This window comes from Niallia nealsonii, from assembly GCF_002835805.1.
Taxonomy (GTDB): Bacteria; Bacillota; Bacilli; order Bacillales; family Cytobacillaceae; genus Niallia; species Niallia nealsonii.
On record NZ_PISE01000047.1, the window covers coordinates 1 to 84,829 of the forward strand.

The following is an 84,829-nucleotide window of genomic DNA, read 5'->3' on the forward strand; positions in this document are numbered from 1 at the left end:
CCAATCAACCTGTTTTAACCATAGATTTACTCATGCAAACTATTCGAAAAACCACAATCTTTTAGAAAACAGCCTTAGAAAAAAATAAAGCGCAACTAACAATCAGGCTTTACAGGAGAAAAGGAAACATCAATCAGTGGGGGATTTTCTTCATCCCCCACTGATTGTTAGTTGAACTAATCAGGCGTTTACGGGCAGTTATCCCCCACCTCCATTTCTTGTTTTCTCTTATGATCTTGAGGTGGGGGCTTTACTGCCCGTTAATGCGTGATAAATTAAATCGGCAATGGCTTTATTGGCCATTTGTATAAATATCTAATGAAGCCTGCACTCCCGCACCTGTTTGCACTTTCACTCCATGTCTAATCAAGCTAGCTTCTAAAGCTGATAAAGCAAATAGGACGTTTTCTTTGCGGCAGCTATATCCCATTGTTCCTATTCTCCAGATTTTCCCGTGTAATGGCCCAAAACTGCTGGCAATTTCTACACCAAATTGATTTAGCATCATTGCACGGACTGATTCTGCATCGACACCTTCTGGAACTTTTACGCAAGTAACTGTCGGCAATTTCCAGCGGCTGTCACCAAACAGCTCTAAGCCCATTCCTTCTATGCCTGCAATTAATGCTTTCTCATGGAATTTATGGCGAGCAAAACGATTTTCTAACCCTTCTTCAAGCAAAATCCTTAAGCCTTCATGCAATGCATACAGCATAGAAGTTGCCTCTGTATGATGATTTAATCTTCTTGGACTCCAATAATCCTGCAATTGGCTTAAATCTAAATAATTGCTTTTAATTGGATGATGATAAGATTTTTCCGCTAGCTCTTTATCTGTTGCAATCCCTCTTTCTACTTTTTTACGATCAAGAAGGATTTTTTCAATTCGCTCATTATACGTAATTGGCGAATTTCCAGAAGGAACAGAAATACATTTTTGGTTTCCGCCGATAGCCGCATCAATATACCAATTATCTGTTTGCACATCTGCACCGCCAATAGTTGCAACAGCGTCTACAATGAAAAGCACATCTTGCTCCCTGCACGCTTTTCCAATTTCCTCTAAAGGCTGCATACATCCTGTTGATGTTTCTCCATGCACTATTGCGACTACTTTTGGATTTACTTTTTTCATTTCATTGATAACCACTTCAGGGTCAAATACTTCTCCCCATTCACAATGCAATAAATGAAGCTCTGCTCCGTGTCTTTCTGCGATCTCTGTCAGTAGATGTCCAAATCTCCCATAAATAGGAATAAGCACTTTATCTCCTGGCTCAATCACACTGCCAAGTACTGCTTCTAATCCTGATCTAGATGTACCATCAATTGGAAATGCCCATTGATTTTTTGTTTGAAATACTTCACGAATCATGCTCATTACTGTATTCATAATAGAAGTAAAAGCAGGGTCAAACTGTCCAAGAATTGGTGTGCTCATTGCTCTTAATACTCTTGGATCCACTTCCACTGGTCCTGGTGTCATAATGGTTCTTAATGGTGCATTAATTTCTCGATAGCTCATTTATTTTCATCCCTTCTATTTAATAGGCTAATTTATGCAGCAATTTAATTAAAACAATAACTCCATTTTTTAAATCTTCTATTTTTGTAAATTCTAGCGGTGAATGACTAATTCCCTTTTGACTTGGAACAAATAACAATGCAGTTGGGCAAAATGTTCCGAACATTTGACTGTCATGTCCTGCTCCACTAATCATTTTTTTATAAGGCAAAGACAAGCCTTGTAAAACATAATCCGCAGTATCGATAAGATTTTCATCCATTTTTACTGGCTTTACATTTACCCATTGAGAAATATCCAATCCTGCGCCTTTTTCTAGGCAGATACTTTCAAAATAAGAAAAAATCTTTGCACAATACTGATCTAATATATCCTCTTGATGATGGCGGACATCTAATGTAAACACTACTTCATTTGGTATAACATTAGGGACATTTGGTGAAACTGTCAATTTTCCAACTGTTGCTACTAAACTCTCCTCTATTTCTTTCACCTTATTCATTGCATATGCTATGAATTCCGATGCTATATGCATACTGTCTTTGCGGTAACTCATTGGCGTGGTGCCTGCATGATTGCTTTCGCCAATAATTTTTATATTAAATCTGCGCTGTCCAACAATATGTGTCACAATTCCTACTGATTGTTTTTCTTTTTCTAAAACCGCTCCTTGCTCAATATGAACCTCAATAAAACTATCAATATCATCACGAGCTGCTGATTGATTAGAAGGAGGAAATCCCGCAAGCTCCATGGCCGTATGAAAAGGAATGGAACTAGCATCTTTTAGCTCTTTGCTATCTTCTAGCTTATATTTTCCTGTAATAGATCCAGAACCCCAAAAAGCCAATGGAAAACGACTGCCTTCCTCTTCACATAAAGAAACTACTTCAATTGTTTTTTTCGGGAAACCATAGTGTTCATATAGATATTTGACTGCAAGCAGACTAGCAATAACGCCATATGCCCCGTCATATTTTCCTCCATCAACAACTGTATCAATATGGGAACCAGTAAGAATCGTTTTTTCTTTTATCTCTGTTCCTTCTAATCTTCCAAATAAATTCCCAATACTATCAAAGCTCGCTTGTAATCCAACATCAACCATTTTTTCCTTTAGAGCCAATTGCGCTGTTTTCCAGGAATCATCGTATAATAATCTTGTTACTCCATCATTTTTTGTTGCCCCAAAGCAACTTAACCAGTTCAGCCATTTTTCCACCTTAACGGTTTCCATATTAATCGTTGTTTGCATGCTAACCTTCCTCTCGCTAGATATCTAAACCAAACCGCCTTTATTTTTAAAATCCCCAGTTTTAAATTCGTTTTTTGTTATGTTTTATAACATTTATTTTTCATTTTAATAAGGATACAGATCCAATACATTGGAAAAAATGTTAGAATTGTCACATTTTTTTGTGCACATTAACTAACTAATAGATTATAATGACAAATATCAACTATTTTATATGTAACTTTTTTTAACACAAATTGGAGGACTAAATGAAATTAATCGATATTTTAAAAAAACCTTTATTCCAAAACTTTCATGTACTAGCAGGAAAATCCGGCTTAAACAAACAGATAAAAAATATTACGATGATGGATGCGCCGGATATTTTGCATTATCTTCATGAAAATGATTTTCTTGTAACTACCGCTTATCATTTAAAGGACGATCCTGCAAGCATTACCGAACTTGTACAAACTATGCATAAACAAAAATGCACAGCTTTAGGCATTAAAACTAAACGATTTTTAAATGACATACCAAAAGAAGCGATTGAGTATGCCAATGAGTATGGTTTTCCTATATTAGAAATACCATTAGAGATTTCTTTAGGGGAAATAGTAAATGCATCCTTGCAATATATTTTGGATCAACGCACAACAGAGCTGACAACAGCTTTTGAAATCCACCGAAAATTCACACAGGATGTTTTAAAAGGGAAAGGGATAAAAAAACTGATTGATGATCTATCAGCCATGATTGGTCAAAAAGTATTGTTATTTGATCAGCATTTTCATATTCATTTGTCCTCTCAATCAAAATACCCTATTGAAAATCAAATTTCACTACTGCATTCTCAAGGTTTTCAGCTACTATTAGGAAAGAAAAGCCATACATGTTTCACCATTCGCCATACAGAAGAGACCGTTTGCATTTTTCCTATTCCTACCCATATAGGAAAACCCGCTTATTTAGTCATACTTGGACATATTCCAATCCATGATCAAAGTCTACTGTTAATTATTGAACAAGCAACAAATGTTCTTTCTTTTGAATTAATGCGAGAATATACGGTTAAACAATATGCCAAACGTGCCCGAAATGAGTTTTTTATTAATCTTGTTGATAGCACATTTACATCAAAAGAAGAAATTGAAAATAGGGCAAAGGAATTCCACTTAAAAAGTGAACAACCATTTATTACAGTGCTAGGAAAAATCGACCAAGAAGGTAAACAAAAAAGCTTTACACAATATCAGCTAGAGACAGAGTATATTTATGAATTTCTAGAAACGGAGATTAATAAGGCACCATTCCTCGTCCATCTATTTATAAAAGGAGATATGTGCATTCTTCTAGTAGAAGTGGAGGAAACAAGTCATGAGATAGATTCCGCTATTATTCCATATTTAAAGGATATACAAACATACGTTTCTAATATTTTCAAAAAGACAATTTCATTTGGCATCAGCAACATCAGTCATCATTTAATAAATATTCCAAAAACTTATATTGAAGCAGTAAGCGCCATTCATACCGGACAGCTTTCTGGCAATCAACAGTTTATCCAAGTGCATCGACCAAAAGATGTTTCAGAAATTTTGCGTATCGTTCCAACAAAAGATCTTCAGGAATTTTATGATCATATCTTCCAAGGATTCACTGTCAATCATCAGTTAGAGGAAGAACAAATTTTGTTAAATACGCTATCGGTATACTTAGAAACACATTGCCAAATCTCTGAAACAGCAAAACGATTATTCGTTCACCGCAATACGGTCATCTATCGTTTAGAAAAATGTGAAGAAATACTAGGAAGAAGTTTAAAAGATGCTGATACAACGTTTCATTTACGATTAGCATTTCGAATTAAAACCATTTTACAAACACAATAATCATTAAATATTTCGGCAATATAGCAAATGTATACGATATTGTCGAAATATTTTGTTTACATTAACCAATGACTTCTCCCTAACCTCTATTTATTATGTTAATTAAGATAACTTTATTTGTTATAAAAATTAACACCGTTTAAATAAAAGGAGAGATTATGGTGAGCAATAATAAAAATGGGCGTTTAAAAATATTTTCTTTAGGACTGCAGCATGTTCTAGCTATGTATGCAGGAGCTATTTTAGTTCCGTTATTAGTTGGGAGGGCTTTAAACCTAACAACAGAGCAGCTAGCCTATCTCGTGGCAATTGATTTATTAACATGCGGATTAGCAACATTGCTGCAAGCCTGGAAAAACAAATATTTAGGAATCGGACTTCCTGTCGTGCTTGGCAGTTCTTTTGTTGCTGTAACTCCAATGATTTCTATCGGTACTACATACGGTGTTACAGCGATATATGGCGCCATTATTGTCACTGGTTTATTTATCGTTATTTGCGCTCCATTTTTCAGTAAAATCACAAAGCTTTTTCCACCTGTTGTAATGGGAACGGTGGTTACCATTATTGGCTTATCTTTAATTCCAACAGGAATAAAAAACATGGGCGGCGGTGCTGCAAGCGAAGATTTTGGTTCAGTAGAAAATCTAGCGCTTTCTTTTGGGGTTCTTTTGTTCATTTTAATCCTTAATCGTTTTTCAAAAGGAATGCTACAATCTTTATCTGTTTTAATCGGTATCATTGCAGGTACCTTTGTAGCAGCAATGACTGGCAAAGTAAATTTCTCGTCTGTAGCAGATGCAAGCTGGTTTCATTTGCCTCAAATCTTTTATTTTGGAGTCCCTACATTTGAAATTGGACCTATTCTTACGATGTTGATTGTTGGGCTTGTCATTATCATTGAATCTACTGGTGTATTTTTTGCACTAGGCAAAATATGTGATCAGCCATTAAGCGAACAAGATTTAACAAGAGGATACCGCGCTGAAGGTTTGGCGATTACACTTGGGGGAATATTTAATGCTTTTCCATATAATACATTTGCACAAAATGTTGGACTTGTACAGCTTTCGAAGGTAAAAACAACAAATGTAGTTATTGCTGCTGGTGGAATCCTGGTTTTCTTAGGGCTTATTCCAAAAGTCGCTGCTTTTGCAACAATCGTCCCTACACCAGTACTCGGAGGAGCAACAGTGGTTATGTTTGGTATGGTTGTTTCTTCTGGCATTAGAATGCTCAGTACCGTTGACTTTACAAAACAATCTAACTTGCTTATTATGGCATGTTCAATTTCCATTGGCTTAGGTGCAACTGCTGTGCCTGATTTATTTGCCCAATTGCCATCTGCTCTTCGCATTATCGTAAGTGACGGCATTATTACTGGAAGCTTATGTGCCATCCTTCTTAACTTGTTGTTTAATATGAAGACAAAAAATGAAAAGACTGCAAAAGCTGACACATTAGCAGAAGCACATTAAAAACAGGGAGATGCCTGAAACCAAGGCACCTCCCTTTTATTCCATAATGGGCGAATATCGGCTTAAATCTAAAAAAGAGCCTCCAATAGCCGAAAAATCAACTTCTTGGATAGCTCCTTATAATAAGTTAAGGAAAATGCATTCTATCTGGCTCCCACCTTTGTTTCTTTACTATTTCTGCTCCACTTTGATTCGCGCAACATTTGTTTGAACAGCTGCTTTTGCCACTGCTTTTGCTACTGCAGGAGCAACACGCAAATCAAATGGACTTGGAATAACATAATCCTCATGCAATTCTGCATCGATTATTAAATTAGCAATAGCTTCTACCGCTGCTTTTTTCATTTCTTCATTAATATTTTTAGCACGCACATCTAATGCACCACGGAAAATTCCAGGGAATGCCAAAACATTATTTACTTGGTTAGGATAATCAGAACGGCCTGTTCCTACTATTCTCGCTCCTGCCGCTTTTGCATCTTTCGGATCTATTTCAGGCACAGGATTTGCCATTGCAAATATAATAGCATCTTTATTCATAGAAGCAACCATCTTGCCAGTTAATGCCCCTGCAACTGAAACTCCGATAAATACATCCGCATTTTTAATAACCTCACTTAAAGAACCTTTTTCTTTCTGAATATTTGTGTATGCAGCTACGCCTGCTTTCACTTTATTCATTCCTTCAGGTCTTCCGTCATAAATAGCTCCCTTTGTATCACACATAATCATATTTGTTACACCATATGAGTATAATAGCTTTGTAATCGCAATTCCTGCTGCTCCAGCGCCATTTAAAACAATTTTTAAGTCCTTCATTTCTTTTTTGACTATTTTTAAAGCATTTGCTAGCCCAGCTAATGTAACAATTGCCGTTCCATGCTGATCATCGTGAAAAACAGGTATATCCAACTCCGCTTTTAATCTTTCTTCAATTTCAAAACAATGTGGTGCCGCAATATCTTCTAAGTTAATGCCTCCAAATGTTGGAGATAATAATTTAACTGTTTCAATAACTTTCTCTACATCTGTTGTATCAAGCGCAATGGGAAATGCATCTACTCCCGCAAAGCTTTTAAATAGGATGGCTTTTCCTTCCATCACAGGCAATGATGCAGCAGCTCCAATATTGCCTAAACCAAGAACAGCTGTACCGTTTGTAACAACTCCAACCATATTTCCTTTCATTGTATATTCATAAACAGTTTCTGGATTTTCATAAATTGCTTTACAAGGTTCTGCCACTCCTGGTGAATACGCCAAACTTAAATCATAGGCATTTTTCACCTCTACTTTTGCCTGTATTTCTAATTTCCCTTGTTTCTCTTGATGCATATGAAGTGCTTCTTTTTTTAACGTCATTTATTTCTCTCCTTTTTCCGCACATTATCCTTCTTCCATCATCATGCTTCATAATGATTATAAAATGAAACGTTAATCAGCAAGTTTTTTCTTCCTCTCCACTGACCACTAAAGCTTTTATCGGCCATCTAGCCTTTTTCATTTTTCTCTCTATGATGCTATTAACTAAGTGTAAGAAAATGAAACGTTAAAAAAGAAGGCTGTTTTCTAAAAAATTGTTGTTTTTCGGATAGTTTCTAGGAGTAAATCCATGGTTAAAACAGGTGGATTGGAGTGAAAGGTACGAGACTCCTGGAACGGAATCAACCTACTTCTTTAAAAGCAATAAAGTTTACGAAAACAGCCAAAAAGAAAAATGCATTATGAAAAAAAAGAAAGCGTTTATTCATAAATCCATTTAAAGGAATCATGTCAACTTCTTTCTAAGATCTGCGTTTGCACTAATTAATTTATTTTTATCTATTATTAAATGACTCTGTTGATAGAAGGGATTTCATAATAAACCAATTTTTGAATCCATCCGCCGTTTTATGCAGTTATTGCTTCCAATTCTCTGTAAGCTTTTTAACTTATTCTATAAAACAATAACTTTATCCTTCTTATCAACTGTAATAACATGATGAACCATATTAATAAACAAACCATTTTCCACTACCCCAGGAATACCATTAAGCGCCATCGCTAATTCTTTAGGCTTTTCCATTCGAGAAAAATAACAATCAATAATATAATTCCCGTTATCTGTCACAAAAGCTTTTCCTTCTTTTTCCCGAAATACTGTTTTGCAGCCGAATTTTTGAATAGCTTTTTCCGTTAGTTTGGCACCAAAAGGAACGACCTCAACAGGCAGAGGAAAACCTCCCAATTGCTGGACAATCTTATGAGAATCCACAACAACAATAAATTTTTCTGCATGTTTTGCGATAAGCTTTTCGCGCAAAAGAGCTCCTCCACCACCTTTAATAGCACAGAACTGAGGATCAATTTCATCTGCACCGTCAATTGCTATATCTATCTTTTGCACCGTATTAAGATCTAGCAGTGGAATGCCTAAGCTTTTCGCTAAATTTTCTGTTTGAACAGAAGTTGCCACACCAGAAATAGTTAGGCCATTTTTTATCATGTCTGCAATCTTAACAATTGTGTAATAAACCGTTGAACCTGTACCTAAGCCTACAACCATTCCATCCTTAATATATTCCTCTGCAGCTCGTTCTCCTACTGCTGCTTTCTCATTCAAGAAACTCCCTCCTCGCCTGAGATATTTTTCTTCTACTTTATTGAGCTGCTATCGTTCTTACCGTTATAGTAATACATTTACGAGAAAAATTCTATTGAGAACACTTACATTTTCCAAATGATTATTTTGGCTTAATTGTAAGAAAAAATAAATTTGGCACATATCGAAATATGCACCAAATTTTATAAATTAAAGTTAGTTTTCCAAATATATTTTTACTAGGTTTTGTACTTCTAGCATTTTTGTCGCATTCTTATTATACATTGCTTTCGCCTCTTTATTATCTGTTTGCAAAGCATATATTTCTAAATCTGCCTGTATTTTTTTGATAGTGGCTAACATCAATGGACGCTCCTGTGGAGAAGCAATTTTCAGTTTATCATCAAAAATATCAACAGTCAGTTCACCATATGAATTTACTTGGCCTAAAAAAACATTATCTAATATCACACCAATTTTCGTCAGTTCTTCATTAAGCCATGCTGCCGTTTTTCCAGCTTTTTTTAAAGAGTCATATAGTATATTTCCATCCATAATAACAGTTTGCGGCACTTTTTCATTTGGCATTTTCATCTTCATATCTTTTGGCGTTATCGGCCGATTTTCCTTTTTTAGCATAACACTCAACATGCCCTTTGGCTCAAGAACTGCATATTCTACTTCTGATAAACTAAAAACATCCTTTTGCCTTAATAAACTTGAAAAATCATCTATCGTGTATTTTTCTTTTTTTAGATTTTCTTCTAACAGCTTTCCGTTTTCTACAAGTACAGTGCCTGTTCCTTCAATAATATTTCGTAAGGTTTTGCTTTTTAGTGAAATCACATCTGCGAAATAGGAAACAATGCCAAATACAAATATCCCAAGTATGCCATGTGATATTTTAGCTTCTCCACTCAAGATTACTTCACCAGCAATATCTCCAAGTGTAATACCTGCTATGTATTCAAACAATGACAATTGAGAAATATGCTTTTTTCCTAATAGTTTAGCAGTGATAAATAAAATAATTACAAATAAAAATGCTCGGAGTACAACTTCCATGCCAGTTAACATATCATTAACTCCTTATGACGAACTGTATTCATTTTCTTCTCTTTCCATTGCATAAACTCTCAGCTGAATATCATTTTTTATTTGACCGACTAAAACCATTGCCTCATGGAATTTTTTTTGCGCTTCTTCCTCCATTGAATTTAAAGCAAATGTCGATAATTGTGATTCTAATCCTTTTAAGCTTGCTAATGTCTGTTTTACATTAGATGCGACAGTCATCTAAAAGCTCACCTTTCTTTAAATGGCATGATTGGCAACATCTGCCAACCATACCCGCTATTTTTATTGTCCAGAATACTGCGGCTCTTCTTGTTCAATTTCTTGAACTCGTGGGTTTAGAGAATCAATAACCTGCTGTGTTTGTTGTGCAGCAGTTTGATACAACTGCTTTGCTGATTGATTATCTGTTGCAAGAGCAAATGTTTCTAAACTCGCTTGTGCACTTTTTAATCCAGCAATTGTTTGCTTTACATTATTAATAACAGTCATTTGAACACATCCTCTAAACAGATTTTTTATTGCCCCTTTTATGTTCTCTAATTTTTTTTTTCTTATTCACCTACTCTATAGCATAAATTTTCCAATCCTTTAGTGCCGCACCAAAAAAAGAGAATCTAAAAGGATCTCTTTTATAGTTTTTATCCACTTATTCACACTATATTTTGTATCAGAAACATGATTTTTTACTTCTATGCTCTACCGTACTGCTATCATCATCATTTACATTTAGGTTTTATCTACTTTATCAGTAACCATCTATCCTTATTAACATTAAATGATAAACTTACGCTAGATTCATTCAGGATAAACTTTTTGTAATAACCGTATCAGTTGCATTTCTTCTTCTTCTGTAAAATTTTTTGTAATTTCTTCATTCAAATTTTCCAGTACCCTTTGAATAGCAGGATAAATATCGATGGCTTTTGCTGTTGGATATAAATTATTGGAACGACGATCTTGTTTATCTATTTTTTTCTCAATATAGCCTGCTTCCACTAATTGTTTAACTGCTCTTGCCGTTGTTGCTTTATCAAATTTTAATACAGAAGTCAGTTCATCTTGATTTATGCCTGGCTGTCCTAGAATTTTTTTAAAAAAAGCATATTGCCCACCATTGCCAAGATTATATGGTTTTAATTCTTTTGCAAGGAATTTCTGATTTTGGCGATGAATTAATGAAACTAATCTTCCTAATGGTACATCCTTCATTTATTTCACCTCTTTGATGTTATTCGTACATATTTTTCTCGCATATAATAGCATACAAAAATTTAGTTGCACGAGCAACTAAATTCTTTTACAATATAAACGAAAAGGTTGCGTACGCAACTATTAAAATGAGGTGAAAATTTGATTACAGCAAAAAATGCAGCAGCTAATAATGAAGCTGTTTATAATAAACGTTGGCTCATACTAATTGTTCTTAACATCTTTACATTTATGTCTACATTAGATGGAAGTATTGTGAATATAGCCTTGCCTACGATTTCTCAAACTTTAAGCCTTACCTTATCCGAATCACAATGGATTGTCAGCATTTATTTAATGACAATATGTATGGCTATTCTATTTTTCGGCAAGCTTGGAGACATATATGGAAAAATTAACATATTTAAATATGGCGCTATTATCTTTATTATAGGTTCTTTTTTTTGTGGCTTAAGTCATTCCTTATTTTTCCTGCTTTTCTCTCGTTTTATTCAAGCTATCGGTGCTTCGATGACAATGGCCAATAGCCAAGGAATTGTAACAGAGATTTTCCCGCCAAAGGAAAGAGGGAAAGCATTAGGAATTATTGGCACCTTCGTTTCTTTAGGGAGCATAGCAGGTCCAAGTCTTGGGGGAATTATTCTTTCTAGTCTAGGTTGGGAATATATTTTTTGGATAAATATTCCTATAGGCGTTATTGCTATTCCACTCGCATGGCGTTTGCTGCCCGCAGATCGTATAATGGCAAAAAACAAAATAGACATACCTGGCAGTTTATTATTTGCTCTTTCTATCCTTTTACTATTTGCAGCACTCTTATTAGGTCAGCAAATAGGCTATACGAATAGGTGGATTATTATTTCATTTATTTTTGGAATTATTTCTTTCATAATATTTATCATCTTTGAAACAAAATCTGCTAGTCCAATGCTTCATTTGGCCATTTTTAAAAACTCGCTATTTTCTATTAGTATTTTTTGTGGCTTTTTAGTATTTGTCGTAAATTTTTGTTTTAATATATTAGCACCCTTTTATACACAAAGCATTTTACATTTATCTCCATTGCAAGCTGGATATTTGCTGATGCTTTTTCCAATCACAATGGCAATTGTCGCACCATTAAGCGGCAGCCTTTCCGATAAAATCGGCGGGCAAATCATTACATTTTTCGGGCTGCTATTATTAGTGGCAGCACAAATTGGGCTGACTTTCCTCCATGAAAATAGTTCGCTTATTAATGTAGCATTATTAATTATTCTATCTGGGGCAAGTTCTGGTTTATTTCAGTCTCCTAATAATTCATTGGTTATGTCTACCGTTCCCAAACAGCAGCTAGGGATTGCAGGCAGCATCAACTCCCTTGTTCGAAATTTAGGAATGATTGTGGGTATATCCCTTGCAACAAGCACACTTTTTTCCGTTATGAGCGAAAAGTCCGGCTATAGAGTGACAGCATTAATTTCAGACAGACCGGATATCTTTTTAGATGGTATGCATGTTGTGTTTATCGGATCGAGCATTCTTTGTTTATTAGCCGCTTCTTTGACAGGTTGGCGATGGTTTTCCTCATTAAAAATGGAAAAACGACAACAAAAAAAGGCCTCCTAATCCCTGCTAAATAAATAAGGCTGTTTTCGTAAACTTTGTTGCTTTTAAAGAAGTAGGTTGATTGCTCGCTTTCCGTGAGCCTAAGGGGTCTCGCACCTTTCACTCCAATCAACCTTTTTTAAACATGGATTTACTCATGGAAACTATCCGAAAAACAACAATATTTCAGAAAAGAGCCAATAAAAAAGAACAATTAAGCGACATACTTAATTGTTTCTTTTTTATTGGCCAATTATTTTACATGAATGAATACAGCGCATCCTAAATAAATAATAGTAAACTGATTGCCATTACAGCCATCCCGGCAACTAATCCATAAATCGAAAGATGGCCTTCATCATATTTTTTCGCTGCTGGCAAAAGTTCATCTAAAGAGATAAAAACCATGATTCCCGCAACCGCTGCAAATATCAGGCCGAACATAATATCATTTAAAAATGGCATTAATAGTAAAAAAGCAACGAGTGCTCCTACTGGCTCTGCTAAACCAGATAAAAAGGAAAGTTTAAAAGCTTTTTTCTTATCTCCTGTTGCAAAATAAATGGGAACCGCTACTGCAATACCTTCTGGAATATTATGAATAGCTATCGCAACAGTAATTGCGACGCCAAGCCCTGGATCTTGCAGCGCAGCGGTGAATGTTGCAATACCTTCTGGGAAATTATGAATAGCTATAGCTAACGCAGTAAATGTCCCCATTTTTAATAATGCATGATCCCTTTTTTTCTCCAGATCTACTGCATTCATTTCTTCCACTTTTTTTAACTCATGTGGATTGTTTTGTTCTGGTACAAATTTGTCAATAAGACCGATAAGTAATATACCGGCAAAAAAACCGCCTACTGTTAACCAATTTCCTAAATGATCTCCTAAAGAATCAACAAGTGCAACCTTGGCTTTAAAAAAAATCTCAATCATAGAAACATAAATCATCACACCTGCTGAAAAGCCAAGCATCCAAGATAAAAATTTAGTATTAGTAGTAGAGGTAAAAAAAGCGAGTACACTCCCAATACCTGTTGCAAGTCCTGCTAATAATGTTAAACCAAATGCTAATAATAAATTATCTGGCATCCTTACCCCCCTTTATATATCTTTATTCTTAACTATGTTTAAGAATGCTTTGACAAAACAGGAGTGAAACTATTTATTTAAAATATATTTTCCATTCAAATCCGTCAATATCGCCAGTTCCCTTAACATAGCCTTATCATTCATTAGTCTTTTTTTACTTTACATAAAAATGTTTCCTATAGGAAACATTTTATACACCTGACAAAAATACGTCAAATTATATTTATGCACTATTATATAAAGGTGTTCGTTTCACCAATGCCGCAATCGAATAAAATATGTTGAACTAAGAGTTAATACACAAAAGGAGGGATGAAATAATGAAGAAAGTATGCGAGGAGAGTCATTCTATAATCACTCTATTTAAATTCAGCCAAATACTTTTGGATTTTCTTTATCGCCTCTGTAACTGCCATTGTGCTAACACTATCTATGAGCACATGATCATAAACTGCTTTGCATCCATAAAAAACGACTGTTCCTATTGTCAAATCTAAAATAAAAAAACGCTTAACTGCTGTAAATGGAATAAACACTACAACACTACTCTTATTCTCCTTTATTGTATCCATTTGTACCCTCCTTATTATTTTTCTATGCTATGTATGAAATAGGTTGTCTTATGATTTTTCTGCTATAAATTTTTTAACAACATAAAATACCATTCCTTTTTATAAATAAAAAGAGAAAGAGTGTCCTAAGATATAGTCACTACATTTTAGGCACCCACTTCAAAATAATCACTACTCTACATGTTCAAACAAGGTAACACTCTCCATATAATTGATAAATCTTCTTAATTCTTTTACTTGATCTTTATTAATATCTCCTATTTCATACATTCTGCGAATTTCTGACCGCTCTTTATCAAGCACTTTTATGCGAAGTTCTTCTTTTTGTTCTTCCACTCGTTCATTATTTTTGATAGTTGGCAGTTTCATTCGATTAATCATTCTTTTGTAATCAAGAATCACTGCGGCGAAAGCTTCTTTTTCTTTTTGCTCTTTTGCATATGCCTCAAGATTTTTAAGAGCATATTTCATCGCTTTTAATTGAATACCACGGCCAATTGCTAAATGAGACTTTTGTCTATCATAATCTTTGCGAAGTCTTCCTACTAAATGTTTACAACCTCTAGTCAGTATTCCAATAAAATATTTTGTTGCCGATTTCAAATTATTAGAAAGCACTTCCTCTCTGTAATTCAATGACTTCTCTAATTTTGCATATAACCCACTATCTAGCTTCTCATTTCCAAACATTTCCTGAATATATTTTCTTTCCATCTTCAATGCCATTAAGCCAAGTTCTACCTTGTTTTTTTGTAATCTCTCATTTGACTCTTCTTGATTCAGCCCTTGCTGAATTTGCTGTATTCTAAATTTATATTCTCCAATTAACTGATATACAGCTGTTTTATTTTCCTCATTTAATTCTTGCTTTAATGCTGCTACTGCAGATAATAAAAGCACCTTTTTCGCTTCCGGCAAATTTATTCCCGTTTCCTTTCCTTCTTCTACTACTTCTCCTCCGCTTACTAATGGCAGAATAAAGGTAGCAGCCAATAAAGTAAATAAAATAACTCCTGCCGCTAAAAAAAGCAGTAACGAGCGTTCAGGAAACAGATCCCCACTCTCCAAATAATAGGGAATGGAGAGTATCCCTGCCATTGTAACTGCCCCACGAACACCTGTTAAACTTATTAACAAGGCTGTTTTTATAGTAGGTTTTTCTGTTTTTTTTACTTGAAGGGATCGATATTCATAATAAGCAAACAAATATGACCAAATAAAACGAATCCCTAAAATAACAATGCCTATCGCCACAACATATCCAATAATTAACCAATTACCTAAATTCGGATTTGCCACAGTTTCAACCATAGAAGAAGGAATATTTAAACCTAATAATAAAAAGACTATTCCATTTAAAATAAATAAAATAATGCTCCAAATATTTTCCGTGAGCACTTGCTCCTCTGCCATAATAATTTCAGTTTTTTCCCTTACAATAGTATGAATAATGCCGCCCACTACTACTGCAATAACGCCTGAAGCATGCAGCATTTCTTCTGTTACAATAAAAATAATAAAGGGAGCAATAATTTGCAGCAATGAATGAAATGTTACATCATTAATTCCTTGCCTGCGCAATGTAAAACGGATCCATATTATAATAAGACTAAGTAATACACCTAAAACAGCTCCAGCAATAAACATATACATAAAATCAAATGTTGCCTTCTGCAAAGAAAAGACTCCCGTTACTACGGCTGCAACTGCATAATTAAACGCAACTAAACCGGAAGCATCATTAATCAATGATTCTCCTCTAACCAAATTCAGCACTTTCTCTGGAATATGTATACGCTTTGCAATGCCATTTACTGCTACTGGATCTGTTGGAGAAAGAATTGCCGCTAAAGCAAAAGCTGCAGCAAGAGGAATATCTGCTATCATCCAATGAATAAAATATCCTCCTCCAATAGTCGTTAAAAGAACAAGAACGATTGCGTTGCCAAAAATAGGTGCCTTCATCTTCCATAATTCATCTCGAGGAAAATATCTTCCATCATTGTATAAAAGGGGTGCGATAAACAGCAGCAAAAACCATTCTGTTTCAATCTCTAAAGAAAAATCATTAAATGCTAAAGCAATGATAACACCAAATGCTATTTGAATTAATGCCGTAGGAATAAACGGTATATAGTGACTAGTAATATTTGAAATTAATAAACAAGATAACAGCAATATAATAGTCATTAGCAAATCCATAAACTTCTCCTTAAAAAACTAAATTTTCTTTTATTCTCTACACAAAAGAAGGATCCTATTTATACACTTTTTCTCTTGTGATTTTACTCCTTATAGACTCCCATCATATAACCTCTTTTTTATCTTGAATAGGCGAGAAGACCCTATCTTCAAGGAAGGAAAGGAATAAGAGAGATATATGAATGTTTCTTCCTTTTTTCTTGTCATCACCTACCTTTTCCACTAATTAAAAAATAGATCAAACGTTCTTTTTGGTATCCCAAAAAAAGACTTCATCCCTATCGTTTCCTAACAGCTCAAATAGCTTTTGGTTTAATTGATTCGTTGCTTAGATCGCCTCACTAGTTGCCATTCCTGAAATTTCTTCTTTCCAACATGCCTGATTTTCATAAATTCTAAATACGATTATAGGCCCAATATCACACGGGTTAATTACTGCTGCATTAGTAAATGTATTCTCTAATTTTTTGCGAAATGCAAGATTTACTCTTACATAGTTTCCAAGAAGCTGCTGATAACCTTCCATCCCAAACGCCTGCAATGCAGCATAATCTTTCTGCATGGACATAAAAAAGCAAGAAGGGTGCAAATTTCTCTGCCCCTACCTTGCTTTGAAAAACTTTAGATTTTTTACAGATGCATAAAAATTATACTGCCGCATTTCCTTCTTGCTTATGGTCTTGAATTAAAAGCAGCCCTAATTCATGGTGATCGCCTTCATATAACGCTCGCTGTACAAAACGATTTTCTCCTCTAGCATCAAGGACTTCTATCTTACAATGAGCAGAATTTTTCTGCAGCGCTTTATACAGTTCGATTTCATCGTGAATAGGAATACTGTTTACCTTGGTGATCAACTCACCTATTTTTAAGCCCATTTTATCTGCTGGAGAATCAGGGACAATTCCTAAAATCATTACCCCATTATTTTTTCTTGAAAAATAAAAGGATTTCGTTTTTTCTCTATTTTTTTGTCTGCTTGTTATCCATTCACGCCCAATAATAGCCAGGAGGATACTTGCATAAGCAACAGGTAGATAGAAATAGACTCCAATAGCACTTAACGTGATAATCACACCTAAAAATATGGTGTTTTTCCCGACCGTCCTAATAGCAGTAATTGGATGTACTCCTTGAACTTCTTGTTTAAACCCTAATAAAAATGGGACAAGCAATAAGGAATACGTTTGATTTCCCACTGTAAATATAGGCCATCCTTCAATCGGGCTGGTTAAAATGCCGTTTGGAATAAATAAAAAAAGCGGCAATAACCAGATTCTTTCTGAAAGATGCACTCCTATATATTGCCCCCGCTTGCTTTTTATTAAACGAGGCGATGTTTTATGCGCGCCATTTCTCTTTATAAGAATACCTTCTGCGACAATCAATAGTCCTAATAGAATAATAGCAGTTGGAAAAATAATGAGATTTGAATCTAGATTACTTTTAGAAAATAAGAAAAAGTCCCAGTCTAAATACAAGGAAAGAATACTTAATAAAATACCCAATCCAACTGTATATACAGATGACAGAAATCTTGTTTTACTGATTAAACTTAATAAGCATGTAAATAAGCCTATATATATAATCATTTCCATTGGAACAACTACAACAAAAAGAATCGATAAAACAGATAAACATAAACCAATAATCAATCCTGTTTTCAAAACTTGCTTTAATTCAAAATAAGCATTTTCTGCCCTTACAGTAAACTGCTTTCTTTCTCTTTTTACTCTAGCTACCCCAAGGTATGCAGCAAAAAAGAACGAAAGATAAAATATTGGATTTAAAAATAACTTTCCTGCTCCTTTAAAAATCTCAAATAGAACATCTTGTCCCATTTGAACATCCCACCTTCTACATACTTGTTAGTTGCTTCATCTGCAGCATGAATCTTAGTAAATTTTGAATAGATGATTCCTATTAAAACATTCTGATTCTATTATATTCTACTGGGAAATTAATAGAAAGCCTATCTATAACATTTTGGCAAATATAATCAATTGCCGATAAGAAAAGGAACATCCCCTAGCCGCAAAAACAGCTTATGGGATGTCCCTTCACTAACGCTATCATTTAACTACTACTTTATTTTCTTGAAAAACAATGCCATCCTTCAGCACTTTTAATTGACCCGTTTGCTTTTCATTTGCAACCCACAATAAGATTTCCGCCGCTAATTCATTTGCTAAAATTCGGTCAATTGCTGTTGGGTTTGTCCCCATACATAACGCTTCGTCTATTTCAGCATATTTCCAGTCTGCATCTATTTTGCTTATTACTTCGTTTTCTATCACATTTGCCAATCCGACACTATACAACAGTACATTCGACGTATTTTGATTAGTGAAAGAATTTGTGATGTTATTTATTAATTGCTTCACTTCGTCTTCTTCCAAATCATTTGCCAGAAAATGTCCATCCACACTAATTGCAATATCTTGAAGCATAGATGTTGGAGGCTGTCCCTCTATAGAGAAGCCAAACAATCTCGGTTTATCATATTTTAAAGAATGGATGGTATCTTTTACCTTCAAAACATTTTGTGTAATGCTATTTAAAGCAGTATCATAACCTAATGACCAGTCTGAACCTTTTATATTATTATGAATAGATACAGGAACAAATAAGGAACAAATATTTTCACTGTCTGAAAGTTTTTCTTCCCATGCTGCTTTTGCCTTTTGATCTCCAATAACAATCGCAACATCCATATTTATAAATAATTCTTCCCAATTTTGAAGATGATCTGCTACAGATAATTTTAAATAAGTATTTCCTAAATAAGGGGAATCACTTAATTCATTTAATTCATGGTATATAACCTTCTCATCTTTAGCTACTTCTAATCCAATTAGCTTATGCTGTGGTGACAGCTCTTTCGAAAGCTTAAAAAGAATCTGTTTAACCCCAGCTGGTAAGGTGCCTAATACTATTACTCCAACTTTCAAAGTAATTCCTCCTATTTTCAAATCATGTTGGTCATACAACAGATATTATAAAGGAAAATTCTGAATATTGGTATCCCCATATGCCAAACTTATTGCTATTTTCCTAAAAAACGTAAAAAAGCTCCTCTTATAGCAGGAGCCTAAATTTAAACCTTAAAAATCAAAATTATCTGGATCTGGACCGACACGTTGATCAAGATTCAGCCCATCAATTTGTTTCATTTCTTCTTTTGTTAGAGTAAAATCAAAGACTTGGGAATTTTCAATAATTCGATGCTCTTTAATAGATTTGGGAATGGTTATAATATTATTTTGCAAATCCCAGCGAATAATAACTTGTGCTACTGATTTATTATACTTGGATGCAATCTCTTGCAACTCAGAATTATCCAGCAGCTGGCCCTGCATTAACGGTGACCATGCCTGCACTTGTATATTTTGTTCTTGGCAGTACTTGATTAGCTCTTTTTGTGTTAAGCGTGGATGAAGCTCTACTTGGTTGATCATTGGTTTTATATCTGCATCTTTCCATAGATCTTCTAAATGATGAATTTGAAAATTACTTACACCAATCGCTTTAACTTTTCCTTCTTTATAAAGACGCTCCATCGCTTTCCATGCATCTTTATATTTACCTTCTTTCGGCCAATGAATTAAGTATAAATCTAAATAATCCAACCCTAGTTTTTCTAAACTAACTTCAAACGCCTTTAATGTTTCTTCATAACCTAAATCCGCATTCCATACTTTCGAAGTGATAAATAAATCTTTTCTTGTAATGCCAGCAAGTTCTATTCCTTCTTTGATTCCTATTCCAACACCTGTTTCATTGTCATAGACTGCAGCTGTATCAATGCTTCTATAACCATTTTTGATAGCTGTGCGAACGGCAGCAATCGTTGTTTCTCCATCCTCTACTTGAAATACCCCTAAACCTAACCAAGGCATTTTTACTCCATTAGCTAGTGCAACTGTTGATTGTAAGTTCATTTATATATCCCCTTTAATTATATTTTCATTCTGTTTTGATCTTTTTTCTAGCATTAAACTATATCCAGTAAGAATAACTGCCAGCACAACCATTATTCCGCCAACCCATGTTGTATGAATTATTCCCATCTGTTTTGTCACCACTCCACCTAAATAGGCGCCTATGGCAATGCCTGCATTAAATGCTGCGATATTTAATGCTGATGCCACATTAACAGCACTTGGCACAAATCGTTCAGCAAGCATTACCACGTATACCTGCAATCCAGGAACATTCATAAAAGCTAATAGTCCCATAAAAATAATCGTAATCAATCCTGCTATTTTAAATGGTATCGTAAACAGTAAAATAAATAGAATAAGCGCTTGTACAAGAAACATATAAAATAGGGAGCGAAGCGGATTTAGATTGGAAAGTTTACCTCCAATCATATTTCCAATGGCAATTGCAATCCCATATGCCAATAAAATAAATGCCACACTTTCTTCCTTAAAACCTGTCACTTCATGCAATAAAGGAGACAGATACGTGAAGATGACAAACGTTCCCCCATATCCTAGTGCCGTAATAATAAAGATTAGCAAAAGCCTGCCATTTTTCACTAATTTGACTTGATCACTGAATGTCACCTTGTCTCCTTTAGACAAATTATTTGGTACAAGGATACTATTAGCGATAAATGCGACAATACCAATAATAACAATCACAGCAAAAGCTAATCTCCAGCCATATTGCTGACCTAAAAATGTTCCAAATGGCACACCTGTTACGGTCGCCACCGTTAATCCTGTAAACATAATGGAAATGGCAGATGCCCTCTTATCCTTTGGAACAAGATCTGCTGCAATAGTTGAACCGATTGACATAAACACCCCATGAGAAAATGCAGCAATAATGCGGGCAAATAATAAAACGGTAATATTTGTTGCCAATGCAGCAATACTATTTCCAAGAATAAAAATAACCATAATCCAAAGCAATAGTGATTTCCTTTGCATATTAGATGTAATCGATGTTAATACCGGTGCTCCTACTGTAACCCCTAAAGCATAGATAGACACCGTTAACCCAGCTGTTGTAATGGATATATTTAAATCATTCGAAATAAGGGGCAGCAAGCCGACACTAATAAATTCTGTGGTACCAATTGCAAAAGCACTGATCGCTAATGCCAGCAATGCAAGTGTACTTTTTTTATTTAAACTCATATTTCCTCCGTCCTTTATCTTTATTAATTAATGAAAGCATGCGCATGCTATTTTTAATGAAAGTATTTTTTCAAAAGCCGCTAATAGGCTTTTACGATAAAATACAAATTGCAATTTCACCGGCAAATGTTATTATGAACTATATAGACCAAATAAAAAAGTACGTACTTTAAAGTAATGTAGGAACCTAAAAGGTATATAGGAACTTTTTAGTGCCTATATACGTAGGAGGACAGAAAAAAGATGGATAATAAAAAATATAATATTTCCGTGGAGGCAACTCTTGAAGTAATTGGTGGAAAATGGAAGTGTGTAATCCTCTGTCACTTAACACATGGAAAAAAAAGAACCAGTGAATTAAAACGATTAATGCCAAATATTACACAAAAAATGCTGACACAGCAGCTTCGAGAATTAGAAAATGATGGTGTGATAAACCGAATCATCTATCAGCAAATTCCTCCTAAAGTAGAATATGAACTAAGCGAATATGGGAAAAGTCTAGAAAGTATATTAACAGCATTATGCAATTGGGGAGAAAAACATATTACGAAAGTGTATGGAGATAAAACATTAGTGCTAGAGGATAGTATTTTAAATAAATAACTGCCAAAAACCCCAATATGCATAAGTTGGGGTTTTTGCTGTTTTATGATTGGCTGTTTTCGTAAACTTTATTGCTTATTTTGATTGCAGTGAAGGGATGCTCGCTTTCCGGGGGGGCGAATGGTAAGCCTCTTCAAACAATAGATGGTTTCCTTTAATTGCCCCTTCCATCACATACAAATATAAAAATAGTAAGTTTTTCAGCAGCCTTGGCTGTGCCTTGCGGGATCTCATCTGTCCCGCTAATCCCATAGGAGTCTCGCACCTTTCCCTCCAATCAACCTGTTTTAACCATGGATTTACTCATGGAAACTATCCGAAAAACAATAATCTTTTAGAAAACAACCTTATGATTTAATCAATACTTTAATTTCGTCCCCAGCCATTACCGTTTCAAATGCTATTCGCCAATCATCAAGCTCTGCAACTTTTGTAATCATTTTATCTGTATTTATCTTTCCAGATGCCAAAAGATCTAACGCTAGATTCCAAGAGCTTGGTTTTTGCGAGCGGCATCCGACATAATTTATTTCACGCTGGATAATCGATTCTTGATCTATTTCATTCTTTTTATTTGCAAATAGGCCAACCTGAACAAAAGTACCCTTTTTCTTTGTTAGAGACAAGCCTTGGTTTACTGCTGGAACTGCTCCCGAACAGTCAAATACTTTATCAGCACCATATCCATCCGTATAGTTCGCTATTATTTCAGCTAAATCTTCTTTTAACGTGTCTACGACTACATCTACACCCAACTCTTTAGCCAGTTCCAATCGTTTACTATCCTTGGTAATTCCAGCGAGAATAACAAAGGCGCCTTGAGATTTTACCACTTGGCAAAGCAATAAGCCAATTGGACCCGGTCCAAAAACTAAAACTTTATCATCAGAATGAATAGTTGTTTTTTCTAATGCTGCATGAACACAGCAAGCTATGGGCTCTGTTAATGCAGCTGCTTCTAGACTTACATTATCAGGAATAAGATGCACACTTTCTTCTCTCGCAATTACATAATCTGCCAAACTACCATTGACTTGTGTGCCAATTCCAGTGCGATGTGGGCATAAATTATAATCTTTTTCTTGGCAATATATGCATTGTCCGCACGTTGTAAAAGTTGTTTCGCTTGTTACTCTGTCTCCAACTTGAACCTTTGAGACATTTTGCCCTACTTCCACAACAATCCCTGAAAATTCATGCCCCAATACAACAGGAGTATTTTTACTGTTATATTCCCCTTTGAATGTGTGGATATCTGATCCGCAAATACCTGTATAAGCAACTTTTATCTTAATTTTATCCTCAGAGGCAATGGGCTCTTCCAACTCCACTAAGGACATATTATCATAGCCAGGTGCCAACTTACTTACTGCTTTCATCTTACTACCTCCCCATTTTTTATTCAGATTAATCTAAATGATATTTTGAAATAACTGAGATACTTTAAGAACCAGCCAGTTTAAAAGGTTTCCGCCAGTATCTAAATTTGATACTTGAGTAGCTCCGCCAGGCATTTCAAAAGAACCGCCTGCAAGCATTTGTGTAAATACAGGGGCAAAGTCTGTTGCCATATACAAGGAAAGCGCAATCATTATTGTTCCTACAATAACAGAGTGAATAATATTTCCTTTTCTTGATCCTACAATAAATGCCACCAAAAATGGAATCGTTGCCAAGTCTCCAAATGGCAACACTTTATTGCCTGGAAGAATAACTGCTAATACCAATGTAATAGGAACTAAAATTAACGCTGTAGACATAACAGCAGGATGTCCTACCGCTAGTGCTGCATCTAAACCAATATATAATTCTCTTCCTTCATAGCGTTTTCTTAAGAAGTCTCGAGCTGCTTCTGAGATTGGCAGCAAACCTTCCATCAGAATTTTTACCATACGGGGCAATAACAACATAACAGCTCCCATAGAAATTCCTACTTGGAAAACATCTCCCGCATTATAGCCAGCTAATATTCCGATAACAATTCCTAAAATGAAACCCATCATCATCGGTTCGCCAAAAATCCCAAGTCTTTTTTGAATCGTATCAGGATCGGCTTTTATTTTTTGCAAGCCTGGAATTTTCTCAATTAAATATCCTAGCAAGATGCCAAGTGGTGCAAAAGAAGCTGTTGAGGCCGTTGGAAATGTAATTCCTGGAAGGCCATAAAATTTCTCCACCATCGGCTGGGTTTTATCAGCAATTATAAGGACAATAATTTCATATACAACCGCGCAAATAATAGCGAAAAGATAACTGTCTGTTAAAATATAGCCAGTTGCTCCAGCAGCAATAAAATGCCAATAGTTCCATATATCCACATTTAATGTTTTAGTTAGTTTTAGAAAAATCATTAAAAGGTTAACACCTAAAAGAACCGGTAAAAGAATCGCTGCAACTGGCGACGCCCAAGCACCTGCTGCTGCAGCTGGCCACCCTCCATCAATTACAGTTAAATTAAGACCAAATCTTTCAACCATTGCTTGTGCTGCTGGTCCTAAACTTCCTGTAAGAACACCAATTACTAAATTAATCCCAACAAATCCTATTCCAATTGTTAATCCTGAACGAAACGCTTTTTTGAAACCGGTTCTAAATATTAAACCAATAATAAGAATCGCAAGAGGCAAAATAACAGTAGGTCCTAAACTAAGTACATACTGAACGCCATCTAAAAGCTCTTTCATATGGAAGTTCCTCCCTAGTTGAAAATTAGTGTCAGGTTAAAAGTATCTTTTCTCATTGCTGCTTTCCTAAAAAAGCTTTAGTATCTCTAGCAATCTATTTAATTACTAATAACAATGAGACAAAATCTACTTCCAACCCAGCCTTTTTGCATAAAGTGAAACTTCAATCATTGGGAGCTCTCTTCATCCCCCACTGATTGTTAGTTGAACCAATCGGGCCTTTACGGGCAGTGATCCCCCACCTAGATTTCTCGTTTCTTCTCATCATCTTGAGGTAGGGGTCTTACTGCCCGTTAGTGCCGGATAAACCTTCAATAGAAATTACAAGGAAAGGTTTGATAGAACATGCCTATTTATTAAAGTGATTAATAATTTGTTGATCAATTTGTTCCATGCCGATTCCACTAATATACCCTGTTGCAACAATTGCAGGAATATCATACTGTTTTGGCAGAATAGTAGTAGAAACAATTAAGTCAGCATCGCCTTGAAGAGTTGCAACCTCAGCAATTTTGCATTGTACAATTTCTGCATTAATGTTATTATCTCTTACTAAATTTTCCACTCTGTTACAAACAACCGTTGATGTTGCGATACCTGCTCCACACGCTACTAGAATTTTTCCTTTTTTCATATTAATACTCTCCCTTTTTTGTATATTATCTATTTAGAAGCAATGATTATTTTGCTTTCCACCTATTTATTAAACGTTTACATTTTAATTATGAATGAATTTAAATATGCTTTTATATAATCGATGATCTCTTTATCTAAATCCTCCATTCCGATGCCGCTAATATACGGTGTAGCACTTAGTGCTGGTGTAATATAGCTCGTAGGCAAAATAGTCGTGGACAATATAAGTGCTGCTTCAGACTGCAAAGAAGCGACTTCGGATATTTTACATTGCACAAGAGATACATCTAGATTTTCTTTTTTGAATAATTCTTCTAAATGATCCATTACTACTGTTGATGTTGCAATCCCAGCGCCGCATGCTACAAGCACAGATGTCCTATTCAAATCAATCACCTCCTATAATAGCGATATTTATATTTTCAAAGATAGTAAGTATTTCTTTTTCATTTTTTGCCTGGATGATATTGATTAAATTATCCTTTATTTGGATGACTTGCATCAATTCTTGTAATATTTCTAGTTGACTATGTGGCTGGTTTAATCCAAGCATAAGCACTACATCTACATCTGTAGTTTTTGTATTATCTTCCATTAAAGAGAAAGCTACAGGTTTTTTTAAGGTAGCCACTGCAATAAATTGTTCTATAACATGTTCTGGATCTGTATGTGGAATGGCCACACTATAATCAGCCATGCACAGCCCTGTTGGAAAAATCGATTCTCTTTCTTTGATTTTTGCTAAAAAGGTATCTTTTACATATCCTTGATCATAAGCCTCTTGATACATCACTTGGAATAACTCATCCTGATTTTCTACCTCGAGGTTCACTTTTATCAAATTTTCTTTAATAAACGAAACTACTGTCATTTTTTTCCCTTCTTTCATCCTGCTATGAATATTTCTTTATGACTTCATAAAGATCATTTAAATTATTTTTTGCTTTTAATTGCTCTATTTCTTCTAGATTTTTAGAAAGATTTATCAATTGCCTTAATGCTTGCAGATGTTTATTTTTATCTGTTGCAGCTAATACAACAATAAAACAGACTCTTTCCCCTTCATTAAAAGGCAGCCCTTCTTCTATTTTCAATAAACTCATGCCAATTTTATTAACACCACAGTCAGGACCTGCATGTGGAAGGGCAATAACATTTCTTAAAACAATATGTGGAAGCATAGTTGGATATTGTCTAATCATTTCCTCTACATAATTTTCTGTGATTGCACCACTTTGCAACAAGGGAGCAGCTGCTATTTTTAATCCGTCTTCCCAACTAGCTACCTTGCGTTTTACCACCATCATATCTGGGGTTAAAATAGTAGCTAATGATAGATTGCCCCGAGTCTCCACTATATTATCTTGATTGGCATGGCTAAGTGAAAAATGCTCTTGTAAAGCGTTTGTCAATCGCTGCTTCTCTTTAATCACTGCATATTTTTGAATCGTATTCATTAATTGATCTATATTGATGATATTAGTAGTTAATCCAAGAATTTCATTTAATACTCTTTGTCTTAGCTGCATTTTTTCTATATCAGAAATAATGCTTTCCACAATAAACAATTTCTTCTCTGTTTGTAATGGCACTGGTGAAAAGATAAGATCAAAATCAAATTTTAATTTTTGGAATTCTCGTATGGATAAAGCATGATAGAAATAAAATTCTGGAAATAAATCCCGCAAAGTACTTTCCATTAACTTCGAAATAGATACTCCATTAGGACAAACAACCACTGCCTTCATTTTCTTTTGAATCGTATCTCCTGAGCTTAATAAATGTCCCCCTATTAAAATAGTAAGAAACATCAGTTCATTTTCTTCTATCTCACCACCTATATAGTTTTCAAGAGGTCCTACAGAATCTTTCACAATAAAATGGATTTCTTCCAATTCTTCGCTGCTCTTTTCTAGGGTGGGATAATTAGTTGTAAGATGATATTTTATTCGATAGTAAGCAGGCTTCATATGAAGCATAAGCTTATTAAGCAGCACTTCCTTTTCTTTCATTTTAATGCATGCCTTATTTTCAAATATCTCAAGTGTTTGTGCTATTGATTCTTTTAATTGTAGACTTTCTTTATCTGATAAATGGGATGTCAATATTTTGGATGTCAACAGCTGCAATGTAATAAACAAACGCTCTAACTTCGGAATATTATCTATTTCATTTACCAGCACTTCTGCTGCAAGATACTCTTTTGTTTCCGCTAATGCTTCATAGTCTAATGAATGTTGCTCTTTAATAAATTTTCCTTGTTTCATCCTTTTTAGGATAATTACCATAATAAATGGCAATAATCTGAAGCTCTCATCAATAAATTGAAGTTCTAGCTTTGTTTCTATTTCTTCCATTTGTTTTTTTACTGCTTGTATTTCCTCACTTCTTACATTTAAACAATCTAAGATATGGGCTTCTGCATGATACATAGATAACATATTTTGCAATACATCAATTGCCAGCTTTCTTATATTCCATTCCTTTCCTGCTAATTCGTAACCATTAGATCTTGAATAGCTAATGGCCAGATGATAGGGTTCAATTATTTTCTGCACCGTTTTTAAGTCGCGAAGTATCGTATTTTTGCTGACTTTTAATGCACTGGTGAAATGGAATAGAGATAAATCATTATCATTATTGATGATAAGCAAGATAATCAGTTGAGCCCTTTCCTTTTCTGAAGGAATATATTGATTATGCCTATTTTCATCAACTTTTTCTGCAAATATTTTCATCACTACTGGGCTAATAATAAATTTGCCGCTATTAGTTTTTTTTATTGGAGGATAGTTGTTCCCTTCTAGCCAATCATTGATTTTTTGAAAACTGTAACTGACCTGCCTCCTTGATAAATTAAACTTTTTTTCTAGTTTAATATTAGAGGTATTTGGGTTTACAATTACTTCTTTAAGAAGTGTATTACTTCTCTCATCAAGGTACATTTGTGATTCCCCCTTAACTTGATTTTATTGTAGCATGAAAAAAAAAGTAAATGTATGCGTTTTCATCTCCAATACCTGTTTGTGAAATGTGTCACTTAGTGATTACATTGTACAGCTTGATTATGTAATGACGTTGAATACACAAAAAAAGCCAGCTCCTCGCCGCCATAATTAGCATTATATAATGAATAGACTCATTATATAATGCCAAGAAAATACAATAATGGCAGATGAATAACTGACTTTTTTTAACTTATGTGTAAAAATTTCTATCTTTTATTAATAGAATTTTAACCTCCACCTCCAAATTAGAGAGGAAAAAAATTATCTATAGTAGGTAGAGACTTGCTGAGTAAAAGTCCAATAGAAAAAAACACAGACTATAGTAGCAACATCTGTATGGCCTGTAATATCTTACTTTAGGCGACAATTAGTGGGAGTTAGAGTTCTCCCACTGATTGAAATCCCACTTTATTTCACAATATAATGAAGGGCTGTCTGCAATTGGATATCATTTTCTTCTTTCTTCATTGCAGTTCGGACTGCTTCCTGCATTTTGCTGGCTGTTGTTGCATCAATTCTTCCAGTTGCTTTTAAATCCTGCTGCATTTGAAATGCTTTTACGGCAGTTTTTGTTTGACTGCTGAAATATCCATCTTTTCTATCCGTAGTATATCCTAAGCTTGTTAGTATTTCCTGTGCATATTTTACTTGTTCACTGTTCATTTCTTGCACTAAGGTTTCGTCAATTTGCAATGGGTGTGTTTGATATAAAGCCGATTGCTCTACTTCTAAATTCGGTTCAATCCCTTTTTTATGAATCCAGTTGCCATCAGGTGTCAGCCATTTCGCTAATGTTAATTTAATTTTACTGCCATCATCCATTGGCACCGCCTGCTGTACTGTTCCTTTTCCAAATGTCTTTTCTCCAATTAACGTATAATCTGCGCCTTCCTTTAATGCTCCTGCCAATATTTCAGATGCAGATGCACTTCCCTTATCAACAAGTACGACTACTGGATATTCTTTGGTTTTCGTCAAGGAAGAAAAAAACTGCTCCTTTTTGCCATTACGATCCGCGATTTGCACATATGGCTTATCATTTGTGACAAACTCTTCTAAAATGCTGTTTACACTGGTGAGAAGTCCTCCAGGATTGCCCCGCACATCCAATATCAATCCTGAAATTCCGCTTTTCTCTAAATCCTTTAACGCTTTTTTGAATTCTCCAGCTGTATCTTCTGAAAAAGAAGTGATTTGCAGGTAGCCAATATTTTCGCCGCCATCTTTTTTAATAGAAGAATATACAGTTATTTGCGGCACTTCGTCTCGAACTACTGATATTGTAAGAGGGTTATCTAAGCCTGACCTAGCAATCTCTAGCTTAACCTTCGAACCCTTTTCTCCTCTGATTTTCTTAATTACTTCATATAATTCTTGTCCCTCTACACTTTTGCCATCTACTTTAACAATTTCATCATTTGGCTTTAAACCAGCTTTTTCTGCAGGAGAATCTTTAATCGGTGAAACAATTACAATTTTCCCATCTTCGGTGCTTACCTCTGCTCCAATCCCTTCAAATGAGGGATCAAGGGCCTGATCAAATTGTTTTGCTGTTTCTTTATCCATATAAACAGAATAAGGATCATCCAATGTAGAAAGCATGCCTTTAATAGCACCTTCTTCTAGCTTTTCTTTGTCCACCTTTTCCACATAATTATTTACAATTAAATCATATGCCGTTTCTGCTTTAGATAAAGCTTCATTCTCTTTATGAGAAGAAGAAGATGTTGATTCTAACTTTTCTTTATATATCACATTCATTCCAATATAGGCACCACCTGCTCCTGTAAGAAGGGAACCTGTCATATAAACTGCCAGCCATTTTCGATTCATCTTAATCGTCCTTTCTGCAAATCAAACTCTAAAAACATATTGTTTCATGTATATGATCCAAAAGGACAAGTTATGAAGAAATACATGTAATCCTATTAAAAAGGGGAAAATCTATTGAATGAAAAAAGAAATACTCCTAGAAATGGCTATTATTTTATGGGATGGCAAAACCTCATTCACCCAACAAATAACTTTCCGATGTCCTACTGAGCTCCCATTTTAGTTGCGTCCCCTTTCTTTTATTCGCTGTCCTCCTCTTTTATTCGCCGTCCCCTTTCTTTTATTCGCCATCTCTCTCCTTTTATTCGCCGTCCCCCTCCTTTTATTCGTATTTAAATTAAGTGAATATAAGCTTAAAATCTAAAAAAGAGCTATCCAATAGACCAAACATCGGCTTATTGGATAACTCTTTTTATAGATCATTTGTTTTTAATACTCTCATTGCATTCAAAACAGCAAGCAATGTCACACCAACATCTGAAAAAACAGCTTCCCACATAGTTGCAATACCAAATGCTCCAAGCAAAAGGAACACAGCTTTTACTCCAAGGGCAAAAATAATGTTTTGCCAAACAATCTTGCGCGTTTTCTTTGCAATTTTGATTGCTGTCGCTATTTTAGAAGGCTCATCTGTCATAATGACAATATCTGCTGCTTCAATGGCAGCATCTGATCCTAATCCTCCCATCGCCATGCCAACATCTGCCCTCGCTAAAACTGGTGTATCATTAATGCCGTCTCCTACAAATAAAATCTTTTCATTTGTTTGCTTGGTTCTATCCAATTGTTCCATTTGTTCGACTTTATGCTGGGGCAATAGCTCTGCATACACTTCGTCCATCGCCAGTTCTTTAGCGACTTTTTTTCCGACAGCCAATGCATCACCTGTCAGCATGACTGTTTTTTTCATATTCAGCTCTTTCAGCAATTGAATCGCCTTTTTCGCATCATCTTTTAGCTGGTCAGAAATTACGATATAGCCGATAAAGATTTTATTCACAGCAACATAAACAACTGTGCCAACTTCTTCGCTTTCTAAAAACGGAATATTCATTTTACTCATTAATTTCCGATTGCCAGCAAGTATTTCTTTTTCTTCTATCACTACTTCCATTCCATGGCCAGAAATTTCATTATAGCTGCTGATGCTGTTTTCTGAGATATCTTTTCCATATGCTTTTCTAATCGATTCAGCAATAGGATGATTGGAATGCACTTCTGCAAATGCCGCATTTTGCAGCACTTCATCCTGTGTCACACCTTCGACAGCATGAATTTTTGTTACTTCAAAAACACCTTTAGTTAATGTTCCTGTTTTATCAAAAACAACATATTTCACATCGTTTAATGCTTCTAAATAGTTGCTTCCTTTCACGAGAATTCCTCTGCTTGATGCGGCTCCAATTCCTCCAAAAAATCCAAGGGGAATGGAAACAACTAAGGCACATGGACATGAAATCACTAAAAAGATTAGCGCTCTATATACCCAATCGGAGAATGTTGCCCCACTTATAATTAATGGTGGAACAACAGCTAATAAAAAAGCAATAATAACAACAACTGGTGTATAATAGCGGGCAAATTTTGTGATAAAGTTTTCTGTAGGAGCCTTTTTGCTGCTCGCATTTTGCACCAAATCTAAAATTTTTGAAACAGTTGATTCTCCAAACTCTTTTGTTACCTCTATTGTTAAAACGCCATTTTTATTAATAAATCCGCTTAACACATCACTTCCTGCTTTTATATCCCGTGGAATAGATTCGCCTGTTAATGCAGAAGTATCAACCATGGATGCTCCTTCTATTACCTTGCCATCAAGGGGGATTTTTTCACCTGGTTTCACAAGAATAATATCGCCAATTCTCACATCTTCAGGTGAAATCTTTTGAAATGTTTCCTCTCGTTTTACATTTGCAAAATCTGGACGGATATCCATTAAACTGCTGATTGATTTCCGGGAACGATTGACGGCAATTCCTTGAAATAATTCACCAATTTGGTAAAACAGCATAACCGCGACACCTTCTGCATACTGCCCGACAGCAAATGCTCCAATTGTTGCAATTGCCATTAAAAAATGTTCATCAAACACTTGACCGCGAATAATGTTTTTTACTGCACGCCATACAATATCTCCGCCGATAATTAAATAAGCAGCGAAAAAGAAAAGAAATTCTAAAGGAACAGAGAATGGAGCAAATACTCCGATGGCGGCTACTATACTGCCCACGCTTAAGCGCACTATCATCTTTTTCGTATGTCCTGCCCCATGTTCATGGCTATGATCGTGAGCATGTGTATGATGATGTTTTTCCTTTTCTAATGGCAGAACATGTACGTGGGGTTCCAACTTTTCAACTACTTTCTCCGCTTGTTCTTGCATTGCCTCCAACTGGTGATTAGATGCTTCTATCGTCAATTTTTTAGAAACAAAATCTACTGAAGCTGATGCAACTCCATCGAGTTTTCCTACTTCTTTTTCAATTTTCGCCGCACAATTAGCACAATCTAATCCCTCAAGTAAAAAAGTTGCCGAGGATATATGCCCTTTTTGCTTTTCCTCCACTTTAATATGGGGTTCTAAGCGTCTAATTTCTTTTTGCGCCTTTTCTATAATTTCTGCTTCATCTCTTTGCTTCATTGATAAGGACAAAGTCTGTGTTGCAAAGTTTACAGAGCATTTATCCACACCTGAAATGGAGGCTACACCTTTTTCAATTTTCATTGCACAATTGGCGCAATCAAGTCCAGCTAAAGTAAATTCCTTTTTCGTTAACTGCTTCCCTTCCTCCACAATAATCTCCTCTTTCTCACAGAATTTGGTTTTACATCCATCTATAAAAAATCCGTTTTTATTAGGTGTTTTCATTATATGAACAAATACTCATATATTCATATTTATTATATGAAACATTTATGAAAATTGTCAATAAATATCCCTTATTATTTTTATTTTTCTAAACATTATTCATTCGTTCTCCCTATCAAGTGGAATTTTACTACTTATGAAAGTGACACTTCAGTTAGGCTTTTACTCAGTAAGTTTCTCCCCACCTAGATTTCTCATTTTCTCTTATCATCCCTTAGCTAGGGGCCAAAAGCCCGTTAATACGTGATAAATAAAAGCTGTTTTCTTAAACTTTGTTGCCTTTAAAGGAGTAGGTTGATTGCAGTGAAGGGATGCTCACTTTCCGTAAGGCGGGCGGTGAGCATCCGCAGGCTGTGGCCTTTTACGGGATCTCACCTGTCCCGCTAATTCCACAGGAGTCTCGCACTTTCCCCTCCAATCTACCTGTTTTAACCATGGATTTACTCATGGAAACTATCCGAGAAACAACAATCTTTTAGAAAACAGCCTAAATAAAAAAGGAAAAGGTCTATAACTCTTCCTTTCCCCTAGTTCTTTCCTTATAATCCTATTTATCTTTCACCACCTAGTTTTAGTGATGCATTGCATGGTCAATCATTTGCTGCAAAACACTCATTACATGCTCATCATCACAAGAATAAATCATGGTAGTGCCTTCCCGGCGATATTTTACTAGTCGAAGATTTTTCAAAAACCTTAATTGATGAGAAACAGTTGACTGCAGCATCTGTAAGTTCTCTGCTATTTCGTTAACAGAATGGGGTTTATCTGACAATAGATGAAGAATTTTAATTCTTGTCGGATCTGACAAAGCTTTAAATGTCTGCGACACGATGAATAAAGTTTCTTCATCCAGTCGCTTATTTCCACTTTCCATCGGCTGATTTTGTTCCTCATTATCGAAGTTGCTCATAACTATAACTCCTCTTTTTATCATTTCCCGACAAAAGACTCCCACTTCAACGAATGCGAATGGCGTAGCCCGATGAGTAAGCGGGAGATGAATGTCGGTAGGCTTAAGCCTAAACGGTTGAAAAATACAAACAAACGTGCTATGTTTTTTTCCGTAAGTTGTTCTTTGAAAACGGATATAGGGGTTCTAGCAGGAAAAGCGTCTGCTAGGTAAAATCTTCCACATTCGAATTGCCCACGCATACCGAAACTGTGAAAACCAAGCTAAAGTAGGCTGCATGAGAAATCAGCGTACAAGATGCTAAAAGTTTTCACCGTAGGGACTACGGGTAGAGTCTACTCCATAACTGGTGGATACACTGGTATTCGTAGGAATCCCCTACTTCAAGCATTAGCTAAGTGGTGGGTAGTTCAAAAAAGCATTTTTTTTATTATAACATAAGATGATTTGCAAACTATTTGTTGAAAGCTTGCTACCATCCAAAACCATTCCTTTTATTTACTTTCCCTTTTTTTATGTGTAGTTTCTGCGGAATAAGGGTATGTTACTAAATAAGAACAACAAAAAACAGCCTATAATATTATAGACTGTTTTTTTCATAAAATGCGCTCTTTTAAAGAGGAACAATACCTACTGGATTAATCGCGTTGGATTTTGCTGCATTCCATTGTCCTTTATGCAATTCAAAATGCAAATGTTGCCCTGTAGAATCTCCTGTATTGCCCATTGTCCCGATTCGTTGTCCTTTTTTCACTACTTGGCCAGCACTTACAACTCTGCTTCCAGATCTCATATGAGCATACACTGTTGTATATACTTGTCCATCTATTGAATGAGAGATAAAAATTACTTCTCCATAACTGCTAGATGTATAGGAACGGATAACTACACCATCTGCTGCTGCAACGATTGGTACAGTACCACTTGCTGCAATATCTACACCAGCATGAAAAGTGCCCCAACGATGACCTAAACCTGATGAAAGATAGCCGTTTGCAGGTTTTGTAAAGCTGCCGGCTGATACTGCCGGTGCGGATGCTGTTGTGGAACTGCTTGTGCTTGCAGAACTGCTAGATGCGCTTGAATTGCTGCTTGTGCTTGCAGAGCTGCTAGAACTTGAACTGCTAGGACTAGGAGTGCTTGCTGCCTTTTTCGCAGCAGCTGCTGCAGCTGCCGCCGCTTCTTCCGCTTTTTTCTTTCTTGCTTCCTCTGCAGCTTTTGCTTCAGCCGCTATACGTTCTTTTTCTAGTGTAATCGCCTTTTCCATCGCTGATTTTTGGCTAGCAAGAATAGCTTCTTCTTCTTCTAATGACATCATTTCTGCATGAATATGATTTTCTTCTTCTTTTAATTTTGCCATTAGTTCATCTTTTTCTTTCTTTTGTGCATTTAAGCTAGACTTCATGCTTTCTAATTCACTTAAGTATGTTTCAAGAGAACTTAACTTTGTTTTCAATTCCGCCTGTGATTCTTCTAATAGCTTTTTATCTGCCTCTTGCTCGCGAAGTATATCTTGGTCTGCTTCTACTATTGTAGCAACTGCTCCCATGCGATCGATAAAGTCACTGAAGCTTTGAGAACCCATTAATACATCAACATAGCTAACAGCACCACCCGTTTCTTGGTATGCTCTTGCTCTTTCTTTTAACAATTTATTTCGTTGTTCAATTCTTTTTTTCACTTCTTTAATTTGTGCCTCTAGTTTTGTTATTTCTTCTTTCGTGCCTGCTATTTGCTCTTTTTTCTCGATAATCTTCACTTGTGTACTGGAAATTTCCGTATTTAATCGTTCGATCTGTTTTTCTACATCTGTTTGCTGCTCTTGTACATCTGTTATTTTTTCATTGGCATCATTCAATTTGGAATGGACATCATTTTGTTGATTTTCGATATCTTGTTTTTTTTCATTGAGGTCATTTAAAGAACTTGCTGCATATACATTTTTTATTGGCATCTGTGTCAGTATGCCGCTAATTCCTAATGCAGCAACTACTGATAATTTAACTACTGTTGATTTCAAGCTGAGATCTCCTTTCAACCGAGTTGCTATTTTCTCACTTTATTTAATCGCTAAAAAAGCGTACTTTTCGACATTTTTTGCACTAAGTAATGTCCCACATTATAAAATAGCCATAATGTGGGACACATTCTTTAGCATAATAGTTACTCTTAATTTATTAAACCCGTAAAAACTTGCGGATACTCATTACACTTCCCCATACTCCAATTACTGCTCCCATTACAATCAATAGGGCAGATACTTGATAAACAAATGGAGTAAAATCAAGTATTTGAATAAAGTTTGAAGCCAATTTTGGCTGTAAATATTGGTATGAATAATAATAGATGGTTGACACTGCTCCAATTGGTATAAGCGAACCTAAAATACCTAACCACATTCCTTCAAGGAAAAATGGCCAGCGAATAAACCAGTTTGTTGCACCTACCAATTTCATAATTTCAACTTCGCGTCTTCTTGCAACAATCGTAATTTTAATCGTATTAGAAATTAAGAACATGGCTGTAAACAACAGTCCAATAATCAACACGATTCCTACGTTTCTGCTGACACTTGTCACTTTAAATAGTTTTTCAACAGATCCTTGTCCATATTTCACTTTTGCTGCATGATCAAAACCTTTTATTTTGTCCGCCACTTTAATGGTATCTGCTGGATCTTTTGTTTTGACAACAAATACATCATTTAATGGATTATCCTGTTCAAACAGCTTAAAGGCATCTCCGTCTTCTCCTAAACTATCAATTAAATTGTTTAATTCTTTTTCTTTTGGAGAAAACTTCACCGTATTGACTTCTGATACATTTTTAATCTGTTCCTCAAGTGTAGCCCGCTCTTCTTTTGTTGCTGCAACATCAATATGCACACGAATTTCCACATTTTCTTCAATCGTTGTTGCTACTTTATTTAAATTCATCATAATGACGAAAAAGACGCCAACAAGTACTAACGTAATAGTTACAGCACTTATGGATGCAAATGTCATCCATCCATTTCTAAATAAGCTTTTAAAGCTTTCCCTTGCATGTCTGCGAAACGTTCTAGCCTTCATATCCGTATTCACCTCGCTGCTCATCCCGAACAATTCTTCCACTTTCAATGGCAATAACACGATGCTTAATCGTATTAACAATTTCTTTATTGTGTGTTGCCATAATAATTGTTGTTCCTCTATTATTAATTTCCTCTAGCAGATTCATAATATCCCAAGATGTTTCCGGATCAAGGTTACCAGTTGGTTCATCTGCAATAACCAATTTTGGTGTATTAATAATCGATCGTGCTATTGAGACACGCTGCTGCTCCCCACCAGACAGTTCTGTTGGCAGCATTTTTGCTTTATGCTTTAAGCCAACTAGATCCAATATTTCCATTACTTTTTTGTTAATATTTTTTGGATTTTCCTCAATTACTTCAAGCGCAAAAGCAACATTTTCATATACCGTTAATGTCGGCAGCAATTTAAAATCTTGGAAAACAACTCCAATATTTCTTCTTAACATCGGCACTTTGCTCATTTTTAACTTTGCCAAGTTAATGCCATTTATCATAATCGTTCCTTGTGTCGGCTTCTCTTCCCGATACATCATTTTAATAAAAGTAGATTTCCCTGCGCCACTTGGACCTACAACGTAAACAAATTCACCTTGTTTGATCTTAATATCTAATCCATTAATAGCAATTACGCCATTAGGATACTTTTTCATTACATTTTTCATTTCTATCATCTATTATCACACCTGATTATTATTTGTTAGAAACATTTGCTATATAAATTCCTGAATTTTTTGCACGATAAAAGAAACCAGCCTTCTCCCTGTTGGCTTGTTAAGCTGCCGAGAGTTAAGTTTCTATTTTTCTATAAAGTCTTACTGACAAAGTTTACACGATAAATACATCATTCGACAAATTCCAGTCAAAAGAAAGGAATAAAAAAACAAATTCCCTTCGTTACTCAAGTTATTATATCATTAACCTACAACAAGTTAACGGAAAAAATTATTACATTTTCTTTTCAAACATCTATTAATATACTTTTTTTTAATAATTAATTAATATTACCATGTAAATAACACCATATTCCATCTATTTTCTCCTTATTTCTGCACAATTATAGGTATTTAGACCTTATTCATTTGTAATAAAAAGGTAATATTTACATGCACGCTTTAACAAATATCATATCATTTATTACCTCTTTCTTCAGCCTAATCTATTAAATACCTCCGTTCCCTTTATCTCCTGCTTCCTTTTATCCATCCTATTTTTATAACCAACTCTTTTAAATAGGCTGTTTTCGTACACTTTGTTGCTTTTAACGGAGCAGGTTGATTTTCGTTCGAGGATGCTCGCTTTCCGTGGGGCGGGCGGTGGCTTCCTCGTCGTATCGCCTGTCCCGCTAATCCCAGAGTCTCGCACCTTTCACTCCAATTAACCTATTTTAACTATGGATTTACTCATGGAAACTATCCAAAAAAAAACATTTTTTTAGAAAGCAGCCTTTAAATAAAAAAAGTTTTATTCTGTAAAATAGCAAACTTGCCATTTTAAAAATAAAACTTTTTTTCCTTATTTCTTGTCAGCCAGCCACTCGGCCACTGCTTCTGCATCTTTTCCTTGTAATACACCTTTAGGCATATTGCCCTTGCCTTCAAGAATAATCTTCTCAATATCTTCTTTTGACAACTCAGACCCAACAGCTTGTAAATTAGGACCGCCGCCGCCTTCTAAATTGCTGCCGTGGCATACGGAACATTTTTGATTATACAGCTTTTCTGGATCTCCTGCTTTTGCAGAACTTGAAGATGAATCCTCATTATTGCCGCAGCCAGCTAAAAGAAAAAAAGCAAAGATAATGGTTGGCATCATTAATTTTTTCATGCAAGCATCTCCCTTTTAAGCAGATCTTGTCTTTATTATACCAATTCCTCCATTATTTAAAACCCTTGCCTAATACTTCTGATGCATCCATTACAATAACAAATGCAGTGGAATCAATAGACTGAACAAGTGACTTTAATTTGGTGAATTCTGATTGATCAACAACACACATCAAAATTGGCCGTTCAAAGTCTGTATATCCACCATGTGCTGTTAATTTTGTTACACCACGATCGATTTTAGTTAAAATTCCGCTTTGCACTTCTTCTTGTTTTTCTGTTATAATAAGCGCCATTTTCGAGTTTCTCATTCCAATTTGCACTAAATCAATTGTTTTGCTTGTTACAAATAAGGCAATCAGTGCATATAAACCTTGCTCAATGCTAAAAACAATGCTTGCCGTAACAACAATCAAACCGTCAATTATGGCAACACAATTGCCTAATGATATTCCGGTATATTTATTAATAATCTGCGCCGCTAAATCTGTTCCTCCGGTAGAGGCTCTCCCCTTAAAAACAATACCAATGCCGAGTCCAATTCCAATTCCCCCATAAATAGAAGCTAAAAGGGGCTCGTGTGTCCATGGCTCCAAATCTTTTGATAAATATACAACAAAGGGAAGAAATATCGTTCCAACCAATGTTTTTACTCCAAAGTTTTTCCCTAATAAGATAATCCCTGCTATAAATAATGGAATATTAAATGCCCACTGAACAAAAGCAGGCTCCCAATTAAGTTTCGCTTCTAAAATGGTGCTGATCCCGCTTACTCCACCAGATGCAATTTGGTTTGGCAATAAAAACAGATTAAAGGTTAACGCAACAATTGCCGCACCAATTAACACATAAATATACTCACGAACTTTCACTTTCCTTAACACCTCTTTAAATAATGGACGATATAGATAGGTTAAGCACGTCTTCTTTGACAGATAACACGCTAAAACATTGCTATACCGACTTCTCTCTTTTCTTATCATTTCCCAAGCAGAGAGTATATCATCCATTAAAACAGGTGTAAACCGCATTAAATTAGCGTGGTAAAGGGATAAAACCGCTATTTTTCTTCTTTTTTACTGATGAGACATGATTATGTATCTTTTTCAAAAAGGCTATTTTCGTAACTTTGTTGCTATTTATTTAAAAAAGATTAGGTAATTTCCGCTTCAGGATGCTCGCTTTCCGCGGGGCGAGCGATGAGCCTCCTCGGCGCTTCACGCCTGCGGGGTCTCACCTGTCCCGCCATTCCCGCAGGAGTCTCGCACCTTCCGCTTCAATCATCTTCTTTATCAGCAGCGGTTTGAGTAAACAAAGCTTATTTAAAAACAACAATCTTTTAGAAAAGAGCCTTCAAAAAAAGGAAAAAGCCATCGCTGCTTTGACATAGCGATGACTTTAATCGATTATTATTCACTTACACTTAATTTTGAACGCAAATAAGCATTAATAAACACATCTAAATCGCCATCCATTACAGATTGGGTATTGCCCACCTCTGTATTCGTACGATGGTCTTTTACCATCGAATATGGATGGAACACGTAAGAACGAATTTGGCTTCCCCAGCCAATTTCCTTTTGTTCGCCACGGATTTCTGCTAATTTTTCTTCTTTTTCTTCAATTTTCTTTTGATACAATTTTGCCTTCAACATTTTCATCGCTGTTTCTCTGTTTTTAATTTGAGAACGTTCTGTTTGACAAGAAACCACGACTCCTGTTGGCATATGGGTAATACGAACAGCAGAATCTGTTGTATTGATATGCTGACCACCAGCTCCACTTGCACGGTACGTATCAACTTTCAAATCTTCTGTACGCACTTCAATTTCAATTTCATCATTAAATTCAGGCATTATTTCACATGATACAAAGCTTGTATGTCTTCGGCCTGATGAATCAAATGGAGAGATGCGAACAAGACGGTGTACCCCTTTTTCCGCTTTTAAATAGCCAAAAGCATTATGTCCTTTAATCGCTAATGTTACACTTTTAATTCCCGCTTCATCTCCAGGAAGATAATCCAATGTTTCTACTTTAAAGCCTTTTTTCTCTGCCCATCTAGTATACATGCGAAGAAGCATACTGCCCCAGTCTTGGGATTCTGTTCCTCCAGCACCTGGATGAAGCTCTAGAATTGCATTATTTTTATCATATGGTTCACTTAACAACAGATTTAATTCAAAATCGCTTAAACGTTTTACTAGATCTTTTAGTTCTTCTTCTAGCTCACTTCGCAACTCTGCATCATCTTCTTCTTTCACTAGCTCATATGTCAATTCCAGGTTTTCATATACTTCAAATAATTTATAGAATTCATGTGCCTGGTCTTTTAATGCATTACTTTCAGAAATAACCGTTTGTGCTGCCTGCTGATCATTCCAAAAATTTGGATGAAGCATTTCATCTTCTAATTCAGCGATGCGAGCCTCTTTATTTTCTAAGTCAAAGAGACCCCCTAAAGTTTTCTAGTGTTACCTCTATCTTTTCTAACTCATTGCGAATATCTGCTAATTCCATTTACTGTCACCCTTTATTTAAATATAGTCCATTAATGGCTGTAGTTTTCTACCTTATAGTATTATATGGCTTTTCACAAAAAAATGCATGCACTGGTGAAAAGTTCCCCAATTTCTGATCATTTTTTTAGCCAATAAATTCTTATGAACAAAAAAACTGTCTCTTCCTGCAAGAAGAGACAAGTTTTCTAACACTTATTGTACATTTTTCCCACAACAGTTTTTGTATTTTTTTCCGCTTCCACAAAAACATGGTGCATTTCTGCCTACATCCATTTTCTTCGTAGCAGGACGTTTTTTCGGTGTCGTTTCTCCATCTTCTTTTGGATTAACGGCTTGGCCCTTCATGACTTCTTCACGCTCTAAGTTGTTGCGGATTTCTGCTTTCATGACATATTTAGCAACATCTTCTTCAATTGCAATAATCATTTCCTCAAACATTGCAAAACCTTCACCTTGATACTCGCGAAGCGGATCAATTTGACCGTATGCACGTAAATGAATCCCTTGGCGCAGCTGATCCATTGCATCAATATGATCAATCCATTTGCTGTCAACAGCGCGAAGCACAATAACTCTTTCAAATTCACGCATTTGTTCTGCCGATAATTTTTCTTCTTTTTCATCGTAATTTTTTACTACTTTTGCATAGATTATTTCAACAATATCTTCACTGTCTTTGCCGCGAATTTCACTAGCTTCCAATTCTCCTTCATGAAGAAGATTTCCATTCGCATAATCGACAATTGCCTGCAGGTTCCATGCTTCTTGATCTTCATGATCTGGTGTATGTGCCCCTATATTACGCTCTAAGGAAGATTTAATCATTTTTTCTACAATCGAACGCAAATTGTCGGAAGTTAACACTTCATTACGCTGTGTATAAATGATTTCCCGTTGTTGGCGCAGAACATCATCATATTGCAGCAATTGTTTACGAGAATCAAAGTTATTGCCTTCCACTCGTTTTTGAGCAGATTCTACGGCACGTGAAACCATTTTGCTTTGAATAGGCTGAGTGTCATCCATGCCTAATCTTGCCATCATGTTTTTCATATTATCTGAACCGAATCGGCGCATCAATTCATCTTCCATAGAAAGATAAAACTGAGTCACACCTGGATCTCCTTGACGGCCAGAACGACCGCGAAGCTGGTTATCAATACGTCTGCTTTCATGACGTTCTGTACCAATTACGGCAAGACCTCCAAGATCTTTGATGCCTTCAGCTAATTTAATATCTGTACCACGGCCGGCCATATTTGTTGCAATTGTTACAGCACCATTTTCCCCGGCATTTGCAATGATTTCTGCTTCTCTTTCATGGTTTTTCGCATTCAGGACATTATGAGGAATGCCTTTTTTAGAAAGATAGTTGGAAATGATTTCGGATGTTTCAATCGCAACCGTACCTACTAATACTGGTTGTCCTTTTTTATGTCTTTCGGCAATATCTTCTACTACCGCTCTAAACTTGCCATCCATGCTCGCATAAATTAAATCTGGACGATCATCACGGACAATGTCTCTGTTTGTTGGAATAACAACAACACTCATATTATAAATATTTCGGAACTCTTCTTCTTCCGTTTTTGCTGTACCAGTCATCCCCGCTAATTTTTCATACATACGGAAATAGTTTTGGAAAGTGATGGTAGCTAACGTCATGCTTTCATTTTGAATTTCTAAATTTTCCTTCGCCTCAATTGCTTGATGAAGCCCGTCACTATAGCGGCGGCCTTTCATTAAACGGCCTGTAAACTGGTCTACAATAACGATTTCTCCGTCTTGCACCACATAGTCGACATCATTATGCATGCTGGCATTTGCTTTTAATGCTTGAGAAATATGGTGGTTAATGGCCACATTGGATACATCAAATAAGTTCTCAATTTGGAAAACACGTTCTGCTTTTGACATTCCTTCTTCTGTCAGCTGCACACCTTTTGTTTTTTCATCATAAATATAGTCTTTTTCTACTTTTAGGCTCTTAACAAACGTATTTGCTCGAACATATAATTGTGTAGATTTTTGGGCAGAACCGGAAATAATCAATGGTGTACGCGCTTCATCGATTAGGATGGAATCCACTTCATCAATTACGGCATAAAATAATGGTTTTTGCACTTTTTGCTCATTATATAACACCATATTGTCACGGAGATAATCAAAACCAAATTCATTATTTGTTCCGTACGTAATATCCGCATTGTAAGCAGCTTGTTTTTCTTCTTTTGACATGCCATTTAAGTTTAAACCAACTGTCAGACCAAGGAATTCATATAGCTGTCCCATTTCCGAAGCATCACGTGTTGCCAGATATTCATTGACTGTTATAACATGGACTCCTTTTCCAGAAAGGGCATTAAGATAAACAGGCAAAGTAGCCGTCAATGTTTTCCCTTCCCCTGTTTTCATCTCGGAAATATTTCCATCATGAAGGGACGCTCCCCCCATCAGCTGAACAGTATATGGATATAATCCTAGTACACGTTTTGCTCCTTCACGAACTACGGCAAATGCTTCCACAAGCAAATCATCCAAGGTTTCGCCTTTTTGATAGCGCTCTTTAAATTCTTCTGTTTTTTCTACTAATTGCTCGTCCGTTAATTTAGCGGTTTCCTCTGCTAACAATTCCACTTTCTCGGCAATTTTTGCGAGTTTTTTCAAATCCCGCTTATTTTGATCAAATACTTTATTTAAAATTCCAAGCATTAAATAACGCTCCTTTATTATGGTTATGGGAAAAAAAATCTTGTTTATCCGATGGCAAGCATTATCATTTACCGCTTTTTTCCACCAACTGCTTTTGCTTTTTTCTTTTGCAAAATAATACTTTTTATAGAAACTCTGGTTATATCCGATTAATAATACTTCGTTATTATTAAAAATGGATGAAAATGATTTGGCAGTTTTGTTAACAAATAGACAGGGAAAATCTTGTTAGCGACAATAAAAAATCGCCTCTTTTTCCGTTTATTCTTTATCTTATCTATCTTACCATTTCCATACTAGTGTGACAACTTATGTAATGATTAGTAGGGCCTATATTATTACTATTATGCACTTATTTTTTTTATCCATAAACAACAGATAAAAAATCACGTTTATTCATTCCAAACAAATAAAAACGCAGGAGACAATCCCCTGCGTTTTATTTGTTATTTTGCTTCAATCAGCCCGTACTTGCCGTCTTTTCTTTTATAGACAATATTAGTAGAATTTGTTTCGGCATCTGTATAAATGAAGAAGCTATGTCCTAATAAATCCATTTGCAGAATAGCTTCTTCACTATCCATTGGCTTTAGATCAAATCGTTTTTGACGAACTATTTCTAATTCATCCTCTTCTACTTCAGTAGCAGCCGCACTTTCAAAAGATCCAAAAAACTCATTTGCACTGCCTTTTTCGCGGAATTTGCGGTTAACTTTTGTTTTGTGTTTTCTAATTTGCCGTTCTAATTTATCTGTTATCAAATCAATGGCAGCATACATATCGACATGATCTTCCTCGGCACGCAGCACCAATTGACTCATTGGAATAGTCACTTCTACTTTTGCCGTTTTATCGTTATATGTTTTTAAATTGACATTCACATTCGCATCTGGTGATTCGGAAAAATAACGCTCCAATTTCGTAATTTTTTTCTCTACGTATTCTCGTATAGCTGGAGTTACCTCAATGTTTTCTCCTCTTATGTTGAAATGCATAAGTTACTCCTCCTTTATAATTTCCAGTGCAAGTCTATTTTCCCTAAAGAGCAACTAGAATATTCTTTATGAGAACAATTTTGACTATACCTTATACTTCTAGTCTACCCTGGCAATTTCCTGCTGAAACTTTTAAAAATTTCGACAAATATGTGAACTGGTTATTTTTTTGCTTTAAAACTTGCCTGTTGATTTCCATTCTAAACTTTCACCTTTTTATTGGCATTCCTAAGACTTCTCTGTATGTGCACCCGTTGATTTCCGCTTCAGGCACTTGCTTTCCGGGGGGCGAGCTTCGAGCCGCTTCGTCGCTTTGCTCCTGCAGGATCTCGTCTGTCTCGCTAATCCCCCAGGAGTCGGATAGGCGCCTCTCCAAATAATAGATGGTTTCCTTTCCAATCAATATAGTAGCAAAATCAACAATAAGCTTTAACATAGCTTTATTTAGAAAAGTACCACTTGAACACATATTTATAATAAAAATAAGTATAATAAAAACCGCCTTATTAAAAGACGGTTTCAGAATTACTTCCGTTTATCATAAAACATGCCATCTGTCTGTAGCGCTTGATAGGGATTAACATATTTTTGATTGGACGTTTTTTTTACTTTTAACTGTTTTAGTTCTTGTTGAATTGTCAGTTTTTCCTGCTGCAGAACTTCTTTTAATTCTTGATCTTGCTGCATTAAAGCCTGACCTAGTTTTTTTTCACTATCCGTTTTGGGTGGAGAAAGTAATGATAGACATGCTTGTCTTTTAGTAAAAAGTTCTTCCATTTCTTTAATAAAATCTTCTTGGTCACTTTTTTCTTTTACAAGCTCTATCAATTGTGATGTAACGGCAAACAATTGTTTATAGCTTTCCATTAAATTTGGCCGCCCCCGCCATATTGCTGCTTACGGTTTAATTGAATCGCTTCTTTCCATGTATCCCTGAATTCTGTTATAAGAGACTCTACTTCTGCAATAATGTTTTTATCATTATCAATATTGGCTTTAATCAACTGACGATTCATATAATCGTATAGCGACATTAAGTTTTGTGAAATAGCAATATCCATATTTAATGTCACCATTAACTCTTTAATAATATTTTGTGTTTTTTGGATATTTGTATTTCTTGCACTAATATCTTTTTCATCGATTGCCTTTTTTGCCAAGTGCAAAAACTTCAGACAGCCATTATACAGCATTAATGTCAAATCACCTGGTGATGCTGTATTAACGGAATTCTGCTGATAAGATTGATACGGATTTGTAGTAGCCATTTTTATTTCCCCCTTTTATTAACTCATCATATTAGTCAAATAAGTAGACTGACTGTTCGCTTTATTAATTGCTGTTTCCATCGCCGTAAATCTCGACCAATAGCGATCTTCTATCATCTCTAATTTATCTTCATAGCTAGAGATTTTACTAGTATAATTATTCAATATTTTCCCTAAAGAAAAAGTGTTGTTTACACTCGAAGTTTTCCCTGCTTTTGCTGTAATATCAGTCATTGCTGTTTTTAAACTTGCCCTTAATCGCTGAGCAATTCCTTGTTCTGAAGGAGTTGCGCCACTTTTTTGGAATAGTTCATAGATAGCATTAGGATCTTCTGAAATAGCTGCACGTAATTTATCTTCATCTATCGTTAACTTTCCGCCATCTAAATAGTTGGAAGTTGTCGTAATGCCGATTTGCGATAATTGGCTAAAACCATTTGTACCACTAACTGCAGTACTAAAATTAGATCTCATTTTTGTTAAAACAGAGTTTAAAATGGAATCATTTTTTAATGTTCCGCTTTTCGCAAGCTTCTCCCATTTTTCAATTTCTGTTTCTTCCATGTCTTCTTTTTGTGCATCCGTTAATGGTGCATAATCGCGGTACTTTGTTTCACTTAATTTCGAACGGATTTTTTCAATGGCTGTGTTGTACTTATCAACAAATTGTGTGATAGTATCCAAAATGCCATCTACATCAGCTGTAGAAGAAAAGGTAACAGCATCGGTTGTTACTTTTTTGGCAGTGAATTCTACTCCGTTGATTGTGAACGTGTTAGAAGGACGAGTAATGCTAAGTCCATTATAAGTAACCTCCGCATTAGTACCTTGGCTTCCAAAGCCATTAGATGCTGCTATATCACTAGTCGAATTTATTTGTAATATATCATTGAAAAACTTTTCTCCAGAACCACCATCATCAGATAAGATAATTTCTGCAGAAGTTGTAAGATCGCCTGTATTTTTAGCAGTAATAGATAGTTTCTTGCTATTTGCATCATAAAAGGCAGTAACACCGGAGTCTTTATTAATCTTGGCAATAATACTGTCTAATGTATCATCTGAAGTAATTTTTAATTCATAAGGTTCTGTTTGCATTACTCCATCTTTTGTAATAGCACTAATTTTTATTGTTTGTTCTTCTGTAATAGGCAATTTTGCGGATGAATCAGTAATTTTAGATGTACTTTTACTAATCATTTTAGCAGAAGTTGCTAATGAACCAATTTCTACTGATCCTGAAAAATCAATCGTAGAATTCACATTTTTCACAGAAAGTGCATCAGCATCAGACACATTAACGGTCTTTTTAATATAAGATGCCTGTTTGCTGATTCCATTAAAAATACTAGTATCTAAGTCTAATAATAAAGAATTCATCTCGCGGTAATCGTCCCGCTGCCATTCTGTATATGTTTTCTTTTGCTCTATCTTATCTAACGGCACTCGTTCTGCTGTCATCAATTGTTCGACTAGTGAATCAATATCCATGCCGCTTGCGAGTCCGCCTATTCGTAATACCACTTGGCCGTCACCTCTTTTTATATTTTTTCATCCATAACGAACCCCATTAATTCTCTCATTGCTGCATATATATCCAGCATTTTTTTGGATCAAATTTCGCGGATTACTTCTTTTGTTGTATCATCAATAATTTTTACATAGTAGTCATTTAGTTTTTCATGCATTTCAAATTTCAAAGAAGTTTGTGTTAGTTTAAACGCTTCATTCATTTCTTGAACCATATTAGTTAGCATATCTTCCTCATTTTTTCTCTAAGGAATCATAACTTGTTATCTGTGTTTCTCTCATTTCATTACTTAATATTCATTTCATTTGTGCTAATTGCTCTCGATATAGGAAAGATAGGATATATTATATTGCGCCCAATCATCTTACCTCCTACGACCAATTAGAATTCTACTAGTTATATCGTCCATATAAACGGAATTTAAATAATGAATATTAAAGAAAATAGATTTAAGAAAATGGAACCAGGAATTATATACCATATTTTATTTCATCTATTTTTTTAGTTCTACTAGTCCCAATTCGGAATAGAATATTCTATCTCTGATTTTTCTCCATTTTGGTTTTGAAATTATTTTTCATGGGTACTTAATCATTAAACATAAAATAAACAAAAATATTTCGACAAAAACCATCCTTATATTTGTTTTTTCGAGGTAAATCTGGGTAATAAACCATGTTAAGGCTTTCAAAATGTCGATGAATAGCTAAATTACTCTAAATATTTTTATTATTTTAACTCCATATTTTGATAGAATTAACATTAAATTAACGACAACAACAAATTAGAGGAGGACAACCATGAAATATATTAATTTAGCGGAATTACAAGAGGAAAATGAAAAGGTTTTCGAAAATGAAGAGGAACATGAATATTACTATAAGCTGTGGGAAGACGACAGATTGTAGATAAATAGACGCAAACACCAACAGAGGGTTTACTGCCCGTAAAAGGGATCAATAATATCGAAAGAGCACACACAGGAGGGAATATTTTTGAAGAAACAATGTATTGCAATGCTTTTAGCTGGCGGAAGAGGAACAAGATTAAAAAAATTAACAGAACAATTAGCAAAACCTGCAGTACCCTTTGGTGGTAAATACCGCATCATCGATTTTACATTAAGCAATTGCCGTAATTCAGGCATCGATACTGTTGGTGTATTAACACAATATCAACCTCATATTCTCCAAAATTATATTGGCGACGGAAAAGAATGGGATCTAAATAGACGCGATGGTGGATTAAGCATTCTTCCTCCATACCAATGCAACGACAAAGATCATTGGTACGAAGGCACAGCACATGCAATCTATCAAAATGCTCCTCTAATTGAGCAATATAATCCAGAATACATACTGGTTATTTCCGGTGATCATATCTATAAAATGGACTACAATAAAATGCTTGATCAGCATATCGCAACAGGCGCAGATGCTACGATTTCCGTAACAGAAGTTCCTTGGGATGAAGCTAGTCGATTTGGCATTATGAATACGGATGAAGAAACAAATCGCATTGTAGATTTTGAAGAAAAACCAAAAAATCCACGCTCTAACTTAGCTTCTATGGGTGTTTACATCTTTAAATGGAGTACATTAAAAAGCTATTTAGAGAGCGAAGAACAAAATGAATTGTCTTCCAAAGATTTCGGCAAAGACATTATTCCTGCGATGCTATTCGATAATAAGAAGTTATTCTCCTATGAATTCCAAGGCTATTGGAAAGACGTAGGTACAATCAGCAGCTTCTGGGAAGCAAATATGGACTTGCTTAACAAAGACACAAATATTTTCCTAAACGACAAGGATTGGAATATCTACACAGCAGAACAAACACACCCACCACAATATTTGGACGAAGACGCACAAGTCAAACGCTCCCAAATCAGTGAAGGATGCGAAGTGTACGGAACAGTAGAAAACTCCATCCTCTTCACAAACGTAAAAGTCGGCAAAGGATCTGTTATTAGAAACTCAGTGGTCTTACCAGGTGCAGTGATCGGCGAAAATGTCATCATCGAAAATGCAGTAGTCGCATCCGATGTAAAAATCGCAGACGATGTTGTAGTAGTCAGCACTACCGATGATATTGCATTAGTTGGCGAGAATATGGTGAAAAAAGAAAAAGCCAGCGCTGGTTTGTCTAGGGTGATATGACTGTCGAGGTTTAAGAGATGATTATAAGAAAACAAGAACATGCTTTTTAAAAAGCTCGTTCTTGTTTTTTATTTGTACAAAAAAAGATACCAGCAAAATGCTGATACCCTTTTTGCAACCATCTATTAACGTAATAATTGAAGTACGCCTTGTGGTTGTTGGTTCGCTTGCTTTGCGACTATGTCTTTCGATCATAGAATAGACTATATCTTCATCCTAAATTTATTAGGAGCTGGGCACTTCGAACAAATTTTATTGCCCTACGAGATTCATAGTCATAGCGTTTGCCTTAGACCGTATTCCCTAGTCGTTGAACCTTCTCCAGAGTTTCCTCACAGGAGCTTGGCTGCTGATTATCCATTGTAATATATCCATCATTGTCAAACCTTTACGCCTACCGTTTCCAGTTTCGCTTTGGTTGATGAAGCTTTAGGAAGTCCCAGCAATTCACCCAGTTATACTCTTACTCGTTGCCAAGTAAGACGCCCTCTTTCAATTATCGAAGAAGTTGTAAAACTCCTTGCGGCAATTGATTTGATTGAGCCAACATTGCTTGTGCTGCTTGACCAAGAATTGAATTTTTAGTTTGATTCATCATCTCTTTTGCCATGTCAACGTCACGAACACGTGATTCTGCAGCTGTTAAGTTTTCAGAAGACGTTCCTAAGTTATTAATTGTGTGTTCTAAACGATTTTGGAATGCACCAAGATTAGAACGTTGTGTAGATACTTTTTCAAGTGCATCATTGATCTTAGTAATTGCATCTTGAGCACCTGATTTAGTTGATAAATCAATATCTTTAATTCCTAAAGCATCAGTACGCATATCTTCAATTGTTACTTTCATTGTTTGCGTTTGGTTAGCTCCAATTTGGAAGTCCACTCCGCCGCCTTGAGTTGCACTATTTTGTTTAGCTAAGCCTAATAATTGAGCAGCTTCACTGTTATCAAATTTAATACTACTTGTAGCTTTTTCTGAGCCACTTTCGACTACCAAGGCACCATCTTTTACTGACACAGAAACTTTATCAAGTGCCTTGTCAGTTGACACAGTACCATTGTATGCAGTGATTTTATCATTGATGTCCTTTGCTAAGTCTGTCGCTAATTGATCCATTGTATCCGAACCAGTTCCATAGCCACTTTTCGCTCCAACAGTAGCCAAAGCAACTTCAATCTCAGTTCCATCAACTGTTAAGTTAATTTTGTCAGTAGCACCAATTGCGTTAACTGCCGCAGCTCCTGCTACACTAAATACACCTTCACTACCTTTTGCTGAAACTGTATCAGTACCATCATCTGCATCTGTTACACCTAAAGACTTAGATGCAGCATTAGAAATAATATCTACAGTAGAAGTTTCTCCTACTGACCCTGATTTAATGCTAATACTTCCATTTGTGTCAGCACTAGCAGTTACTGAAACATTCGCAATACTAGTTTCATTTGCTTTATTGTAATCAGCAATTGCTTTATTGATATCTTCTTGCAACTTAGCAGCATAATCTTTGCTATTAACGTCAGTACTGTCATCAAATGCAGCATATGTGTCTCCATCCAATGCTACATCAATATTTGCTCCGTCAATTTTAAGATTAAGAGTTGTCGCACCTGAAGCAGTTATATCTCCTGTTGCTAATGTAGAAACGCTAGTAGCAGTTGCTGCTGTTTCTTTTCCAAGCGCCGAGCTAATAACTGCTGCATTATCTGCACCTGCTAGTTTTTTTGCCCCAATAGAACCATCAATAAGTTTCTTTGTATTGAACTCAGTAGTATTACCAATACGATCGATTTCATCCTTCAACTGAGAAATTTCAGTTTGGATCGAGGTACGATCCTCATCCGTATTAGTATCATTCGAAGATTGAACACCTAGTTCACGCATACGTTGAAGAATATCTTGTGTTTCACTTAATGCACCTTCAGCAGTTTGAATCATAGAGATACCATCTTGCGCATTAGCTGATGCTTGATCTAAACCACGAATTTGTGAACGCATTTTTTCAGAAATTGCAAGACCTGCTGCATCGTCAGCTGCGCTGTTTATGCGAAGACCTGAAGATAATTTTTCCATTGATTTGCTTTGCGCTGCGTTTGCACTGCTTAATTTGTTATAAGTGTTAAGAGCAGCAATATTATGATTAATTCTCATTTTAAATTTCCTCCTTGAAGTTGTTGTTCACATCCTTGTGAACGTTAAATTAGTAGGAGTTAAGGAAGGTCGGCCGCCCTCCCTCTCTCTACTTTCTATATCGACTTCAAGAGAATAAGTTTAAGAGATTTTATTATTTTTTTTCATTTTTTTTGAATAAATTTAGGAATGCTGAAATGTCTACAGATGCTTTTCTGTTTTCTTGTATAATTTGCTCATAAACTTCTTTACGGAATATTTCAACATCCTTTGGTGCAGAAATGCCGATTTTTACTTGGTCTCCTTTTGATGCAATTACTGTTATTTCTATATCTTCGCCAATTTTAATTACCTCGCCGTTTTTTCGTGATAGAACTAGCATCTTATCACCCTTTCACCACAGATTTTTTGTTAGGAAATAAAGGATGCTTTGTTGTATAGTCAGATTGATTTAAAATCACTTGTTTTGCGAGATTTTTTTGTTGGTTGATAATAATTGGTGCCTGCAGATTTGCAGTTGTTTCTTCAAATGGTTCTTGCACTGTTAAAATGGCAAATACAATAACATCTGTTTCAGAGGCCAACTCCAATTGATCGGCTACATTTTCTTCTAAATTAAAATCATAGTTTGGACAAAATAAAAATGGATTAGAGATGACAAATGCAAGTTGTTCATTTTGAATAGACTGGAGCGCAAAAAAACTTCCTTCCTCATCCAATGGCAGTACAATAAATTTATCTTCATCAGGAAAACCTGGTATTGGTTTAACAAAGGCTACTATTTCTTTTTCTTTTATATCTTTTTCACCATGATATTTTGTATTAATTTTCACTATCTATCAGTCCTTTATATGTATTGTTCATAGTTTACCCCAACCTGCTTTAAATTTTCAAAATCTATCTCTAATGATGGGTATTGTGCTAACATAATAGACACTTTGGATGGATTATATTTAAAAATAGGATTATTCGCTTGTGCATTAATAATTGGATCTTTTCTTTCTACATTTATTTTTACTTCACCTGGATCATAGTCTAATTTCACACTATTTGCCGATGGAATCCACGCAATGCCAAACTGCTTCAGTTCTCCTTCACTGTTTCTTTTCGCTTGCTGAGGAATAGGATTTGTTGTGCCCTTTTGAATTTGCATCAATGCCCTGCCTTCTTGGGCTCTTCTGGCAATTCCTTCTAACCATGCTTGTTTTCCTTCTGCTGCGGCATCTTCAATCATTCGCGGAATGCTTTTATAGCCGACATCTTCTCTTGCTTTTGTTTGATCAATCGTTAGTTTTGCAGGTCTTCTATCTATCGTTACTTCTGCTTTCGGCTGTTCAATTTCTAGGTCTGCTTTTGGCTGCTCCATCTCTAATGAACCCTTTTCAACATGGATATCTAATCTAGCTGGAGTTGACTGTAATCTGATTTGCGGGAACATACACTTTTGCTCCTTTTCTTTTTATATGACAGTGTTGTTTTAAAGACTGTTGTTTTTAAATAGGTTATATGGCTAAAAAAGATTATGAAAACAGGTTAATTGGAGCGGATATAGGAGACTCCTGCGGGAATATCGGGACAGGTGAGACCCCGCAAGGCTGCGACCTGAGGAGGCTCACCGCCGGCCCCGCGGAAAGCGAGCCTCCTGCAGCGGAACTCACCCACTTGTTTCATAGAGCCAGAATTTATGAAAACATTCTATACTATAAAAAAAGGACTAGACAACTATCCCTACAACTAAAATCTATAGTGTAGTTATAGGCATCTAACCCTTTTTCAAATGATTATCTTAAAAAATCAATCAACGATGTTTGAATAATTTTTGCGGCAACGCTTAGTGCTGCGTTATGAACACTTTCCTGCACCGAAAGATTGGTAATGGCTTTTTCCATATCGACATCTTCATTATCGGACAGCACTTTATTTGCCAATACTTCTTGGGAATCAAGTCTTGTTTCCACTAATTCTAAACGATTATAGCGTGCTCCTAATTCTGATCGTTCTGTTGTAAGATTATTTGTTACTGTATCTAATCTTGATAAAAGATCGTCTAATCCATCTGTATCGTTGTTTTCCATTTTTTCTTGAATCCCCTGCACTACATCAAACATCTCTTGACTGAATGCGGTTGGACTGACATTAATTTTCAAATTTATTCCGCTCGATACTTGTACCGTATAATTATCAATACTAGGATCAGCAACATTTGCGGCAACTTGTGGCGGATCTCCATCTGTTACAAGAGGTGTAGAAATATCTGTTCCATGAAATGCATATTTCCCATTTACTTTTGTATTTGCGACTGTTACAAGATCCTTTTTTATTTCCTCTATCTCTTGGGCAATAGCCGTTCTTTCTGCTTCACTATTTGTATCGTTTTTCCCTTTAACTAGTAGCTCACGTATACGCTGCAAACCAGTATTCGCCTGCTCCAAACTAGCTTCCGAGTTATCCATCCATAAATAACCCTCTGACAGGTTACGCTGGTATTGTTCTACTTCTGATACATTAGAACGGTAGAACATTCCTTTCATCGCAACAACTGGATCATCAGATGGTTTTGTAATTTTTTTGCCTGATGATACTTGGTTGGATAAATCATTTAATTTATTATAGCTGCTGCTTATATTGCGCAGGGAATTGGCTGAAACCATTGATTGTGTAACACGCATTTACTTCTCACCTACCTTTTTAACTCATTAACAATCGTATCTAATAATTCATCGGTTAAAGAAATCATTCTTGCCGATGCATTATATGCTTGCTGGTATTGAATCATATTGGTCATTTCTTCATCCAATGAAACAGAGCTGACACTCATTCGTTTATTTTCAACTGTTTGCTGTAATGTCGTAGAGTTGGAAAACATTTTTGACGCTTCTTGGGCGCTTACTGCCATGCTTCCAATAACTCCTTCAAAATAGTTGCGGAATGTTGCCTGCTCCGAACTATCGCCATAATCGTATTTATTATTGATGATTTCTGCAAGTGCACTAGCAACCGTTGCATCTCCTAAAGTGGCAGAGCTAGGATTCGCACCAGAAGCATTGGCGATATTATCTAAGCTGCTTGTAATAGCATCTGATATCGCAATCCGACTTGCAAAACCGTCACGGCTTGTAATGGAACCATCTGTACTTTTGGAATCAGCGAAAAAAGAAATATCTTGATTTGCTCCTGCTGTTATTTCATTTGGACTCATTCCATCTTCATGAACCGCATTAAATGCTGTTGCAAATGTATAGGCCAAGTTATCCAGCTCTGTTAGCATATCATTATAGATTCCTTTAATATCACCATTACTATCTTCATAGCCATAAGACTCGACAATGCTTTTTAATTTGCCTGTTGAATCAAAATTGTTTATATCTACTGTTGTGCCTCCAACCGAAATAGAAGCAACAGCTGTATCTGCACTATTTTTATTGACACTTAATTGGTTGTAGCCATTGGCATCCACTAATTTTGCAACTTCTGTGCCATCATCATTTACTAAGCTGACAATCGCTTTTCCTTCTGCTTGTGCTAAACCATTTCCGCCTGTACTTTCATAACTTACTTTCACTTTGACATAAGTGGATAGGTCGTCCAACAAGCTGTCCCGTTTATCATATAAATCATTTGGCAAATATCCGTTTGGTTCCACTGCTGCGATTTGTTTATTTAATGCATCCACTTGAGACAAAATTGTGTTCACTGCTTTTTCGGAAACGCCGATTTCATTTTCGACATTGCCTTTTTCTGCTGAAACAGTTTTATATAAATAGTTAAATGTATCAGCAACCGCAATTCCTCTTTGGCGCACAACAGCGCGAGCTCCTGAATTTTGCGGATCTGATGCAAAGTCCTGCAGGGAAGACCAGAAAGAATCCATTGAAGCTGCTAATCCTGAATCGGATGGTTCATTCATAATCGTCTCTAAGTTGCCTAATGCAGAAGATCGGTTTTCCCAATATCCAAGTTTGCTGCTTTCTGAGCGGTACTGCGTATCTAAAAATCCCTCTCTTAACCGTGTAACCGTTGTTGCTTCCACACCTGTGCCAATTTGCCCTGCTATCTTTGGAGCATTCGTGCCCACAGAAGGATAGCCTGTCGTTTGCTGCAGATCAACACGCTGTCTTGTGTAGCCAAGTGTATTTGCATTGGAAATATTATTGCCCGTTGTATATAAGGCGCTTTGTTGGGCCACTAAACCTCGTTTTGCAGTCTCTAGCCCCATAAAGGTTGATGCCATAACCGTTCCTCCACTATGCTTTTATATTTAATAGACTCATAGATTGTTTGCCAATTGTATCCGTTCTGATCGCATCTCCTTTTAAAGGTTTACCATAGTTGATGCTTCTGTTTGTTGGCTTTAATGCATTTAACGAAACATTGACGAATTGCAGCGATTGTATCAGCAGCTGCTGATTTAATGTATTTGTTTCTTTTAAATCCATTATAATTTGTTTTAAATGTTCTGCTGATCCCGACACTTTTGCTGCTTCTTCCTGATTTAAACGCTGGATACAATCAGTAAGTGATGGCTGTAAAAGTTCTGGTGCGATTTGTTTCACCACATTTTGCCTTGCAGTTTCAAGTTTTTGAATGCTCATAATATGAGCTTGTTCATCTTTCATGATTTGCTGAAGAGGCTCAATGTCCCCCTTTTTAATAACCTCTGTTTTGTTCCCGGCAATTGCATGTAAACTTTTATGCAGCTTCACCATTTTTTCCAATATATCGATTAATAATAGTTCAGACATCGCTGCCCCTCCTTTTCTTTTTAATTTTTTTCTCTTTTTTCAAAGATTGTTGTTTACGCTTATAAATGAAGCCCGTTGATTTCCGCTTCTGGCACTTGCTTTTCGCGGGGAGGAATGCCCTCCGCTCCAATCCACTCAGTTTGTTAAACTTCATTGCATGATAAAAGGCAATAGACTTTACAAAAACAGCTTAGTTTTTAGAATAGAAATTTACAATGCCTTTTGCGACATCTTGTGCTTTTACTTCATAGGTTCCGCTTTGCACTTGTTTTTTCAGTGCTTCAATTTTTTCTGCTCTTTCAGAAGAAATTTGTGAAACTTGCTGCAATTCTTTTGCTGCTGCAGAAATCTCTACTTTATCTGTTCCTTTTGCGGCTTCTGTTTTATTTGCTGCGTTGATTTTGTTAACTGAATTTTTATATGGATTAATACCTTGTGTTCCAAAATTATTAATTTTCATCGTGTACTCCTCCCTTTCGATTCCGAACAAAATATATGATTACTTCTATTATCGGATGATTAGCTATCCATTTAAACATTTCCTGTTGATTTTCTTAAAATACGCCAAATTAACTAAACAAATGCAGATTAAATAGAGAATATTTACCTAATATAAAATTTATAATAAATACATTTGGACTGTTTTTATTTAGAGAAGTGGATAATAAAGTGGATTATGGATGGAGTTGTCTAAGGAATAACGTATATCGTTATTCCCTTTATTCCTTTTCTGAATAATACGTCGAACTTCTTTTTGTCCGTTCTTTTTTCCGAGTTTCTTCTGCTTCTAAACTTTTTAGACCTGTTTTCATATCAGCTGAACATTTTGAACATAGTTTTCCTGCTCGTATTTCTGTTCCGCATTTTGCACACGGATAACCTAGGTTTGGAAATTGAGCAAGCGTTATTCTACCTTTTTTAATAAATTTATAAATAAGAGTTTCTTTTACGCCCGTTGCTTCTACTACCTCATCCATTTTTGCTGTTCTATTATGCTTTTTTCGGATAAATTGATACACTTTATCAAAATCAGCTTCTTCTTCTTTCCAGCATTTTGTGCATGTTTCTCTGAAGCTGTTGACTACATATAATTCCCCGCATTTTGGACAATTCTCTAGATTGGCCATAACTCTTTTCCCCACTTTCGCATTTGATCATCTTGCAATGGTAAAAGAGACAACAGATTTTGCTCCTGCCTCTTTAATAGCCAGTGCTGCATTATGCAATGTTGCTCCTGTAGTATATATATCGTCAACTAGGATCACATCTTGAGAAATAATCTGCTCGTTATTTTCTACAGCAAAAACAGTGTCTGCTTCTAACCTTGCAGCACGTGTTTTTTTTGATTGTTTTTCACTATGTATCCTTGTTAAACAATTTGTACTAGGAATGCCGGCAACATGCAAAATAGCTTCCGTCTGGTTAAATCCTCGTTCATACAAACGAACTTCGCTTAAAGGAATGGGAATGGCAACTTTATCGTGAAATAGCTTTTTAGGAATATATATAGAAAAGGCGCCTGCCATCAGATAATCTCCTCGATATTTAAATCGGGCAATCACTTCTTTTAAAAAATCATTATATAAAAATAATGAATAATTTTGTATTAAAACGCCTTTCCATTTTGGATTTTCCTCCCATCTTTTGCAATCATGGCAAATGCCATCATAAATAAACGCAGCATCTAAATCTATTAAGGGCCGATTGCAAATCGTGCAGCATTCCCCAGTAATCGGCACTAATTTTTGTTTGCAGCCATCACATAAATAAAAGTTTGGTTCTTTTGATAAAAAATAGGTCCAGTTAAAAACAGGAGTCACTTCTGTTAAACAAATGACACAGTATATCATTTAAATCAACATCCCTTTTTCTTTTGCTTCTTTATTGCTGTTTTCCATTTGTTTTTTTGCTGATAGCATGGCATTTGTTTTGCCATAATGAAAAAAGACAATATCGCCTTTTGGATATTCTTTTTTCCTCCCTGCTCTTCCAGAAATTTGGACAAGAGCGCTATCGGTAAATATTTGATTCTCCGCTCCGAGTACGGCAACATCTATATTAGAAAATGTTACACCTCGTTCTAAAATCGTTGTTGTGATAAGCAACTCCAATTGTTTTTTGCGCATTTTCTGCACCTTTTCTTTGCGGAAAGGATCTTCTGCATGAACGGTTTCTACATGAGGGGTCCATTGTTCAAAGATAGTCTTTACTTTTTTCATATACGCAATCTTTGGAATAAAAAGAAGAACTTGTTTGCGAGAGTGGATACGCTGTTTTATCCAATCAATTATAACTTGAGGAAGATTGCCTTTCTCTAGCCGCTTCTCCCAGTTTCCACACCAAGTGAATTGTGGGATAGGGAGAGGTTGCTTGTGGTATCTTGCGGGAATGGTGACATAGTTGATTTTGTTTTGCTGGCATTTGTTTCTCCAGGTTTTATTAGGGGTTGCTGTTAAATAGATCATGGCGGAGTTTGGTTTGCGAGATGTTTGTACGGCATATTGAAGACTTGTATCGTACGAATAGGGAAAGGCATCCATTTCGTCTAAAATAATTAAATCAAACGTTTGTTTAAATCGAAACAGTTGGTGTGTAGTGCTAATAATAAGGGGACTGTAAAGATGTCTATCTTCACTTCCTCCATATATGGGGAGCACTTGGATATCTGGAAACACTTCTTGCAGGCGAGGGGCAAGTTCTAATACTACATCGGTTCTTGGTGTGGCAATGCATACTCGTTTATTTTGTTGTAATGCTTTTTCTATGCCTTTAAATAATACTTCTGTTTTTCCAGCTCCGCACACTGCCCAGATTAGGAGCTCGGATTGTTGATCTATTATTTGCTCCATTTTTTCTGAGGCTGTTTGTTGACCATAGGATAACTCTCCATCCCATTGGAGTTTGGTATCTTTTGTGTTCTGCACAACACTTGGACCTATCCAGCTAATAAGTGGGGTACATTCGCTGATTCGCCCCATCATAATGCAATGGCGGCAATAAAAACAGATCTCCTTGCATCTTGCGCAGTAAAATGATGCAAAATAGTGTTGATTTGTATTTCCACAGCGATTGCAGCAGTAAAAAGCTTGTCGTTTTTCTACTCCTTTGTTGTAAAGGCAGTATCCATTTATATAATGTTTGTGAATTTCTTTTATAGAGAAAGGAATTTCCTCTAACAGGAGTTGTTTGCCTTGAAGAAGGGATTGGAGATTCGAGTTGTAATTAAAAATGGGGTTGATTGGCTGAGGGTTGACGTTTGTAATATCAGCAATTCTTTTCGTTTGTTCGATTGCTTTGGTGGCGGGCGTTAATAGGTTATTTTGGATGAGGAAACGCATTGGAGTTCTCCTTTGGTTAATTTGTTTAATATTTTTATATCAAGATAATATTCATTATCTTTTCTTGTGCCTTTTTTCTTTAGCTCTATTTTGGACATGATTCTTGTAGCCAAAGAGGAAGACTGTATGTGGAGGAACTCTCTTACCTGCTTATTGTTAATTGTTTTTCCAAACAAATAATAATAGTCCTTTAAAGCATGAATATGTTCGTTTTTATTTTTACTCTTGCATAAAGGACAATACCAACTCGCATTGATTCTTTCTAAAGGCGTATAGTTGCCGTGGCTACATGTCACTCCTTTTGTAATCTCTTCTTTTTCTATAGAAAACCTTTTTAGAATAGAAACAGCTAATGGCTTGTTTTGTTTCTTCCATGCCTTTATTAGTGCTGTTAATCCGTCGTCTGATAGACTTTCGGAGAAAATGGAATCATCTATTTTATTAATCTGAAAAGAAAGATAGTTTTGGTGGATTATTTGCTCCAATATCGAGGAATCTTTGGAATTTGTTTGGATAAAAGCCGTGGGATTGCTTACAACAACCATACTGTACAGTGGAATCGAAGTATATTTACTCAACCAATTATTCAATTAAAATTCTATCCTTTTCAACTGAGTTAATGGATAGGGCAGTGCTGATGTTGACTCTTCTTTCTTGCGGATTAATTGATGAAACTCTGTATCAAAATACAATTCTCCAGCATAGTTTTTTACTTCTAAAAGTAAAGCAAACTTTTTGGATAGAATTAAAACATCGATTTGAAAATAATGGTTGCCGTCAGACAATCTTAAATCATGTAAAATAGAATACTTTTTATCATCTATAAAGCTAAGTGGAAATAGTAGATTTTTTTCTCCTTGGTAACCGGCTAATTTCATATTGAGTTCTTTTTTTACGAGAGGGAATTTTGAATGATTGGAGGGCAATCTTCGCAATAATGCTTCTAACTGAAGAATAGATTCGGGGATTTTAAGTTTTTTGACAATCAACAGACCACATCCTTTTTTATTTTGCTTTATATATTAGAGGTTTCTCTTAAAAGTTCCTGCTTTTAGGAGAAAAATTTTTAATAAATATTTTTTATTTTCAAATTCGGTTGGTTATCTTCTTTTTTAGTAGATTTATTTTCAGTTTTTATGATTTATCGATTTTTTGACAAAATCCGTTACTAGCCCACAAATAAAAAAACCCCATCAAGAGGTTCTTTTTCGGATCCAGCCCATACCCATAGCGCCTTCTCCTAAGTGTGTGCCGATGACAGCGCCAAAATAGCTTATACTGAATTCTATATTTGGAAATTCTACTTCTAGTTCTTTTTTCCACTCTTCTGCTTCTTTTTTTCGGTTTCCGTGGATAAGGACTGCTTGGAATTGTTCGCCTTTAGTTGCTTCAGCCAACAATTCTACCATTCGCTTCATTGCCTTTTTCTTTGTACGGATTTTTTCAAAGGGAACAATTACTTTGTCTGAAAAATGGAGCAGCGGTTTTACTTGAAGGAGACTGCCAATTAACGCTTGAGCACTGGAAAGTCTCCCGCCCCGCTGCAGATTGCTCAAATCATCTACCATAAAATAAGCATGGCTGGAGTTCTTAAGCTCCTCCAATATTTTGATTATTTCGGCAGCTGATTTTCCTTCCTTCACAAGCTTGGCCCCTTCAACAGCAAAAAAGCCTTGGACCATGCAGCTGATTTCACTATCAAAAGGATATACTTTAATTCCTTCTACCATAGTCCCTGCCGTTACCGCTCCTTGATAAGTCCCACTAATTCCACTTGATAAATGGACACAGACTACCTCATCATAATCGGCAGATAGCTTTTCAAATAGTTCAACAAACTTTCCAATTGGCGGCTGGGAAGTAGTTGGCAGATCCTTTAATTTAACTTCTTCATAAAACTGTTCAGCCTTTAGATTTATTTCTTCTTCATAAATTTCATTTCCTAGTATAACCGTTAAAGGAATCATATGTATATTATAGGCATCTCTAATTTCATCTGATATATATGCAGTACTATCTGTTACAATAGCTGTTCTCATTTAAATAATTACCTTCCTATCTATTCAAATTGTATGTTCATTTTAACTAAAAAAAGGCTGCCTTGCATTATATTCGCCTTTTTTATTTAATAGAATGCGAAAAAAGGTAATTTATCTTGTTCTTTATCATATTGATAGGAAATAATAGCTTTTTATTTATTTGACTTTTCTTTTATCTATTTCCTGCAATTTTCTTTTTGTGATTTCTTTGGATAAGATTTCTATAAAATCTGCATCCAACTTTAAAGAAATTGCTAGGTGAAAAGCTTGTATTAATTCAGCATTTGAAAGATTATTTATTCCATTCATCCCAAACACCCCTATCCATCTATTTATCAATAGTTTGCCTGAAATGATTTTATTACGCAAGCATATACTAGTACATTTTAGCTATTTCCTTATAAATTATGTTTTTTATCTGAATTTTCAATATTTTATACATGATTATAAAAAAAAGCGTCCCATCTTTTGGGACACTCTTTTATCGAACTTCTACCCAGCCATTTTTTATTGCAACAACAACAGCTTGTGTACGATCGTTTACATTCATTTTTTGTAAAATATTGCTGACATGATTTTTTACTGTTTTTTCACTTATAAATAAAGCTTCTCCAATTCCTCTATTGCTTTTTCCGTCTGCAAGAAGCTGTAATACTTCACATTCTCTTCTTGTCAGCAGATGAAGTGGTCTTCTGATTTCAATAGTTTGAACATAGTGGTCGCCGCTTCCTGATTGCTCTTGTGCTAAACGGCGATATTCATTTACCAGATTATGGGTTACTTTAGGATGAAGATACGAACCTCCATCTGATACTACCTTAACCGCCTCCACTAAAGCATCTGCATCCATTTCTTTTAATAGATATCCGCTCGCACCTGTTTTTAAAGCATGTGTTACATAATTTTCATCATCATGAATGGATAAAATAATGACTTTTTTATCTGGAAATCTTTCTAACAGCTGTCTTGTTGCTTCTACGCCATTTGTTTTGGGCATATTTATATCCATAATCGTTACATCTGGTTCATATTTATCTACTAGGTCAATTGCTTGAGAACCGTCATCCCCTTCAGCAACTACCTCAAAACTTGATTCAAAATCTAAAATACGTTTTACCCCTTCTCTAAACAATTGATGATCATCAATAATAAGAATTTTTGTAGCCAATTGTTTCGCCTCCCCTAAGCTTCCCTCTTTAATCATTGATAGGAACACTTACCATTACAACAGTTCCTGTTCCTATCTTCGTATCAATCGTTAACTCTCCATTTAAGAGCTCGACTCTTTCTCTCATTCCAATAATTCCAAAAGATTCCTCTTTTTTTTGCTCTTTATTAAATCCTTTGCCATCATCCTTAATCATGACAATCACTTGATCTCTGCGTATTTCTATTCTAACCGTTATCACTTTTGCTTCCGCATGTTTTAATGCATTCTGAACAGATTCCTGAATAAGACGGAATAAAGCTACTTCATATTTGCTAGGCAGACGCGTGTCATTTCCTAAACTTGAAAAGACAATCCTTGTTTTTTCATGATACTCTTCTGTAGTCTGAAGATATTTTTTTAGAGTCGGCACAAGTCCTAAATCGTCAAGAGCCATCGGGCGAAGATCATAAATAATTCTCCGAACTTCATACAAAGCGCTTCGTACCATCATTTTTAAACTTCTTATTTCTAAAATAGCCTCTTCTGCACCTTTTTCCCGATAAATTCTTTCCACTAAATCAGAACGCATCATTACATTGGCCATCATTTGCGCTGGTCCATCATGAATTTCTCTAGAAAGACGTTTTTTCTCTTCTTCTTGAGCGCCTATAATTTTTAAACCAAAGTCTTGTTTTTGCTTAGCGTTCTCAAGCACTTCGCCAACCTGCTTTAAGTCGCTAATTAAATAGTTCATAACAACGGAAATCTGTGTGACAAGATGCTCTGCTCTTTCAATGGTTTCATCTAATCCGATTAAGCGTCTCTCAATATCATCTCTACGCTCACGATATTGTTTTTCCAAAGAACGATTGATGCTTAATTCCATTTGCAGACTATGAGCTTTTTCGTACGCTTCTCTTACTTCGATTTCCGTATATTCATTAAAATGCTTACTGACTTCAGACAATCTTCTTCTTGCAAATCTTGCTTGAATTTCTAGCTTATCCCCTTCTTCTATCGCCTGTAACACTAGTGTTTTTATCTCTTTTAATTCTGTTGTTAATTGTTCATAGTCTTGTCGGCATTGTTCCCCAATACGAAAAATCTCGTCTTTACTAAAGCCAACCGTTTCGACCATTTGCTCTAAAATCAAATCTAGTGTTTTTGTCTCAAATTTCCTTATTACCATATATACAATTCCTCCAAAAGGACTGAAAACCCTTCCTGTATCCATTCTATTTTAGCGTGAAAGTATATAATATATATTTTACAATAGAAAATAATAAAAAAATCGTTATTTATTCTTATATTAATAACTATTTTAATAAGTCTTTTTACCTATTTAAAATATATTTCATTAAAACCTTATGATAAAAATTATAGCGATTAACATAATAATAACTAAAATAAACACCAACCGTATAAAATTTCACAGGCGTTTTCTCCCATTTAATATGCTAATAACTTAAAGACAATATAAGTCATCAATCCGTCATGTAATGTTATTATACGATTTTTTAAATTTTTTCCGCAAAAAACTTCTATTAATTAATAAAAGGACTATTTGAGTATCGAGTTTTATTTATTATAACATGTGTCCTAGCTGCTAATATTAAGATTTCATTACAAACCATTCAAGAATTGAAGAAAAACTCATGTCGAATTATAATGAAAGAAGGCATTAAAGTGAATACTTTAACAAAGAATCAACAGAAGTCTTCTAAACAAATTATATCAATATTTCCCAACGAAATTTCTATCACTTGTAAAAGAAGGAGCGATGTTTTATGCTTCCTTGCTACCACACTGTTCAAGGATACGGTGAACATGAACTGATTATTCAAAGATCACGTTTTATTGCACATATTCAGAGAGTAGAAACAGAAGAAAAGGCACAGGAATTTATTCAAGAAATAAAAAAAAGACATAAAGATGCCACTCATAATTGTTCTGCTTATTTAATTGGGGAAAACAACCATATTCAAAAGGCTAATGACGATGGAGAACCTAGTGGAACAGCAGGTGTACCTATTCTGGAAGTTCTGAAGAAAAAGGAATTAAAGGATACAGCTGTTGTTGTCACTCGCTATTTTGGCGGAATCAAGCTTGGCGCTGGAGGTTTGATTCGGGCATATGGCAAAGCTACTTCAGAAGGAATATCCTCTACTGGTGTAGTGGAAAGAAAATTAATGAAAATTATCCAGACAAGCATCGATTACACCTTCCTTGGTAAAGTGGAAAACGAGCTTCGATCTTCTTCCTATCAGATAAAAGATATTCATTATGTAGATAATGTACAAATTGAAACATATATCGACATGGGTTCTACCCAATTATTTATCGACTGGATAACAGATTTGACAAATGGTCAAGGAAAAATTAAAGAAATTGGAGAAGTCTATTTAGAAACCCTGTTGTCTAAAAATAACGAGGGTTAATTAAACGCGATGAAATTTCTGCAAAAAATACTAAAAAATTCCCCATTAAGAAATAAGACACAGATTTACGTAATCACAATTCGATAGTACAATATTCATATTGATATTTCGACAAAATTCTTTTATCAAAGGAGAAATAAATGGCACTTAATCGAGAGTCCTATGTAAATAATAATAAACGTAAACGAAAGAAAAGGCTTTTCACTTTTATCCTTGTACCGCTTTTGGTTTTGGCTGTCAGCGGTGTAAGTTATGGAGCATTCCTCTATACAAAAGCGAAATCCGTTGCAGATGATTCCTATCAGCCAATTGATAGAGAAACAAAAAGAACAACAAAAGTAGATCCAAAGATTGATGATGTATCGATTCTATTCATTGGGGTAGACGACAGTGAAAAGCGTTCTTCCAAATCAGGCACCACGAGATCAAGATCAGATGCATTGATGCTTGCAACATTAAATGCAAAAGAAAAATCAGTTAAATTGCTAAGTATCCCTAGGGATTCTTATGTATATATTCCCGAAAGAGGCTACAGCGATAAAATTACCCATGCTCATTACTTTGGGGGAGTTAGCTCTACTTTAGAAACGGTAGAAGAATTGCTCGATATTCCTGTAGACTATTATGTAAAAATGAACTTTGACGCTTTTATGGATACAGTAGATGCATTAGATGGAATTGAAGTAGATGTACCAGTTACTTTTACTGAACAAAATTCAAAAGACAAAAAAGGTGCCGTTCATCTAGAAAAAGGTTTGCAAACATTAGACGGTGAAGAAGCATTAGCACTTGCAAGAACTCGTAAAATTGATAATGATATTGAACGCGGCAAACGCCAGCAGCTTGTATTAAAAGCTATTATGGACAAAGCAGTATCTGCTAAAGCTATTACAAAATATACAAATCTAATGGAAGCTGTTGGAGATAATATGACAACAGATTTATCTTTTAGTGATATTCAATCCTTTTTATCCTACGCAACAGCAGAAAATGGTCTTCAAGTAGATAGTCTCACTTTGACAGGAAGTGATAGCTATATTAATGGTAAATATATTTATCAATTAGATCAAACAGCATTAGCTGAAACACAGTCTATCTTAAAAGAACATTTAGGCCTCACTGATAGTGATGATGATTCCACAACGGATAGTGAAACAACTGGAACAATAACAGATGATTCAACAGAAACATCTGTTGATACAACGACGACAAACAGCACTACTAGCAACTAATATTTTAAGCAGCAGGTCTCCTCTTAAATAGGAAACCTGCTTTTTACTCTATATTTCAGTTTTTCCCTTTTTTTTATCACTTTAAACAATTTTAAACATAAAAAAGATGTTCCCGATAAAGGAACATCTTTTTTATGTTTTATCTTTTTCCGTTGTATATCGCAAGTCATTAATAAATTTTAATATTGGTTTATAATTTTTCCCGACCAGTCCGATTTTTTCTACAAATAATTCAATGATTAGCAGCATAATGGCAATTAATAAAATGCCCCCCCATACTTTTGCTTGAGAGAATATAACCGCAACCAGTCCAAAAAATGTAGCCATTGCATAAATAATAATCACTGTTTGTCGATGAGTAAACCCAATATTTATTAGGCAATGATGCAAATGGGACTTGTCAGGCGCCGACAACGGCTGTTTATTGATTAATCGGCGAATGATCGCAAAAAAAGTATCAGAAATTGGCACCCCTAAAATAATGACAGGAATAACAAAAGAAATTAACGTTACGTTTTTAAACCCTAATAAGGACATAACGGCAATTATATAACCAAGAAACAAGGCTCCTGTATCTCCCATAAATATTTTCGCAGGATAAAAATTAAAAAATAAAAATCCTAATGTACTAGCTAAAACGATAGAAGATAATGCAATAACATAGCCATTCCCCATAATCATTGCCATTCCAGTAATGGTAAACAATGCAATGGAGGAAACACCTGCTGCTAACCCATCTAGTCCGTCAATTAAATTAATAGCATTTGTAATTCCAACAATCCAAAGAATAGTAATTGGTACATCTAAAAATCCAAATTGCAGCTGGCCGCCAAATGGCAAGTTGATAAATTCAACTTGAACCCCGCCCCACACAACAACAAGAACTGCTGCAGCTGTTTGTGCAATAAATTTTATTTTTGCATTAAGATTATATATATCATCAAGTACACCAGTAATGATGATAATAAGACTCCCAAGCAGAATTGGATAGTGATACGCTTTATCAGGATTAACTAAGAGCGCACCAATAAGAAAGCTTATATATATGGCTAAACCGCCCATTCGAGGCATAATTTTTTGGTGAACTTTTCTTTTGTTTGGTTTATCTGTAGCTCCTACCTTAAATGCAAGTTTTTTCACAAGAGGTGTTAGTACGATAGAACCAAAAAAACACATAATAAGTATAAAATAAATCATAGAGAGCCTCCCTAATGCCCTACTATACTAACAAATCCAGGCATAATCATTTCTGAATATATATCGAGGTTTATTATAGCACAATCCATCCAAGCTTGGTGCATAATATTTGTTGCCTAATTTTACAATTATATTACAAACAAATAATATTTTTAATACTTCCTTAACCATCCTATAAACTAAGACGTATAAACAAAACAAAAAGTTGCATATATTTAGTCTATTTATTTTTTATACCATGCTGCTAATTTTTCTATATTAACAAACGATGGCTTTATTTAGTATAGACTAATTAGATGAAAGTAAAACAATGTCATGGACGCCCCCCCCCTAAATTAAGGTCTTGCCTCCAATAAAGTGAAACTTCAATCAGTGGGGGTTTTCCCTTAGGTGGGGGTCAAAAGCCCGTTAATGCGTGATAAACAGATATAAAATAAACAGCCAATTTACTTCAAATATGGCTGTTTATCCTCAATATATTATACTTTTCCTGCAAAATTAGGATCGCTTCTCTTTTTAAATCCTTCTTCACGGAATTCTTTTTTCTGTTTAGCAGTAAGCTTATTGTATTCTTTTAAAAACTCTTCATACGCAGGGATAACTTCTGCAATGCTGCCTGTCATTTTTAATTCGCCATGCTCTAGCCATATTGCTTTTTGGCAAAATTGTTTCATTTGGCCGATCGAATGACTGACAAAAAACATGGTTTTTCCGCGCTCTTTAAACTCTTCCATCTTTTTTAAACATTTATCTGCAAACGCCTTATCTCCAACAGACAGTGCCTCATCTATTATCAGTACATCTGGATTAGTATTAACAGAAATTGCAAAACCAAGACGAGACTTCATTCCACTTGAATAGGATTTTACAGGCTGGTCAATAAATTTTCCAAGCTCCGAGAATTCAATTATATCCGGTTCCAATGCTGTAATTTCCTCTTTGCTGAATCCCATCATTAAACATTTTAATTCAATATTCTCTCTGCCTGTTAATTCTCCATTTACTCCAGCTGCAACAGCAATTAAAGAAGCCTGCCCATCAATTTCCACTTCACCAGAGGTAGGGGGCACAATGCCTGCAACAATATTGGATAAAGTTGATTTTCCTGATCCATTTACGCCAACAAAACCAATAACATCCCCTTGTTCTGCTTCAAAACTGACATTTCTTAAAGCAAAAAAAGCTTCCCCATAATTTTTCGGCAAAAAGATATCCTTTAACTTTTCCGTATTATTTGCGTACAGCTTATATCTTTTGGTTAAATTTTTTACAACTACAGATTTTTTCATAGAACCACGTCCATTTATAAAAAGTCAATAAAATGTCTTCTGAATCTTACATGCATATAGGAGCCAACCGCCAGCAGTAGAATAACCAATATCCAGAAATACACCGTAATCGCTGGATGTGCCGTAATAAACCAGCCTTCTCCAAGAAGTGCATAACGATAGCCTTCTATTAAATAATAAACTGGATTTAAACGCATGATAAATCCAAATGTTTCTCCTAAACGTTCTGGCGACCATAAGATTGGCGTAATATACAGCAGCACTCTCATCACTGCTTGCAAAAGCATCTGAAAATCACGAACTATAGTAGAGATCGTTGATGTAATTAATGATAATGCAAATAAAAAGATAAGTGATGCAAATAAAAAATATGGCAACTGCAGGTAATAAATAGAAATATGATATCCTGTAAATTGAAAAATAATGATAATAATCCCCATTAACAGCAATTGCGGATATAATAACGATAAAATAACATACGAAGGAATGGCGCTTAACGGAAAATTCATCCTTGAAACCATCCTTAATCTAGCATAAATAGACCTTGATCCTTGGGTGATAGATGGGTAGATGAAAAACCATAAAACGATTCCGGCCAGCATCCAGACTAAATAAGGAATATTACCATTTTCTCCTGGTATTGTCCCTCTGTCTTGGACAAACCCAAATACAAACCAATAGATGGCAATTTGAATTCCTGGATTAATCAATTCCCAAAGTATGCCTAAATAATTATTTCGGTTAGCGCTTTTTAATTCATACATCGAAAGTCTTTTAATTAAATGAAAATTATCGATTTGTTCCTTTAATACTTTAAACATAGAAACCATAATATATGTGCCCTTCTTTATAAATTCGAAAACGCATGATATAAGTGTATATCTGCGGATTTCATCTATTTTAGAAAAACCTCTTTGACTACGCGGCTAGAGGCATTTCCATCTTCCAAATAGCAAAATGTGTTATAAAAGTCATTATATTTTTCTGTAAACTCCATGCTATCCACATTTTTTATATAATCAATTACTTCTTCTGTTGTTTTGACTAGTGGACCTGGAGCAGTTTTTTCAAAATCAAAATAGAAACCGCGCAATTTATCACGATATGTTTCAATATCATATACATAAAAAATAATAGGTCGCTTTAAATTGCCATAATCAAAAAATACAGAAGAATAGTCTGTTATCAAGAGATCTGCAATTAAATAGAGTTCTCTAATATCTTCATAATTGGAAAAGTCATAGGCAAAACCTTTATATGGCGACAAATCAAAGTTTTCTGCCACTAAATAGTGCATTCTTAGTATCACTACATACTCATTGCCTAATTCCTTTTTTAATTTCTTAAGATCCAATTCTAAATCAAATTTATATTTGCCTTTTTGATAAAATTGATCGTCTCTCCAAGTTGGTGCATATAATATCACTTTTTTATTTAACGGAAGATTAAATTTTTTCTTTAACTCATCCATATTGTCTTTTGTCCCATGATCATATAATATATCATTTCTTGGATAGCCTGACTCTATTACTTTTTTATCAAATTGAAATGCACTTCTGAAATTTTTAGAAGAATAGGCATTTGGAGAGATAAGATAGTCCCAATTTCTTGCTTCAAATAAAAAGTTTTCTTTATACTTTTCCGTACTTGTTCCAGGCATATACACTTCATCCATATCTGCTGCCAATTTCTTTAAAGGTGTCCCGTGCCATGTTTGCAAATAAGTAGTGTGTTTTGGCTTCGGTATCCATAAAGGCAGCCTGCTATTGCTCACCCAAAATTCAGCTCGTGCCATCTTAAACAGCCACTTTAAAGAAAACCGAGGAACAATCATTAAATCTTTTTCTTCAAAATTTTCAATGAACCTCGAATCCACACTCCAATACATATCAAATTCTGGATGATATTCTTTTAAGTACTCGTAAATTGCTCGAGGATTGCAGCTGTATTGTTTTCCTAAAAAGCTTTCAAAAATGATCGATTTCTTTTTAGCAGGCAGATAGCCTACCAGCTGAAATAATATTTTATAAACTACTACAATTTTATTTGCTTGTTTCCATTTATAAAATATTTTTCTTATTCTTTCTTGTATTTCCTGATTCAAATAAAATACAGAAGCAGAAACAGTTAAAAACCCTCTTTGTTTTGTCGCTTTTAATGTTACCTTCTTTTTTGCTTTGCCAATCTTCCAAACTTTTGATTGAACATTTTTATGGATAAGTGGCTGATAGGATAGTCTTGGGCTTGTTATATGATCAACTGCATCAGAATCAGAAAAAGAAAATTCCAAATAAAATCTTAAGTTGACAGCCCGATTATGCTCTAAACACTGCTTAATATTGACAATCGTTTCAAAGCCAATATTATCATAGTTGTTTAAGCCGTATCCATATTTTTCAGTTAAATCTTTTCTCATTTTTCCTTTTACAGGAAATCTAAATTTTTTCTCATTTAAATCGTTTGAAACTATTAATGTTCTCTTTATATTCCCAATCTGCAAACTGTTATGCAAAGGATAAAAAGAGTATCCTGATAAATAAACCGTTCCATCCTTTTGTAAAGAAGCTTCATCAACACTAGCCAATATATAAGGAGGCGTTGTTTTAAAAGAAATGCCGCCTTCTTTAGTAGTATATGGAGTAAAAAGAGAATTATCTTTTTCAAATAAATAGTAGACTAATGCAAAAGGTTGCTTATTGGATTTAAGTCTATACTTCTTTTTATTAGCTGTATCTCCTAACTGAACATAAAGATCCCAAATTGCCTTCTGAGAAAAGTCTTTATTATAGATGTTCAAATCAACAGCCGTTTCATACACACCATAGCCATTGAGAGAGGCGACTTGTGTAAAAGGAAAGGAAATAACTGTATCTGTATTTCTTAAACGAAAAAGGAGCGATTTATTTTGCTTGTTCAACAACAAATTTTCGTCGAAATAAAACTGAATAATTAAATCCTTATTTTTTATTTCGATTCCCTTTATTTGTTTGTTACTAACCTCCGCTTCACGCATCCTGTAACTCCTCTCGAAATATGTGAAAAAAGATAATATGTAGTAAGATATTTATTATTATAAGCATTTTCCCTACTATTTATAAATCTATGAAACATTATATAGATAAAAAAGCTGGATTTCAAACTATATTGAAATTACTGCAAAAGTAGGATTTTTACTGTTACATTTTTGTCACATAATCTTTTATATTATTTATTTTTTCATTATACAGCATAGAGATAATAGCCGTCTTCTAGTTATTTTTACTTATAGCTGTGTAATATTTTAAAATAACATTTATCATGCATTAACGGACTTTTGCCCCCCACCTAAGAGATGATAAGAGAAAACGAGAAATCTAGGTGGACATAACCTTGCCCGTAAAAGTCTAATAGAAAAAACACAGACTGACTATAAGCAGCACTCACCTCCTGTGGCAACGTCTCAACGTCTGTGTCACCTAAACTCTCTTCTATCTTGCCTCATCTAACAATTAGCAAGGGATAAAGCCCCCACTGATTGAAATTTCACTTTATTGGAGCTAAAAAAAAGCATTTTCACTTCCTTCGCCCTGTCAAGTGAAAATGCCCAAATAATTATCTATTAAAAGGTGCTCTTACGCTATTTATATGTTGGTATTTCTATATCCATCCGATAGGAACTAAGCATTCCATATAAAGAACTAATTTTATTTACTTGTTTGCTTGCCCATCCAATATCTGTTGCATATTGATGCACCCCTGGATTTAGTGGATTCCATCGCATTTTATAAAGGGTATCTTGATTATAAGTAGGGTGATTGATGTAATTTTCCCCAATAAACTCTGCCCCTCCAATAATCGCCTTTTCTGGAGTATCCCATCCTTGTTTATAAGCGTATTCAGAGCCGCCTTTTATTGGTGCTGCATCATAGGCTCCAATTCCATACATATTATATACAGTTTTCGGTGTTACTTTTTTGCCATCTACTGCTGAAACCTTTATGCCAGTTGCTAAAGTAGATGTACCATTTCCTGTTTCCAATAAAGCATGGGAAATTAAATAGATTTCATTTATTCCATATTTTTCTCCAGCTTGTATAAAGGACTGTGCTTTGCCTGAAAGTATGCCTTTGCCTTTAAGAATATTGGCATTTACTTCACTTTCGCTAACATTTGCACTGCTTGATAAAACCAAAAATTGAAGTTTTTGGTTTTCATCACTTATAAAGTTAGCTGCGTCCATATAATACTTAACATCAGTTGGTCCCGCATTCACCCAGGTGTTATAGGCCAATCCATAGGTTGCTGGAAAGTCAGCAGTTTCCTTTTTTAGCTCTTTCCAATATTTATAATAATCTACCTCATACCATAAAGTACCACTACTGTCCTTCGCCTTAGATTTAATGGTTACTTTATCTCCTTCTTTCAACTTGCCCACTATCCAATAGCTGGTTGATGGACCGCCGCGGACATTCCATGTACCATTGTCTATTAATCCATAGTCATTTTTACTGCTAATATAACGAAATGCATTTTCACTCATATATGTTGTATATTTTTTATCTGTTTGGGCGCTTTTAGTCATTTGAATATTAACAGCTTCATTAAGCCTATAGTTTGTATTCTCATAGCTTGTAAATACAGCTTTTGCCTTTTCCATAGAAAACTTAATGGATGCATTTCCTATGCCTTCTTTATACCTTAATACAAATTGGTGTTTTCCTTTAGACAAATAATAACCAACTGCTTTTGTTCCTTTGTTAATTTTTCCAGACCATGCATCAATCACTGTCTCGCCATCTATTTCTAGTATCACTCCATCATCTGCTTTCACAGTGAAGTTATAGTTTGCATTTTCTGAGATGACAAACTCTCTTTTAAAAATAGCTGAAAAGTGATCTGTAGGAATATTCGAATCTGAAGAACTTGTTTTCCAATTAAAATTAATATCAGTAATAGTATTTAATGAATCTTTTCCGCCCACTATGACAGGTTTCTGAGCATCCTTTACCTTATAAATAGGATTTTCATCTTTCCCCATTGTTTTAGGATAATATTCTGCATACCATCCAGATGAATCAACGAGATTGCTATCTTTAGCTGGTATGAAAGATAATTTAAACTTGTCATTCGCTTTATTAGTATAATGCCTTACTTCAATCCAATGGATATTTCCTTTATCTGTATCTTCTATTTTTACCTTCGTGCTTTTTTCTTTGTAAGCTCCATCTCTCCATTGGTTTATCACTATTTCCCCATCAATTAAAACTTGAATACCGTCATCTGAAAAACCACGAATCACATATTCTCCAGCATCTAACTCTTTGGCTGTTACATATTTAGCAGAGAAATTACCTTTATTTACTCCACTTGCTGGAGAGTTCGCATCAAAATCCTGCGACAATGTCATACTGTTAGAAGTGTTAATCGTTTTAACCGCTGCAGGAGTGCCTTCTAAATTCTTATTATTATAATAATAGGCTAGCCAATCTCCTAGTGGTGCAACATCAGCAAATACTTTCGCATCGCTTTTCTTATCAAAGTAATCTACTTTTATAATTTGATTGCCATTCTTTTTGGCATCATAGATGGCAGTATTGTAAGTCCCTTGTGAACCAGACCAACGATTAATTAACCATTTATTATCAATACGGACTCGAATTCCATCATCAGCAAACGTACTGATAAAGTATTTCTTATCACCTGGTAACAATTTATAAAAACTAGCAGAAAAATTATCTTTTGCTAAATTTTTAAGAGGAGCATTTTTCCCCCAATCAAAAGCGATATTCCCCACTCTATTTTCATAAAATGTTCCACTAGTGCTAGTATTATTATAATAAGTTGCATACCAGTCTGTCGTAGAGAGTTCTTCCTTAACTGGTTTTATAGAAAAATCCAATGCGCTTTTGCCTGTTCCCTCAAAATATTCCACTCTTATTTCATGAATATCTTTTGTAGAAGAACTAGTATCCTTTATTGGAACTTTCAACGCAAGATTGCCATTGTATCCAGATTTCCATTCATCGACCACTTTTTTCCCATCTATATATACCCTAATTCCGTCATCAGCTTTCGCTTTGATGAGATAATCGCCTTCTTCCATTCGTTTAAATGTATAGAATTTGGCTGAATAGCTATTATATTTTACTTTATCTGATGGTCTGCCATATCCATAATCAAAAGTCAGTGAATCATTAGAAGATGGATATATCTTGGAGTCTTCAGGCGCACCCTTTAAGCTGACATTATTATAATAATAGCCAATCCATTCTCCAAAAGGCAGCACTTCTGCAAATAATGACGCATTCCCTGTATCTTCATAATAATCTGTCCGAATTGAATGATTCCCTTTAGTCAAATTAGGCAATACAGCAGAACTAAACTTGCCGCCAGTTGACCAGCTATCAATAGCCTTTGAATTATCTGCATACATTCTAAGCCCATCATCTGCATAAGCATGCAAAAAATAATCTTTATTTTCATCAACGGTTAAACTTTTTTCAAACCTTGCTGAAAATCTATTAAAATGTATGTTTTCTATCGGAGCTTTTATCCCCCAATTAAAGGCGATATTCTCCACTCTATTTTCATAAAATGTTCCACCAATACTGGTATTATTATAATAAGTTGCATACCAATCTTTTGTAGAGAGCTCTGCATTAGATGGTTTTATAGAAAAGTCTAATGCACTTTTGCCTGTTCCCTCAAAATATTCCACTCTTATTTCATGAATATCCTTTGTAGAGGAACTAGTATCCTTTATTGGAACTTTCACCGCAAGATTGCCATTGTATCCAGATTTCCATTCATCGACCACTTTTTCCCCATCTATATATACCCTAATTCCGTCATCAGCTTTCGCTTTGATGAGATAATCGCCTTCTTCCATTCGCTTAACGGTATAGAATTTGGCCGAATAATTATTATATTTTACTTTATCTGACGGTCTGCCATATCCATAATCAAAAGTCAGTGAATCATTAGAAGATGGATATATCTTGGAATCTTCAGGGGCCCCCTTTAAGCTGACATTATTATAATAATAGCCAATCCATTCTCCAAAAGGCAGCACTTCTGCAAATAATGACGCATTCCCTGTATCTTCATAATAATCTGTCCGAATTGAATGATTCCCTTTAGTCAAATTGGGCAATACAGCAGAACTAAACTTGCCGCCAGTTGACCAGCTATCAATAGCCTTTGAATTATCTGCATACATTCTAAGCCCATCATCTGCATAAGCATGCAAAAAATAATCTTTATTTTCATCAACGGTTAAACTTTTTTCAAACCTTGCTGAAAATCTATTAAAATGTATATTTTCTATCGGAGCTTTTGTCCCCCAATTCAAACGCAAAAAATCGTACTTTTGTTCTATAGAACTGCCTGTTAAACTTTTATTATTATAATATCCTCCTGACCAATTAGACGATGCCTCGGCTTTATCAAAAGGTATATATAATAAAAAAACAAATAAAACTATACCTAAAAAGAAAATCAACTTATTGTACATAACTCTACTAACTATTTATTACACCTCCACAAATATTTAAAAATTTTCAATACTATTATTATCTATGAAAATAGTAGATATGTTAAGAAAAAATGTCGAAAAATAATAGTCAAAATTCCCTATTTTCGACACCATTCGTCTTCTGTTCGCTTACATTTTTTTTAAAAATACAAATTTCACCCATTAATTCCCTGCTTTTGAATCATTCCCTGCTTTTTTCTATTTTTCCACAAAAAAACTGACTAGTAATGATCGTTTTAAAAACGAGTTCCTAGTCAGTTTCTTTTTATATATTATTTTTCTAAAACTTCTTCCTGCAATTTGTCTGCCAGACCTACAAGGTATTGTTTTAGCGGCTCTTTAATATCTTCGCGTTTTAATGCTAATTCAATTGTTGTTTGAATAAATCCTAATTGCTCTCCAACATCATAGCGATTTCCTTCAAACTGATAAGCAAAAACTCTCTGAATTTGATTTAGCTTTTCAATCGCATCTGTAAGTTGTATTTCACCACCGGCTCCTACTTCCTGTTCCTCTAAGAAACGGAATATTTCTGGAGTGAAAATATATCGTCCAATAATTGCTAAATTAGAAGGCGCTGTCCCTTGTTTAGGTTTCTCCACAAATTTCTTTACTTGGTATCTTCTACCTGTCCCTTCAATCGGATCCACAATGCCATATCGATGCGTTTCAGAATCTGGAACTTCTTGTACGCCAATAACAGAGGAAAGTGTTTGATCATATTCTGCCATTAATTGACCTAAACAAGGATTTTCGCTATCTACAATATCATCACCCAATAATACGGCAAAAGGCTCATTTCCAATAAAGTTTCTAGCACACCAAACAGCATGACCAAGACCTTTTGGTTCTTTTTGACGAATATAATGTATTTCTACATTAGAAGATTCTTTCACTTTCTCTAGCAAATCAAACTTCTCTTTTGCTACTAAGTTTTCTTCTAATTCCCAGGCATTATCAAAATGATCTTCAATCGCTCTTTTTCCCTTACCTGTTACAATAATTATATCTTCAATCCCAGAAGCTATAGCTTCTTCCACAATATATTGAATGGTCGGCTTATCGACAATCGGTAACATCTCTTTTGGCATCGCTTTCGTAGCTGGTAAGAATCTTGTCCCAAGTCCAGCTGCTGGAATAATTGCTTTTCTTACTTTACCCATTTATTTAAATTCCTCCAGATCAGCACTTTTTAGTATATATTGTATTACTTATCTAAATTTATGTCTACTGAATTTAAGAACGCTATAAGTTGAGAGCATTAGTAATTATACTCCACTTAAACCGGGGCAAATTCCTGATATAGGTTACTCAAGGATAAAATTACACTAAACTACACAACCTATATTATCCAAAATATTTAAAAACATTCAATGTTTCCCTCATTACGCTTAACAACTATTTTATACAAATGAATATGATAAACTTAAACATTCGGGATGCTAAAAACTTTATTAACGTCCTATGCGATCTTATCATTAACTACCTTGTCTTTTGATATTAAAAAGCTTAGAATTATTTTATTATATACTTCTTACTTCAATATTAAGCTCATCATAAGAAAAATTGAAATAAAGTGCAATTATTCAGGAGGAAATACATGAAGAAAGTTATCACATATGGAACCTTTGACTTGCTGCATTGGGGGCATATTAGTATTTTAAAAAGAGCAAGGGAACTAGGAGATCATCTTACAGTAGCATTATCAACTGATCAATTTAATTCCATAAAATGCAAAGAATCTTATCATAATTATGAAAATAGAAAGTTTATTTTGGAATCTATTCGATATGTAGACCATGTAATACCTGAAGATTCTTGGGATCAAAAAATAAAAGATGTCAAAAATCATAATATTGATGTTTTTGTAATGGGAGATGATTGGAAAGGACAATTTGACTTTTTAAAAGATTATTGTGAAGTAATTTATTTGCCGAGAACTGTGGGGATATCTACTTCCAAAATAAAAGAAGACTTATTGAATTTACAAAATGGTTAGAGAGGTATTTATTTCCATTTATCTTTGCATCTTTTCGTTTTTATTTAACCTTTCTAAATTGTTTCCGATAAACAAAAATAAAATAGTTTTTTGTACATCTTTTACAGAGAATCATTATTTTATTTACAAAGAACTAAACAAACAAAAACTTGGTTGTGATGTTGTTTTTTTAGCAAATAATTCGACTTGCTACTCATTTTTTTCAACTAATGCTTCATCTAACAGTAAAGTATTATATTTTTCGCCTAAAAAGGTCGTCTCCTTTATTCAATCCATTTATCATTTGGCTACAGCAAAAGTTGTCTTGGTTGATAATTATTATGGGTTTCTAGCAAGTATTAACTTTAAGAAAAAAGTAAACTGCATCCAAGTTTGGCATGCTAATGGAGCCATTAAACGTTTTGGTCTTCAAGATCCTTCTATTAAAGATAGGAGTAAGCGAGCTATTAAACGTTTTTATAAAGTTTATCAAAAATTTGACTATATACTTGTTGGTTCAAAAAAAATGGAAGATATATTTATTAAAGCCTTTAATGTCTCAACAAAAAATATAAAAAGAACCGGTATACCTAGAACCGACATATTCTTACAAGAAGAATTAAAAGTTTCTCTTAAAAAAAACCTTTATGCTAGTTATCCCATCCTTAAAAATAAAAAAGTAATTTTATATGCGCCGACTTTTAGGGACAGCGATGATAAAAGTAACCAGTTTCCAATAGACTTGGAATTACTTAAAGACAGATTAGGAGAAAAGTATGTTTTTGTTTTAAAACTACATCCTTCTGTAAAAACAGATAACATTTCTATTATGAAAAAAAATAATCCATTCATATTAGATTTATCTAGCTATTCAAATATGAATGATTTATTATTTATTGCAGATTTTCTTATAACAGATTATTCTTCTATTCCCTTTGAATTTTCTTTTATGCAAAAACCAATGCTATTTTATCCATATGACTTAAAAGATTATGAACAATCTAGAGGATTCTGGCAATCTTATGAGAGCTTAGTGCCAGGACCAATTGCATTTTCAACTCATGATATTATTAATATAATTAATCAAAACCAATTTGATTTACAGTTAATTGGAAAATTCCACAAAGATTGGAATACCTACTCTCGAGGGGATTCTAGCAAAAATGTCATAAACTTAATAAAAGAATGCATGAACTATTAATATTTAATACCAGAATAAACAATTGATTTCAATAGAGCTATCTTTTATTTTAGCATACAAAAAATCGTCTTTTCTTCAAAATGGAAGCCTCTAAGTCACCATTTAAGAAAAGACGATTTTTTTATTGGTAATCTAACTATTACTGCTTAATAGAGGATTCTTCACGCAGACTGATCCCCATTATGTCGATTTTATAAGTTGAATATATATACTGTTAAAATGGTGTGGACCGGCGTTTACTGGATGGTCAACACTTCCAATATAATTATAGCTAGTTATATCCCGTTTAGAATTAACTCTTATTATTATAATCACAAATTATGCTGCAGTATACTATTTTCAAACATTAGAACACAAACGAATATTAAGCAGAACGTGAATCCAACCGCTAGAAAAAGAAGAAACACTTTTTCTAGTTGAAAGTGTACCTTTTTACACGGAGAGGCATACATGATAGCCTTATTTAATTAGAACTAATCCTTTGTATGGCTTCAATACATGTCAAATGCCATCAGTTTTTTATCTAAATTTCAATAGCAAGCGTCACTGAAATGAGCAGACTGTGTCATCCAGCTAAACATTCATAGTAAAATAGTAAACATTTTATTTCTATCTATATAAGTTTGCTTTAATTTTCTGACATAGCCATAGAACCCAACAAGCGTAGTACTTTTTTCGAGAATTTTTCTATGTGTTCCAAAAAAGAAAGGACAGAACGGAGAATATCGGCATGTGTTGCATGAAATTGATTAGAAATCACGCTCTTTTTAAGCCATCCCCAAATCCGTTCTACTCCGTTTAAGTTTGGGGAGCAGGGCAGCAAAAATAAAAGAACAAGGCGCCACTTCCGAGTGGATGTTACATAATTCAAATAAATGACTGCAAGAAAAGATGGAATAAAGCTATACTTGATGAACTCTCCTAGTCCTGCTTTGCTGCCATCAACTAAATCACAATAATCAGCAAAAATCGTGTCTGCTATCCATGTACAGACCAATAACCCCTATTGTTATATAAATTTCCCGCCAGCCAAATGCTCTTTTTGGCATAAAAATTATATAGAATAGCAAAGCACAAGCCATAATCAATGGCAGCCAAATGCCTTTTGCGCCTATATCCATATTTTTGATGATATCACTCATTTTTATCATCTGCAAAATGATTATTTATGGATAGTATGGGCAAAATCAATGGTTTATTCGGCAGTTGGCGCTTCATTTTGCAATATTTTCCTCGCAGATTTTTATCATATATGATTATTGTAAAACTTCATATGCCTTTTGAAAAATAGCATTTGCAATCTCTTTATGCCCCTTATCATTTGGATGCCAATCATCGCTTACTCCCAGATAGGTTTGTATACCTTTTGTCCCTCTTGTGTCTGTGCGATTTTGCCAAACAGATTCAATATTAACAACAGGGAGATTTTTCTCTTGGCCTACTTCTTCAATAATTGCATCGTATGCCAACGAATTTTCTCTTGCCCAAGTTGTCACTAAAATAATCTTCGGTTTGTTGGATAGATGATCATTTAAATAATCAATTACATACGTTAATCTTTTTTTAAAATCTTCCGGGTTGGAATAGGCATTTTTCTTTTTTTGCTTTAAATCATTTGTTCCGAACTCCATTGTAATGAAATCAGGCTGTTCTGATACAATCTTATCCAGATTAGGGATAGCCGTATCTTTAAGACCTGTTCCTCTTTTGACTGCACCAGATTTCAATTGAACATCATAACCTAATTTTTCTTCTATTAATTGCGAGAGCACTTCCACGTACCTTTTATTATGTTCTGATGCATAATATCCCTCTGCTAAGCTGTCCCCCATTGGAGAATAGTTTAATTCCTCTCCTTTATGAGAATAATAAATCCTTTTTTCCTTTTCTTCTTCTGTGAGTTTCTTCTCCTCTAATCCATTCGCTTTTTCACTTATATTTGCATTTACTGCAGGTTTTTTTGAATGCTGCAGATAAAGGAGCACGCCTATTATCAGCAGAAATGCTAAAGCGATCAGCATTAATCTTTTCTTCATTGTTCTGTGCCTCCCAAAAAGAATAAAAAGCGCCACAAAAATGTGCCGCTTCTCTTATATTATCTATTACTCTCCCTTTTTTCTTCCGGCAAAACCTTAAAAAGCATTATGATTCGCTCATCGATTCTTGTCTTCTTTCCTTTACTATATCATAACCACGTCTTGATTGTGATTTTGTATTTGTTTTAATGATTTTAGCTGGCACACCTACTACCGTTACATTATCAGGTAAATCTTTTGTTACAACTGAATTGGCTCCGATAGAAACATTATTTCCAATTTTTACATTCCCAAATATTTTTGCACCTGGACCAATATAAACATTATTCCCGATTTTCGGTGCGACTCCTTTATGTGCCCCAATATTAACTCCAGAATGAATCTCGCAGTTTTTTCCAATTCTTGCTTTTTTATTTACTGTAACTGAGCCATAATGAGGAATTTTTAATCCTGGTCCAAATGATTGAGGATGGATAGAAAATCCTAATTTAGAACCAACTTGTTTCAGCTTGCGCAGACTCCAATTATATCTTTTGGAAGCAAAAGCACTCTTCTTTCCTTGCGACTTTAAATACTCAGATTTTCTTAATAGCCTTTGATAGTAAAGTTCTGGGAGCATTACTTTATACTCTCGCTTCCACTTATCTACTTTCCATGACTCAAGGTCAGATTCTAAATAGATATAGTAATCCTCTTTTGTCTTTATTGCCAACTTGTTTGCACCCCAATACACCAAATATTATTAGTTATATAAATAAAAGAACTTTCTTTCATTAGAGTCCAACAAAATGTATCAAATAGTCTTCCTCTAAATAAAAAGAAACCTATTTGGATTATAAAAGCAAACCACGCATATTACAACAATTATTGCCAATTCATATAAGCTTCTATTATATAAATTCTAAATAATTCTTCGACATGACGAAAAACGCGATACATGGAATGACTAGTAATTTTGAAAATGGGTGAGTCCTTTAACCATGTCGAGAAATTAAGTAACACATATATAGATATAATACAAATTACTCTTAAAAAGGCCGTAACTTTAATATATACTTTTTATTTAAGTGTTTCATCCGAAAGTTCTTAATTATACTTCATACTAAAAGGAATGAATAGAATTGACCAAATTTAAACTCTTGATTTTATTACTACTAACTATCAGCTTACTACTCTTAATAATAGTTTATCCTAATACCAATACTTCTAAGCCTGCTGCAATAAAAAAAATAAAACCCTTTGATGCTAAAGTACTAGGTCTTTTAGATAAAGATTACGAAATGATAGAAGTAACCTTCTCTGATGATGTGGCTCCGACAACAACTATCCAAAATGCCCTAAATAAAGCTAAAAATTCAAAAGAGCCAATTAAAGTTATAGTACCTTCAGGAAAATATAAACTAACGAAAAGCTTACATATTTATAGCAACACTTGGCTTCATTTTTCTGACAACACATTATTAACCAAAACTAAAAATCATCACGAGATTATGCTAATTAATGGAGATTTCCATACCTCCTATCAAAAATATAATGGGAATTCCAATATTATTGTAGATGGCGGAATTTGGGATGCAGAAGGAGCTGATCCATCAGTCTGGACACCTTCCGTTTTTGGATTTGCCCATGGTAAAAACATTTTAATTCAAAACGTTGTCTTAAAAAACATTTCTGGTGGACATGCTATCGATTGTGCAGGCAATAAAAATATTATTATACAAGACAGCAAATTCTTAGGCTTTAACATTTCGGAGAAAAATAACTATGTAGAAGCAATACAAATTGACGGGATGATTTCACCTAAAGCCTTCAGAAGATTTGGAGACGTAGACTCTACTGTCACTAAAAATATTTTAATTCAAAACAACTATTTCGGTAACTCCCATGTAAAAACCATGAAACCATGGGGAGTAGGGATTGGCAGTCACTCAGCTTTGTATAATCATCCTCATTCTACTATTAAAATAATCAACAATACTTTTGAAGGACTTTCTCTTGCTGCTATTAAGGCATATAACTGGAGCAATGTCGTAATTAAAGGCAATAAAATGATTAATTGTTATGTCGGGATACAGATAGAGGGTAATGGTGTTTATTATCTTGAAACTGGAAATAAAGACTCTGGAGAATTATCTATCGACAACTTTAATATAACTTCTAATAAATTTTATAATATAGAGAACTCTTCTATTTTAATAACTAAAAGCAAAGATCCCCTAGAACAGATTATTATGAAAAATAATCTTTATCAAAATTCAACAACACAACTTACTATCTTAGGCAATTAAAGAAAGAAGAGAATCTTCCT

General features: G+C 34.9%; 73 protein-coding genes. 10 read left to right on the forward strand and 63 right to left on the reverse strand.

Going from position 1 to position 84,829, the window contains the following annotated elements; genetic code table 11:
* Nucleotides 1–292: 292 nt before the first annotated feature.
* Nucleotides 293–1,525: a pyridoxal-phosphate-dependent aminotransferase family protein gene (locus CWS01_RS18900; protein WP_101178766.1), complete on the reverse strand. Its 1,233-nt coding sequence runs from the start codon at nt 1,523–1,525 to the stop codon at nt 293–295.
* 19 nt (nt 1,526–1,544) lie between these two features.
* Complete coding sequence (allC, locus tag CWS01_RS18905; protein ID WP_101178767.1) at nt 1,545–2,780, reverse strand: allantoate deiminase; 1,236 nt, start codon at nt 2,778–2,780, stop codon at nt 1,545–1,547.
* A 248-nt stretch (nt 2,781–3,028) separates the two neighbouring features.
* On the opposite strand from allC, the gene CWS01_RS18910 reads away from it, so the two are divergent.
* Together CWS01_RS18910 and CWS01_RS18915 are read left to right on the forward strand one after the other, a co-directional pair.
* On the forward strand, nt 3,029–4,651 hold the full coding sequence (locus CWS01_RS18910; RefSeq protein WP_101178768.1) for a PucR family transcriptional regulator: 1,623 nt from the start codon (nt 3,029–3,031) through the stop codon (nt 4,649–4,651).
* A gap of 161 nt (nt 4,652–4,812) precedes the next feature.
* Nucleotides 4,813–6,129, forward strand: coding sequence for a nucleobase:cation symporter-2 family protein (locus CWS01_RS18915; protein WP_268877087.1), 1,317 nt, complete (start codon nt 4,813–4,815; stop codon nt 6,127–6,129).
* 171 nt (nt 6,130–6,300) lie between these two features.
* On the opposite strand, the gene CWS01_RS18920 is transcribed toward CWS01_RS18915, so the two are convergent.
* The 6 genes from CWS01_RS18920 to CWS01_RS18945 form a co-directional block, all read right to left on the reverse strand.
* Entirely contained in the window at nt 6,301–7,491 is a 1,191-nt protein-coding gene (locus CWS01_RS18920; RefSeq protein ID WP_101178770.1) for an NAD(P)-dependent malic enzyme, read from the reverse strand.
* A 574-nt stretch (nt 7,492–8,065) separates the two neighbouring features.
* Nucleotides 8,066–8,731, reverse strand: coding sequence for a ribose-5-phosphate isomerase RpiA (gene rpiA, locus CWS01_RS18925; RefSeq protein WP_101178771.1), 666 nt, complete (start codon nt 8,729–8,731; stop codon nt 8,066–8,068).
* A gap of 195 nt (nt 8,732–8,926) precedes the next feature.
* Complete coding sequence (locus CWS01_RS18930) at nt 8,927–9,787, reverse strand: DUF421 domain-containing protein (protein ID WP_101178772.1); 861 nt, start codon at nt 9,785–9,787, stop codon at nt 8,927–8,929.
* 12 nt (nt 9,788–9,799) lie between these two features.
* Nucleotides 9,800–10,006 carry a DUF1657 domain-containing protein gene (locus CWS01_RS18935; RefSeq protein WP_101178773.1) on the reverse strand — a complete coding sequence of 69 codons (207 nt, stop codon included), beginning with the start codon at nt 10,004–10,006 and terminating at the stop codon, nt 9,800–9,802.
* A 63-nt stretch (nt 10,007–10,069) separates the two neighbouring features.
* Nucleotides 10,070–10,276, reverse strand: coding sequence for a DUF1657 domain-containing protein (locus tag CWS01_RS18940; RefSeq protein ID WP_101178774.1), 207 nt, complete (start codon nt 10,274–10,276; stop codon nt 10,070–10,072).
* A 306-nt stretch (nt 10,277–10,582) separates the two neighbouring features.
* Nucleotides 10,583–10,996, reverse strand: a complete 414-nt coding sequence (locus CWS01_RS18945; protein WP_101178775.1) for a MarR family winged helix-turn-helix transcriptional regulator — start codon at nt 10,994–10,996, stop codon at nt 10,583–10,585.
* Nucleotides 10,997–11,137: 141 nt separating this feature from the next.
* Between CWS01_RS18945 and CWS01_RS18950 the strand changes: the two genes are divergently transcribed.
* Complete coding sequence (locus CWS01_RS18950) at nt 11,138–12,604, forward strand: MFS transporter (RefSeq protein WP_235852115.1); 1,467 nt, start codon at nt 11,138–11,140, stop codon at nt 12,602–12,604.
* A 261-nt stretch (nt 12,605–12,865) separates the two neighbouring features.
* Here CWS01_RS18950 and zupT read toward each other — a convergent pair whose 3' ends face one another.
* From zupT to CWS01_RS22740, 8 genes are all read right to left on the reverse strand, one after another.
* Complete coding sequence (gene zupT, locus CWS01_RS18955) at nt 12,866–13,678, reverse strand: zinc transporter ZupT (protein ID WP_101178776.1); 813 nt, start codon at nt 13,676–13,678, stop codon at nt 12,866–12,868.
* Between the two features lie 359 nt (nt 13,679–14,037).
* The gene (locus tag CWS01_RS18960) at nt 14,038–14,250 is read right to left on the reverse strand and encodes a hypothetical protein (protein ID WP_101178777.1); all 213 of its coding nucleotides are present in this window, start codon (nt 14,248–14,250) and stop codon (nt 14,038–14,040) included.
* Between the two features lie 171 nt (nt 14,251–14,421).
* On the reverse strand, nt 14,422–16,452 hold the full coding sequence (locus CWS01_RS18965) for a Na+/H+ antiporter (protein ID WP_101178778.1): 2,031 nt from the start codon (nt 16,450–16,452) through the stop codon (nt 14,422–14,424).
* 328 nt (nt 16,453–16,780) lie between these two features.
* Nucleotides 16,781–17,041, reverse strand: a complete 261-nt coding sequence (locus CWS01_RS18970) for a hypothetical protein (RefSeq protein ID WP_101178779.1) — start codon at nt 17,039–17,041, stop codon at nt 16,781–16,783.
* Between the two features lie 58 nt (nt 17,042–17,099).
* Nucleotides 17,100–18,293: a PDZ domain-containing protein gene (locus CWS01_RS18975; RefSeq protein ID WP_101178780.1), complete on the reverse strand. Its 1,194-nt coding sequence runs from the start codon at nt 18,291–18,293 to the stop codon at nt 17,100–17,102.
* Nucleotides 18,294–18,524: 231 nt separating this feature from the next.
* A complete protein-coding gene (locus CWS01_RS18980) occupies nt 18,525–19,403 on the reverse strand; it encodes a 6-phosphofructokinase (protein WP_101178781.1) in 879 nt (292 codons plus the stop codon).
* Nucleotides 19,404–19,556: 153 nt separating this feature from the next.
* On the reverse strand, nt 19,557–20,393 hold the full coding sequence (locus tag CWS01_RS22735; protein ID WP_101178782.1) for an aldo/keto reductase: 837 nt from the start codon (nt 20,391–20,393) through the stop codon (nt 19,557–19,559).
* Complete coding sequence (locus CWS01_RS22740; protein ID WP_101178783.1) at nt 20,394–21,602, reverse strand: MFS transporter; 1,209 nt, start codon at nt 21,600–21,602, stop codon at nt 20,394–20,396. It abuts the gene before it with no gap.
* 243 nt (nt 21,603–21,845) lie between these two features.
* Between CWS01_RS22740 and CWS01_RS18995 the strand changes: the two genes are divergently transcribed.
* A complete protein-coding gene (locus CWS01_RS18995) occupies nt 21,846–22,208 on the forward strand; it encodes a winged helix-turn-helix transcriptional regulator (RefSeq protein WP_101178784.1) in 363 nt (120 codons plus the stop codon).
* Nucleotides 22,209–22,555: 347 nt separating this feature from the next.
* Here CWS01_RS18995 and CWS01_RS19000 read toward each other — a convergent pair whose 3' ends face one another.
* From CWS01_RS19000 to CWS01_RS19110, 21 genes are all read right to left on the reverse strand, one after another.
* Nucleotides 22,556–23,587 carry a zinc-binding dehydrogenase gene (locus CWS01_RS19000; protein ID WP_101178785.1) on the reverse strand — a complete coding sequence of 344 codons (1,032 nt, stop codon included), beginning with the start codon at nt 23,585–23,587 and terminating at the stop codon, nt 22,556–22,558.
* Between the two features lie 33 nt (nt 23,588–23,620).
* Complete coding sequence (locus tag CWS01_RS19005; RefSeq protein ID WP_101178786.1) at nt 23,621–24,892, reverse strand: PTS galactitol transporter subunit IIC; 1,272 nt, start codon at nt 24,890–24,892, stop codon at nt 23,621–23,623.
* Between the two features lie 349 nt (nt 24,893–25,241).
* Complete coding sequence (locus tag CWS01_RS19010; RefSeq protein WP_101178787.1) at nt 25,242–25,526, reverse strand: PTS sugar transporter subunit IIB; 285 nt, start codon at nt 25,524–25,526, stop codon at nt 25,242–25,244.
* 77 nt (nt 25,527–25,603) lie between these two features.
* Entirely contained in the window at nt 25,604–25,915 is a 312-nt protein-coding gene (locus CWS01_RS19015) for a PTS sugar transporter subunit IIB (RefSeq protein ID WP_101178788.1), read from the reverse strand.
* Between the two features lies 1 nt (nt 25,916).
* A complete protein-coding gene (locus tag CWS01_RS19020; protein WP_101178789.1) occupies nt 25,917–26,399 on the reverse strand; it encodes a PTS sugar transporter subunit IIA in 483 nt (160 codons plus the stop codon).
* Nucleotides 26,400–26,421: 22 nt separating this feature from the next.
* On the reverse strand, nt 26,422–28,473 hold the full coding sequence (locus CWS01_RS19025) for a BglG family transcription antiterminator (protein WP_101178790.1): 2,052 nt from the start codon (nt 28,471–28,473) through the stop codon (nt 26,422–26,424).
* Between the two features lie 471 nt (nt 28,474–28,944).
* Nucleotides 28,945–30,369: a S41 family peptidase gene (locus CWS01_RS19030; protein WP_101178791.1), complete on the reverse strand. Its 1,425-nt coding sequence runs from the start codon at nt 30,367–30,369 to the stop codon at nt 28,945–28,947.
* A gap of 412 nt (nt 30,370–30,781) precedes the next feature.
* A complete protein-coding gene (locus CWS01_RS19035; protein WP_235852116.1) occupies nt 30,782–33,163 on the reverse strand; it encodes a heavy metal translocating P-type ATPase in 2,382 nt (793 codons plus the stop codon).
* Between the two features lie 646 nt (nt 33,164–33,809).
* Nucleotides 33,810–34,151 (reverse strand): ArsR/SmtB family transcription factor, encoded by a 342-nt coding sequence (locus CWS01_RS19040; protein WP_213083742.1) that lies wholly within the window; start codon nt 34,149–34,151, stop codon nt 33,810–33,812.
* A gap of 613 nt (nt 34,152–34,764) precedes the next feature.
* Nucleotides 34,765–36,171, reverse strand: coding sequence for a murein hydrolase activator EnvC family protein (locus CWS01_RS19045; protein ID WP_101178793.1), 1,407 nt, complete (start codon nt 36,169–36,171; stop codon nt 34,765–34,767).
* Nucleotides 36,172–36,328: 157 nt separating this feature from the next.
* Nucleotides 36,329–37,222: a permease-like cell division protein FtsX gene (gene ftsX / locus CWS01_RS19050; RefSeq protein WP_101178794.1), complete on the reverse strand. Its 894-nt coding sequence runs from the start codon at nt 37,220–37,222 to the stop codon at nt 36,329–36,331.
* Nucleotides 37,212–37,898, reverse strand: coding sequence for a cell division ATP-binding protein FtsE (gene ftsE / locus CWS01_RS19055; RefSeq protein ID WP_101178795.1), 687 nt, complete (start codon nt 37,896–37,898; stop codon nt 37,212–37,214). The genes ftsX and ftsE overlap by 11 nt, the downstream gene beginning before the upstream one ends.
* 841 nt (nt 37,899–38,739) lie before the next feature.
* Nucleotides 38,740–39,051: a cytochrome c551 gene (gene cccB / locus CWS01_RS19065; protein WP_101178797.1), complete on the reverse strand. Its 312-nt coding sequence runs from the start codon at nt 39,049–39,051 to the stop codon at nt 38,740–38,742.
* Between the two features lie 52 nt (nt 39,052–39,103).
* A complete protein-coding gene (locus CWS01_RS19070; protein ID WP_235852117.1) occupies nt 39,104–39,922 on the reverse strand; it encodes a YitT family protein in 819 nt (272 codons plus the stop codon).
* A gap of 537 nt (nt 39,923–40,459) precedes the next feature.
* Nucleotides 40,460–41,570 (reverse strand): peptide chain release factor 2 gene (gene prfB / locus CWS01_RS19075; protein ID WP_101178799.1). Its coding sequence is split into 2 segments (ribosomal slippage): nt 40,460–41,497 and nt 41,499–41,570, totalling 1,110 coding nucleotides; the frame shifts between segments, so codons are not numbered across the junction.
* A 194-nt stretch (nt 41,571–41,764) separates the two neighbouring features.
* Complete coding sequence (gene secA / locus CWS01_RS19080; protein ID WP_101178800.1) at nt 41,765–44,284, reverse strand: preprotein translocase subunit SecA; 2,520 nt, start codon at nt 44,282–44,284, stop codon at nt 41,765–41,767.
* A 446-nt stretch (nt 44,285–44,730) separates the two neighbouring features.
* Nucleotides 44,731–45,279 (reverse strand): ribosome hibernation-promoting factor, HPF/YfiA family, encoded by a 549-nt coding sequence (gene hpf / locus CWS01_RS19085; protein WP_101178801.1) that lies wholly within the window; start codon nt 45,277–45,279, stop codon nt 44,731–44,733.
* 525 nt (nt 45,280–45,804) lie between these two features.
* Nucleotides 45,805–46,146 carry a flagellar protein FliT gene (locus tag CWS01_RS19095; RefSeq protein WP_101178803.1) on the reverse strand — a complete coding sequence of 114 codons (342 nt, stop codon included), beginning with the start codon at nt 46,144–46,146 and terminating at the stop codon, nt 45,805–45,807.
* Nucleotides 46,146–46,547 (reverse strand): flagellar export chaperone FliS, encoded by a 402-nt coding sequence (gene fliS, locus CWS01_RS19100; RefSeq protein ID WP_101178804.1) that lies wholly within the window; start codon nt 46,545–46,547, stop codon nt 46,146–46,148. Before fliS ends, CWS01_RS19095 begins: the two co-directional genes overlap by 1 nt.
* An 18-nt stretch (nt 46,548–46,565) precedes the next feature.
* Nucleotides 46,566–48,071 (reverse strand): flagellar hook-associated protein 2, encoded by a 1,506-nt coding sequence (locus CWS01_RS19105; RefSeq protein WP_235852118.1) that lies wholly within the window; start codon nt 48,069–48,071, stop codon nt 46,566–46,568.
* An 89-nt stretch (nt 48,072–48,160) separates the two neighbouring features.
* Nucleotides 48,161–48,304 (reverse strand): flagellar protein FlaG, encoded by a 144-nt coding sequence (locus CWS01_RS19110; RefSeq protein ID WP_235852119.1) that lies wholly within the window; start codon nt 48,302–48,304, stop codon nt 48,161–48,163.
* 769 nt (nt 48,305–49,073) lie between these two features.
* On the opposite strand from CWS01_RS19110, the gene CWS01_RS19115 reads away from it, so the two are divergent.
* On the forward strand, nt 49,074–50,237 hold the full coding sequence (locus CWS01_RS19115) for a glucose-1-phosphate adenylyltransferase (RefSeq protein ID WP_328588935.1): 1,164 nt from the start codon (nt 49,074–49,076) through the stop codon (nt 50,235–50,237).
* Nucleotides 50,238–50,733: 496 nt separating this feature from the next.
* Here CWS01_RS19115 and CWS01_RS19120 read toward each other — a convergent pair whose 3' ends face one another.
* From CWS01_RS19120 to CWS01_RS19200, 17 genes are all read right to left on the reverse strand, one after another.
* Nucleotides 50,734–52,389, reverse strand: coding sequence for a flagellin N-terminal helical domain-containing protein (locus CWS01_RS19120; protein ID WP_101178806.1), 1,656 nt, complete (start codon nt 52,387–52,389; stop codon nt 50,734–50,736).
* Between the two features lie 133 nt (nt 52,390–52,522).
* Nucleotides 52,523–52,750 carry a carbon storage regulator CsrA gene (gene csrA / locus CWS01_RS19125; RefSeq protein WP_101178807.1) on the reverse strand — a complete coding sequence of 76 codons (228 nt, stop codon included), beginning with the start codon at nt 52,748–52,750 and terminating at the stop codon, nt 52,523–52,525.
* 4 nt (nt 52,751–52,754) lie between these two features.
* On the reverse strand, nt 52,755–53,201 hold the full coding sequence (gene fliW, locus CWS01_RS19130; RefSeq protein WP_101178808.1) for a flagellar assembly protein FliW: 447 nt from the start codon (nt 53,199–53,201) through the stop codon (nt 52,755–52,757).
* Nucleotides 53,202–53,215: 14 nt separating this feature from the next.
* The gene (locus tag CWS01_RS19135; RefSeq protein WP_101178809.1) at nt 53,216–53,806 is read right to left on the reverse strand and encodes a DUF6470 family protein; all 591 of its coding nucleotides are present in this window, start codon (nt 53,804–53,806) and stop codon (nt 53,216–53,218) included.
* A 343-nt stretch (nt 53,807–54,149) separates the two neighbouring features.
* The gene (gene flgL, locus CWS01_RS19140; RefSeq protein ID WP_101178810.1) at nt 54,150–55,037 is read right to left on the reverse strand and encodes a flagellar hook-associated protein FlgL; all 888 of its coding nucleotides are present in this window, start codon (nt 55,035–55,037) and stop codon (nt 54,150–54,152) included.
* 11 nt (nt 55,038–55,048) lie between these two features.
* A complete protein-coding gene (gene flgK / locus CWS01_RS19145; protein ID WP_101178811.1) occupies nt 55,049–56,599 on the reverse strand; it encodes a flagellar hook-associated protein FlgK in 1,551 nt (516 codons plus the stop codon).
* 13 nt (nt 56,600–56,612) lie between these two features.
* Complete coding sequence (locus CWS01_RS19150) at nt 56,613–57,110, reverse strand: flagellar protein FlgN (protein ID WP_101178812.1); 498 nt, start codon at nt 57,108–57,110, stop codon at nt 56,613–56,615.
* A 190-nt stretch (nt 57,111–57,300) separates the two neighbouring features.
* Nucleotides 57,301–57,570 carry a flagellar biosynthesis anti-sigma factor FlgM gene (gene flgM, locus CWS01_RS19155; protein WP_101178813.1) on the reverse strand — a complete coding sequence of 90 codons (270 nt, stop codon included), beginning with the start codon at nt 57,568–57,570 and terminating at the stop codon, nt 57,301–57,303.
* 259 nt (nt 57,571–57,829) lie between these two features.
* The gene (locus CWS01_RS19160) at nt 57,830–58,237 is read right to left on the reverse strand and encodes a TIGR03826 family flagellar region protein (protein ID WP_101178814.1); all 408 of its coding nucleotides are present in this window, start codon (nt 58,235–58,237) and stop codon (nt 57,830–57,832) included.
* A 27-nt stretch (nt 58,238–58,264) separates the two neighbouring features.
* A complete protein-coding gene (locus CWS01_RS19165) occupies nt 58,265–58,960 on the reverse strand; it encodes a ComF family protein (RefSeq protein WP_235852120.1) in 696 nt (231 codons plus the stop codon).
* Entirely contained in the window at nt 58,961–60,448 is a 1,488-nt protein-coding gene (locus CWS01_RS19170) for a DEAD/DEAH box helicase (RefSeq protein WP_101178815.1), read from the reverse strand.
* The gene (locus CWS01_RS19175; RefSeq protein ID WP_101178816.1) at nt 60,418–61,038 is read right to left on the reverse strand and encodes a hypothetical protein; all 621 of its coding nucleotides are present in this window, start codon (nt 61,036–61,038) and stop codon (nt 60,418–60,420) included. The genes CWS01_RS19170 and CWS01_RS19175 overlap by 31 nt, the downstream gene beginning before the upstream one ends.
* Nucleotides 61,039–61,437 carry a nuclease-related domain-containing protein gene (locus CWS01_RS19180; protein ID WP_101178817.1) on the reverse strand — a complete coding sequence of 133 codons (399 nt, stop codon included), beginning with the start codon at nt 61,435–61,437 and terminating at the stop codon, nt 61,039–61,041.
* A gap of 204 nt (nt 61,438–61,641) precedes the next feature.
* The gene (locus CWS01_RS19185; protein ID WP_101178818.1) at nt 61,642–62,487 is read right to left on the reverse strand and encodes a DegV family protein; all 846 of its coding nucleotides are present in this window, start codon (nt 62,485–62,487) and stop codon (nt 61,642–61,644) included.
* 156 nt (nt 62,488–62,643) lie between these two features.
* Nucleotides 62,644–62,796: a sporulation histidine kinase inhibitor Sda gene (gene sda, locus CWS01_RS19190; protein ID WP_235852121.1), complete on the reverse strand. Its 153-nt coding sequence runs from the start codon at nt 62,794–62,796 to the stop codon at nt 62,644–62,646.
* A 172-nt stretch (nt 62,797–62,968) separates the two neighbouring features.
* Nucleotides 62,969–63,655 (reverse strand): response regulator, encoded by a 687-nt coding sequence (locus CWS01_RS19195; protein ID WP_101178837.1) that lies wholly within the window; start codon nt 63,653–63,655, stop codon nt 62,969–62,971.
* Nucleotides 63,656–63,683: 28 nt separating this feature from the next.
* Nucleotides 63,684–64,826 carry a sensor histidine kinase gene (locus CWS01_RS19200; RefSeq protein WP_101178819.1) on the reverse strand — a complete coding sequence of 381 codons (1,143 nt, stop codon included), beginning with the start codon at nt 64,824–64,826 and terminating at the stop codon, nt 63,684–63,686.
* A gap of 598 nt (nt 64,827–65,424) precedes the next feature.
* Between CWS01_RS19200 and CWS01_RS19205 the strand changes: the two genes are divergently transcribed.
* Nucleotides 65,425–66,075: a YigZ family protein gene (locus CWS01_RS19205; protein ID WP_101178820.1), complete on the forward strand. Its 651-nt coding sequence runs from the start codon at nt 65,425–65,427 to the stop codon at nt 66,073–66,075.
* Between the two features lie 140 nt (nt 66,076–66,215).
* The gene (locus tag CWS01_RS19210; protein ID WP_101178821.1) at nt 66,216–67,307 is read left to right on the forward strand and encodes an LCP family protein; all 1,092 of its coding nucleotides are present in this window, start codon (nt 66,216–66,218) and stop codon (nt 67,305–67,307) included.
* A gap of 132 nt (nt 67,308–67,439) precedes the next feature.
* On the opposite strand, the gene CWS01_RS19215 is transcribed toward CWS01_RS19210, so the two are convergent.
* The 6 genes from CWS01_RS19215 to galU form a co-directional block, all read right to left on the reverse strand.
* Entirely contained in the window at nt 67,440–68,504 is a 1,065-nt protein-coding gene (locus CWS01_RS19215; RefSeq protein ID WP_101178822.1) for a glycosyltransferase family 4 protein, read from the reverse strand.
* Between the two features lie 479 nt (nt 68,505–68,983).
* Nucleotides 68,984–69,793, reverse strand: a complete 810-nt coding sequence (gene tagH / locus CWS01_RS19220) for a teichoic acids export ABC transporter ATP-binding subunit TagH (protein ID WP_101178823.1) — start codon at nt 69,791–69,793, stop codon at nt 68,984–68,986.
* Nucleotides 69,794–69,807: 14 nt separating this feature from the next.
* Complete coding sequence (locus CWS01_RS19225; RefSeq protein ID WP_101178824.1) at nt 69,808–70,623, reverse strand: ABC transporter permease; 816 nt, start codon at nt 70,621–70,623, stop codon at nt 69,808–69,810.
* A gap of 65 nt (nt 70,624–70,688) precedes the next feature.
* Nucleotides 70,689–72,806 (reverse strand): CDP-glycerol glycerophosphotransferase family protein, encoded by a 2,118-nt coding sequence (locus CWS01_RS23360; RefSeq protein ID WP_101178825.1) that lies wholly within the window; start codon nt 72,804–72,806, stop codon nt 70,689–70,691.
* A gap of 603 nt (nt 72,807–73,409) precedes the next feature.
* Entirely contained in the window at nt 73,410–77,285 is a 3,876-nt protein-coding gene (locus tag CWS01_RS19235; RefSeq protein WP_101178826.1) for a PA14 domain-containing protein, read from the reverse strand.
* A 293-nt stretch (nt 77,286–77,578) separates the two neighbouring features.
* Entirely contained in the window at nt 77,579–78,469 is an 891-nt protein-coding gene (gene galU, locus CWS01_RS19240; RefSeq protein ID WP_101178827.1) for a UTP--glucose-1-phosphate uridylyltransferase GalU, read from the reverse strand.
* 437 nt (nt 78,470–78,906) lie between these two features.
* Here galU and tagD point away from each other — a divergent pair, with 437 nt between their 5' ends.
* Together tagD and CWS01_RS19250 are read left to right on the forward strand one after the other, a co-directional pair.
* Nucleotides 78,907–79,305, forward strand: coding sequence for a glycerol-3-phosphate cytidylyltransferase (tagD, locus tag CWS01_RS19245; protein WP_101178828.1), 399 nt, complete (start codon nt 78,907–78,909; stop codon nt 79,303–79,305).
* Complete coding sequence (locus CWS01_RS19250; RefSeq protein WP_101178829.1) at nt 79,298–80,485, forward strand: CDP-glycerol glycerophosphotransferase family protein; 1,188 nt, start codon at nt 79,298–79,300, stop codon at nt 80,483–80,485. The genes tagD and CWS01_RS19250 overlap by 8 nt, the downstream gene beginning before the upstream one ends.
* A gap of 628 nt (nt 80,486–81,113) precedes the next feature.
* On the opposite strand, the gene CWS01_RS23075 is transcribed toward CWS01_RS19250, so the two are convergent.
* The 3 genes from CWS01_RS23075 to CWS01_RS19265 form a co-directional block, all read right to left on the reverse strand.
* Entirely contained in the window at nt 81,114–81,482 is a 369-nt protein-coding gene (locus tag CWS01_RS23075; RefSeq protein WP_235852122.1) for a hypothetical protein, read from the reverse strand.
* Between the two features lie 259 nt (nt 81,483–81,741).
* Nucleotides 81,742–82,521: an SGNH/GDSL hydrolase family protein gene (locus tag CWS01_RS19260; protein WP_101178830.1), complete on the reverse strand. Its 780-nt coding sequence runs from the start codon at nt 82,519–82,521 to the stop codon at nt 81,742–81,744.
* 106 nt (nt 82,522–82,627) lie between these two features.
* Nucleotides 82,628–83,233, reverse strand: coding sequence for a serine O-acetyltransferase (locus tag CWS01_RS19265; RefSeq protein ID WP_235852123.1), 606 nt, complete (start codon nt 83,231–83,233; stop codon nt 82,628–82,630).
* Between the two features lie 409 nt (nt 83,234–83,642).
* Here CWS01_RS19265 and CWS01_RS19270 point away from each other — a divergent pair, with 409 nt between their 5' ends.
* Nucleotides 83,643–84,809 carry a glycoside hydrolase family protein gene (locus CWS01_RS19270; RefSeq protein ID WP_101178831.1) on the forward strand — a complete coding sequence of 389 codons (1,167 nt, stop codon included), beginning with the start codon at nt 83,643–83,645 and terminating at the stop codon, nt 84,807–84,809.
* Nucleotides 84,810–84,829: the final 20 nt, after the last annotated feature.

Bases quoted from the DNA above. Each gene is read 5' to 3' on its own strand.
- CWS01_RS19225 (WP_101178824.1), bottom strand. From the start codon at position 70,623: ATGGTTTCTATGTTTAAAGTATTAAAGGAACAAATCGATAATTTTCAT.
- CWS01_RS19250 (WP_101178829.1), top strand. From the start codon at position 79,298: ATGGTTAGAGAGGTATTTATTTCCATTTATCTTTGCATCTTTTCGTTT.
- CWS01_RS19095 (WP_101178803.1), bottom strand. From the start codon at position 46,146: ATGGAAAGCTATAAACAATTGTTTGCCGTTACATCACAATTGATAGAG.
- flgL (WP_101178810.1), bottom strand. From the start codon at position 55,037: ATGCGTGTTACACAATCAATGGTTTCAGCCAATTCCCTGCGCAATATA.
- CWS01_RS18945 (WP_101178775.1), bottom strand. From the start codon at position 10,996: ATGAAGGATGTACCATTAGGAAGATTAGTTTCATTAATTCATCGCCAA.
- galU (WP_101178827.1), bottom strand. From the start codon at position 78,469: ATGGGTAAAGTAAGAAAAGCAATTATTCCAGCAGCTGGACTTGGGACA.
- zupT (WP_101178776.1), bottom strand. From the start codon at position 13,678: ATGCCAGATAATTTATTATTAGCATTTGGTTTAACATTATTAGCAGGA.
- cccB (WP_101178797.1), bottom strand. From the start codon at position 39,051: ATGAAAAAATTAATGATGCCAACCATTATCTTTGCTTTTTTTCTTTTA.
- flgM (WP_101178813.1), bottom strand. From the start codon at position 57,570: ATGAAAATTAATAATTTTGGAACACAAGGTATTAATCCATATAAAAAT.
- CWS01_RS19165 (WP_235852120.1), bottom strand. From the start codon at position 58,960: ATGATATACTGTGTCATTTGTTTAACAGAAGTGACTCCTGTTTTTAAC.
- CWS01_RS19120 (WP_101178806.1), bottom strand. From the start codon at position 52,389: ATGAGAATTAATCATAATATTGCTGCTCTTAACACTTATAACAAATTA.
- CWS01_RS19010 (WP_101178787.1), bottom strand. From the start codon at position 25,526: ATGAAAAAAGGAAAAATTCTAGTAGCGTGTGGAGCAGGTATCGCAACA.
- CWS01_RS19110 (WP_235852119.1), bottom strand. From the start codon at position 48,304: ATGCTAACTAATATGGTTCAAGAAATGAATGAAGCGTTTAAACTAACA.
- sda (WP_235852121.1), bottom strand. From the start codon at position 62,796: ATGAATGGAATAAATAATCTTTCAAATGCTGAATTAATACAAGCTTTT.
- fliS (WP_101178804.1), bottom strand. From the start codon at position 46,547: ATGGCTACTACAAATCCGTATCAATCTTATCAGCAGAATTCCGTTAAT.
- CWS01_RS19235 (WP_101178826.1), bottom strand. From the start codon at position 77,285: ATGTACAATAAGTTGATTTTCTTTTTAGGTATAGTTTTATTTGTTTTT.
- CWS01_RS19205 (WP_101178820.1), top strand. From the start codon at position 65,425: ATGCTTCCTTGCTACCACACTGTTCAAGGATACGGTGAACATGAACTG.
- hpf (WP_101178801.1), bottom strand. From the start codon at position 45,279: ATGCATTTCAACATAAGAGGAGAAAACATTGAGGTAACTCCAGCTATA.
- CWS01_RS22735 (WP_101178782.1), bottom strand. From the start codon at position 20,393: ATGAACTTACAATCAACAGTTGCACTAGCTAATGGAGTAAAAATGCCT.
- CWS01_RS19260 (WP_101178830.1), bottom strand. From the start codon at position 82,521: ATGAAGAAAAGATTAATGCTGATCGCTTTAGCATTTCTGCTGATAATA.
- CWS01_RS19005 (WP_101178786.1), bottom strand. From the start codon at position 24,892: ATGAAAGAGCTTTTAGATGGCGTTCAGTATGTACTTAGTTTAGGACCT.
- CWS01_RS19040 (WP_213083742.1), bottom strand. From the start codon at position 34,151: ATGAGCAACTTCGATAATGAGGAACAAAATCAGCCGATGGAAAGTGGA.
- CWS01_RS19150 (WP_101178812.1), bottom strand. From the start codon at position 57,110: ATGTCTGAACTATTATTAATCGATATATTGGAAAAAATGGTGAAGCTG.
- flgK (WP_101178811.1), bottom strand. From the start codon at position 56,599: ATGGCATCAACCTTTATGGGGCTAGAGACTGCAAAACGAGGTTTAGTG.
- CWS01_RS19025 (WP_101178790.1), bottom strand. From the start codon at position 28,473: ATGTACCTTGATGAGAGAAGTAATACACTTCTTAAAGAAGTAATTGTA.
- CWS01_RS18910 (WP_101178768.1), top strand. From the start codon at position 3,029: ATGAAATTAATCGATATTTTAAAAAAACCTTTATTCCAAAACTTTCAT.
- tagH (WP_101178823.1), bottom strand. From the start codon at position 69,793: ATGAAAAAATCTGTAGTTGTAAAAAATTTAACCAAAAGATATAAGCTG.
- CWS01_RS18960 (WP_101178777.1), bottom strand. From the start codon at position 14,250: ATGGATACAATAAAGGAGAATAAGAGTAGTGTTGTAGTGTTTATTCCA.
- allC (WP_101178767.1), bottom strand. From the start codon at position 2,780: ATGCAAACAACGATTAATATGGAAACCGTTAAGGTGGAAAAATGGCTG.
- CWS01_RS19200 (WP_101178819.1), bottom strand. From the start codon at position 64,826: ATGGTAATAAGGAAATTTGAGACAAAAACACTAGATTTGATTTTAGAG.
- ftsX (WP_101178794.1), bottom strand. From the start codon at position 37,222: ATGAAGGCTAGAACGTTTCGCAGACATGCAAGGGAAAGCTTTAAAAGC.
- CWS01_RS19170 (WP_101178815.1), bottom strand. From the start codon at position 60,448: ATGCGTTTCCTCATCCAAAATAACCTATTAACGCCCGCCACCAAAGCA.
- CWS01_RS18935 (WP_101178773.1), bottom strand. From the start codon at position 10,006: ATGACTGTCGCATCTAATGTAAAACAGACATTAGCAAGCTTAAAAGGA.
- CWS01_RS23360 (WP_101178825.1), bottom strand. From the start codon at position 72,806: ATGCGTGAAGCGGAGGTTAGTAACAAACAAATAAAGGGAATCGAAATA.
- CWS01_RS18920 (WP_101178770.1), bottom strand. From the start codon at position 7,491: ATGACGTTAAAAAAAGAAGCACTTCATATGCATCAAGAGAAACAAGGG.
- CWS01_RS18965 (WP_101178778.1), bottom strand. From the start codon at position 16,452: ATGGATTTGCTAATGACTATTATATTGCTGTTATCTTGTTTATTAATT.
- CWS01_RS19215 (WP_101178822.1), bottom strand. From the start codon at position 68,504: ATGATTTATTTTATACTTATTATGTGTTTTTTTGGTTCTATCGTACTA.
- tagD (WP_101178828.1), top strand. From the start codon at position 78,907: ATGAAGAAAGTTATCACATATGGAACCTTTGACTTGCTGCATTGGGGG.
- CWS01_RS19160 (WP_101178814.1), bottom strand. From the start codon at position 58,237: ATGGCCAATCTAGAGAATTGTCCAAAATGCGGGGAATTATATGTAGTC.
- CWS01_RS18900 (WP_101178766.1), bottom strand. From the start codon at position 1,525: ATGAGCTATCGAGAAATTAATGCACCATTAAGAACCATTATGACACCA.
- CWS01_RS18975 (WP_101178780.1), bottom strand. From the start codon at position 18,293: ATGGGACAAGATGTTCTATTTGAGATTTTTAAAGGAGCAGGAAAGTTA.
- csrA (WP_101178807.1), bottom strand. From the start codon at position 52,750: ATGCTAGTTCTATCACGAAAAAACGGCGAGGTAATTAAAATTGGCGAA.
- CWS01_RS18940 (WP_101178774.1), bottom strand. From the start codon at position 10,276: ATGACTGTTATTAATAATGTAAAGCAAACAATTGCTGGATTAAAAAGT.
- CWS01_RS19135 (WP_101178809.1), bottom strand. From the start codon at position 53,806: ATGTTCCCGCAAATCAGATTACAGTCAACTCCAGCTAGATTAGATATC.
- ftsE (WP_101178795.1), bottom strand. From the start codon at position 37,898: ATGATAGAAATGAAAAATGTAATGAAAAAGTATCCTAATGGCGTAATT.
- CWS01_RS19210 (WP_101178821.1), top strand. From the start codon at position 66,216: ATGGCACTTAATCGAGAGTCCTATGTAAATAATAATAAACGTAAACGA.
- CWS01_RS22740 (WP_101178783.1), bottom strand. From the start codon at position 21,602: ATGAGTTTAAATAAAAAAAGTACACTTGCATTGCTGGCATTAGCGATC.
- CWS01_RS18930 (WP_101178772.1), bottom strand. From the start codon at position 9,787: ATGTTAACTGGCATGGAAGTTGTACTCCGAGCATTTTTATTTGTAATT.
- CWS01_RS19020 (WP_101178789.1), bottom strand. From the start codon at position 26,399: ATGACAGTAGTTTCGTTTATTAAAGAAAATTTGATAAAAGTGAACCTC.
- CWS01_RS19185 (WP_101178818.1), bottom strand. From the start codon at position 62,487: ATGAGAACAGCTATTGTAACAGATAGTACTGCATATATATCAGATGAA.
- secA (WP_101178800.1), bottom strand. From the start codon at position 44,284: ATGCTTGGAATTTTAAATAAAGTATTTGATCAAAATAAGCGGGATTTG.
- CWS01_RS19000 (WP_101178785.1), bottom strand. From the start codon at position 23,587: ATGAAAGCAGTAAGTAAGTTGGCACCTGGCTATGATAATATGTCCTTA.
- CWS01_RS19030 (WP_101178791.1), bottom strand. From the start codon at position 30,369: ATGAATCGAAAATGGCTGGCAGTTTATATGACAGGTTCCCTTCTTACA.
- CWS01_RS18995 (WP_101178784.1), top strand. From the start codon at position 21,846: ATGGATAATAAAAAATATAATATTTCCGTGGAGGCAACTCTTGAAGTA.